Origin of the sequence: Pseudoruminococcus sp. (genome assembly GCF_047012705.1) — a bacterium.
Lineage (GTDB): Bacteria > Bacillota > Clostridia > Oscillospirales > Acutalibacteraceae > Pseudoruminococcus.
Genome location: NZ_JBKXNW010000002.1, coordinates 118250 through 233592, shown reverse-complemented (window position 1 = coordinate 233592; position 115343 = coordinate 118250). Strand labels below are relative to the sequence as shown.

Sequence of the window (115343 nt, the reverse complement as noted above, 5' to 3'; positions counted from 1 at the left end):
ATGCCGTCCTCAACAGTTTCTGCTTTATCTGCAATATAGAAGCAAAGTGCAGAATTGAGAACAACTGTGTCACGCTTTGCACCTGTGAGCTTGCCTGAAAGAATATCACGAGTAATTTGTGCGTTTTCCTCAGGTGTACCTCCGATAATATCTTCAAGGTTTGCTTTCTTAAAGCCAAGTGTTTCAGGATTGATTGTGTATTCCTTGATTTCGCCGTTTTTAATCTCACAAACGAGGTTATCTCCTGTAACAGTAGCCTCATCAAGCTTATGGTCACCGCAAACAACCATTCCGGACTTGATTCCAAGATTTTTAAGTACCTGTGCCATCGGCTTTACAAGTGCATCTTCATATACACCCATAAGCTGCATTGTAGCAAATGCAGGATTTGTAAGAGGTCCGAGAACATTAAATACTGTTCTTATTCCGATTTCTTTTCTTACAGGTGCGGCATATTTCATAGATGAATGATAGCCTGGTGCAAACATAAATGCAAATCCGCAATCATTAAGAACCTTTTCATTCTGTTCTGCTGTGATGGTGATTTTAGCACCGAGTTTTTCGAGAACATCAGCAGCACCACTCTTACTTGAAACACTTCTGTTTCCGTGCTTTGCAACAGTAACTCCGCCTGCCGCAATTACGAATGCTGAAGTAGTTGAGATATTGAAAGTTCCTACTTCGTCACCGCCTGTTCCGACAATTTCGAGTACATCTCCATTTGTTTTGAGTCTTACTGCCATATCACGCATAACTTTTGCACAAGCTGTAATCTCATCAACAGTTTCGCCCTTGATTCTGAGTGCTGTCAAAAATGCTGAAATCTGAGCGTTTGTAGCCTCTCCGCCCATAATCTCACTCATAACTTTTTCTGTTTCTTCTGTACTAAGATTTTCTCCAAGTACTAATTTATGAATTGCTTCCTTTATCATAAAAAATTCACTCCTTATATTAGGTTTTATCTAAAACTAAAAATAATTATCATTGATAAGCTATTGCACTGCCCCAAGACAGCTAAAAGTTTCGCTCGAGCCTTTTCAAAGGCTCGCAGGGTTGAGGGACGGAGTCCCTCATAGGTTTTAAGGGCAACGCCCTTAACTTATCTTGCCTCTTTAGTGGCGAACTTTGTTCGCCACTAAAATTTCTTTTGTTAACAACATTAGTCACCAAGTGCGGACTTCGTCCGCACTCAGAAGTAAAGAATGTTAAGGGCTTCGCCCTTAAAACCCACCAAAGGCTCTGCCTTTGGAATCCGCAAGCCTTTAAAAAGGCTTGACCTAAACTTTAAGTGTCTTAGGGAAGTTTATTAACTAATTGGTCATATGCCGAGGAAATTCTCCATTATAATTCTACCTTGAGGTGTCAGGATTGATTCAGGGTGAAACTGTACTCCGAATATATTCTTTTCCTTATGCTTAACCGCCATAATCTCACCTATCGCATCTCTTGAAACCACCTCAAGACAATCCGGCAAGCTTTCTGTCTCTGCTATAAGCGAATGGTATCTTGCAACTTCGATTTTCTCAGGCAAGCCCTTGAATATCTCGCATGAATTATCAATATCAACAACACTCATCTTACCGTGCATAAGCTGTTTTGCGTGAATGATTTTTCCGCCGTAGGCTTCACATATCGCCTGGTGACCTAAGCATACACCGAGTATCGGAATATCTCCAAGCTTTACTGCGACTTCTTCGCAAACTCCTGCGTCCTTAGGATAGCAAGGACCAGGTGAAAGTATGATATGTGATGGCTTGAGTGCCTTTATCTCATCAACTGTAAGTTCATCATTTCTTATAACCTTGATATCAGGATTGATTGAGCCTGCAAGCTGAACAAGGTTATATGAAAAGCTATCGTAGTTATCAATCAGAAGTACCATTTTAATTCATCTCCCTTTATCAAAGCTCATCGGCATTTCTTACGGCATTCATTACAGCCGCCGCTTTATTTGCGGATTCTTCGTATTCATTCTTCGGAACGCTATCAGCAACTATTCCGCCGCCAGCCTGAACATATACATTTTCGCCCTTTTTATACGCCATACGGATTGCTATGCAAGTATCGAGGTTTCCTGTGAAATCCATATATCCCAAAGCACCACCATAAATATCTCTTGGAAGCGCCTCTTGTTCCTCGATAATCTCACAAGCTCTTATCTTTGGAGCTCCTGAAAGTGTTCCTGCCGGAAGTACGGACTCAATAGCGTCCATAGCGTCACAATCATCTCGAATGTTTGATTCAACCTGTGAGCATATGTGCATAATCTTTGAATATCTGTGTATAACCATATATTTAGTAACCTCTACGGAATCATACTTTGAAATTCTGCCAAGGTCATTTCTGCCGAGGTCAACAAGCATATTATGTTCAGAAAGCTCTTTTTCATCGCTGAGAAGTGACTTTTCAAGAGCTATATCCTCCTCATCGGTCTTGCCACGAGGTCTTGAACCGGCAACCGGGAAAGTATAAAGTCTGCCATTCTGAAGTCTGACAAGAGTTTCCGGTGATGTGCTGATAATCTCGTCATCGTCAATATTCATATAAACCATATAAGGTGAAGGATTTATCGTTCTGAGTACGCGATAGGCATTTATTAAGCTGCCGTCATATTTACAAGTAAACTTTCGTGAAATAACTGCCTGAAAAATATCTCCGTCACGAATATATTCTTTTGTTTTCTCAACTATATCGCAATATTCTTTTTCGCTGACATTGCACTCAAAATCAGATTTCATTCTGCCTTTAAGCTCTGGTAAAGGAGATGCGTCATTTATAAGATTTATTATTTTCTCAATTTCTGCGGTAGCCTTGCCGTAATTTTCAAGAATTTTATCTGTTGATATATTAACTATAACACAGATTTTCTGCTTTAGGTGGTCATATGCAATAACCTTATCGAAAAGCATTACATCATAGTCGTTGAAATCTCCACTCTTGATTTTAAGCTTTGGTTCAGCATAGCCTATCATTGAATAAGCGAAATATCCAACCAAACCACCTGTAAACGGCGGAAGCTCTTTAAGGCTTGGTGACTTATAATCTTTGAGTATTGAACGCAAAACCTCAAGAGGTTTTTTAGTTCCGATATTCTCCATTTTGCCATTGCGGTCGATTGTTACAACAGCATTTTTACAGCTTACACGCATAATCGGGTCATAACCTATAAAGGAATATCTTCCCCACTTTTCGCCGCCCTCGATGCTTTCAAGCAAGAAAAATCTTTTCTTGGAAGCTGCTATTCTTCTGAGCAATGTAATCGGTGTAATTACATCAGCCAAAATTTCCTTACAGACAGGAATTGTGTTGTAGCTTTTTGCAAGCTCCATAATTTCGTCACAAGACGGCTTAATCATAGTTATTACCTCTCTTTTTCAGTATTTTAAAAATCAAAAAAAGCTTTCGTCACAAGGAACTTAATCCTTGGGACAAAAGCTTTGAAACTTCTGCGGTACCACCCAAATTGGTTATTTATAAAAAAACCCACTCATTTTGCGTACTTCATACGCACTCTACTGATAACGGACAGAGTTCCCGTCAGCCATTACTTCCGAAATAATTCGGTTTCCTGCTGCCCTTGCAAGCCCATTCAAGTAAATCTGCATAACTGATTCGCACCAAACATCAGCTCTCTTAATACGCTCGATAAACTCTACTCTTCTTGTTCAACGGTTTACTTATTCAATTAACTTTAGTTTGATTATACTACCGAAAATTACAAAAGTCAACAATTTTTCAAAAAATTTATTCAGATTATTCTGCCGTCGCTAATTTCTACCTTGCGTTTGCATTTATCAGCCACTGTTGGGTCGTGCGTTATGATTATAACGGTCTTGCCAGATTTATTAAGCTCGGTAAAAAGCTCCATTATTTCTGACGAGGTTTTGGTGTCTAAAGCACCTGTCGGTTCGTCTGCAAGAATGAAAGAAGGGTCATTGACTATTGCCCTGGCAATGGCAGCTCTCTGCTTTTGACCGCCCGAAAGCTTAGAAACAGGCTTTTTAGCAAGGTCTGATATACCTACTCTTTCGAGAGCTTTCATAGCAAGTTCTTTTGGCTTGCCAAGCTTTTTCTTTGAGAAATTTAATGGAATCATAACATTCTCGATAACGGAATATTCATCAACAAGGGCGAAATCCTGCATGACTATACCAACTTTTTCATTGCGGATTTTCGCAAGCTTGTTATCTGAAAGGCTATGTACATCTGTTCCGTCTATTGTATAACTACCTTTCTCGAATTTATCTATACAACCGATTATATGGAGAAGCGTACTTTTGCCTGCTCCAGATTTTCCGATAATGGCAAGCATTTCTCCGTCTGCCACCTCAAGCGAAACATCTTTCAGAGCTGTAAAGGCATTAGACTTTTTATAATTATATGTTTTAGTGAGATTTTCAATTTTCAGCATATCTTCCACTCCTTACTTCTTTGCTTTTATGACTTCGACAGGTGATGTGAACCTTATTATGCCAAACGGGATAATCAATGAAAGAAGTATCATTGCAAAAATTATTCCAAGCGAAATATAGAGGTTATTCCACTCATAAACCTGTCCGACAAGATAGTTCAGATTGATAAATTTCGAGCAATAGAGAAATATTCCCGAAAGTACTCCTGAGAAAAGCAGTATTATTGAGATATTCGCAAGAGATATTTTAAAGCAATCGCTCCATTTTGAACCGCAAAGGAAGTATATTCCGTAGTTTCTTATCTGAGTTACAGTATTTATCGCAACAGAGCCTATAAGTCCGATAAGAACTATTGCCGCAACAACAAGTATTATTGGAAGTATGTCTATATAACTATTTGTTATATATGTATCTGTGCCAGCCTTTATCTGTGAAAGTGGTGTAAAGTCTGGTTTCATTGGGAAAAGGTCTGTATTATCTTTTTGGAAATCAGTAATTTTTTGCATAATATCTTTATTATATTCTATATCGGCTTTTGAGATATTATCATCATATACTATAAAACAGCTAAGATATGTCACATCTTTATTGCCATTTAAAGCCTTATATGCACTTTTAGCTAAAATAATTGCTGAATCGCTATATTTCAGTTCATCTGAACTGCCAGCCTTAATTGCTTCTATTGCCATTTTATAGTCGGCACTTCTATAAAAGCTGGTTATATTATCCTTTTCATTGTCATAAATAGAAAAATTCGGAATATATGTAACTTCAGTGAGAACGCCCGAAACTACACATTCGCCTACACCGTCAGCGGTAATTGTTTCGCCTACGTTTTTCATATAATCTGGCGATACAACTACATAAGGTCTGCCCTGTTCATCTGCGGCAGTTTTTGGCCAAGAACCACTCTGCAATGGCATACTATATTTAAAAAATATATCATCATCTGTAATTATACTTGAACCAAAATTCTCTGATGAAATAATAGTTGCTGATTTAAGCTTATTAAACAAGCCATAAAACTCAGCTGCCTCTTCTGATGTTTCCCATATAGGCTCAAAGGCACAATAATAGCCCTCTTTATTTATAATATCTGAAAAGGGTTTTACCAATACCATTTTACTATTTGCAGAGCCTATTGTAACATTTGTTGTGACAAGAAGCGCCATAACCTCAAGCACCATAATAAGAGTAAATACCACATTTTTGCTGATTGAAAGACAGCCGTATCTAAGATATTTCATTAGTCACCGCTCCTTTCCATCTCAACAGCAGATTTGTTTATAAATCTCGAAATTGTAAGCGACATTATTAAAATTGAAATCACAAAATATAATCCGAAGATTATAAGATATGTTTGTGGAGTCATACTTAATAAGAAATTCGGGTAGCTTACCGCTATCGGCTGTAATATAAGCGTGTGGAAAATTAGTAAAGCTATGCCAAAAGTAACTATAAGTGTAAGCATAAGTTCTGTTAGATAAATCAAGAATATCTTTTCCTTACTTGCACCGCATATATTCATAACGGCAAAAGGCTTCTTTCTATATGTAAGAACATAAGAATATACTCTACTTATATTCAGGATAATCATAATAATAACTGCGGCTGTAATACTATAAGCAAGTTGTATATTTTGAAGTTCTTCAAGAACTCGTGGCTGTGGAGGAGAAATTTCTTGATCTTCTCCAAAAATTTCTTTAAGTTTATTTTCGATTTCAGTTGATTGTTTAGGCGTACATGGTTTTTTAAGATCTGCAAATACAATCGTGCAAATAAATTCATCACCGGCAGAATTATAAGGAAAATCCAAAAAAGAATTACTATCAAGTATAGCGACTGTATATTCATCACCATTTACACTTATTTTATCACCTAATTTAACCGATCCGAATTTTTCAGAAATTTCTTCATTATTAGGATTAACTCGCACAATTTTTTCGTTGGACTTATTGAATTTATTTATTTCATCGGAAACAAGCGTACTATCATTAGCGGAATATCCTGTAGAAAAAGATAATGCATCATTATCTACACCCGTAAAACCTAAAATAGAAAAGTCACCAAAATCGTCGCCTAAAAATTCAATCATTTTGTCAATTTTAGGTCTGACATTTTTTAGATAATTATTCTCATCATATGAATAATCAGCATCATACTTATCTTGAGTATATATTTTACTTCCATTAGTATTAATAGAAACACTAAATTGTGTAAATCCTTCTTGTATAACTATGCTTTTACGATTAGCATTATCTACAAAGCCACAAACAAGAAAAACAACTATAACGCAAACTATCTGAGATATTATTAAAAAAGAAAATAGAAACGGCTTGTTTTTTATAAACTTTTTGATGTTTTTAAACACAAGAAATAAATATTTCAAACCAACATACCCCCGCACTTATATTTTATAATTATGTAGATATAGGAACACCACTTCTGAATGAACCAACAAGATATTTTTCTAAAATTCCTGAATTCTTAGCTGCTGAACGGAAAATTTGACCATTGTACACTACTTTTACAACCAATCCATTTATTATTGCATTCGGACAAACTATTACTTCAGAGGTTCCGCCTTTTCTTGTAGCATATGAAAATAATGAAACAAATTCTTTATGATACGAGTCGTAAGAATATGGTGATATTGAAATATATTTATAACTGTCTTTATGATCAGAAGCGTTTGAATATACAAATCCCCATACTCCACTTGGATTTAGACTAAGATATTTACCATTATATTTATGAGTACAACCATTAATTTTACAATAATGATAGTTTTGTTTAGAAGTTACTATAGGCTTATAACTTTCCTTAGCTGATACTATCATAGTTGTACCACCTGCCACTGTGAGTGTGAGTGCAGCCAATGCGGCTGCGATAATTTTTTTAAACATAAAAATTATCTTTCCTTTCTGTGTTTAATTTTATAAATGTACATTTATATTTACATTATATCATAATTTTAGTGAATGTCAATACTTAATATCAAATTCATTAAAATAATGAATAAATTCGATATGAAATAGTATTAATATAAGGTAAGTTATTGTAAATTATATCATATAAACCAAAAAATTTCTACAAAGTGGTAAACTTTGACGATTTCTGGTAAACTTTGTCGAATATTTCTAAAAAAGAAAAATTCTTGACTAAGTGATTTTAACACCTAATCAAGAATTTTTATCAAAGCAATTCTGTGAATGAATATATATATTTATCAGCTGTGGATTTCAGCGTTTCAACATCTTCCGCTGAACCCTCATCATATACGGCAATGGTTTTCATTCCCGCAAGCTTTGCACCATTTATGCCGTCAATTATATCTTCAAAAACTACACATTCTTCGGGCTTGACACCAAGCTTTTTTGCGGTTAAGAGGTATATATCGGGGTGACGCTTATCCACACCAACTTCTGAGGTACAGCATATCGTATCAAAGTAATCATAAACGCCATTATTTTTTAAGACAGGTTCGGCAAGAATGGGTTTTGACGAGGTGGCTATACCGATTTTCACACCAAGCGTTCTTAGCTTTTGCAAAAGCTCCTCGGCATTATCTTTGAGCCTGACATTATGTGCATATTCATTTAATGCCATACCAAGCCATATCGACATAATTTCTTGTGGGCTTTCCTTAAACCCAAATCTTGCGATTGTATATTCGGCGGCGGTTTCAAAGTGCATAGTCTTGATAGCCTGTTCGTAATCAGGCGGAACTTCTAAACCTCTTTCCGCAAGAAAATCTACATCTATCTTACGCCAAACATACATAGAATCTATCAATGTACCGTCAAGGTCAAAAATTACTCCCTTTATCTCGCTCATAGTACCTCCTTTTTTAGAATATTAAGAATTTTGCGTGAAGCTTCTGTAATATTCTTTTGTGCTATAATTCCCGAAACAACTGCTACTCCGCTTATGCCACTTCCGGCAAGTTTGGCTACATTATCGGCATTTATTCCACCGATAGCGACTACGGGAATATTAACTGTATGTGCAATCTCGCTGAGAACTTCAATAGTATTTTTCTTAGCGTCTTTTTTGGTAGTTGTACCAAAAACTGCACCAACGCCGAGATAATCAGCACCATTTCTTTCCGCAACAAGTGCAAGCGGAAGTGTTGGTGCGGTTGCACCGATGATTCTTTCGTTGCCGAGAATTTTTCGTGCCTCGTGCAAAGGCAGGTCGCTTTGACCTATATGTACACCGTCTGCACCGACAGCAAGAGCAATATCAACTCTATCATTTATAATAAGCGGTACTCCACGAGTTTGCAAAAATTCCTTGAGAGCTTTTGCAGTATTATAAAAATCTCTTGACGAGAGGCTTTTCTCTCTTAACTGAACCATAGTACAGCCACCATCAATGGCTTTTTCAACAGCTTCTTCAAGAGTTTTTGTTGACATAAGCTCTCGGTTTGTCACAAGATAGAGCTGATAAATTTCTGAATTTGTTTTCATACTCTCACCGCTGAATTAGAGTTCTGAGCAGAACTTAACTTCCTTGCCCTCAAGGATAAGATTTGTAGTTCTGACAGCACACATCTTTCCGCACATTGAGCAGGTATGACGCTCGCTTACTGGTGTCGACTCATAATATCTCTTAGCCTTTTCCTTATCAATAGCGACCTCGAACATAGCGTCCCAATCAAGCTTGTGTCTTGCGTCTGCCATTTTATTATCAATATCTCTTGCACCCTTAATACCGTTTGCAATATCTGCTGCGTGTGCGGCAATCTTAGAAGCAATGATACCCTCCTTAACATCGCTGAGGTCTGGCAAACGAAGGTGTTCTGCCGGGGTTACATAGCAAAGGAAGTTTGCACCGTTATTTGCGGCAATAGCTCCGCCGATTGCTGATGTAATGTGGTCATAACCCGGTGCAATATCTGTAACAAGCGGTCCGAGAACATAAAAAGGTGCATTATGGCAGATTCTTTTCTGAATCTTCATATTTGCAGCAATTTCATTCATAGCCATATGTCCTGGACCCTCAACCATAACCTGAACATCTTTTTGCCATGCTCTTTCTGTCAATGCGCCAAGCTCTATAAGCTCGCTGATTTGTCCTGCGTCTGTGCTGTCGTCAATACAGCCTGGTCTGAGTGCGTCACCAAGACTTATTGTGCAGTCATATTCTCTGAGAATATCAAGAACTTCATCATAATGCTCATAGAAAGGATTTTCATTTCCTGTCATTTCCATCCATGCAAAAAGCAATGAACCGCCACGAGAAACAATATTCATCTTTCTCTTATCACGCTTTAGACACTCAACGGCTCTCTTGTTAATACCTGCGTGAATTGTCATAAAGTCTACGCCCTCTTTTGCATGAGCCTCTACAACCTTTAAGAAATCCTCTGCCTTTATATCAAGGAGGTCTTTTTCAAGATAACCGATAGCGTCATACATAGGAACTGTACCTATCATTGCAGGAGAATATTCAATAAGCTGTTTACGGAAAGTGTTTGTCTTGCCGTAGTTACTTAAGTCCATAATAGCCTCTGCTCCGAAGTCGATAGCCATTTTTACCTTTTCAAACTCAAGAGTATAGTCCTTGCAGTCGCCGGAAATTCCGAGATTGACATTGATTTTTGTTTTAAGTCCGTCACCGATACCCTCAGCACTGAGAGATTTATGGTTGATATTCGCAGGAATAGCAACTGTACCCTTTGCAACAAGCTCCATAAGCTCCTTAGTATCCATCTGCTCTTTCTGTGCAACGGTTTCCATTTCTTTTGTGACTATGCCCTTTTTAGCGGCTTCCATCTGTGTTTTATAGTTCATAATTGCAATCCTTTCGTATATAATTCATAAAAATGATTTGTCGGTCCATGTCCTTTTCCTATCGGAAGTGAATGTTCAATCGCTGTTGTTATGTAAGATTTTGCTTTTTCAACAGCTTTATTTAAGTTTAAGCCATTTGCAAGATTTGCGGCAATAGCTGACGAAAATGTACAGCCTGTTCCATGAGTATTTTTAGTGTTTATGCGTTCTGTTGTAAAGGTATAGAACGATTTACCGTCATAGAGTAAATCTATTGCATCACCTGAAAGATGTCCGCCCTTAATCAAAACATTTTTTGCACCAAGCGAATATATCTTCTTTGCAGCCTCTTGCACATCTTCTTGACTTTCTATGCTCATTCCTGTAATAGTTTCTGCCTCTGGAATATTCGGCGTAAGAACATATGCAAGTGGAATAATTTCCGTTTTTAAAGCTTCAAGTGCTTCAGGTTTCATAAGAGCGTGTCCGCCCTTTGCCACCATAACAGGGTCTATAACAGTATATTTCGGTTTATACTGGCGGAGCTTTTCCGCGACGGCTTTCATACAAACTTCTGATGAAAGCATACCAACCTTGACAGCATCTACTTCAATATCTTCAAAAACAGCGTCAATCTGATTCTTAATCATTTCCGGAGAAATATCTTCAACTGATATTACACGAGAAGTATTCTCTGCAACAACTGAAACAATTACACTCATTCCGAAAACACCGTTTGCTGAAAAGGTTTTCAAATCTGCCTGTATTCCTGCTCCACCACTGCAGTCCGAGCCTGCAATAGTCAAAGCTGTTTTCATAAAATCCACCTCCTAAAAAATAAAAAAAGCCTGCACAACGGCAGGCTTAATAACTTGAGAACTAAAATAAGCGGTATAATCCCGCTTATATTTAAGGATAGTAAAAATCTCAATTTCTACAAATTTACTTCCCTACCACGGTATCAACCGACAGGTTCAAAGGGTTTAATTCTCAATCGGACGCTTATCCGATACCCCCGTAAATAATTTATTCAGTTTTTATATTAAATATAGTACCGTATTTTACAAGAATTGTCAAGTTAGCTACTGCACTAACTAACAAAATTATCAATGAGCTAACGCACTTTCCTTATACAGATAAAAGTTTCGCTCGAGGCGGAGTGCCTCCGCTGTCAAGACGCGGAATCGCTCGACAAGTCTCGCTCGTAGTGAGTTAGGGAAGATAGTTGACGCGGTCGAGGAATTTTCCAATCAACTACCGATTAGCTAACGCACTTCCCTTAGACAGATAAAAGTTTCGCTCGAGCCTTTGAAAAGGCTCGCGGTTTCCAAAGGCAGAGCCTTTGGTGGGTTTTAAGGGCAACGCCCTTAACCTATCTTGCCCTCTTAAGGGCGAACACAGTGCGCCCCTACACTTAATCTGTTAGTTTATCGGTAGTTTCATCGACTGCGACAACATAAGACGATTAAGAGTGTCGAGTGAGACTTGTCGAACGATTACGCGTCTTGGCTGCGGCGGTTCGCCGCTTAAGTGTCTTGGGAAAGTGAGTTAGCAAAAATGATTATCACGCATTATTTCAGGAAGCCGTTGATGATTTCCTCCTCGGCCTCTTTTTCGGTAAGTCCGAGAGTCATAAGCTTGATAAGCTGTTCGCCTGCAATTTTACCAATAGCCGCCTCATGAATAAGACTTGCGTTTTCATCATTTGCAGTTATCTCCGGGACAGCTGTAACTTTACCGTTATCCATAATAATAGCGTCACACTCAGTATGACCATTACAAAGATTATTACCATTGACGCAAGATATAAATTTCTGGTGAGAATCACCCTTCGCAACGGAACGAGAAACTACATGAGTACCGCTATTTTTACCATTGAGGTCTACATGAAATTCTGTGGTAGCCGTCTGCTTGCCGTGAGTCATAATCTTTTCGTGGATAACAAGTGTAGCCTTATCCTTAAGAACAGCCTTTGTAAGACGATATGTTGAATCAACACCCTTAATCTGTGCTGTTTCCATCTCCATATATCCGTTTTCATCAATCTCAACTATTGTTGTAGGATTCAGTATTCTTGAACCGTTGCCGTCACCCTCGCCATAATGCTTTTCTATATATTTAAGGCGAGCATTTTTTCCGACATGGAAGGAATGTATGCCATCGTGTTCGGAATCCTTATCCCCTGCATTATGAATACCACAGCCGGCAACAACAAGAACATCTGCTCCCTCTCCGATATAAAAATCATTATAAACGAGGTCATTAAGTCCTGTCTGCGTAAGAATAACAGGAATATCTACTCTTTCGTTTTTAGTTCCTGGACGAATTATAATATCTATGCCCGGTTTATCCTTTTTTGTAACGATTTCTATATTTTCAGTGCAGTTTCTTGATTCAAGCTTACCATTAGAGCGAATATTATATGCACCCTCTGGTACGGATTCAAGATTTGCAACTTCTTTAAGTAAATTCATTTGGATTTTATCAAGTGCCATATTATATTCCCTCCCTTACATCTTATCTGTGAGTGCGGCACAGGTTTTTGCTGTGAGAAGTCCATCAAGAACATCTTCTTTTTTGCCGTCCTTAACGATTTCACCATTTGCAATAACGATTATTCTATCCGCAATATTAAGGATACGCTCCTGATGAGATATTATAAGGATAGTACCGCCTTTTTTCTCATACATTTTTTCGAATACAGAAATAAGATTACTAAAGCTCCAAAGGTCTATTCCTGCTTCCGGTTCATCAAAAATAGTAAGCTTTGTACCTCTCGCCATAACCATAGCTATTTCGATTCTTTTAAGCTCACCACCCGAAAGACTTGCATTAACCTCACGATTTATATATTCTCTTGCACAAAGCCCGACATCTGAAAGGTAATCACAAATCTGAGCAACAGAGAGCTTTTTGCCTGTCGCGAGATTGATTAAATCCTGAACGGTAATACCTTTAAAACGGACCGGCTGCTGAAAACCGAAGCTTATACCCATTCTTGCTCTTTCTGTGATACTCTTTCCTGTTATATCGATACCGTCAAATATAATCTGTCCGTCTGTCGGGGTATAGATTCCTGCGATAATCTTTGCAAGAGTGGATTTTCCTCCGCCGTTAGGACCTGTCAATGCTATAAAACGTTCATTAAGCTTTAAACTTACATTGTGTATAATTTCTTTTTTCCCCTCGTCATTTTCTGCCGAAAAGGAAATATTCTTTAATTCTAACATCTTAGACTCCTTCTATATAATAGATTCCATAATTTATATTATACACCATTTTTTGCATTTTGCGAAGTAGTATACCTTATTTTTTTATTTTTTATTTCAAAAACATAAAAAGGCATAATTCTTACGAACTATGCCTTTAAATACCCTTTTTATATTTTACTGAGCAACCTTTTCACTTGCATAGGACTTAAAGTCACTTACTGTGAATGTAGACTTTTCGCTGATATTGTAGCCATTATCATTCATATATGGGAATTGCTTTGATAACTTAGCTCCTGTATTAAGCTGACTTGTTGAGAAAACAACGAATGTATTCTTATCAGCAAATGAGTTTGGAATTGTGTAAGAATATGTACCGTCACCATTATCTGTCATAGCTTCACCAGGCCAGTTAGCATTCTTGAACATATCATCAGTATAAATATAAGCATACATATCAGTCCAATCATCCGGCTTTTCTGCCTTGATGACAATTTCAGAAGCTGCAGGCTCTGCAATACTTTCAGCGGAAGAACTCTCTGTTGAAACTTCTGTTGTACTCTCTACACTTGCTTCAGCAGAGCTTTCAGCCTCTGAACTTTCGTCAGATGTAACAACAGCTGCTACAGAAGACTCAGAAGCCGGAGCAGAAGACTCTATAGTGCCTGAATTAGCAATAGAATCTGCAACTGTCGGAGTTGTAGATGAAGAAACACCAGCAGTAATAATCAAAGCCGCAATTATACCAATAACCAAAACGATTGTAACAACCCCAACAACAAGAGCTACTTTAGGATTTTCTTTCTTCTTGCCTTCGTTAAGAATAGCCTTAGCGACATGCTGTTGATTAACCTGGGTTAAATTCTCACCGGCGTGGCCGCCACGAGAGCTTGGAAGTGGAAGCGGAGCACCGCAACTCGGACAGAAATTCAAACCTGCTTCCGCTAACGCTTTACATTTTGGGCATACTATTTGCTGCATTACAAACACTCCTTAATATAAAAGCAAAAAACATCAACGAACTTTTTTGCTTTTTTGTCGTTGGTAATATTATAATATTTTATCCAATCTAAGTCAAGGAAAATATCGACAATTTTAGTACATAAAACACAATATACAGCATAATTTTGGAGTCAAAGCGGTAAATTACTTGTATAGTTTGCTCTATTAAAGCTTAAAGAATTACTTTTACTTGGTTATAGAATAATCTCATAGCATAATAGGAGGAATTATTGACTTTATTCAATTATCTGATATAATTATAAAAGAAATTATTGAAATTTTATCAAAGGAGCTTTTAAAATGTCAGAATATAAAATCAATACAAGATGTGTACAGGGTGGCTATACACCCGGCAATGGCGAACCTCGTCAAGTACCTATTATCCAATCAACTACATTTAAATATGATACCAGCGAGGCTATGGGCAAGCTTTTTGATTTGGAAGAATCAGGATATTTCTATACAAGACTTCAGAATCCTACAAATGACCATGTTGCAGCTAAAATAGCTGAGCTTGAGGGTGGCACTGCGGCTATGCTCACATCTTCCGGACAAGCGGCAAATTTCTTTGCACTTTTTAATATTTGTGAGTGTGGAAGTCATATAGTTGCATCATCATCAATCTATGGCGGAACATTCAATCTTATTGCTGTAACAATGGCTAAGATGGGCATTACCGCTACATTCGTTTCTCCTGACTGCACAGAAGAAGAACTTAATGCAGCATTTCAGGATAACACTCGTGCCGTTTTTGGCGAAACTATTGCAAACCCTGCTCTTACTGTTCTTGATATTGAAAAATTTGCAAAGGCAGCACATTCACACGGCGTTCCTCTTATAGTTGATAACACCTTCCCTACACCGATAAATTGCCGTCCTATTGAGTGGGGTGCAGATATTGTCACACATTCAACAACAAAATATATGGACGGACACGGTGCAGCTGTCGGCGGCGCTATTGTTGATTCGGGTAAATTTGACTGGATGGCTCATGCAGAAAAATTCCCCGGTTTATGCACACCTGATGAATCCTATCACGGAATTACATATGCAGAAAAGTTTGGCAAGGAAGGTGCATTCATAACAAAATGCACAGCACAGCTTATGCGTGATTTCGGTTGTATTCAATCTCCACAAAACGCATTTATCCTCAATTTAGGTCTTGAATCTCTTCATGTTCGTATGCCGCGCCATGTTGAAAACGGTCAGGCTGTTGCAGAATTCTTGCTCAATCACCCAAAGGTAGCTTATGTTAATTATTCTGGCTTACCAAGTGATAAATATTATGCACTTGCACAAAAATATCTTCCTAAGGGTGGCTGTGGCGTTGTATCTTTCGGCTTGAAGGGTGGCAGAAAAGCCGCAGAAGCATTCATGAAAAATCTGAAACTCGCTGCAATCGAAACTCATGTTGCAGATGCAAGAACTTGTTGCCTTAATCCTGCTACATCAACACACCGTCAAATGAATGATGAGCAACTCAAAGCAGCCGGTGTTCCTGCTGAGCTTATCCGCATTTCCTGCGGAATAGAGGATAAAGAAGATTTGATTGCAGATTTGGCTCAGGCACTTGAAAAATGCTAATCTGAATTTTATCCTAAGATGAGTAAATTTTGTTACTTATCTATAAATTAACTTTTATAAAATGGCAGCCATAACTCTTTTTCTGAGTTGTGGCTGTTACTTTAATATGAATCGAAAAACTCCGCTCGACAAAAGCTATATCGAGCGGAGTTTTCTTATTATATATTGAAGGTATATTAGAGGATTAATCTATTACTTATTAAAGCTGAATACAGAAATACCCGGATATACTGCACTTTCGCCAAGCTCTTCCTCAATTCTGAGAAGTTGATTATACTTTGCAACTCTCTCTGAACGGCTTGGAGCACCTGTCTTAATCTGGCAAGTGTTAAGTGCAACAGCAAGGTCTGCGATTGTTGTATCTGCTGTTTCACCTGAACGGTGTGAAGAAATTGCTGTGTAACCAGCCTTATGTGCCATCTTGATAGCCTCAAGTGTTTCAGAAACTGAACCAATCTGATTGAGCTTAATGAGGATAGAGTTACCGCACTTATTGTCAATACCCTTCTTGAGTCTTTCTGTATTTGTTACAAAGAGGTCATCGCCAACAAGCTGAACCTTGTTGCCAAGCTCTGCTGTGAGGAGCTTCCAGCCTTCCCAGTCTTCTTCGTCAAGAGCATCTTCGATAGATACGATAGGATATTTCTCAACAAGCTTTTTCCAATGCTCGATAAGTTCTGCTGATGTAAACTTTGTGCCTGCCTTTGGAAGAACATATTCGCCCTTCTTTTCGCCTTTCCATTCACTGGAAGCTGCGTCCATAGCAATCATAAAGTCCTTGCCAGGCTCATAACCTGCATTCTTAACAGCCTCAAGAATATATTGAATAGCTTCCTCATCACTTGCAAGGTCAGGAGCGAAACCGCCTTCATCACCAACAGATGTTGCAAGACCCTTAGACTTGAGAAGTGCTGCGAGTGCGTGGAAAACTTCTGAACACCAACGAAGTGCCTCTTTGAAGCTTGGAGCACCAACAGGCATAATCATAAATTCCTGAACATCAACTGTATTAGCTGCATGAGCACCACCATTGAGAATGTTCATCATAGGGACAGGAAGACGGTTGCCTGAGATACCGCCAAGGAATCTATAAAGTGGAATATCCATAGCTGTTGCTGCTGCTCTTGCTGTTGCAATAGAAACTGCAAGTATAGCATTAGCACCAAGATTAGACTTATCTTTTGTACCATCAGCCTTAAGCATAGCTCTGTCAACTGCATAAATATCAGATGCGTCAAGTCCCTTGATAGCATCATTAATTACTGTATTTATATTATTTACTGCCTTAGAAACGCCTTTGCCGAGATATCTTGACTTATCGCCATCTCTAAGCTCTAATGCCTCAAATTCTCCTGTTGATGCACCACTTGGAGCTGTACCTCTTGCAACAGTACCGTCAGCAAGAGTAACCTCTGCTTCTACTGTTGGATTTCCTCTGGAATCAAGAATTTCTCTTCCGATAACCTTTTCAATTTCTAAATAACTCATTAGTTAAATCTCCTTTAACATCAGATAAGTTAGCATATTCTAACCAAAATTATAATAACACCTCTGTTCTGGTTTGTCAACCCTAACTCAAAATTTTTACATACCTTTTATAATCTTTTTTACTTATCAGGCAAAAACTTTATTGGACAGCGGTTGACTTTATCTATTCAATTTGTTATATTTAGAAGTGAAATTCTAATGAAAATTAAACAATTTCAGAATAAAATTTATACAGAAATGAGATGCCTATATTATGAGAACTTATATTGTACAGATTGCTGATAAGACAGTACATCTTACCTGTGAAGAAAAACTCGAAAATGCTGTTCGCTCTTTGGCTGAGGTTATCGCTCAGCTAAATTCTCAAAAAGATATTTTCAATGAAGAATTTACCCTCTGCGCAGGCTGGTCCTATTATTACTTCAAGCAAGAAGAAGACTATTGGGATATTCTTGCTCCTGACTTTCATCGTGACCCACATAATGCAAGAACAAACAATCTTACAATTCCGCTTATGGTGCAAAATCTTCAAAGTGAAGCTATGCACACAGCAGGTATTCAGGTCGTTCCAGGCACTATGCCTATAACTTTTAAGCATAAAATGCTTGTACTTAAAGACGCTCTAAATGCAAAAGACATTTATTTTTCACGCTCTGAACCTGAAAATGAGGACGATTCCGGCTGGTATCTCGGCGTTATGGGTGATGACGAATCTCAGCACGAACCTGATGATTACGCTGAAATTCAAACCTGTGAGCTTCTCAAGTTCAGACCGCTTGCTGTCCGTATTCTTTGTATGCCGGTTGGTACTCTTGCAGTTTTCGACGGCAACAAGATGACTGCACTTGTAGACAAGGACAATAATCCTCTTAAATTCTCTACTGACGGAAACGAAAATAAAGGAAGAACAGAAACAAATGTATAAGCTTATTAAAACAAACGGTTCTGCCAGACTTGGCTCTTTTACAACTGCACACGGCGAAGTTCAGACACCGGGCTTTATGAATGTTGCCACCTGCGGTGCAATAAAAGGTGCTTTATCTGCACTCGACTTAAAGGAACTCCGCTGTCAGGTTCAGCTATGTAATACTTATCATCTGCACCTGCGTCCTGGTGATGAGAATATCAAAAAACTTGGCGGACTTCATAAATTTACCCGTTGGGATGGGCCTATCCTTACAGATAGTGGCGGATTTCAGGTTTTTTCCCTCGCAAAGCTCAGAAACATAACTGAGGAAGGCGTTACCTTTTCTTCTCATATTGATGGTCACAGAATCTTTATGGGACCTGAAGAAAGTATGACTATTCAGTCCAATCTCGGTTCTGATATTGCTATGGCTTTCGATGAATGTATCGAAAACCCTGCCGAATATAATTATACGAAAAATTCCTGCGACAGAACTTATCGCTGGCTTGTTCGTTGCAAGAAAAAAATGATAGAGCTTAATTCAAGAGAAGACACTATCAACAAACAACAACAGCTTTTTGGAATAAATCAGGGTTCAACCTATGAGGATATCAGAATTGAGCATATGAAGGCTATCAGTGAGCTTGACCTTGACGGTTATGCTATTGGCGGTCTTGCTGTCGGTGAAAGTGCAGAAGAAATGTACCGCATAATAGAGGCGGTTGAGCCTTATGCTCCGAAAAATAAGGTTCGCTATCTTATGGGTGTAGGAACTCCGCTCAATATTCTTGAGGCTGTAAGGCGTGGAGTTGACCTTTTCGATTGTGTTATGCCTTCAAGAAATGCCCGCCACGCTCACCTCTTTACTTGGAGCGGTAGAATGAATATGTTTAATGAAAAATACACTCTTGATGATTCGCCTGTTGATTCACAGTGCGATTGCCCTCTTTGCAAAAATTTCTCTCGTGCATATCTCAGACATCTTTTCAAAAGCGGAGAAATGCTTGCTATGCGACTTTCAGTTATTCATAATATTTATTTCTATAATACTCTTATGATGAAAATTCGTGAAGCACTCAAAAATGACGAATTTGACAAATTTTATAATGAATATGCAGAAATTATAGGTAGACGAATCTGACACATTCCCCTTGCATATTACTGATTAAATTGCTATAATATCATTATTAGTCTTTATGGAAACTTGAAAAATCTTCCATTGGACTTTTTGAAATTGAAAGGAATGTAAAAAGAATGAACTTTAATTTACTTGATAATGCTGCTTCTTCGGCAGATGTAGCTCAACAACAAGGTCCAGGTCAAATATGGATGATTCTTGGTATGTATGCTCTTCTTGCTCTTGCTATTTATTTCTTTATCTTCCGTCCTAACAAGAAGAAAAAGAAGGCTGAGGAAGAAATGAAAAACAGCCTTGAGATTGGCGATGATATTACAACCATCGGCGGTATTATGGGTCGTGTCGTTTCTATTAAAGATGATGACTCTCTTGTTATCGAAACAGCAAGTGACCGTTCAAGACTCAGAATCAAGAGATGGGCTATCTCTACTATCGATACAGAAAAGAATCCTGAGCCTAAAAAAGCAGAACCTAAGTTATTAAAAGATGAAGAGCCTAAGAAAAAGAAAAGATTCTTTGGCAAAAAGGACGAGGATTGATTTTTTCTCAAAAATAAAATATCATATTAAGAAACCCTTCCGAATACAATTAGAATATAATTGTTTCGGGAGGGTTTTTATGTGAGAAACGAAAAATCGCAACAAATCACAATAAAGTCTATGGCTCGTGCTGTAATTTTCGGCGGATTATTCGGTGGCGTGATACTTATATTGATGTTATTTTTAAGTGCATTTTTCGTGCTTAAAATGAAATCCCTATCACAAACGGCAGTATTCGCGGCGGCGATTATTTCTTCTTGTGTATCGGCATTTTTAGCAGGCTTTCTCGCCTCACGCATACTTAAATCTCGTGGAATTATAGTAGGTGCTTTATCGGCATTGTTTTTATTCATCATTGTTCTATTGACAGGAACTATACTTTCCTCTGATTCAATAAACCTTGATACACTTATGAGATTTGCCGCAATGCTTTTATCAGGTTCATTTGGCGGAATACTTGGTGTAAATCGTCGTCCTCGCCGCCGTTGAATTGGCAGATTCGCCTAAGAAACTCAAAAGTTTTGCTCAAGGCGGAGTGCCTCCGCTGTCAAGACGCGGTGCGTGACCGCACAGGACAAGACGCGGAATCGCTAGGCTTTGCCTCGCTCACAGTGAATATGGGAAGATAGTTGATGCGGTCGGGAAATTTCCCAATGAACTACCGATTAGCTAACCAACTTTCCTAAGACACTTAAAAGTTTTGCTCAAGCTTTTTCAAAAGCTTGCAGGGTCGAGGGACGGAGTCCCTCGTGGGTTTTAAGGGCAACGCCCTTAACATTCTTTGCTCCTAAAGAGCGGACTTTGTCCGCTCTTTTTTCTTTTGCCCGTAATAAATATCGGGTTTAAGTGTAAAGGTAAAATTTATTCACCCATTCGGAGGCTTGTAAATAACATCAGTAAAAAAGCGGTGGACATAGTCCACCGCTTGAGATGAAAGAGATGTTAAGGGCTTCGCCCTTAAAACCCACCAAAGGCTCCGCCTTTGGAAACCGCGAGCCTTTTCAAAGGCTCGCGCGAAACTTTTATTTGTCTTTGGAAAGTTGGTTAGCTAATCGGTAGTCCATTGGAAAATTCCCCAACCGCGTCAACTATCTTCCCTCACTCACTACGAGCGAGACTTGTCGAGCGATTCCGCGTCTTGACGGCGGAGGCACTCCGCCTCGAGCGAAACTTTTAAGCGTCTTAGGAAAGTTTGTTAGACTTTACTATACTAATTCATAATCTATCGTGCCAAGTGCTACTGTTGCGGCAGTAACCTTGACTCTTACACTATCACCAATAGAATAGCTTATTCCGGAACGCTTATCGGTTGTAGTTGTTGTGCCATTATATTCAAAAAACGCATTTTCAAGTCTTGAAAGGTTTACAAAACCCTCTATTCCGCAAGGAATTGATACGAATATTCCCTTTGCGGTTACACCTTCAACTACGCCATCATAACATTCGCCTATATGTGCTGTCATATATTCTGCCGCATAACACTTTTCTGTATCACGCTCACCATTTACAGCTCTGACTTCTCTTTCTGATGACTGCTTTGCGGATTCCTCTGCGAAATCTTCATATTTTCTTCTGATTTCTTCAACAGACATTCCGCCGACAAGAGCTGAAAGAATACGGTGGATTGATGTATCCGGATAACGCCTTATCGGAGATGTAAAGTGGCAGTAATCTGCAAGCGACAAACCAAAGTGTCCGATTGGCTTATCGTCATACTGTGCCTTTGCCATAGTGCGGAGAACCTGCATAGACATAAGCTTTTCGTATCTTGTACCCTTTGCCGCTGAAAGCAATTCTGCTAAATCACGCTGTGTAAGTCCCGGCTTTATCTTATTAACTCTGAAACCGCAAGCCTGTGCTAAATCTGAAAGTGTTGCAATTCTCTCTGCCTCAGGCTTTGCGTGAATACGATAAACAAACGGTATATTCTTTTCCTTAGCCAGTTTACCGGCAGCCTGATTTGCCATAATCATAAACTGCTCTATCATTTCTTCTGATTTGCCACGAGTTCTTGTTGAAACATCTATACATACGCCTGCTTCATTGAGGACAAATTTAAGTTCAGTTGTTTCAATTTCAAGCTCACCACGCTCTTTAGCGTTTTGCTTAAGAACTGCATAAAGCTCTTCTCCGTCTTTGAGAGTTTGTGCAACTGGAGAATATTTTTTGAGAAGTTCATCATCAGCAGTTCCTGCAAGAATCTCATTAACCTCGGAATAAACTCCTCTTACCTTTGAATTGATAATGCTCTTGCAAAATTCAAAATCGCAAAGATTTCCCTTTTGGTCTATATTCATAATAGCAGAGAAGGTCAACTTATCTGTTCCGCTATTAAGCGAACAACAGCCGTTTGAAAGCTCCTCCGGTAGCATTGGAATAACTCTATCTGCAAAATATACGGAGGTTCCACGCTCAAAGGCTTCCTTATCAAGCTCACTTCCCTCTCGGATATAATGCGAAACATCGGCGATATGTACGCCGAGTATCCAGCCGTTTTCAGTTTTCTTGACGGAAATTGCATCGTCAAGGTCTTTTGCGTCCGCACTGTCGATGGTGAGGATTGCCTCATCACGCAAATCTCTGCGTTTTGCTATTTCTTCTGCTGTGATAGGTTCTTCCGAAACTCTCTTTGCCTCTGCACGAAGTCCCTTTGAAAATTCGCTCGGAATACCATATCTGTCTATAATTGCATCAGCACATATCTTTGCACTGTTTGCCTTGCCGTAAATACTCAAAACTCGGCAATAAAGCTTTCTTTCGTGCTGGTCATACATAAGAGCAGCACGAACCTTATCGCCGTCACGGGACCTGAGCTCTCCGCCCCTTACAATCGGAATACTATATCCGAATCCACCGTCTGCAATAACAGAAAGCTTACTTTTATATCTCTCGACCATACCTGTTATAAGTCTGTCGCCCTTTTTTACTATACGGAAAATTCCTGCGGAAGGACCTTTTTCCTCTTGGCGAATATCTTGCAGAAGGACAACATCTCCGGGAATAGCGTCCTTCATCTTTTCGCAAGGAATAAATATATCAGGTGAACCGTCTGCCGGTCTTGCAAATGAAAAATATCTTGAGCTTCTGAGAATTGTTGCCTTTACATATCCCATTGCTTCACTCAACACAACATCTTTATTCTTTATAAGGATAATATCGCCGTCCTCCTGAAGCTCCGAAATAGCAAGATTATAGCTTGCCTTATTGGATATTCCTGAAAGCTTAAAAAGCTCATCACGAGAAATCTCTCTGTTTTCTTTTTGGAGGGTTGTAAGAACAATATCCTTTGTTTTTAGTTTCATAGAATCTCCTTTGGTGTTTTAAATCACTTTGTCATAAATAAAATTCCTAATGTATTCGGACCACAATGCGATGAAATAGTACAGCCCGCTCTCGAAATAATAATTTCATTAAATACATTCTTACTCTTGAGATAGTCATAAACAAGCTTTAAACGCTCATCAGATATACCTGAATGTGTTATAAAAGCTCTTTTCGGGTTGATATCATCAAATTCTGAGAGCTTATCATCAATATATTGCGGCAAAACCTTTTCGAGTTTACCTCTATACTTTTTGCCAACAGTCATAGAACCATCCTTATTATTTACAATGATACTTGGCTTTAGGCTGAGGAGATTTGCACCAAGCATTGCAATAGTTGAACATCTTCCGCCTGCACGAAGATAATCAAGCCTATCAACAACAAAACTTCCATAAGTTTTCGGAGTTAATGCACGAACATTTTCTGCAATTTCCTTGCCGGACATTCCCTTTTCAGCCATTTCAGCGGCTTCAAGAACGAGAAGTCCTGACGCACCTGAAAGATTGCAGGAATCGACCGGATAAACATTACCAAGCTGTTCTGCGGCAATGCAGCAATTCTTATATGAAGCAGAAAGTGCTGAACCCAAGTTTATGTGCACTATCTCATAGCCTTGCTCTACAAGTGGTGAAAATCCATCGATGTATTCCTGAACATTGACAGCCGAAGTTTTTGGAAGTGTTCCTGAAGCCTTAAAGTGCTTATAAATCTCATCAGGTGTTATATTCACACCATCATCGTAGCTTGTTCTGCCAAGAATAATATGAAGCGGATATATTGAAATATTATATTTCTTTTTAATCTCTGCCGGCAAATCGCAAGTGCTGTCTGCCGTTATCAATACCTTTCTTTCCAAAGAAATCACCCTTTCTTAATTGTATCATTATACTGCATCTGACGAATATCCCTGCCAATAAATTTAAGCCTGAGCATCTCTCCTATTATTCTTGAAACCAATCTCTGATGATATGATTTTTCAAGTTCTTTAAGCGTAAGGTTTGTACTTATTATTATTGGCTTTTTCAGCAGCATTCTTGTATTTATTATATTATAAATTTTTGACAATGTAAACTGTGTAAGAAATTCTGTTCCGAGGTCATCTATAATTAAAAGGTCACATTCTTTAAGAAGATTTTCTGTTGCGTCAGTGGTTTTATCATCGTTGAATCTCTCGCTCTCAAGCCTTGAGAGAATATCAGGCGCAGAGGAATAGACCACACCGTAGCCGTTGCCGATGACTTCCTTTGCTATTGCAAGCGAAAGGTGAGTTTTTCCAAGTCCCGAACCGCCCTGAAACAAAATACTTCTTGATTTTGGTGTGAAGTTTACCGCATAGCTTTCGCAGAAATTAAGAATTTTCTCCATTCTTGCATATGGAGAAATCATTTTTTCACCCTCACGAATAGGCTCTCGACTGTAATAATCGAGCGAAAATGTCTTGAAATCCGAAAGTGAAAGTGGAGAAACGCTATTTAGCTTATCATATGCCTTTTCACGCAAAAGCTTTTTTAAGCATAAACACATTTTTCCGTCAATATATCCCTTATCGCTACATTCTTTGCAACTATAATGTATGTCGAGGTAATCTGACGGATAACCATTTTTTTCTAAAATTGTTTTAAGCTCCATTTGCAAGGCAAGATTTTGTGTCTTGAGCTTTTCGAGCATTTCTCTTACGCTTATTCTGTCGGCAAATACCGCACGAGCCGCCATTGTACTTGTTTTTGCAAGGCTTTCTTCTATCTCCTGTACCCTCGGCAATTTTTTGACAAGCTCTGAATGCTTTACCATTGCATCATATTCTGCTTTATTTCTTCTCGCTTTCAGTTCCTCCAAAGCGTCATCATATATATCTTTGGAATATCCCATTGTTTATATCACCTTATTCGTCAAAAATGCTTGAATTTTCATATGCGTCCAAATCGTATGTCGCCTCTGATTCGCTTGAGAATTTGGCTCTTTTGGGCTTTTTTTCTGCCTTAGCCTGCTCTAAGGTTGTAATCTGAGCCTTATGCCAGCGGTCAAGTATGGATTCGACATAATTAGGAATATACTTACCCTTAGCATCAACGCATCTTTCGTATGCTTCACGAATCATATCTGCTGTGAAGTGCCATTCGTTTACCCATCTCTCAGCTTGTTTGAGTTCCTTATCTGTCGGGGAATGTTCCTCAAGACCAAGCGTCTGAACTATCAGCCTAAAGGCAGTTCTGCTATTGGTCATACGCATAATTTCCTTTTCGGCTCTGTCAACGGTTGTTATTTCGCTATCTCCCCAACTTTCGGCAACCTTTTCTATGTATTTCATATTGGTTTTGCCCATATCCTGAAGATACTGCAAAAGCATTATTATAACTTCAACTGGAAGTCCGTAATATTCGTTCAGCATAAGCAAGGTACATTTATCAGCATTACTTGTCATTCTGCCAAGAATATTATCTGCCTCTTGCATAAGAAATGCGATTGATGGGTCAGCAATCATTCTTTCTGCAAGGTGTGCGGAATCCGGCTTTTGTGGTCTTGAAAGTGGTTTCTTAGGCTCGCTTTGCTTTTTTTCAATCGGCTGTTCGACAGGCTTTAGTTCTGCTTTTAAAGTTTTAACCTTAGGCTCTATTTTAGCGGTAAAAGTAGGCTTTTCTGTAAGCTTAAAGCCAAATGGTGCAGAAGTTTCATTTACAGAAGGAGTTATTGAACCACTTTCTTTATCTATGGTTATAATGCCTGTTGCTATCCAGTATTGCATACTGTCACGGGCATCGGCTGGACTCATTGAGAGTGCAGCCGCCATATCTTCATCGGAGAAATTTTCTCCTGCGTGACGCAAAAACCACAACAAAACCTTTAGTTGAGCCGCTCCCGCAAGTTTTATATGTTCATCGACAACACTGCATGGAACAGCGAAAATGCTATTCCATGCACCAAGATTCATTTTATAATTCATTATTTGCCTCCCATAAGACAATTAAAAGTTTTGCTCAAGCTTTTTCAAAAGCTTGTAGGTCAAGGGCAAAGCCCTTGTCGCTCTCCGCAGAGAGCGAAACACTTTTGGGCGAAGCCCAACATTCATTGCTCTTTGAGCGGCGGATAAAATCCGCCGCTTTTTCTTTTGGTTAGCAACATTAGTCAATGAGGGCAGACAAAGTCCGCCCTTTAGGGGCAAAGAATGTTAAGGGCGTTGCCCTTAAGCGGCGAGCCGCCGCACCCAAGACGCGTAATCGGTTTTGCAAGCAAAACCTCGACATCTGCAAGAGTGGTTTATTGTCGCGTATAAAGTAATTGCCAATGAATTACTAAAGGCTCAAGCGAAACTTTGAAGTACCTTTGAGGATTTTTTCAACCTATCGGTAGTTCACTGTGAATTTCCTCGACCGCGTCAACTATCTTCCCTAATCCACCACGAGCGAGGCAAGGCCGAGCGATTCCGCGTCTTGACAGCGGAGGCACTCCGCCACTAATCTATTGGTAATAGAACTGGTTGACGCTTTTCAAATACTGTTACATAAGAGAAACCGCACCTTTGGGCAAGTCTATATCCTTCCTCTAAGCCTGAGCCGACATCTCCCCATCTATGTGCATCTGAACCGATTGTAATATATTTTCCGCCAAGCTCTCTGAAGCGTGAAACTATATTTTCTCCCGGAAGTGTCATTCCTATTCTTTGTCTTAAACCAGATGTATTTATCTCTAAGGCTTTCTTATTTCTGACAAGAACTTTCAAAACCTCATCTATCATTTCTTTATATGTATCGTATTTAATTTCTTTGGTAACATTGCCAATTATATATCTCAAAGGGTATGTCATATGTGCAAGCGTATCAAAGCGGTTATCTACTGCAAGTTCATAAAGCTGTGTGAAATATCTCTCGAGCAGGTCATTAACATTATCATCATTATATTCAAGAAAATAGAAGTCCTGTTCATTTTTGAGATTATGCAGAGAGCCAATAACAAAGTCATAATCACACAAGGAAAGTACATCATCGGCGGCAAGCTTATTTTGTGTTGGCTGACCAAGCTCTATACCCGTATATACCTTGATTTTAGAGCCATAGCCTGCCCTTGCTTTGCCCGAAGCCATAACAGAGGCCTCTATACTTTTCCTTACATTATTAGAAAAATATTCGTTACATTCGCAGTGGTCGGTTATAGAAATGCTATAAAGTCCAAGCTTTATTGCCTGTTCACAGAGCATTATAACAGGGTCGTTTCCATCAAAAGAATGTTTGCTGTGGGTATGGCTATCTGAGAAAAAACGCTTATTCATATTTCATATACCCTTTCAATGTTTCAGTTCTTAATCTGCCATTATAGATTATAACACACTAAAAAAATAATTTATACGGATATATTAACAAAAATATCTATAATCGAATTGATGGAAATTATTAAGTTTGCGACTGTTTACTTATTTTACATATTTCTATTGTATTTTCTATATATTGTGCTTTCTCGAGAAAATTATATTTAATCATCAAAAGACTTGACAAGTTGGGGAATATGTTGGATAATTTAATATAAACTTATAAATTAGGAGGAATAACAAAATGCGTGCTGTTATTACGGTTCTCGGAAAGGATAATGTCGGAATCCTTGCAAAGGTTTCTAATGTATGTGCTGATGCTGGTGCAAATATAATTGAGGTAACTCAGAGCGTTCTTCAAGAAATGTTCGCTATGATTATGTTTGTTGAAATCGGAGATATTAAAATCCCTTATTCTGAACTCTCAGATAACCTTGTTGCTCTCGGCGATGACCTCGGACTTAAGGTTCATGTTATGCACGAGGATATTTTCAACACAATGTACCATGTCTGATATTTAACACCTGAATAATTTGAAGGGATTGATTTTCTAAAAATGATAAATTCACATGATATACTTGAAACCATCAGTATGATTGATAACGAAAATCTCGATGTTCGTACAATTACTATGGGTATCTCCTTACTCGATTGTATCGACTCTGATATCGACAAAGCTTGCGATAAAATCTATGATAAGATTTGCAGATACGCAAAAGACCTTGTTAAAACAGGTGAAGACATAAGCAAGGATTATGGTATTCCGATTATTCATAAGAGAATAGCTGTTACTCCTATCGCACTTATTGCGGCTGCTTGCCCTACAAAAAATCCTGTTAAATTTGCTAAAACTCTCGACAGAGCATCTAAAACTGTCGGCGTAAACTTCGTTGGCGGATATTCTTCTCTCGTACATAAGGGTTTTGCTCCTGGCGACTATGCCCTTATTGAGAGTATTCCTGAGGCTCTTTCTGTTACTGATAATGTCTGTTCTTCTGTTAATGTCGGTAGCACAAAGACAGGTATCAATATGGACGCTGTTGCTAAGATGGGACGCATCATCAAGGCTACTGCTGAGGAAACTAAGGACAGAGATTGCATAGGTGCAGCAAAACTTGTTGTTTTCTGTAATGCTCCTGAGGATAACCCATTTATGGCAGGTGCTTTTCATGGCACAGGTGAGCCTGACTGCGTTATCAATGTTGGCGTTTCCGGCCCTGGCGTTGTAAGAGCTGCTCTTAGTAAGGCTGGAGATTGCAATATCACTGAGGTTGCTGATATTGTTAAGCGTACTGCATTTAAGATTACTCGTGCAGGTCAGCTTGTTGCTCAAGAAGCTGCAAAAAGACTTTGCGTTCCTTTTGGTATACTCGACCTTTCACTCGCACCAACACCTGCTGTTGGTGACTCTGTTGCTTATATCCTTGAGGAAATGGGTCTTGAGCAGTGCGGTGCTCACGGCACAACTGCTTGCCTTGCTCTCCTCAATGACGCTGTTAAAAAAGGCGGAGCTATGGCTTCATCTCATGTTGGTGGTCTTTCTGGTGCATTTATTCCTGTTACTGAGGACGCCGGTATGATTGAAGCAGCAAGAAGTAAGGCTCTTTCTATTGTTAAGCTTGAGGCTATGACTTCTGTTTGCTCTGTCGGACTTGATATGATTGCTATTCCTGGCGACACAACAGCCGATGTTATTTCCGGAATTATTGCAGACGAGGCTGCTATCGGTATGGTTAATACAAAGACCACTGCTGTTCGTCTTATTCCTGCTATTGGCAAAAAAGTCGGTGACGAACTCAACTTTGGTGGACTTCTCGGCGGCGGACCTGTTATGGAAGTTAATACAAAATCTCCTGCAAAACTCATTGCAAGAGGCGGTAGAATTCCGGCTCCTCTCCAGAGCCTCAAAAACTAATAGACTTCTCTAAGAAACTTAAAAGTTTCGCTCGAGCCTTTTCAAAGGCTCGCAGATTCCAAAGGCAGAGCCTTTGGTCGCTCTCCGCAGAGAGCGAAATACCTTTGGGCGAAGCCCAACATTCATTGCTCTTTGAGCGGCGGATTTTATCCGCCGCTTTTTCTTTTGTTAGCAACATTAGTCCTTAAGTGCGGACAAAGTCCGCACTTAGAGAGCAAAGAATGTTAAGGGCGTTGCCCTTAAAACCCACCAAAGGCTCTGCCTTTGGAATCCGCAAGCCTTTAAAAAGGCTTGACCTAAACTTTAATTGTCTTTGGGAAATTTATTAACTAAACGGTAGTTTAGTCTTCCGCGTGCATAATCTTCTCTAACTCACTACGAGCGAGGCAATGCCGAGCGATTCCGCGTCTCGTCCTGTGCGGTCACGCACCGCGTCTTGACAGTGGAGGCACTCCGCCGCCGATGGCAAAAATCAACAATATTTTAAACAAGTTTATTACAAAATATATATTTGAACAAATTGATTATACAAGGGAAGTTTCGTGTCTAAATTTGAAATTTTTGACTTGATATTAAACGCCAACTGTGATATTATTATGTGGTACACAAGGGGGTGTGGTGGGACTTAATCTTACTTATATTTCTTAAGAAAGATTTCGTTTCTCCACACCTGTTTATTTATAGGAGGTGTATAACTGGTGCAAGATATGATTTCAAAAATAGTCGAGATGGACGAAAAGGCTCGTGAACTTAATGACGAGGCTCTTAAAAGCAAAATCGACTATGAACAGGAGATTGCTGTTGCTAAGCAAACTATCATCAAAGACTATCTTGAACGAGCAAGAAAGCGTGTACAAATCAACGCACAGTCGGAACGAGATGCTGCCGAAAAGGAACTCGCTCAAACTCGTGAGGCTCACGCCAAAATCGAAAAAAAACTTGATGACCTCTACGGCTCAAATTGTGACGGCTGGGTTGACGAAATCTTCAAGAGAGTAATATCGGGGTGATTTTATGCTATCGTCTATGTCTTCCAATGCTATCCTCGCTAAAGCAAGGACTATGTATGGACGCAGACTGACAGACAAGGATTACGAGGATTTGCTCGCCTGCAAAACCGTTCCTGAGGTTGCAACCTATCTTAAAAACGAAACGGTATATTCAGAAATTCTTTCAGGTCTTAATGAAAATGATGTTCATAGAGGCCAGCTTGAAACCTTACTCAGAAAGAAAATTTTCTATGAAAAGGTTTCTCTCGCAAAATTTGATATGAACTCAGAAAAATTTCTTTCGGTTTTCTTCATAAATCGTACAGAAATTGAGCAAATTATGAGATGTATATCTCTTCTTAATATCGGAAGAGCTTCTGAATATGCCTACGAAATGCCTGTTTTCTTTGAGAAACACACAAATCTCAATCTTAAAGCCTTCTCTGAGGTAACAAATCTTAGTGAGCTTTGTGATGTTCTCGGCAATACTAAGTATGCTAAGATTATAAGGCCTTTCATTCCACAGGGTGACGAACAGCTTGATGTTCCGAAAATTGAAACCGCTCTTTATACCTACAACTTCAATTCTTTGTTTGAATCTATCAACAAAAATACAAGAGGTAAAGAGAAAAAGGAACTTCTTGCTCTTCTCAATGCTTTTATTGATTTCAGAAATTTCGTAAGAATTTCTCGTCTGAAAATGAGCTATCATACCTCTGAGGACTATACAAGAAGTATGCTTCTTCCCTATGGAAGGTTAAGCAAGGCTCAAATCAACTCCTTGCTCGAATGTGAAAGCTCTAATGAGCTTATGAACAATCTGAAGGCTACCTATATAGGAAAGTCCCTCAACAAAGCCGAATATAATACTCAAAGCCAGATGATAACTGCTCTTAATTCTATATACTGCAAGAAAAACATCAGACTCTCTGTAAACGCTTCGGTAGTTATGCTTTCTTATGTTATGCTTTCGGAAATTGAACTATCTAATATTATAAATCTCATTGAGGGCACTCGATACGGATTTTCCGAAGAAGAAAAATCAAGACTTCTCGTGAGATGAAATGAGGTGATTATGTGTCCGTAAGACCTATGAAAGCGGTCGGCATTATTGGTCTTTCATCAGAGCTTGATAAGGTTATGCGATATTGCGGAGAATCTGGAATCTTTCACCCCGATGACGCTATGAATTTCTACGAGAATACCGGAAAGTTCGTTCCGATAAACGAGAGAAATCCTTATCAAGACCCATTGGCTGAGCTTACCTCTTCGGTTCAGTCAGCCGGACTGACACTCGAATTTCACAAGACAAAGAAATTCACTGTCAGCGACAGTGGTATCAAAAAATATGTCAAGTTTGTTTCTTCTAAGCTCGATAGATTTACTACCGAAACGCTTAAAATTAACGCCGAGCTTGATGAATGCAGAAAAAACCAAGAGGAGCTTAACCACTTTATAGGAAGTAATCTTGATATGGAAAAGCTTTTCGCCTGTAAATTTATCAATGTAAACTTTGGTCGAATCCCAAAGGAAAGCTACGACAGACTTACAGAGCTTAACAGCAATCCATACATTCTTTTCTTCCCCTGCACGAATGACCAGACTCATTACTGGGGCGTTTATTTCTCGCCGCTCGGCAGTGAGGACGAAATCGACAGGATATTCGCAAGCCTCTACTTTGAAAGAATGAATCTTCCAAAGGGCGTTACGAATCCTGAAAAATATCTCGAAAAGCTAAAAACTAAAGAGATTACGCTCAGACAACAGTTAACTAAAATTCAGCAACAACTTGATGTTTTCTGGACTGCTGAGAGCGAAAAGTGCAGTATGTATTATAGTAGGCTGAAAGAAATGAATACCTACTATACCATTAAAAAATATGTCTACTGCTATCACAAAAACTTCATTCTTGTCGGTTGGATTCCTGCCGACCAAGAAAAACAATTTGCTCAAGGGCTTGACAAGATAAACGGTATCGAATATACCTTTAGCGATGGCAAGGACGAAATTAAACATTCGCCGCCTGTCATTCTTAAAAATCCGAGATTTGCTAAGCGTTACGAATACTATGTTAAGATGTTCGGCTTGCCAAGCTATAACGAAATCGACCCGACTATGCTTGTAGCTATAACCTACACCATATTCTTCGGAATAATGTTCGGCGATTTCGGTCAGGGTATTGTCCTTTCTATTGTTGGCTACCTTATGTGGAAGCTGAAAAAGATGGACATCGGAAAAATTCTTATCCCCTGCGGTATTTCCTCGGCTATATTCGGATTTATCTATGGCTCATGCTTCGGCTTTGAAGAAGCCTTTAATCCGATATATAAGGCAGTCTTTGGACTTGATGAAAAACCCGTTGATGTAATGGCTCCTGCAACATCTAATATGATTGTTTATGCATCAGTCGGTGTCGGTGCAGTGATTATTATGATTGTTATGCTTTTGAACATCTATTCTTCACTGAAACGCAGAGATTACGAGAGCGGAATCTTCGGTCCGAACGGTATAGCAGGCTTTGTATTCTACACATCGCTTGTTGTCGGTCTTGTCTGCCAGATGGTTCTCGGAATTCAACTTATGAATATCGTATATGTCATTGGCTTGATTATAATACCGCTCATTCTTATCTTCCTGAGAGAGCCACTCGGAAGACTTGTTTCAGGAAATAAGAACTGGCAACCGCCAAAGTGGGGCGAATATTGTGTTCAGAACTTCTTCGAGCTTTTTGAAACTTGCCTGAGCTATGTTACTAACACAATGTCTTTCCTGCGTATAGGTGCATATGTCCTTGTTCATGCCGGTATGATGCTTGTTGTATTCACACTCGCAAATATGTCCGGCGGATTTATGTACTATATAGTCGTTCTGTTGGGCAACGCAATAGTTATGGCTCTTGAGGCACTCCTTGTTGCTATTCAGGTGCTAAGACTTGAGTATTACGAATTGTTCAGCAGATTCTATGTCGGTCAGGGCAGAGCCTTTGAGCCTGTCCGACTCGAAGAAAATCAATAATTCCATATGAGCTTAAAAGCTCATATGTGGGTTATAAATAATTTTTTTAAATTAAATGGAGGATTTTAATTATGGAAATCATGGAATTTGTATTGTTGGCTGTACCTGTTGTATTTTTAGTTGGTTCTATCTTGCTCGCTTATAAGGCTGTTAAGAGCGGTGCTAAACGCAAGACTGCTGTTTTCACACAGATTGCTTCTTTCTGCATTGTCGGCCTTGTTTGCCTCATAATTCCTATGACAGTTAGTGCTGCTGACACAACTGCTGCTGTTGATTCAACAGCTAATGGTCTTGGTATGCTCGCTGCTGCTCTTGCAACCGGTATCTCTGGTATCGGTGGTGGTATCGCTGTTGCCGGTGCTGCTCCTGCTGCTATCGGTGCAACAAGTGAAGACCCTAAGGCATTCGGTAAGTCACTTATCTTCGTTGCTCTTGGCGAAGGTGTTGCTCTTTACGGACTTCTCGTTTCTATCCTTATCCTTAACAAGTTCTAATTCTAATCGGCGAATTACAAATCGCAAGTTGCGTAGCGGCGAGCCGCCGCACCCAAGACGCGTAATCGGTTTTGCAAGCAAAACCTCGACATCTACAAGGGCGGTTTATTGTCACGAATAAAGTAATTACCAATGAACTACCAAAGGCTTGAGTGAAACTTTTAAGCTTCTTGGGGCGGTGCAAGCGATTATGTAACTTAAATAGCGGTGGCACACCGCAAATCTTAAAAACTACATAAAGGTCAGGTGAGATTATGAGATTTTATTTAATCAGCGACAATGTTGATACGGCAATGGGTATGCGTCTTGCGGGAATCGAAGGCGTTGTCGTTCACGAGGACAGCGAGGTTCGTGACGCTCTCACAAAGGCTATGGACTATGATGATGTCGCAGTTATCCTTATGACCGAGCGTCTGGTTTCTCTTTGTCCTGACCTTGTCTATAACCTAAAGCTAAACCGCAAACAACCGCTTATAGTCGAAATTCCCGACAGACACGGAAGCGGTCGTGCAAAGGATAGTATCACAAGATATGTTCGTGACGCTATCGGTGTTAAAATCTAATAAAAATCTCTACGGAGGTGACATTATATGGCAGAAGTTCAGAGCGGCTCTGAAAACTTCTTGAAGGCTATTGAAAAATATGCCGAGGAACAAAGAAATAAAATTCGCTTTGAGTCTGAATCCTTCAAAAAGCAAGAGCTTGAAAAAGCTGAATCAGAAGGACTTAGAGAAGCTTATACCCTTATTCAAAGAGAAATGGCAGCCATAAGAACGGAAATTTCAAGCCAGCTTTCTCGTGACGAGATGGCAAGCAGAAAGAAAATTTTCGAGAAAAGAAATAAAATGACTGAAAATGTCTTTGAAAAGGTTACTCAAAAGCTTGTCGAATTTACTAAGACAGCAGATTACGAAAAGCTTATGCTCGAAAGCGTAAAGAAAATTGCACAAACTCTCAAGGCAGACGATGTAATCTTCTTCGTTAAGGAAAGCGATTTAAAGCTTGCTGATAAGATTAAGGCTGCCTATACAGCAGAAAGATTAAAGGATAAAAAGCTCGCTGATAAAATCAAGTCGGCTTTCTCTCCTTCTTGCGAGGTTAAGTCCTCTAAGGAAATTAAAATTGGCGGAATCACAGGCAGAAGTGCAGGTCTGGGACTTATCGCTGATGAAACTCTCGATACAAAGCTTGATGGTCAGCGGGAGTGGTTCTATCAAAATTCAGGTCTGAGAGTTACTGAGTAATTCCCAACCGGAAAATGAGATGAGATAATGGCAAATAAAAATGTAATTTACGGAATCAACGGCCCTGTCGTTACCGTTAAGGACACAAGATCCTTTTCTATGATGGAAATGGTTTATGTCAGCGATGAACGCCTTGTCGGCGAAGTTATCGGTATCACAGATAAGCTTACTACTATTCAGGTCTATGAGGAAACAACCGGCTTGAAGCTTGGCGACCCTATCTACGGCACAGGCGAGCCTATGAACATTCTTCTCGGCCCTGGTATTATTGATAACATCTTTGACGGTATTGAAAGACCGCTTAAAGCTATCGAGGAATCAACAGGTTCTTCCTTCATTTCAAGAGGTGCTGCTGTTTCTTCACTTGATGACAAAAAGCAGTGGGATGTAACTATCACAGCTAAAGTCGGCGATTACCTTAAGGCAGGTCAGATTTATGCTACTTGCCCAGAAACACCTATTATTGAGCATCGTTGTATACTTTCCCCTAAGATTAAGGGCGGTAAGGTTATCAAGGTTGAGCCAAACGGCAAGTATAAAATAAACGACACTGTCGTTACTATTGAAGATGATGAAGGTGTTAAGCACGAGCTTACACTTTGTCAGGCTTGGCCTATCAGAACACCAAGACCATCAGCAGAAAGACTTTCAGCCGATGTTCCGCTTATCACAGGACAGAGAGTTATTGATACACTCTTCCCTATCTCTAAGGGCGGTACAGCTGCTATTCCTGGCGGTTTCGGTACTGGTAAGACTATGACACAGCACCAGCTCGCAAAATGGTGCGATGCGGATATTATCGTATATGTTGGTTGTGGTGAGCGTGGTAACGAGATGAGCCAGGTTCTTACTGAGTTCTCTGAACTGGTTGACCCGAAGTCAGGCAGACCTATGACCGACAGAACCGTACTTATCGCTAATACATCTAATATGCCTGTTGCGGCTCGTGAAGCTTCTATTTATACAGGTATTACACTTGCTGAATATTATCGTGATATGGGTTATCATGTCGCTATTATGGCTGACTCAACCTCTCGTTGGGCTGAGGCTCTTCGTGAAATCTCTGGTAGACTTGAAGAAATGCCTGCTGAAGAAGGTTATCCTGCTTATCTTCCATCAAGACTTTCTGAATTCTACGAAAGAGCCGGCAGAATTGAGGCTCTTTGCGGAGCAGAGGGTTCAGTTACTATTATCGGTGCGGTTTCACCTCCTGGTGCTGACTTCTCCGAGCCTGTTACACAGAACACAAAGCGTTTTATCCGTTGCTTCTGGGCTTTGGATAAATCACTCGCTTATTCAAGACATTATCCTGCGATAAACTGGATGACAAGTTACAGCGAATACTTTACAGACCTCGACCCTTGGTTCAGAAAGAATCTCGGCGAGGACTTCATCAAGTATAGAAACAAGATTACTGCTCTTCTCCACGAAGAAAATCAGCTTATGGAAATCGTTAAGCTTATCGGTTCTGATGTTCTTCCTGATGACCAGAAGCTTGTTATCGAAACAGCTAAGGCTATTCGTGTTGCTTTCTTACAGCAGAACGCTTTCCACAAGGACGATACCTTCGTTCCGCTTGAAAAGCAAAAGCTTATGATGAAGACTATTCTCCATCTCTATGAAAAGGCTAAACATATTGTTGCTGCACAGATTCCTATTTCGCAGGTTCTTGAGCTTCATCTCTTTGAGAAAATCACAAAGATGAAGTATGATATTCCGAATGACAAACCCGAAATGTTTGATGAGCTTAATAAGTCTATTGATGACGCTCTTGCAACAATCTCAAACATATGAGCGGAGGTGCGTGACCGCACTAAACAAGATGCGGAATCACTCAACAAGTCTCGTTCGTGGTGAACACAAAAGTTTTTTCCACGCAGAGGACTAAACTACCGCTTAGCTGACATACTTCTTTAAGACAGATAAAAGTTTCGCTCGAGCCTTTGGTATTTCATTGGCAATTACTTTATACGCGACAATAAACCACCCTTGCAGATGTCGAGGTTTTGCTTGCAAAACCGATTACGCGTCTTGGGGGCGGCAGCTCGCCGCTTAAGGGCAACGCCCTTAACATCTCTTGCCCCTACATTTAATCCGTTAGTTTGTTGCTAACAAAAGAAAAGGGCGGCGGACAAAGTCCGCCGCTCAGGGGCAAAGAATGTTGGGCTTCGCCCAAAGGTGTTTCGCTCTCTGCGGAGAGCGACAAGGGCTTTTCCCTTGACCTACAAGCCTTTAAAAAGGCTTGACCTAAACTTTGAGTGTCTTTTGGGAAGTTTGTTTCAGCACCCACATTTATTACTACTTATTTAAGGAAGTGAAATGAATGATTCTCGATTATGTTGGCGTTAAGGAAATCAACGGTTCGCTTATCGTTCTCGATGATGTCGAAAACGCTTCTTATGAAGAAATGGTTGATATTCGTCTTGATGACGGCTCAATTCGCCACGGAAGAATAGTTCAGACTCAGGGTAAGCGTTGTGTCGTTCAGGTATTTGAAGGCACTAAGGGTATGTCACTCGACAATGCACGCACTCGTCTTAAAGGACACCCTATGGAGCTTGCTCTCTCACCTGAAATTATGGGTCGTGTCTTTAACGGCTCGGGTACTCCTATTGATGGTCTTGGCGATATCTATCCTACTCACAAGGCCAATATCAACGGTACTCCGATTAACCCTGTTTCAAGAATTTATCCACAAAACTATATAAATACCGGTATCTCTACAATAGATACTCTTATGACACTTATTCGTGGTCAGAAGCTACCGATTTTCTCCGGTTCAGGTATGAAACATAACGAACTTGCTGTTCAGATTGTTCGTCAGGCTCAGATTGCCGGTGCCGGTAATAAATTCGGTATCGTCTTTGCGGCTATGGGTGTTAAGAACGATGTTGCGGAATACTTCCGCAAGAGCTTTGACGAGAGTGGTGTTCTCGAAAGAGTTGTTATGTTCCTTAACCTCGCTAATGACCCGATTATCGAAAGAACTCTTACACCTCGTTGTGCCTTGACTGCGGCTGAATATCTTGCTTTTGAGCTTGATATGCACATTCTCGTAATTATGACTGATATGACCTCGTATGCTGAGGCTTTGCGTGAATTCAGCTCATCTAAGGGCGAAATCCCGGGCAGAAAGGGTTATCCTGGTTACTTATATTCAGACCTCGCTTCTCTCTATGAAAGAGCAGGTATGATTAAAGGCAAGAAGGGTTCTGTTACTCAGATTCCAATTCTTACTATGCCTAACGATGATATTACCCACCCTATCCCTGACCTTACAGGTTATATTACAGAGGGACAGATAGTTCTCGACCGTTCTCTCGAGGGTGCTGGTCTTTATCCGCCTGTTTCGGTTCTTCCATCACTTTCCCGTCTTATGAAGGACGGTATCGGTGAAGGCTTTACAAGAGCCGACCACTCCGCACTTTCTAACCAGCTCTTTGCAGCTTATGCGAGAGTTATGGACGCTCGTTCACTTGCTTCTGTTATCGGTGAAGAGGAACTCTCCCCTATCGATAAGAAGTATATCGAGTTTGGTAAGCTCTTTGAGGCTTATTTCGTAAATCAGGGCTACAACGAGAACAGAACTATCGAGCAGAGCCTTGACCTTGGTTGGAAGCTTCTCTCTACTCTTCCTCGTGAAGAGCTTGACCGTGTTGATGACGCTATTCTTGATAAATATTACATCGAGGATAAGGATTCTATCGTTTTTGAAACATTTGCCTCTTCTGAGAAAAAAGATGATGACAGTGACGATGACGATATTGCTTAATTTTTCGGGAGGTGACAGATATGGCAGTTCAGGCTGTACCTACAAAAGGAAACCTGATGGCAACAAAGAAATCTCTTGCACTTGCCAAAAATGGTTTTGAGCTTCTCGACAAAAAGCGTAATATCCTTATCCGAGAAATGATGATGCTTATCGACAAGGCTTCTGAAATTCAGGATAAAATCGACGGCACATATCATAAGGCTTATAAGGCTCTTGAGGTTGCTAATATTACCCTCGGTTTCTGTGACGAAATCTCGAAATCAGTTCCTGAGGAAACAAGCCTCAAGCTCTCCTACCGAAGCGTTATGGGTGTTGAGATTCCGATTGTAACAATAGATGAAAATTCTAACAACGGAATTTATTTCAGTATTGCCAATACGAACTCCTCTCTTGACGAAGCTTATCTATGCTTTCACGAGGTTAAGGAGCTTACTGCGGTTCTTGCCGAGGTAGAAAACAGCGTCTATCGACTTGCTGACGCTATTAAAAAGACGCAAAAGCGTGCCAACGCTCTTAAGAATGTTATGATTCCAAAATTTGAGGCAACAGTTAAGTTCATAACTGAGGCTCTCGAAGAAAAAGAGCGTGAGGAATTCTCAAGACTTAAAGTTATAAAAAGTCAAAAGGCAGCTAAGGCTAATACTTAATTGCAAAAACATAAAACAGGGGCGAATTTATATTCGTCCCTGAATTTTTTTGTCTATATATAAAAAGATTTCGCTCAAGCTTTTTTAAAAGTCCTGAGCGAAATCTTTTACTTTTTCTGTGTAGAATATCAAGCAATTATGCGTTCTCGCTGTGATTTTCAGATTGTTCGTGGTAAGATTTTTCAGTATTAACTTTCCAAATTTCCGATTTATCGGTGTTTCCAGATTTTATATGTTCAACTGCACGAATAGCTGTAAGCATTGAATGGTCCATATTATTATAACGGTGCTGACCATTTCTACCAACACAATACAAATTAGGAATTGTGTTTAAATATGCAATAAGCTCATCGATTTGAGAATAAGTATCAAAATATGCAGGATATGCTTTCTTAACTCGCTCTCTGTGTGAATCAAGAACATCTCCGCTTGAAATAATACCCATCTTTTCGAGTTCCTTTGTAGCAAATTCTATGCACTCGCTGTCACTCATATTCCAGAAATTATCGCCCTCTGTGCAGAAATATTCCAGACCGATCCAAACAGTATGCTCAACATCTTTTACCATATACGGCGACCAGTTATTGAATATCTGTATTCTGCCAAGCTTAACATTTGTATCCTGAACATAAATCCAGCAGTCAGGAACGATATTGCCCATAGTTTTAATTTCAGTTTCATTTTTTAGAGCAAGTTTTGGTACAAGCAAACCTACTGTAACGAAATCACGATATGGCAAACCATTTGCAATATCAGCAATATTTTTAGGTACAGCCTGTCCCTTGATGCCCGCTGTCAAATCTTTGAGTGGCATTGAGGAAATGAAAATATCACCATCAATTTCAGTTAAGCCGTTTGGAGTTTCACATTTAACGGATTTAATTGAACCACCTTCGAGGTTGATTTCCTTAACAGATGTATTCATAATGATTTTTCCGCCGAGCTTTTCAAACTCCTTAGCAGCAGTTTCCCAGAGTTGACCAGGGCCAAACTTAGGATACCAGAATTGTTCTATAAGGGAAGTTTCAACATTTTTGTTATCTTTTTTGCCAAAGGCTTTAGAGAACATATCCTTGAGAAGTGTTTTTATAGAAAGACCTTTAACACGCTGAGAACCCCAGTCGGCAGCAATTTCTCTCGGGTGTCTGCCCCAAAGCTTTTCAGTGTAGCCCTCAAAGAACATAGAATAAAGCTTTTTACCAAAACGGTTTATATAGAAATTTTCAAGTGAGGTTTCCTTTTTCTTGGCAATAGACGATTTCATATAGCTACAGCCTGCAACGAAGGTTGTGCCAAGTCCCATATTTTTGATTGTCTGAGGTTTCATAGAGATTGGATAATCGAAGAAATGCTTTTTATAGTAAATTCTTGAAACTCTATGACGAACTAACATAACCCTATCCTCTTTTTCAGGGTCAGGACCATTTTCGTATATAGGACTTTCACGGTTAAGAATCTTATCATCGTAGGATTTTTTGCCCTGAAGTGGCATAAGTTCTTTCCAACGGTTCATAACCTCATCGCTCTTTGAGAAGAAACGATGGCCGCCTATGTCCATTCTGTTTCCGTTATGATAGACTGTTCGGGAAATTCCGCCAATAGCGTTGGATTCTTCAAGGATAACAACCTCATATTGCTTACTTCCATCGGAGAGAAGTTCCAGACCTGCTGTTAAACCTGCAGGACCTGCACCAATTATTACTACCTTTTCCATATTATTTCATTCCTTTTTAATCTTATATTCCAATCAAAGTATAGGTTATTGCAGACGATATGCAGAAACAAACTGTAATTGCACAAACTGCAATTCGGAATACTTTTACTGATTTTGTTTTTTTGCCAAGAGTTTTTGTCAGCCATAGGCCTATAAACACTGCACCGACTGTTATTAGCGGCACAACATATCTCACATTCTGAGTACAAGTAAATGGAAATTTGAAACAGAATATATAATAAGAGGCTAAAATTATAGCGGTAAGAGTTGCAAAGAAAACCTTAAAGGCAGGTTTCATACTCTTTTTTCTGATAAGCATATAAATAATTGCAATAAAGCCAAGCAAAGCAAGCACTACGCCAGACCAAAAAAGAACGATTCCGCTATATTTTATTTCAGGATAATAAGTATCGTTGATAACCTCATCAAACATAGCAGTTTTAAAGAGAGCAATAGTTGGGTTATACTCAAAATATTTTCCCGAATAGAATACAAATTGAGTATATACGCTTTCAAACTGGCTGAAATTGAAATCAAAAAGCCTATCAAGAACGCTATAATTACCGATATACTGAGAACTTGTTTTTGAAAGCTCCGGAACATAAGTAAACGGAACCTTATACATAAGATAGTTTCTTACACTCCAAAAAAGTCCAATAGGTATACTTACGACCCCAAAAGCAAGCATCTGAAGAATAAGCTTTTTAAATTTATCTCTATTTTGTATAAGTACAATAATAAAAACTATGGCAACCGCAGGAGCAACCATCCAAACAGAAAGCTTTGTAAGCATTCCTAAACCTATGCACAAGGCTATTTTTAATATGTTTTTTATGGTTTGATTTTTATACCACACAAGTGTATTTAAAATCGCCCCAAGCATAAATGCCACTGAAAGAATATCGTTATTTACGCTTCCTGCAAGAATTATAAAAGTCGGATGAAAAGCAACTATCGCAAAAGCTACGATAAGTCCTGTTCTTCTTAATCTGAGTTCCTGCATAATCCTATAAGAGAGATACATAGATATGCTTGAATAGAAAAGCGAGAGATATTGCAGGCCCTCATATGATGCTTCAGTAGCTATGCCAAGATTACTCTGTATTTTTAGCCAAATAGCCGCAATAAAATGATGCAGCGGCGGATGATAGAACTGCCAGTGCATTCTAACATCAAAATCCGGTAAATACCAATGATTTAATATGTAGAGTATATATGCGGCGTGTCCTCTTGAAGCACCATCAAAGTTTTCGACATCGTGCTGTCTTTGATGAACTGTTGTATATAGCACATATGCAAGCTTGAGTGCAAAAGCAAGTATAAAAAGTATCATAATAACTTTTTTTGTATCAAGCGTATCATTTATATAGCAATATAAACCATAAATTACCGCAAGAAATACTGCAAAGAGAAAAAGAAAAGCTCCTGATTTCTGTTGTATAGATATTATGCAATAGCCTATAAAAAATAGGATTGCATAACCTGATGATTTAACTGCTGTCACCTTAAATTTTTCATCAGTTTTACTCTGACTGAATGTTATGATTATAATAAAAAATATAACGCATAATAGAAAAATTATTCCTGTACCTGAAAAGGGTTTAGTACCAAAAATAACTGCTGAGCAAAGACAGATAAGTCCCAACATCAAAATGGGATGTTTTGCAAGATTAAAAGATTTATGCTCGTTTTTTATAGTATCACCCATATAGTTTCTCCTGTCTGAAATTTACTGTTAAAATTGCTCAATCAATCTATATTTTATCATATTTGGCATAATTAGTCAAATAATAATGATGTATTTTTTTATAGTTTTTTTTGAAAATCAAATTAAATAATATTATATCAGCAGCAAAAACTAAAATAATTGTCAATCACAAATTTTTTAAAGTTGATTGTAAAATATTTTTGAATATTTTAAAATTACTATTGCAAATTCAGAATTATTTGATATAATAATTATATTAGATGTGTTTTCAAATACTTTCGATTTTGTTTATAAGGCCTTTAATTTCTGAGAGTCTTTGAAACATGTAATATAACAATCATACAATTACATTAATATTATGCAAAAGTATTTTTAAATTTAATATAGTGTAATTGTAAAATACTTTAGTGAAATGGGGAAAAACTGATGTTAAATGTAAGAATTCGTGAATTAAGATCCGCAAGAAATATTACTCAAGTAGAGCTTGCAAGAAGCTTATCTGTTTCCAAGCAGAGCATCTCTAACTGGGAGAATGACAACATCCTTCCTTCAATCGAAATGCTCGTTAAGATTGCTGATTTCTTCTCAGTAAGCACAGATTATCTTCTCGGTCTTGACGATAAGAAGTATCTCTTGATTTCCGGTCTTAACGAGGAGCAGATTGCTCACATTCAACAGTTGGTTGATGATATCGCAGTTAATAACCAAAAGTAATTTCGTTTGTTATTAATCAACTGAAAATCTGATTTAATTTCCGCTTTATCAGATTTTTTAAAAACACTTTAAAGGCCTGAATAAAAACAACATAAGGAACGCTACAGCTTATAAGAATGTAAGTTGTAGCGTTTTTTGTTATATTGACTTATACCTAATAAAGTTATATTAATACAAAAAGCACACACAATTCTTAGCCCGAACCGTGTGTGCAATCTAAAATATAAAATCTTATTTCTTTACTTCGAGAACAGCTCCCCTGTTACCTGATGTTACGAGAGAAGCGTATCTTGCGAGATAGCCTGTTGTAATCTTAGGTTCTCTTGGTGTCCAAGCTTTACGGCGTTCTGCAAGCTCTTCGTCAGAAAGACGAACATTAATTGTATTTGCAGGAATATCAATATCTATAATATCGCCATTCTTGATGAGAGCAATGTTTCCACCAACAGCAGCCTCAGGTGATACATGGCCGATAGCCGCACCACGAGTTGCACCAGAGAAGCGTCCGTCTGTGATGAGGGCAACTGTGCTGCCAAGTCCTCTACCCATAATAGCAGATGTAGGATTGAGCATTTCACGCATACCAGGACCACCCTTAGGGCCTTCATAACGAATGACAACAACATCACCGTCTACGATTTCACCGCCATTGATAGCAGCCATAGCGTCCTCTTCGCAATCATAAACCTTTGCCGGACCTGAATGTACAAGCATTTCAGGAGCAACAGCAGAACGCTTAACAACGCATGAATCAGGAGCAAGGTTTCCCTTGAGAACTGCGATACCGCCGGTCTTTGAATAAGGATTATCAGAATGACGAATAACATCAGTATTCTTATTGACAGCATTTGCAATGTTTTCTGCAACAGTCTTACCTGTGCAAGTGATAATGTCAGTCTTGAGCAAGCCAAGCTTGTCAATTTCTTTCATAACAGCGTAGATACCGCCTGCCTCGTTAAGCTCTTCCATATAGTGACTACCGGCAGGAGCAAGATGACAAATATTAGGTGTCTTTTCACTGATTGCGTTGGCCATATCAAGGTCAAGCTCAATGCCACATTCGTGAGCTATAGCCGGAAGATGGAGCATAGAGTTTGTACTGCAGCCAAGAGCCATATCCATTGTGAGAGCATTTTTGAATGCGTCAAGTGTCATAATATCACGAGGTTTAATATCCTTGCGGAGAAGCTCCATGACCTGCATACCTGCGTGTTTAGCAAGCTGAATTCTCTCTGAATATACAGCAGGAATAGTACCATTGCCACGAAGTCCCATACCGAGAACCTCTGTAAGGCAGTTCATAGAGTTAGCTGTATACATACCTGAGCAAGAGCCACAGGTTGGACAGACTTTGTTCTCAAATTCCTCAAGCTTTTCAGCGGAGATTTTTCCTGCATTATAAGCGCCAACAGCCTCAAACATACTTGAAAGGCTTCTCTTGCAGCCATCAACAAGACCAGCAAGCATAGGACCGCCACTGACAAAGATAGTTGGAATATTAACACGGGCAGCAGCCATAAGTAAGCCCGGAACATTCTTATCACAGTTAGGAACCATAACAAGAGCGTCTAAACCGTGAGCCATAGCCATAGCCTCTGTTGAATCTGCGATAAGGTCACGGGTTACAAGGGAATACTTCATGCCCTCATGTCCCATAGCAATACCGTCACATACGGCAATAGCCGGAAAAACAACAGGAGTACCGCCAGCCATAGCGACGCCCTGCTTAACAGCATCTACGATTTTGTCTATGTTCATATGGCCCGGAACGATTTCGTTATATGAACTTACGATACCGACAAGAGGCTGTGCGATTTCTTCGTTAGTCATACCGAGTGCGTGGAGGAGCGACCTTCTCGGAGCCCAGTCAACGCCATTATTAAGCTTATCACTTTTCATTTGGATAACCTACTTTCTTAAATGAAATTCATAGATATATTATAATCTTTTTTTATGTAGGTGTCAACGAAAGCTTCATAATATCACTATGACAATGTTAGTAAAGTTATTTGCAAAAATGTTTCTTTACCTAATAAATGTTAAATTTTGGTATATGATTTATTTTGCTAAATTGTACCTTTATCTGTTGATTTATCATAGAAGTGGGTGTATAATTTTCTGAGAGAATTTAAATAAAGGTGTGCGTATAATGAAAAAATCCCTTGCAGTAATTTTTGCTATGGCTATATTGCTTTCACTTGTCGGCTGTGGTAAAGATAATCCAGAAAGCTCAAGCCCGAATACAGAAAGCAAAATTGAATCTAAAGTAGAATCAAAGGCGGAGTCTAAGACAGAATCCAAAGCTGAATCAAAGACGGAATCTAAGAACGAGTCAAAGGCTGAATCAAAATCGGAGTCTAAGACCGAGTCAAAAACAGAATCTAAAGCTGAAAAGCTTCCTGCTAACAGCGTAAACAACAAAACTAAAATTCCTGAAACGAATATTACCTTTAATAGTAGCTTTGCCTTTTTAGGAAATTCGCTTTTCGGAGATTTAGAAGAGTATAATCTTGTGGATAAGGCAGATGTTTATTCATATATCGGAATGAATGTTGCAACAGTTTTTGACCAAAAGCTTGATAACCACAAAAAGCCTATGCTTGATGAAATGTTCTCTAAGGATTATAAAAATATTTTTATAATGTTTGGCGTTAATGAGGTTGGCTGGTCTTATCCTGATATTTTTACCGATGATTACGCAGAACTTGTTGATGAAATACATACAAATCTACCTAATGCAAATATATATTTACTTTCTATTACGCCGATAACCCAAAGCCTTGAAGCTAAAGGCGAGGACGGAATGAATACCAAAAATATTGCAAAATTCAATACAATGATAAAAAATATTGCGAAAGAACATAATGCCGTCTATCTTGATGTCAATAGCTATCTTAGGAATGAATATGGTTATCTTGATGAGGACGATTCTCCGGACGGCTACCATCTTCAGCCCAATGCATATTTAAGAATGGTTAATGCTATAAAATATCTAATCGCATAATAAATAATAAAATATCAACATAAAAAGCCATAGTTCTTTATTTGAGAGCTATGGCTTTTTATTATAGATTTCGAAATTCGTACAGTATGTCGCTTTCTGTGAAGAGCAACAAGGATGTTACCCTTGACCTACAAGCCTTTAAAAAATCCCAAATAAAATTTTACAACAAGCCATCTCCCCACTTAGCAAATTCTATATTGACTTTTATAAAATCATATATTATAATATTAAAAATACAATATGGAGGTAATAAAATGTTTCGTGAAAATAATATGTTCAAAAAATCAGTGATTTTGTCCACAGCACTATTATGTACAATAGGGGTATTCACAGCTTGTTCAAGCGGAAATGAGAATTCAAGCTCTGTTTCTCAGTCAAGTAATGTTGTATCTAATGAAAATGTGTCTACGGTTTCGAGTGAGGAAAAATCCTTGATTTCAAGTGAAGCTGTATCAGAGTCAAGTGAGGCAAGTCAGTTTGAGTATAAGGTACCATCGAGTTTAAATGATGATTATACATCATACACATTCAGATTTCAGGGAGATATTTATACGATGCCGATGCCAGTGTCGGAACTTACCAAAAACGGCTGGACTATTGTAGCTCAAAATGATAGCATAAAAGCGGGTCAAGAAGCACTTTTAGGCTTATGTGTAACGAAAGATGATATGGAGTTCCTATTTAATGTTAAAAATTTTACGGATAAGACGATTAGTGCCAAGGATGCAATGGCAACAAGCGTTTATATTAACAGCACACTTAATAAAAATGTAGATTTTGAATTGTCTGGGGGTATTAAGTTTGGAATGAGCGAATCTGAGCTTCTAAAGATTGTGGGTGCAGAAAACTTACAGAAGAACGATACTCCGACAGGTTGTGAGTATATGTATAATAGTCGTCAAACACAAGGGTATAAGGGATATACTTTTATTTTTGACAAAACCGGAAAATTCGTGGAGATAAATATGAACAAGACCGTTCTTGATTGAGTCCAAAGCTATTAGAAAACAAACACTAACCTTTAGAGATGTGATGAGGGTACTTGAATACTTCAAGTACCCTCATATTTTATATTATCATTGTCTTAACTGCGGAATCACTCCCCCGCTTCTTGCCCTGTGCAGTCACATATCCACTAAAATTTTACATTGTGGATTATTACGCCACGATTATCAACAGGCGTTTTATTCCTTATGTATTCATCAATATCCGAAAGTACCCAAGAAAATTCGCTTACCTTAATGACACTTCCGCAAAATTCACAGCGTCCTGCATTAAGTGCTGTTACCTCTGCACCACAGTTCGGACAAATAACTGTCTGTATGCCGCCCTTAATCTTTGTCTTTTGGTCAAGCGTAAATCTTCTCATAAATTTAAGCTGATAAACTGTTTTCATATCCTCTGAGATACTTCCCTCAATAGGAATATTTGAATTTCTGCGTGTATCGAGAACATAATGTCTATGAACAGATGTCAGATATATTGTGAGATATTCAAATCCGGATTCTCTCTCATATTTATTCAGAAAGCAGCCTAAAAGAGAATAAATCTTATAGACATCTTTGCGGTTTTTCTTAATGTTATCCTCAAAGAGCGAACGCATCTTATTATATAAGTCATCACTTACAAATATTCTCGCCGCCTCCATATTGCCAATCGTCCAAGCGTCCCAAAATATTCTGAAACACTTCTTTCCCCATTCGATAAATTCAAGCGAATTAAAAGTAGGGTCTGTACTTTGCAGAAATACCATAATCTCGCTTGTATAGTTATTTGGAGAAATATATGGTGAAGGCTTTTGCTTCGGATTAGCAAAAGATTCCGGGTGGAAATTCTGAGGAGTAAAGCCGTCACGAATAAGATTTTCGTCTTCAATCTCATTGATTTTAAGATAATCATCTATACTCTTAGGATTTTTCTTTGCCTTGATAAAATAATAAGAAAAAATAGCAATTATTCCAATAGTAATAGCAACTAATATATATGGAATCGCAGGTGCAAGAACAGTAAAACCTAAGAATATAATATCCTCATCACTTGCCTTTCCCTTTGGGCGAATGCCAAAATTCTTTACATAAAGCTCAGTATAATTTATATATATATATAAGAAATATCCTATGGCTATACCAAAAATTATAATACAGGCAGCAGCGAAAATATGAACTTCTTTCTTCTGCTTTTCTTTTCTTGCCTGAATAACATCTTCATCTTCATCAGCTATTGCCTGATTATATTCGTGAAGTCTTTTATTAAGCTCATCATAAGCAAGTCCGTCAAGAGATTCAGGACTTATATTATCGTATTCATCATTATCAAAAAAACCCATTTCAAATTCTCCTTTTAAGTTATTCTGAATATTCCAGACATACCGAGGTCTGTTCCGATTTGAGTTTTTCTTATTGCGGAAATTCTCCAGCTTGACTTTGTTGTTTTGACAGTTTGACCACAGAATCTACATTTTCCGGCAATAACCGAATCAATATTAGAACCACAGTTCGGACACTGACAGCTTGAAACACCTGTGCCTATAAAACTTTTTTCTCCAAGTTTACGCCTAAGTGTCATACTATAAATAATAAAGTTATCCATATATTTATTACCGTGAATAGAATCTCCTGTTACAATATCTTCTATATATTCAACAGCTTTAGCTTTTATGTAAAGGCTTGCATATTCAAATTTATCATTATATTCATATCGATAGATATAATCTGTTTGAAAGTTTATTCTGTTGCATATATGAGCAATGCCCTTTTCAATATCGTCTTCAATTATTTTTTTATCATCAAAGAATATATCTTCTGTAGTAAGGTCTTCTATAAGTTTAAGATTTCTCTCGCCAAAAGCGTCTTTATATGCTATAAAATAGTTTTCCGCAAACCATATAAATCTATCTCCGCTGAAATTTTTATCGTTCTTGCGAATTTCATTAGCGATTTGCTCTGTTAAATTCTTTGGTTCACCGAAGTTATGAGAATTTACCTGAGCCATTTGTTTATCTCTTTCACGAATAAATCTCTCACCGGCATTATCGTCTTTGGTTTTTTGGTACTGATATTTTATAAAATAATATCCACCAACAGCAATAAATACCATTAACAAAATCCAAATGCCAGAAAGGTCGTTTGATGATGAAGAAGAACTGCGATTAACATATCTTGTCATATCAGATATTTCATAACTTGAAGCATACGCACTAAGACTGAATGTTCCTATGCAAAGAATTATAATAAGTACAGATAAAATTTTTCTTTTCATACACTACCCTCTGATTTTAATTTTTTAATCAAAATCTATTGTTATTATTAAAAACTACACCGCTGATATCATCAACAAAATTATTATCAACAGGCTCAAATTTTGTGAGAATCCAGTCGGATTTTTCAGCTTGAGTGATACTTTCGCCATTCATAATTGTAGTTTTTACACCGTTAGTTTTTGTGAAGGTCATCTGATAAATAGTATCAAAAACTTCTTCTTTTTTACCAGTAATAATGCTGCCAGATGCTTCATCTACAATATAATCATTCATAGTTGCTCTGATACTTACAATAAGACTTTCAGAATTTTCGTCTACAAGCAGTTTATGAAGGTAAGCGTCTATAATATTTATATTGTCCTTAACCTCTATTCTGCCAAGACTAATAAGCTCCTGTATCTTAGCATTATGCTGTTCAAAAAGCTCTTGAGATTCAAGTGTATAAATTTTTTGCCAATCTCTCTGTGAAAAAGCATTTTCAAGAGTTAAAAAGATATTTTTAGCCCAATTAAGAAATTTTTCCATATCGAAATTCTTATCTTTTTGTTTGAGATATACAGCAATTTGCATATTAGAATTATGTGGAAACATCGGCGGAATATTGCTATAAACCTTTGTCGATTCCTTCTTCTTTCTCTTAAAAGCTATAAATATAAAGGCAAGCACTGCAAGAACCGCTACCGAATATATTATTGCAACAGCTATATTTCCGGCTATACCCGAATCACTTGAAGTGGTGGTTGAGCCCCCTATATATGAACGGCTACGATAACGAGAGCGGGAACGATGACGGCGAGTCTGGGAAAAATGATAGTCAGTAGTAGGTTGATTATCATTTTCATAGTTATTGTTTACATAGGCAGGCAACTCATAATATGCCTCAGCAACCATTGTTGTGGAAAGTGAAAATATCACTATTATAGAAAAAACTATAGTAAAAATTTTTTTCATATTATTACGATTTACTCCAATCAATCTTTATTATCCTTTTGTCCCTCATCTAAAAGAACTATACAATTTTTATAAGACTCACGAGAGCTTGAACTATCTATATGTATATCAGAGATAGTCCACTTTATGATACTACCACAATATATACATTTTCCAAAACTATTAAGTTTGAATTTCGCACCACAGAAAGGACAAGTATTATCACTCGAATTTTCTCGTCTACACCTTGTCAGAGTAATGCAATATCTTGGGTTTATATTTCCTATACATTTTTTAATAGTTAATAAATCATCATTAGAATTTTTATTATTTCGCTTTCTTTTAGAAGGTGTATTATGTTTTTTTATCTCAACAAAAGAATTTAATAATTTATTTGCATTATCCTTATCAAAAAGTTTTGTCCATGCTACACCTTGAACTTGAAATTGGGCATCAATCAAAACAGATAAATGCTCTGTTTCTTTATCACGAACATATTTAGTCAGCTTAACCTTTTGTACTTCTATTTTTCTAATGCAATCTTTTTCTCCTATATGGATATATTCATTTAGCCAAGACTCGTGCGAGGCGAATGCTTCGTCGGTTTCAATAGAGCGGATTGTTTTTAAATCAAACTGGCTCAATGCTTTTTCTCTAAGAATAAATATATCTTTTATATATTTAATTAGACCTTCAGCATCAAATGATTCATCATTTTTTTTCATAAAATCAAGAATTTTTGAAGTGCTTCTATCATGAGTAACAATCATTAACAAGCAAATTAATAACGCAATTATAGCAGGTGCAAAAGCCAGCAAAAAAAATTCTAAATCACTATCTATTGTAGAATCATGGCTAGAATAACCGCCACCAAAATGACCGCCACCTCCGCCACCTCCGCCACCACCATAGTCATGATGGTTACCAACATCAAGTGGAAGGTTATAATATGCCTCAGCAACCATTGTTATAGAAAGTGAAAATACCACTATGAACAAAATAACTGCAAAAAATTTTTTCAATTTCACATACCCCTATTGGTTTCAATTATTGATGAAAACTACTCCTCGTGTATCATCAACGAAATTTTCATCAACAGACTCAAGATTTGAGAGAACCCAGTTAAATTCGCCAGAATGAATAACACTTCCGCAATATTGGCATTTGCCAGCACTTGAAGATTCAACCTCCGCACCACAATGCGGACAAATACTTACAATTCTACCCTTCACAATATTTGTTTTAATTCCCTTGCGTCTTGTAAAGGTCATCTGATAGATAGTATCAAAGACCTCATATTTATCGCCTGCGATTACCTTGCCTGATTTTTCATCTATTATATAATCGTTCATAGTTGCTCTAAGACTTACTATAAGATGTTCATAATTTTCGTCTATACCAAATTTATGTAGATAAGCGTCTATTATTTGAATGTTATCCATAACATTTATTCTGCCAAGACGAATGAATTCTTGTAGTTGTATATTATGCTGTTCAAAAAGCTCTTCTTTTTCGAGAGTACGGATTTTTTCCCAATCTCGCTCTGTCCAAGCAGCCTGTAAGGCAATAAATACTTTCTTAGCCCACGAAAGAAACTTTTCCGTATCGAAATTCTCATCATTTTGCTTAATAAATTCAGTAATTTGCTCTGTAGCATTATATGGGAACATCGGCGGAATATTCTTATATGTCTTCGCTTTTCGGGAGGAAGTTGACGGAGACTTAACAAAATATATAACAAGTGAGATAAATATTATAAATATTGAAGCACATAAAATTATTGCGCCTACATCATCTAAATTATCACCCGAACTGCTTCCACCAGTTGTTGTGTGAGAACGAGAACGAGAACGGGAACGAGAGGAACGGTGAGAACCACCACCGCTAAATCTATGATGGTTACCCGCATCAAGAGGAAGATTATAGTATGCATCAACGGCTAATGCCGTAGGCATAGAGAACGCAACTATTGCTGAAAGGATAATGGCAAGAATTTTCTTTCTTATATTTTTCATTTTTTTACACCTCAAATTAAAATTGGTTTGTACCATCAAGAAAAATTATGCCACGATTATCATTTACGAAATTCTCATCAACAGATTCGAAATTTAAAAGAACCCAGTTAAATTCATCTGTATAAATAATACTTCCACAATATTCACATTTACCGGCATTTTCAGACCTGACCGTAGCACCGCAGTTAGGACAAATATTCATAACAAAGCCATTGACCATATTAGTTTTAATACCACTACTTCTTGTAAAGGTAAGCAGATAGATATTATCAATAACTTTCTTTTTATTACCTATAATAACCTTACCGGATTTTTCATCTATAACATAGTTATTCATAGTTACACGCATACTTACAGTTAGATTTTGAAAGTTATTGTCAACTACAAGCTTATGTAAATAAGCGTCTATAATATCTATATTTTCAATAACATTTATCCTGCCAAGGCGAATATACTCTTGCAGCTGTTTATTATGCTGTTCAAAAAGTTCTTCTTTTTCAAAGGCACGAATTTTTTCCCAATCTCTCCGAGTCCAAGCAATTTGCACTGTACAAAATATTCTTTTAGTCCATTCAAGAAATTTTTGGACATCAAATTTTTTATCATTTTCTTTAATGAATGAAGAAATTGAAGCAGTAAAATCATATGGAATCATTTTTTCAGGAAATTTTTTCAATTTGGGCTTAGAATTTGATTTCTTTATATTGCTGATAACTGCTCTTAAAATGGCCAAAATAATAAAAATACATGCAATAGCTGTAACAATAGTCAAAATACGATTAATATTTTCATTAAATATTGAATTAGAATTACTGTTAATTGTTTTAGCGAAGCACATCTTCACTTAACAAACCAATCCCTCTAAAGTAGATTTTAGGTTGACGCTTGCCGTCAGCCTTTTTTTCTTGGCTAATAACGATATGGTCAATAAAGTCCTCAACTATCTCCTTTGTCAGCTCTCCGATTTCGCCTTTTGTGCAATAGCTGTCAATTACATCAAAAAAACCCTTCATAGCTTCTCTTGTTTTACCGAGTTCCGCTATTTTCTTGTTGCAGTCTAAGATTTTTGCCGTCAGGCTTTTTTGCTCTGAACAGTATTCGGAAGAAAGCTTCTGAAAAATTTCAAGAGAAATATTTCCCTTCACCTTGTCCTCATACAATGATTTAATGATCTGATCTATCTCGTCTGTTCTTTTTTGTGCGGACGAGATTTCTTTTTTTATTTCAGCCTGTGTCAGTCCGTTTTGTTTTGTAAACTCAGAGGATATGATCTTCTGAAATTCTTCGGGACTTTTTCTTGCTGTTTCCAAAAGCTGATTGATCATTTTCAGAACAATATCTGCAAGAACCTTTTCGATGATGTAGTGAGAAGTGCAGGAACGTTCTCTTATGGTAAGTGCCTTGCGATAGGTGGAGCAAACATACGCTGCCGGATGATAATTCCGTGAACGTATAATCAACATTCTCCTGCCGCAGTCTGAGCAGTATGCTTCTTCAAAAAGCACAGGGGTTTCAATAATTGCTCTGCGGCGTTTTTTACTCCTGAGTTGCTGCACTTTGTCAAAGAGTTCTCTGCTGATAATTGCTTCATGTGTGTCCTCAAAAATCTTTATATCTTCGGGACTGTTCTTGACAATGATTTTGCTGCACAGTCCCTTCTTGCGATAGCGGAAGTTAACAGTGTCACCGCAGTATTCCTGTTTGCTCAGAATTTGCGAAACTGTTTGTGCTGACCAAAGATACGGATTGCGTTCTGCAACGCTACCTTCTTTAGCTTTGCCTTTGTACGCTGTAGGATTTTTTATCCCGTTAGCAAAAAGATAATTTGCAATCTGCTGTACACCTTTTCCGCTTGCACATAACTCAAAAATTTTCCTGACAACCGAAGCTGCTTCTTCATCGATTATCCATTGACCGTATTCGTCTTTTTTATAGCCATAGATTGCCCTCGTGGTCAATCGTTGTCCTGCGTTACCTTTGCTTTCTATTACAGCCTTTTGCTTTTTGGCTATGTCCTTTGCATAGAAGTCATTGATCAGATTATGGAACGGTGCAAATTCATTCGTTCCGTTGATACTGTCAACATTGTCGGTTATGGAAATAAACCTGATGTTGTGTTCTAAGAAAAACTTCTCTGTGTAGTATCCTACCTGATAGTAATTTCTTCCCAATCGGGACAAGTCTTTGACAATTACCGCACCGACAATCTGACTTTCGATATCCTCAATCATTCTCTGAAAATCAGGGCGATCAAAGTTTGTTCCCGAAAAGCCATCGTCAACATAGAATTGACAATTTCCCAAGCCGTTAGTAGCTGCATATTCCTCAAGAATTTGCTTTTGGTGGATTATGCTGTTACTGTCACCTTGCAGCTCATCGTCTGAGGACAGACGAGCATAAAGTGCAGTGATTTTGTATTGTCCTGTTTGCATTCACATTACTCCTTTCCGCAAACAGGCACTAATAACTGAAATTCAGTGGTTTCAATACAATACCATAATCCGCTATAAAATGCAATTGAGGTTGTACAAATTAACGCACAGAGAGAATTACCCCTCTATAAATAAGCCGAAAAAAATGCGAAATCGCACCCCCTAAAAACGCATTTTTCTAAAAATTCAGCGTTTTGCACAAGTTGGAGATTTGTGTATAGTTCGTTATGACCGATTTTCTTAGCTTCTGTAATATGCGTTTTCTCTTTCGGCAATACACCTGTCTGCTTATACCGTGCTTTTTGGCAAGCTTTGTATAATTAACTCTTTCGCCCTCAAAAAAACATTCTGTAATAATCTGATCTTCTTCGGCGGTCAACTCAGCTAATGCACGGTCAAGTGCAAGGTGCATATCTCTTGCAGTTATCATATCCTCTATCAGCGTTGGTGAGCTTTTCTCCTGCATATATCGTTCATCAAATCCGATAATTTTTCGTCTGCCCTTGCCGCCCTCACGTTCGTGCAAAATATATCGTGTTTGGCGATCCAACTGCCGTACTTTCTTTCGGAAATCAGGAGGATAATTTTTTGTATTATTGTTGTCGTTCATTCTTTGTCTAACACTCCTTGCTAAACATCGAACGAACATACAAATGATTGATGTAATAAGAATATCACATTATTTTGTGCAAATCAACGATTTTGAAAATTTTTTCAATTGTTTTGTAAGAATAGGGGTGCGATTTTGGGATTTTTTCGGCTTATTTATAGGAGGGTTTATAAGCCTGCGGTGGAAATAGAGATTTTACGGTTTTCAAGAATAGCAAGCACTGCGAAGTGTCGGACACTTCGCAAAAATGCCCTCCGTTCCGTCAGGCATTGTGCTTGTTAGGGGACAGCCCCTAAGACCCCGTTGCAGCTGACAGATTTTCCGCTAATATCGATTAGCATTTGGAGGTGATTTTTTGAAAAACACAGTAAGTCGAAAAGTAAAAATATCTTTTCGTGTTACGGAGGATGAACGTGACTTCATTCTGAAAAAAGCAAAGCTTGCGGAGAGTCGTTCCACAGGAGCATATCTTCGCAAAATGGCTATCACAGGAGTAATAGTAAATTACGATAATCAAGAATTGAAAAAGTTGCGGAAATCTCTTGTCGGCATACAAAAGAACATCAATCAGATGGCGATCAGAGTTAATGCAACGAGCCGAATGTATGATGATGATTTTGATTATCTGAAAGAGGTGGTAAACGAGATATGGCAGTCACTAACGTCCATCCAATCCGTACTACTCTCTCTAAAGCAATAGCGTATATTATGAATCCCGATAAGACCGAAAAGGGCTTATACATCAACAGCTTCAACTGCTCAGCGGATTTTGAAAAAGCAGCTGAGGAATTTATGCAAATTCGTTTCCTCGGCAGTGGCAGAGGAACAGTGCTTGCACAGCACATCTATCAGTCTTTTCACGGCAAGGAAGTTACACCGGAACAGGCTATAAAAATCGGAGAAGAACTTGCGGAAAAATTTCTGAAAGGGAAGTTTCAGTACATCATTGCTACCCATATTGACAAGGATAATATCCACAATCATATCATCTTCAATAACATCAGCTTTGAGGATTTCAAAAGCTTTGAATATACGGAAAACCGTGGCGGTAAATCGTGGGAGAATTTACGAAATGCCAGTGATGAATTGTGCAGAGAAAACGGTATATCTGTTATCGAAAATCCGCAGGAGAATAAGGGCAAATGTTATTACGAATGGCAGCAGGATACACAGGGAAAATCGTGGAAGTCTAAACTCCGAAATGCGATTGATGAAACGATTATGCAGAGCGAGAGCTTTGATGATTTTCTTGAAAAGATCAGAGCCAAAAATATCGAATGTGTTTACACTCCTCAGAATGTCATCAAGATAAAATTCCGCATGGAAGGTCAAGAAAGATTTTCAAGAGGACGTACTCTCGGATGGTATTATGACGAGCCGCAGATAAGAAAAAGAATTGAGCAATATCTTTTTCTTAAAACGGGTGTCAGTGGACGAAATGTACATACGAAAATCATTGATACATCAAATGAAGTTTTTCGGACTTCCAAAGGCTTGTTGAACTGGGCAGAAATCAAAAATATGCAGGAGGTTTCAAGGCTGATAAACTTTCTTTCTACTCACCAAATCCATAGCGAACATGAGCTTGAAAGCAGAGCAACATCTACATACAACAATCGCATGATTATTGTTACTCAGCTGAACAAAACACAAGGTCTGATTGACGATCTCTCAGACCGTATAAAGCTGCTGAGAGCTTATAAAAAATATAAGCCTGTCTATGACGGTTATCGTCAGAGCGGATTGAGTAAGCGATATAAAAAAGAAAACGCTTCCGCAATAGATAAATACGAAAGCGTTGTTAAAAATCTGACGGAGCTTTATCCTGATAAAAAGCTGCCAAGTATTGAAGCTTTGGAGCGTGAGCGTACAGCCCTGATAGAACAAAGAAAAGAGATGAACGAAAGCTATAAGCGTATTATTGCCGAGCTGAAAGAGATAGAGTTTGCACAGACTTCTCTTAACGAATATCTGAAAACAATCGACCAGACCAAGCAGCGAAACAACGGAACTTTGGAATAGTCATTCCTCTGATTCTGTTTGGGCTTTATCCTTTTGAGCATCCAAAACGTCCTTAACAGCAAGAGAAATTCCATAGTTTATCAGCTCATTAACACTTGCTCCTGTACTTGCGGCAATTTCCTTCAGCTTTGCCCTCTCGCCCTTTTTGACATACACCTTGATAACATCATAGTTTCTTGATACATAATCGTCATGTGGCTTCTGATTTTGCTTTTTGTTATACTGCTCACGGCAGTTATGGCAAACCTTCTGACTGCCGCTTGCACGGATAAAGGGCTTGCCGCAAAACTCGCATATATCAGCCCGACCGACTGTTTTAGTTTCTTCGTTGTTTTTCTTTTTTGCTGTATAGGTTCTTGTGCGGATACGCTGCCGTTCCGCACGGCATTCAACGCAGTAATCAGCATGATTGGCACTACTTTCAAATTCCTTGCCGCACATTTTACAAGTAAAGGTTTTCATATAATTCTCCCTTGTTTTTAATATTATACCTGATTATACCCCACTATTGAGTATAAGTCAAGAAAAAACAAAAATAAAAAAATCTGAAAACGGGTATTGACAATAGTACCACTATGATGTATAATACCACTTGTAAGGCAAATAGAGGAAAAACAGGAGGGAAAGGATTATGAATAATTCAAGAAGAAAGGCTTTGCAGAAAATCTATGCGGCTATTGAAGAAGTAAAGTCAAATTTGGAAACTATTTTTGATGAAGAACAGGAAGCGTTTGAAAACATTCCCGAAAACCTTGAGGGTTCTGAAAGATATGAAGCAGCTGAAAATGCTGTTGACAATCTTGATAATGCCTTTTCAGGTTTAGACGAAGTTTTGGAATACCTTGAGGAGGCAATGGCATAGGAGGTGTTATTTGAATGGCAATTATGTACACAGATCATGGTTGGATAAATGTTAATCTTCCTCCGTTCTGTTCTTTGGAAGATATGTGTCGCAAGCAGGACGAGAAGGATGAAAGAAAATGGCAGGAAGAACACAATAACATATCTCCGGAAGAAAGGACAGAAGAGAAATGAATGTAATCACGAAAATCGGAACAGTAAGCAACATAAGCTACACCTCACGACAGGTTACAGAAGAGGTCAAAGAGGAGTTGCTTTCCTTTACGCTTGAATACGCAGCAGGACAGACAGTTGCCGTCCGGTGCTATGATGACAGCCTTGTTAATGAAATCAGGGGTAAGCTGAAAGACGGCGATAAAGTTACCGTTATCGGCTTGCTGAAAGAAAGTGAGTTTTTCATTGATAAAGATACGGTTATCAGAGGTGTGGGTATTCTCACCGAGGACGATACAGTTTACCCGAAATACTTCGGTAAAGATTTGGCTTTGAAATACCGTCAGCAGGAGCTTAATATGCAGGAGCTACTCAAAGTATCGGAGCAGTTTGCAGACGAGAATGACCCGTTTTAACTTCTGCCCCAGTGGGGCAAAAGTTTGGAACAGAATATTAGGAGGTAGTTTTAATGTTCAGATTTAAAGTAGAAATCCTCTTGAACGAGGAAAAGATTATTGCAGACCATGAATACAAGCCCGAAACGCTTTACACATACATTCGTGATATGTTCAAGCAATATCACCTCAAAGAGGTTCAGACGGATACTCCGAACCATATCATTTTTATTGACAGAGGAACGAACAAGGATTATGGCGGTTTTTGGAATGGTATTTGGGAATTGTATGATCAGGCTTGGTTTAAGAAATACGTTTTGAAATGTCTGTGGTTCGATAAGAACGAGAATGAGCCGGAGGATGTACTTAAAGAAGCTGCTGAGTTTGAAAAGAGAAACAGATTATGAAAAAATACAAAAAAGCCATAAACTTTGATCTGGACACAAAAACTCTGCAAAAAATCTTTCAATCAAAGAATCCGTTTGTTTATATGGAGGGGTATAGACAAATTGGCAGTTTTTTGAAAAGCAACGGTTTTAAGCATAGACAGTGGTCGGGGTATATCTCCAAAGAACCCATGTCGAATACAGAGATAACGGGTATTGTCAGAAAATTGAACAAATCTCTCCCTTGGCTGAAACAATGTGTTCGGAAGTTTGATGTTACAAATATCGGTGAAACATTTGATTTGATGTTCGTTTTCAAACATCAAAAGGTCAAAGCTCCTGCCAAAGAGCAGGACGGTAAGCAGCCTGACAAATCCTCAAAACAACAGCAGCAAGCTGTTTTGTCAGTCAAAGATATAAAGAGAAACACTAAGATCATTTCCGAAAAGGCAACAAATGCTCCGAAAAAAGAGCAGAGCCGAAACAAGGATAATGTTTTGTAAACAGGAGGAATTAACAATGTGCAGAATTATTTCTATTGCAAACCAGAAGGGCGGTGTCGGCAAGACAACAACAGCCATGAATGTAGGTGTGGCACTCAGGCTCACAGGAAAACGTGTGCTGCTGATCGACCTTGACCCACAGGCGAACTTGTCAACCTATCTCGGCTTTACCAATGACGAGGGAGAACCTATTGACGATCTGCCGACAATCAGCCATCTGATGATGGTAGCTATTGGTCAGGGTAAGAAGCTCACCGATGTTAAACAGTATATCAGGCATAACGAGCTGAATGATATTGATTACATACCGTCCGACATCAATCTTGCCAATGCAGACTGCTATCTTGCCGGAGCGTTATCGAGAGAAACGGTGCTGAAGCGTATGCTGACAAAGGAGCTGATCAGTGATTACGACTATATCATTATCGACTGTCTGCCCTCTCTTGGAGTGCTGCTGATGAACGCACTTGTTGCAAGCAACGGCATTATCATTCCTGTTCAGGCTCAGAAATTCGCCTTTGACGGTCTTGGTATGCTGAACAGTATCTTTGATCAGGTTAAGGCTACATTGAAACCGGAACTGAGCTTGATCGGAGTGCTGCCGACAATGGTTGACCACACCAACGCAAGCAAGCGTGTAATCGAAAAGCTGAAAGAAGCCTATCCTGATGAACTGTTCAATACGGTTATCCACAGAGCCACAGAAGCCACGGAAAGCACCAACAAACACAGAAGTCTTTGCCTTTACAAGAACCGTTTAGGCAAGGAATACAAGGCGGTTGCGGAGGAAGTGATATACAGACTATGAATGATGAAATGTGGGATAAAATCGAGTTTCGTTTGTTTGAACTTGGTTCAATAGTAAAACTGAAAGCAGATGATTATTGTATATGGCTTATAAATCAGCGAGAGGGCAATAAACTGTACACTGTTGTATATGTGGATGGCAGATTCAAACTTGAATGGGCAACTACAGATTGCGAAATAAGACGCAGATTTATGTGTCCTTCAAAGAGGTGTGCAGTTGCTAAAAAAGACCTTGATAAGATCAGGAGCAAACAAGCAAGACAAGAAGTAAAGAACCAGTACACCTATATTGATTACTCTCCGTTTTGGTCATCGTTCAGACGTTTGAAGAAACACCTTGTAGAGCATAACACTATAATTGAAATGGAAGAAGAGTAGAGTGATATGGATTTTTGGATTGGAATTATGATAGGCGTAGCGATTGGTGTTTACATAGGAGTAACGGTGTTTGCACTTATCAGTGTAAGTTATTAAAGAAGAGCAAAATGAAATGGGACGGCACAGCGTATGCAAATGAAATCAAACGAGGTTTATTTCTCTTGTTGACCGATTTAGAAATACAAAAGGCACGGTTTCTGAGTCATAAGGAATATACCGAGTTGTTTAAACAACATATTGGTCAGCATCACGCATTCGGTGGAATAGCTCTTGAAAAATGTTTTGTTCCATATCAGATAATGTGCAAGTCTGACCAAATAGAAATTGATTTAAAGCGACCTCTCAATAGTTCAGGTGATACTGTTATTTCAATGTCATGGAGTATGGCAGCACGGCATATCAGATACTGGGTTAAGGAAGAATATCTGCAAAAACAGGAAACGGAGGGAAAGACAATGACACAATTCAATTTCGGGGCTATGATGTCGCAGGAAAACCAAATCAAGCAGATACCTGTCGATATGCTTGTTCCGTATCACAACCATAAATTCACGCTGTACGAAGGCGAACGGCTTGACGATATGGTCGAGAGCATTCGCAAAAACGGTGTTATGACACCAATTATCGTACAGCCGTTAGAGGACGGCAATTACGAAATTCTGATCGGGCATAACCGTTGGAACGCTTCTAAGATAGCCGGACAGGAATGTGTTCCGGCTATCATAAAGGAAAATCTGACGGAGGAAGAAGCCGAGATTTATGTTATTGAGAGCAATCTTCTTCAGAGAGGATTTAACGAGCTGAAAACATCGGAACAGGCACAGGTGCTTGCACTTCGCTATGAAAGTATGTTTTCGCAAGGCAAGCGTAATGACATTATCAACGAGCTTTTGGAGCTTGAGGGCAAGGCGGATCAGAAACAGAAACATAATTCAAGAGAGGAGGTGGGTGCAGAATATGGTCTGAGCAGAAACACCGTTGCAAGACTGCTCCGTGTAGATAAGCTGCATGAAGGACTGAAAGACTGGGTAGATAACGGTGAACTGTCGGTCAGAGCTGCCGTTGAGCTGTCCTATCTCAGTGACGAGGAGCAGGAGCAGCTTTATCGAACCAACACAGATTATGCAACAGGAGGAATGTCAAGAAAGATCAGCGAAAAAACAGCCAAGCAGCTTAGAAACGTCTCTGGTGTACAAGATTACGTCGACTATATGGTCAGTATTCTGAATGGAGAACAACAGGAAAAGAAGCTGTCAGGCAAATCTATCAAGATTGACGGCGAAGTTTTTGAGCGGTATTTTACAAATATTGACAAAAAACAAATCAGTTCTATTATAGAATCAGCTTTGAGAATGTATTTTGCAGGACAGACCGAGTAAATGTATTGCAAAACAGCAAGAATTATGATAAGATAAAAGTGCCAAACGAAACTCACTAAGAGCAGACTTAGCGTGTGTTTTTTCTCGGTAAAAACACAGGCTTTACCTTGACACGCTTTTGTGCTGTTCTTGGGTTTTGTTTGGCGACAATGAAGTCTTGTGTTTTTCGGGCACACGGCTTCGGTTGTGTGCCTTTTATTTTGCCCGAAAAAACAAAAGGAGTGTTTTTATTATGAAATTTGTAAGAAGAATAATCGCTGCTGTTATGGTTGCTGCCGTGAGCCTTGCTACTCTTGCAACAACGGCATTTGCTTTAGGAAAAGATCTGGTGGCACTTTCGGATGATGAACGATTCAATGAAATATGGAAAGAAGTAGATCATTCCTTTGCAGGATTAGAAGCTTCTTTAATGCACGATGAATTAAAGAAGTTTATATCAGAACTTGAAATCACTTCTATCTACGGCTATGATGTTGATGAAGGATTTAAGGATTTTAAGGAATGGTACAATAATAGGCATAAGGGCATGAAAATTGATTTGTATGACAAAGAAGTAGCTGCATATCTCAAGGAACATCCTGATTCAGACCTGAGATGGACTGACGGAGCAGGAGCTAAACAGGGAGAATTGCGAGTTTACGATTCAAACATTTTGGTAGCTACTGTTAAAGATCAGAAAAGCAGAGATGTTATACTCTTTATGCAGTATTCTCCGGAAAATATCTCAAACATGATTATATGGTCATATGATGTTGATAAAGAACAGTTTATAGGTAATGATGAAAACGGAAAACTTGTAAAAAAAGTGCCAGCTTACAGCAAGCCTTATTACTATAAAAGCACGGATGTATCCGAGAAATCAGAACAGTCTGAATCATCAACAACAGAAGCAAGTGAGGATGAAACAGTGTCAGAGGTTCAGGAATCCACAGCTGTAGAAATGACAGTGTCAGAAGCCAATTCCGATAAAGAAAGATCAGCGGAATCTGATGCCAATGCTACTGTTTCTGAGGATAGAACGGATAGTGCAGATCAATCAGCAATAGAGGAAAGTGCCGTAAAAGCCGATGATGATATAGCTGCTGTCAGTGAGGAAACGGTTAAAGCTGATACTTCTATGGTAGCCGAAGAATCTCCTGCCCAGGAAGAAAACAGCAATAACGACAACTCTACCACAACTATTATTATCATTTGTGGTGTTGTCATTGTTGGAGTATTTACTTTCCTTATCATCAGACAAAAAAAGAAGAAGGTGTGATATATGAATAACAAGGTTTTCAGCAAAACAAGAGCAAATTCCAGTCTTGCCTACTGCTACATAGAGGAATGTATCAACGAGCCTGACAACAAGATGTACCGTTATTATCACTGGGACAGCAAGCACAGAATGTATTCCGAGAGAACACTGATAATGGATGAAGCACGGCTTGTCAACTACCTGATGTATCAGAAGCCTGATTATCTTATGCACCTGCTTAACGAGTGCCGCCTTTATAGCTATGTACTTCGTAAGGTCAGAGCATACAACAAAGCTGTTGACAGTCAGACCAGTGAGCTTTGCAAAGACGATCCGGAAATGCAGCTTGCTCTCCGGCTCGGTGATACGGATAAATACGCAGCACTGGAACAGAGCAATCGACACAAAGCAGAGGAAATGCTCAGAGATAGCTTTTACGCAGCATAACAAAACAGCCGCCCACATCGGGCGGCTTAAATTTTGCCGTAGAATCGTCTGTAAGACGTTTTAGAGCGAGAATGGGGGAATTTACTTGTGATAACAACAAATAGCCGTCAGAGAGCTTCAGAAAGCTTTTGACGGCTATTCTATGTTATTTTTGTTTCGATAGTTACGTTCGCTTTTTTCTTGACTGCTTTCCGGCTCCTGCTGCTTGGAGGAGGGCTTGTAGTCGAGAATTGCTTTTTTCCCGATATAGAATGGTTCTTGCCGGTTCTGCTGTGAAACAGACTGATTGTTGCTGATCGGTGGCTCTGACCCGAGTTCGGATTTATGACGTGCAGTAACTTGATTTAAATTCTGTTCTTTCAAATCTTTTGGAATCTCAATGCCTTGTTCTTGACAGTAGACAACGTATGCTTGCTCCAACAATTTGAAATCGCAGCTATTTCGTGTTAGTTCGGGAAATTGTTTGCTGACAACCCTATTGTAAGTTTTTTGGGCTTGTTTTTGTATCTTATCACGATTTCTTCTACAAAATGCCAATTCTTTACTTACATGAACTCTACTGTATTCCGTTGGCATTTTATTTATATCAACCTTGATGATACAGCTTTTGGGAACAGGTATCATGTATGCCAAACGCAGTGAGCCTAAAACTTTATTTCCTTTGTTTCTAGGGTTTTTATCAGTTATTAATATAACATCTTGTTGTTTCTTATCATAAGACGAAACGGGGACAAAATATTCCTCTCCACTAACTTCCAAAACTGCTCCAAATGTAAATTTATTAGTGTTCCAATACTGTGCGTTAGGCACACAAGTAAAGCCTCTTTTAGCAGTTTCATACTTCTTCAGAAAATCAACATAATCTTCTTTTATGTAATAAAAATATACTTCCATATTATTTCTCCAAACAAAAGAGGGAGAAAGCACAACTTCCTCCCTCATGTTATGATTGCTTTCGGTCTACCCTCATAGTGGTGAGCACTAATAACAACAATCTACCCTCATAGTGGTGAGCACTAATAGTAATGGTCTACCCTCATAGTGGTGAGCACTAATAGAATGTGCAATCAGCATTCATCAAATATATTATAAGTCAACTGTCAAAAAAAATCAATAGCTTTGGGAAATAAAATTCAGAGAAAAGTGTAAGATTATTTATAAAAGAAGCATCTCCTTATTTTCAGAGGATAGCTTTAAGTTTAGCTTCTCATCAAGGCTTACTATCATACAATTGGGACAATATTTCTTTTGTAATAGTTTTTTTAATATGTTCAAACTGACTATCGCCTCCAATATCATAATGATCCAAATGCGACAAAAGCATTTCTTTATAATTCTGTTTATTTTCAAAATCTCGCTTTAGGTCATCGTATAAGAGGACTATATCTTCCATAAATCTTTGTGAAGATATTTGCGAACTTGCTCTAAACGCAGAAAGATAAAGTGTTCTGTAAGAAAGCCTTAGTTCAACCGGTACATCTTGGATCTGTAATTTATTACATAATAGCATTTCAGTTATAAATTGTAAAGACAAATTGTATAGATGCTCGATTTCATTGTGATGCTGCTGAGCCTTGAAAGCGGCATACTCTTTTTCTTCTTCTGTTATTTTATATAAATCAAATCCCATGATAATTCTCCTTATCTTCTTGGTTTATATGGCTTACTGCCGAAGGATCTGTCTTGACCGCCGCTTCTATTGACGAGATCCTCATTTACAGCCTTTCTTTTACTGAAAATAGTCTTAACTTCATAATTGCTACAAAAGATCATCTACTTTTAATCCAAGTACATCAACAATTTTTTTCTGTCAACACATTAGGATTATAAGTATATTTCATCCACTTCTGCCCCAGTGGGGCAAAAGTGGTCACCTTTTTATAAATTACATCATTTCGAATATACGGATAAACCAATTATTGCTTGTGAATTTCCTTTGGGAAATAAAAAATTCTTGTTGATAGACAGCAATAAACGATTAACATATTCAATTATCAATAGCAAAGAATATATTAATATGTTTTTATTGAACTCTCATGAGGTTATAAAAAGCAAAGTATTGTCAACACCATTCGAAAGATGTTATTATTCTATGATTACAGATTTAACCACTTTACTACAAATAAAAAGGGCGTATCATCTATCTGACGATAAATTGCTTACCTTGTCCAAAATTTCCAAGGAAGATACCATCGCAATGTTTTTGTGACAAACTATTAAGATAGTTATATAGTATCTTTTTAGCGTTCTCGGCACTCTCCGCTTTTCCTATAAGCTCCATACCATTTTGCTCACGTTCTGTTACACAAGGTAAGCTGTCAGGTTGCTTGTAGACATAGTACATCATTTATACCTCCACTTTCTTTGAAATACTATCTCATCCACTTCTGCCCCAGTGGGGCAAAAGTGGATATTGACATTTATGGCAATCAGTCAAACGGTAGATCATCCTCATTCGGAATATACTCCTCATCCTGTGCTGCCGTTGAACTGTTGTCCCTGCGTTCCACAAATTCAAGTCTATTGGCATAGACCTCAAAGGTATAACGCTTAATGCCGTTTTCGTCCATATATGAACCGGTTCTAACAGAACCCTGTACACCGATACGCTGACCTTTTGAAAAGTATTTGCAGAGAAATTCCGCAGAGTTTCTCCAAGCAACCACATTGATAAAATCAACCTGTTTTTCTTCGCCCTGTTTCGTATATGCCCTGTCAACGGCAATCGAAAATCTCGATACGGCAACACCGGACTGGGTGTGCTTCAGCTCAGGATCGGCAGTCAGTCTTCCAACTAATGCAATGATATTCATATGGTTATTCTTCCTTTCGTCTGTATAGTTTTTGATACCTTTCGGATATTCTGTATGCTTCTGTTGGTACGTGATTTTCTTTTTCTGTATTTGCTTTCTTTTTCAGCTGATATAATACAGTTTATAAGCCTTATGTACCCACTGGTTATTTCAATCATATCGCTTCTCCTTTATTTTTGTTCTTTTCTTGTTCAACAGATCGCTCCTGAGCCTGTTTAGGGGCTTCTTTTTTTGGCGAAGATAAAATCATATCTTTGCCAAAATAATGCGTTCTCGGCGGTTTCTCTGTGCTTTGCAAGCGTTTGGCAGCTTCTGTATTTAGTTCGTCCGTTAAATCGGAAAGCCTTTCTGTTTTTTCGGCAAGCTCCTGTGCATATTCAAAAGGCTGTGCAAGTATTTCCTTTGCAGATTCAATGTCAATGTCTGCCTGTGTGAGCTTCTTTCGTGCTTCATCAAGGTGCTTTTCAATACCCATTGCCAGCTTTTCAAATTTGCTTACATTTACAGACGGCATGGTACTTAATCCTACCGAATATTCTAACTCACCCTTGATAATGCCACGGATACATTCATTGTTACTATCATAGGTTGCATAAATATGAAAGCCGTATATCTCACCGATAGGAAATGTTCTGTCACGGTCTGTATAAACAATATCCAAAGCCTTATTCAATACTTCGGCAGCTTCTTTTTTGTCTGTGTACTCAGTCCCTTTGATCGTCATAGAGAAAACAGGCTTGCTTTCTTCATCTAAGGGTATTGCCTTGCACTTTTCAAAATCATGCTCCAGTTTTTCTATTCTGGCACAAATCTGTTCACGTCTTTCGGGATAAGCTGTAACCTTATCCTCTAATTCAAAATGCGTATCACGGTATTCCTTTTCAAAAAGCTGCAGCTCCTTTACTCTGTTTTCAAGTGTGAGCTTTTCCTTGATACGCTCATCGCCTGTGCATAGTGCCTTTATTTCGGAATAAGTTAAGGCTTCCTGATCGACATCCGAACAAGTACGGGCAGGAGTTTTTGAAGTGATAACCTGACTGATAAAACGCTGCTTTGTTTCCAGAAGCTGATAGGAATAAGCGTCAAATGTTCCTTTGGTAACATAACGGTAAAGATGTACTTTGTCGTTGATATTGCCCTGTCTGACCATTCGTCCTCTCCGTTGCTCCAGATCAGACGGTCTCCACGGTACATCAAGATCGTGCAAGGCTATCAGTCTGTCCTGTACATTTGTACCTGTTCCCATCTTGGCGGTACTGCCGAGCAGCACTCTGACTTCTCCTGAACGAACTTTTTCAAAAAGCTCCGACTTCTGTGCTTCCGTTTTAGCTTCGTGTATAAAGGCAATTTCCTTTGACGGTACACCCATTTCAATCAGTTTTGATTTTATATCATCATATACACAGAATGTTCCGCTTTCTTCAAGAGAATCTATGTCAGCCATAGACTTCTCATCCGCTTCGCTGTCCTTGCTGCTGTCGGTCTGATTTGGCTTCGGCACACCCAAATCGCAGAAAATGATCTGTGTCATTTTGTCTGCGGCGGTGTCCTGCCAGAGCTGAAATACATTGCTTACGCACTGATTCAGCTTTGTGTTAGGATTATCCTCCAGTGACGGGTCAACAAGGCGAGGGTCAAGTCCGACCTTTCTGCCATCGCCCGTTATCTTGAGCATATTATCCTCATGCGGCTCTACAATGCCATTCTGAACATCATCAGCTCTTGCGGATAACTCTTGAACCATTGCTTGCTGCAACGGTGTAGGCTCTGTATTGACAATATGCAGCTCACAGTCAGGAACAGGCAGCTTCAGACTGTCGCTTGTCCGCACATCAGCACACTGCTTGAACATTGTCATCAACTCAGGCATATTGGCATAGCTTGCAATTCTTGTACGGGCTTTGAATTTATCTCCTGTCGGAGCAAGCTCATAATCTGTTTTCTGTTTGCCGAAAACAGAAACCCAGTTATCAAAATTCTGCATACCGTGCATTGATAGGAAATCGTACTGCAAGTACCTCATCATGGTGTGCAGCTCCGTGATAGAGTTGCTGACAGGTGTTCCGGTGGCGAATACAACACCCTTACCGCCTGTTTTTTCATCGAGGTATCGGCACTTCATAAACAGCTCTGTTGCTCTCTGAGAAGTTCGCCCTGAGATGCCTGATACATTTTGCAGCTTGGTTATACACATCAGATTTTTAAACTCATGTGCTTCATCTACAAACAGCTTGTCAATTCCCAATTCCTCAAAGTACATTGTGTTATCTTTTTTTGACGAGGACAGCTTTTCAAGCTTCTGCTGTAAGGATTTGCGTGTACGCTCCATTGCTTTGACCTGAAAGCTCTCGCCGTTCTGTTCTTTGAGTTCTGCTATGCCCTGTGTAATATCCTCAATCTGCTCTTTATACATTCTCTCCTGTCGTTCGGGAGAAATCGGTATCATGCCGAGCTGGGAATGACCGATGATAACAGCATCGTAATTACCAGTAGCTATTTTTGCAAGAAGTTTGCTGCGGTTTTGCTTTGTGAAATCCTGTTTTGTGGCAACGAGAATATGTGCATTTGGATAGAGCTTCAAAAAATCTGCACCGACTTGTTCTGTCAGGTGGTTCGGAACAGCAAATAACGACTTACTGCATAATCCTAACCGTTTGCTTTCCATTGCCGTTGCGATCATCTCAAAGGTTTTTCCTGCACCTACACAATGTGCAAAAAGCGTATTGCCGCCGTAAATAGCGTGAGCAATAGCATTTCTCTGATGTTGGTGCAGCTCGATACCTGCATTCATACCATGAAATTGAAGATGGGAGCCGTCATATTCTCTCGGACGAACACAGTTGAATTGTCTGTTATACAAATCAACAAGCATTTTACGCCTTTCAGGATCTTTGAATATCCAATCCTTAAATTCCTTCCTGATAGCTTCTGCTTTTCGCTTGACAAGCTTTGTCGCTTCAATATCCATAACCTTTTTATCCTTTGACGGATCATCAGGATCGGGGATAGTTTTTGTAATGTTCGGAATATGCAGATTCAGAACAGCTTCAAAAATGGTATAGGCATTCTTTACTTTTGTGCCGTAGGTCTTATCAGTGGTAACAGAATGATCTACAGATTTATTTGAAATGTTCCATTTGTTTGTATGGGGAGAATAGTCTATTTCAATATTCTTTCTTCCTCGCTGCTGCCATACAAAACGGGGAGGACGGTCGGCACGATGTTCATCGGCTGTTTTGAATGTTTCATACATAAACTGCTGATAGATTTCTTTCGGAATCCAAGTTGCACCGCATTCTATGTCAATTTCTCCTGCCGTAAGCGGAGTAGGAACAGCAGCTTCAAGAGCAGAGATATTATCCGCAAAAGCACTGTTGCTTTCAGCAGCGTATTTTGCTGCACTGAGTTTTGCGTAAATGTCACCTGAAAGATATTCCGAAGCGGTCTGATATACAATGCTTTCGCCGTGTGACAATTCGGGAACAGGAAATATATCGCCCTTGAGATCACTGATAATTGCCTTTTGCGGTAAGTCGGTCAGAGCCGACATATATTCAAGATCAACCTTGCCTTTTTCGGCAAGGGACAGGACAAGTGCTTCCTGCGGTGTATCTACTTTGTCAACTACTTCGGGGACTCTGATTGTACGTTTATAGAAAATATCCGACTTCCTGATCAGCTTGTCCTTATCGACTTTATCCTCCAGTGAAAGCATAAGAGGGTAGGACGAATCATCACGGAATAGCTGAGAGTTGAAGCGGCTGTGCATAAGACCGTATTTTTTATAAAAGCTGTCATATTGCGTATTCAGCTTTGCTTGTAATTCTTTTATTCTGTCCTCTACATCGGGAGCAGTTTCTTGCTGAACAGCAAGCAGCTCACGCACAGTATCACGGATTTGTATGTATGCTTTGGCTCGTTCAATGTTTGCAGGAGAATAAGAGCGTTTCCAACTATCCCTCAGACTGACAACCTCGTTATCTTCAATGGTGTAAATGTTATTCTTATATTCAAAATAGCTGTAATTCCTGATACTATCGGGTATCTGAACTTCGCTGTTTTCCATTGGTACAATATAATTTTCTGTTGCGTTAAAGACCGCATGAATTTTGCTGACCGCTTCGGGTAGCAGCTCAGACAAGCTGCTGTTTTCAAACGGCACACACATAGTATCATCATTTCTGCCGTACATTTTGTTTCCTTGCACGATCTCACCGAGAACCATTTCGGGATTATCAATAAAATATTGATTTATCGGCAATCCGTTTTCATTTACACCGATATTTACCCAATCGGGCATTTTTTCGGGCGGTGACTGCCTTTTTTGCAGAAAGATAATATCGGCGGTCACTTCCGTTCCGGCGGTCTTAAAGGCTGTGTTCGGAAGTCTGACTGCCCCGATTAGATCGGCTTTTTCTGCAAGCATTCTGCGGAACGAGCTGTCACGCTTATCAAGCGTTCCCTTTGATGTAACAAAGGCTACAATACCGCCGTCCTTGACCTTGTCAAGAGCTTGCATGAAAAAGTAATCGTGTATTTTCAGCGATTGTCTGTCATACTGCAAGCTGAAATCGCCAAAGGGAATGTTACCGACTGCAACATCAAAGCAGCCGTTCTTAAAACTTGTTTTTTCAAAGCCTTTGATGTCAATGTGTGCTTCGGGATAAAGCTGATTTGCAATACGTCCTGTCAGGCTGTCAATTTCCACACCAAACAGCTTTGACTGTGACTGCATTTCCTGCGGCATTCTGCCGAAAAAGTTACCGATACCCATTGACGGCTCAAGAATATTGCCGCCCTCAAAGCCGGAGTTTTGCAGGACAGTGTAAATGCTGTCGATAATAACAGGGGATGTATAGAACGAATCAAGTGTTGTTGCCCTTGCGGAGCTGTATTCATCCTCTGTCAGCAAATCTCTTAATTCCTGATAATGCGGATTACTTTCTTTGAAAAATTCTGCAAGACCGCCCCAACCGACATAGCGTGACAGTGTTTCCTGTTCTTCGGGACTTGCCTGTCTGCCGTCAGCTTCAAGTTCTTTGAGAAGTCGGATAGCAGCAAGGTTGTTATTAAAACGCTGCAAGGGTGTTCCCGAACCGATCTCGCTGTCGGTAATATGGAAATTTTCGGCTTTGGGAGCTGCCGCCTTTTCCTGTTCGGGAATATCAGCTGTATCTGAAATATCAAGCGTAATATCATTGTCAGTCTCATTCTTTGTGGGAATGGTGGAGGTAACATCAAATGAAAGCTGCGGACTTTCTTCAGAGACGGATACAGTCTGCTCTTCTTTTGGCTGTATTGATTCATGTTTCTGCTCAACTGTTTCTATTTCTGCTTGTTCGGAAGGATTGATTATTTGCTCCTGTTCAATTTCCCTGAAAAAGTCAGGCAATTCCTTATAGCCAACACTGTCACAGAAGTAAGCCGTCTGATTACCGTTATTTTCAATGACAATAACATCACTCACTGATAACGAATGTCCCTTAAAGTCAGCAGGATGATCTACATTGAATTTCTTAAAGAGAGCTTCTAACTTGACTTCGATTTCATCACCGTCAACGTCAGATAAGTTACCCTGATAAACCAAGTCATAATCCCTGACATTGACAGGCTCCGGCTGTCTGTCCAATCTTTCAAATCGCTTATAATGGTTTTCTTCACCTGATTTTATCTGATATATCTTGTATGTACCTGTTTCATTTTCCTGTGACGGCTGTACCTGCTTCTGTACGGCAGTATTGTTACGCTGTTCAATTTCTGCCCTTGCCCTTTCCATAAGGTCATACATCGTACTTGTATTACCGCCCTCAAGGTCAAAAGGCTGATTAAATCGTTCAACATAAGCACCGAATTCATCACTCGTAATATCAACAGCCGTCTGATTAGAATTGCCTTCAAGCTGTTCAAAAAATGCCGTTGTTCGTGGAACAACCTCTTTTATATTGACGGTTGCGGCTTCTGCTTCAAGAATATCCTCATAGCTGATCAGGCTGATAACAAACTGTCCGCCCTTTGAACTGTCAGGATTAAAGTAGATTTCTTCAACACCATACTCTGTAAAGAAAAATTTGTCTTTCTCAATATCAAAGTCGTAGCCTAATTCTTTGACTGCTTTTTTAGCTGCTATCTGTGCTTCTTCTTTGGCAGATTCTCTTTGAATATCCTCATATTCAGATTTGAAGTGCTGCAAATAAGCCTGTGCCATTTTCTCAAAAGTTACTTCACGAGTGAGATGATGATACTGAACTGAATAGCTGTTTTCTGTAGCAGTTATATTGACTTCAAGATCTTCAAGAAATTTATCTTCAAAAGGAATTCTTGCTTCAGGAATACTGCTATCTCCATACAGAAAAAGTCCCTCCGTAAGCTCTTTTGAAATATCCTCTCCGCTTTGATATCGTCTTGACAATTCAAAAGCCTTTGCTTCATCGACAACTGTTCCGTTTCCGAAATGTCCCTTTTCGTTTGGTGTGTGCCTGTCTATATAACCTTCATCAAAGAAAATAAATCCAAGGCTTTCTATTTCATCCCACGCAAGAGAGCTTTTTGAAAGCAGTTTTGCTAAGTCACATTCAGAAAAGAATTGCTCCTTATCCGTCATAACTCCTGAAAGTCGCTTTTCTTCGTCACTTAATGAAATAAGCTCCTCAAAATCAATGTTTTCAAGAGCAATATTCATCTTGTCAAGATCAGCAAACAATTCTTTTCTTGCTGTCTTTCCGCCATATTCGACAACAATGCGAAAAGATTCAAGGTCTGCATATACCTGTATATCTATGTCCGAAACCTCATCAGTTGTATAGCCGATATCAATGTGGTCTAAATTTGAGAGATTAGCTTTTGTGTCAAATTCTCTTTTACAGTATTCGTGCAATAAGCGTACGGCTTTGTCAAAAGAGCCTTCGTGCTGATTATCTTCGAGAGATGATTCTGAAATGTAAGTTTGTTCGGCGGCTTCCATCATATTCAGCTGCTTTTCTTTATCCTCCGGTGACATTGTACTGTCGTAGACATAGGGATCTTCTTCATCAATACCCTCAGAATATTTGCTGCTGAATGGCATACCAGCTTCATGTGCGAGCTGCTTTGCCTGTTCCAGACGAACAACTTCATTAACAACATCTAAAACAACTCTTTGCTCACCGTTAGTCAGGACGGTGACAATATCTACACTGCTGAGCCGAACATCATTTTCACCAAGTGCCAAAATAACATTGTATTCTTTGCCATTACTTTCTAATGTCATATGTGCATTTTTCAGACCTTCTTCAATAACACCGTTCTCGGCTAATCTGTTCAGAACACCGACATTTGTTTCAATCGGTACTCTGTAAATTATGCTGCCGTCAGCGTTTTCTCTTGTTGAATAATAATCCGTTTTGTATTTGATACGGTCAAACTCTGCTGTTTCAGGAAGATATGTACCAAAACGAAGATAGTTCTGTAATGCAGACAATTTATATCCTTTCACGTCAGCAATATGTTGATGTATACGATCAAAGGCATCGGACAGCCTTTCTTTATTTTGCCAAACATCTCCGATTTTCTGTATATCGTCAGGACTAAAAGTGTAATCAATAAGATTTAGTATGCTTTCAGGTAATTCAATATTTACAAGGTTCTGCATAGCAAGTTTTTGTGCTGAATCGTAACCTCGTAAATATGTGATATCTGAGAATAGTTTTTCTCGATTAAACCGTTCTTTTAGACGGTCAAGACTTGTTCTGTCAGCAAATAAATATTCACTGTCTTTTAGCGGTGCGTAAATACTTGTAAACTCAGCTGTGTATTGCCTGAGCTGTTCTTCCGTAAAATCATTTATTTCGTCTATGAGAAAAAAGAATTGATTAGAAAACTCCTCACCTTTTGCATAACACATATCTGCAATCGGCTTTAGAATAACCTGACTTCTATCCGGTATATCTGATATTTTTTTATAAATGTTATCAATGTTTTCAAGCTTACGCTGATAGCTGTTTCGGATATTTACAACATCTCTGACTATACGCTCAAATTCCTGTTTATCAGCACTGTCAATCGTAATCGTTGTTGATTGACCGTAAATCCTACCTGAAAAATGAATACCGTTCTGATGAAGCTCATTGGCAACTTTAAGTGCTAAATCCGTTTCAAGCTTCTGATAATGCCTGTTCTGAATATCCTTGTACGCCGTGTTACCGATGACAGAGGTTTTCGGTGTGTAATTGCCCTTTGCTTGTTCGATAGCAAGATTGCTAAGTTCGGGAATTTTACGAAGATTTTCAAGTTCCGACTTCTGAACGGCTATTTTTGCAAAAGCTATTGTCACTTCATTATCTCTGACATAATAGCAGTAATTTACCCCTGTTTCATCCAATGCTTTGATAGCAGCTTCAAGATGTCCTTTTTCAGTTATCATAACGGCTTTTTCGCTGTTCGGTGTAGCATTGTTCCATATTTCGTTTCCGTATAACTGCATTGAATTTATTTTCACCTCCGACTTTTGCCCCCGGCAAGCTGCCGGACCCGATTTACTTTTTGAAAGAAATAATGTACCGGAACAAATTAACTTTCCAAAAGTTTATTGGGAGCGGAGGCACTCCGTGGGGCAAAAGTTATTTATAGGGACTGATCAGTCTTTTTTGGTGTTGATTTATCATGCTGCTGTTGCTGCTTCTGATGTTCATTTTCTTTCGGTTTATTTCCGATAATTTCCTTACGGCTGGAAACGGCAGAGCTTTTTTCTTCTCGGCTTTGTTCCCATGCACCAACCTTTTTGGCAAACACACCTAAATACCCCGATTTTAAATCAAGAGGTAATGTACCCTTTTGGTCTGCAAAAGGCTTTAAAGTGTCTGTTAAAGGTAATTTGCTTGCCCAATCTTTAGCCGGATCAGAAATTGTTGAATCTGCTAATCTGTCCATGATTCCTATTGCAACTGCTGACTTTACATCATCAAAATTGAATTGTTCAGCAAGGGCAGAAAATACAGCAGTTGTATGTAATAATCTTGTCTGCATATCATGATTTTCTGCAAAGGCATTAGGAATAGCAGCACATAAAGCTGCAACACCAAGAGCGTTTTCGGCTTTATCTTGTTGCGTACCTTTTTGTTGAGCCTTATCTTTGTAGTCAGATGTTTTTACAGAAAAGAAATTTGTATTTTTTTCTGTTCTGTCATTTTCAGAAATACCGCCTTTACCGCCATTGACTACATAAAAGTTTGCAGATTCTTCATTCAGATTTATTTCAACAGAATAATTGAATTTGTCGCTTTGCTGAATATCCGCAAACTGTTCCTCTGAAACATTTGAAAATTCATACTTCGGCATATCTTTTGTTTCGGCTGACTTCTGTACGGATAAAGGCTTTTTTTCCTGTTCATCTTCCGTAACTGCTTTTTTGACTGTACTTTCCTGTTCGGGAGCTGTGTTATCTTTGATAGGCATTTCTATTTCCTCCGTTATTGAAATTTATTTCGCATTATGATATAATTCATTTACAAAAGTTTAAAGTTTAAGGTGAAAAATATGAAATATTTTTATACAGAAAAAGAATTTTTTGACTGCAAGATATGTATAGAAAGTTTGCTTGCAGCCGTAGATATGAACAAGAAAATATATAAACATATTCCATATATAGATAACTATTTTGAAAATTGGAAATTGGCATTATACCATACATATATTTCCGAATTTAATAAAACTTGTTTTATAGGAAATCAAAAGATATTTTGGGAGTCTATTTTTATTGGTAGTTCGGAAATGCGTTTCCATTTCGATATAGATAAAGCTATAAATTTTGCGTATAATCAGCAATCGCAGGAACTACCGTTAAATATGTTTACCACTAAAAATACACAAAATTCCGATGCTTTTATAAAATATACAATTCCTTCCACACTTAACTTTGTAAATGAATATTCTGCTTGTGAAAAACCAATTATATTGGTAAGTTTGTTGCATTGTGGATTGAGATATCTTGTTATTGACGGAAACCATAGAGTATCTGCAAGAAAGAAACAAAATATACCTTCCATAAATGGAATATTACTTCCACTTGATTGTACAGAACAACTTTTTTATTCTAATTTTGAAAAAGCGATATACATATTTTTGTACGAAGGTATATTGTTAGAAGAACAAAATGATTTAAATGTTATAAGATATTCAAACTCAAAACGCTTTTTTAATATATAAATATCTTGCCGTCAATGATTTTTCCTGATTTTCCTGATGTACCAAGCACGAACCCTTTTGATTTACTATCAAGAACAATCTGTTTTTCGATATTCGTTTTTCTTCCGTAGTAACTGTCCAAAGTAACATCTTTTTGGTTAATGTCACCTTTCTGTTTTTCTGTTGAAATGATATTGTTGGGCATTATGCTCCTCCATTCTTGTTAAGCTGTTCCTCTTGATTTTGGGAGTTGCTTTTTCTGTTTTTTTCTGCTATAATTTTCGCATTGTGTAATAATTGCTCCCGACTCAAAATTCTTTGAGCCGAGAGCCTTTTTTTCTGTTCCTGACTTTTGGGAACTTCCTGTGCCTGTTCAATCTGCTTTTCCGTTTCGGTGTTAAGCTGCACTATCTGACCGAGAGCCTGTTTGATAGAGATTTCATCTGAATGATAGTTATTGATATACACCTCACACAGTATTTTTTGTATATCTGTTGGGTACTGCTTTACCGATGAAACGGATATATTCAGCAGAGCAGCTATTTCAGGCAAAAGACTTAAATAATTTTCGGGTGCTGTATTTTTCATTTTTTCTTGTAATTTTCAAATTCAAATTCAACAGAAAATGTAGAGGAATTCAGCTTTAATCGTGCATCAAACTTTTTTCCTGCCTTACTTGTAAAGCCTTTGATAATGTCTGATTTACCCTTTGTAAGCAATTTTTCAGCCTGTGCCTGACTGATTTCTTTTCCGGCAATGGTTTTCCATATAACAAAGCCGCATCCGTTCTTACCGCTTTCGCAGCTATATAATTTAGGATAAGCAAATATCTTTTTGCCGCATTTCGGACAAGCACCGATACTTGGTTTTGAAAAGCTCAGATCAGAGCTGGGAGCAGCTTCGGAATAAGTCTTGACGAGCTGACGGGTATAAGCTTCAATGCTGCTCATAAAATCATCGGCACTTTCTGTGCCTTTCTCAATGCCTTGCAGAATTGTTTCCCAATCTGCCGTCATTTTCGGAGATTTAACTTCATCAGGAACGGTTTTTATCAGATTGATACCCTTTTCGGTGGGAATAAGCTTTTTGCCGTCACGGATAATAAATTCACGCTTGACAAGCGTTTCAATTATTCCTGCTCTTGTGGCAGGAGTGCCGAGTCCCTTTTTCTCAATATCTGAACCGTCCTCATATTCGCTGTTTCCTGCTGTTTCCATAGCAGATAAAAGCGTATCTTCCGTGTACTGCTTTGGAGGTGCAGTGTAGTGTTCGCTAACTTTGGCAGGAACAGAAGCATAAAACTCAACGGTTGGATTTTTGAAAATAGTTTCTTCTTCCTCAACATCAGATTTTGAGTTCTTGAAATTTGCCTTTACAGCCTTTTCCAGTGCCTTATAACCGTTGCTGACGATTGTTTTACCGCTTGCATAAAACTCATGCTGTTCACAGCACACAATTATTTTTATGCTGTCATAAATGTGCGGTTCAGAGGTTGCAAGCAACATTCTTGTTGCGATCAGAGCGAGAATATTCCTCTCGCCTGACGGCAGAGCCGCAATATTGGCATTCAGTATTTCCGCAGTCGGTATAATTGCATGGTGATCAGATACTTTGTCATTGTTGATACAGCGTTTAATATCAGGAGATTTTACATAACCTGCAAAGCTGTCAAAGCATTTGCAGACGGTATCGACCATTGACAGAGCAGTCTGTTCCATATCCTCTGTGATATATTGGCTGTCCGTCCGGGGATAGGTGACAAGCTTCTGCTCATAGAGCGATTGGGTATAATCAAGCGTTTGCTGTGCCGTATAGCCGCAAAGCCTGTTGGCTTCTCTCTGAAGCGTTGTAAGGTCATAGAGCTTTGGAGGATTAGCTATTTTCCTGTTATGCTGTATATTGGAGATTACAGCCTGTTTGCCGTTGCATATCGCACAAAGGTCATAAGCTGATTTGTAATCATCAATTCTGACAGACGTTGCAATGAAATCACCGCAATCAAGGTCAACGGCAAAATACTTTTCCTTAATGAAATTCCGCACTTTATAATCACGGTCAACTATCATTGCAAGTGTCGGTGTCTGCACTCTGCCGACTGATAGGAAGGAATGGTATGCAACAGAAAACAGCCTTGTCGCATTCATTCCTACAAGCCAGTCGGCTTTTGCTCTTGCATATCCTGCTTCAAAGAGATCATCATATTCGCTATCGTCTTTCAGATTGGCGAATCCTGCACGGATGGCACTTCCCTCAAGGGAGGAAGTCCACAGCCTTTTGACAGGCTTTCGGCAGTGAGCATAGTTATACACATATCTGAAAATACATTCGCCCTCTCGTCCGGCATCCGTAGCACATACAATATCCGTTACATCGGAACGGAACATCAGATCTTTTAAAACATCAAACTGTGCTCTTGTAGCTGTTTCAAGATTGAACTGCCAACTGTCAGGAATGATCGGAAGGTTTTCGAGCTTCCAAGGCTTTTCACCGAAACGATTGTCATACTGTTCAGGGTTTGCGAGAGACACCAGATGACCCACGCACCAAGAAATCAGATAATTGCCACCCTGTATGTATCCGTTTTTCTTTTCATCGGCACCGAGGACAGCAGCAATAGATCTTGCTACACTCGGTTTTTCTGCAATAACAAGTATCATGATTTACTCCTTATCCTCGTTTATTTCATCATCATCGTCAAAGTCATCATCAAGCATTTGCGGTTCGGATTTTTTCTTGCCAAATCCGCCGCCCTTTTTCATCTTAAAGATTACGAAACCAATTACACCTACTACTGCAATGCCGCCAATCAGCATCAAAGATGAATTCATGCTGTCAGAATTATCAGATTCATCTTCATTATCCTCATTTTCTTCGCTATTTTCTTCTGATTCACCGTCAACAGTTTCAGATAATTGAGTATCATCACCTACTCTCACTGTTTCACCATCTTCGCTGCTGCTCATCAGAGCCTTCAGGTCGAATGTATCAACCTGATTGAGAAAATAGACATTATCGGTAGTTTTCAGTTTGTCGATGATAATGTAAAAAACATTACCGTCACGGGTAGTAGCTGCAATAAACTGATAATTACCATCGTCAGTAATGATGTTCTCATTAGCAGTCAGTACGGCATTACCGACTGTTTTATCCGAAAAATTATAATTGTTTTCTTCTGAATTATTGCTGTTTTCTGCTTTACTTGTCGAACTGCCATTGTCTGATGTTTCATCACTGTTATCCTGTACAGAAACCTCTGATGTTTGTACCGTAGTGCCGGAACTTTCTTCAGAAGTTAATGTACTTTCTTCGGGAGCAGCAAAAGCTGAAAGCGAGACAGTTGCACCAATAAAAGCGGCAAAAATAACTGCCGATATTCTCTTAATCATTTTCATCCTTGATACCTCCAAAAATATTTGTAGTGAATGAAGAAGCAGGAGAGCTTGCCGGATATGTTGGCTCTGTGTTTTGAGTGGGGGCAATAAGCTCCATGATGTCCTCCTTGGTCAGATTGTTGTCTTTTAACAGCTTAACAAGCTCAAGATCGCTGTTCAGGCTTTCGGCACTTGCACCGCTATTACGGACAACATCAAGTATTTCCTGTTCCTCAAGCTCCTTTTTTTGTCCGAGAAGTTCTTTCTTTTGCAGCATAAGCTGCTTCATTTTTTCGTCAATAGCTGCGACTTTTTTATCTATTGACAAAATTTTGTTTTTTATATCGCTCATTGATAACCTCCTATTTTACTGCTTCATCATCGCTTCGATACATAAGATAAATAGGATTAACATTTGCCCATACATCATGAAATATCAATTTATCTTCATACCGAATAGCGACTTCAACATGAAGATATGTCTTACTTGCTTTACTATCCCAGTTGTCGTAGCAGTGCTTCTTTGTAGTGACCGTTCCGATTAATTGCCCTGTTTTTACAGTATCACCCTTTTTTAGATTAGTTTTGACGTTAAAATATTTAAGTGCCGTCTTTTTTGTTGAATTATTATCGTACCAATATTTCCAATCTCCCAAAATTGACAATGAATTTTTTCCTTCATCAACCCACTCGACTGAGCCGCTCATCATGGCATAGACTTTATCACCTTTTCGACATAGAATATCAAGACCTTCATGCTTATTATCTAATCCCTCACAGTCTTTTTTGTTCCATTCTTTGATGTTATAGCCATAGCGGTTATATATCTTTCCGTTATCAATTAGTTTCTGTAAAGATCTACTGCCAACAGGAGCATCCATCGACTGATGAAATCCGTATCCGCATGGAGATTTTTCATCTTCACCCTCTGCGAGCAGATGATAAAATTTGATTCGTTCTTCACTATCATCAAGTTTACTAAGTACTTTTTCGATTGCCTTGTCAAAGCTGCACTTGCTTTGTACGGTGTAATAAAGCGAGCAATTATCATACCAGTAATTCTTTCTATAGAAACTTATCAGATAAGCGTCCTTGGTACTGCTGCTCCATCTTTCAGTATCGCCTGATGGAACAACATACCAGATTTGTTTGCCCTCTTCGGTAAAAGAAAAGCCTGTACGATCTAAATACTTAACACTGCCGTCTCTATTTTTTCCTTGTGCCCAAACGAATTTGTAATACTTAAACGGTCTTGTGTTAACATCTTCGATAAAATATCCTGTTTCTTTGCTATTATCATCAAGAAGTGCATAATTACTGCCATATGTACGGTAGTGAACAGTTCCATCGTAAATGTATTTTTTTACTTCTGAACGCTCAACTGTTTTCTTAGTATAAAACGGCTTTGTTTTGTTTCCCTTTGGATCGGTAACAAAGTAACGCTGATCCTGAATAAAATATCCGGTTTGTTTGTCGCCATAATTGGCATCCAGTATTTCGAGAGTATCGGAATCATAGTGAATATAGCCATCTTTAGAAAATGCCCATATTTCAGACGGAACAGATTTTAGCTTCATCTGACTTTGGGTAAAACCATCTTTTTCAACTGTATAGTAAGTTCCACCGTTTGCTCCTCCTCCACCGTAGACCTTATATTTCTGATACTGTTTCCACCCTGAAAAATCTTCATAATTGTGTTTGAAGCTATATTCCGTATCAAACAGATCTTGCAGCACAGCATCTATTTCGCTTTCGTTTTTCCATTCCCAATCAGGAACTTTTCCGTTTTTATCAGGCTTTTGGTAATAGTAAGCACACATAAACGAAGCAAGTTTATCTTCGTCATAATCGAAGTGTGGTTTTGCACTGTATTTTTCGCTTTTGCCGAAATAAACTTTGTCCGGCTTTGAATCATAGCTGTTTGTATCTACACCTAAATCGTTCAAAGCGTTTTTCCAGTCGTCTGTTTTTAGCCTTAAGATTTTTTCATTAAGATCATAGGCAATATGGGTGTAATGCTCACATGCCCATGAAATATATCTGTCCTGAGATGTATATGTTCCGAGAATATATGCACTGCTGCCGGATGAACCTGTAAACATCATCATTATGATGGAGAAAATAAAGATAATGCCGATAATAGGCAAAAGAAGTACTCCAAGAAGCTTCATTGCAAATTTTGCAAAGTTTCCTACAGCTTTTTTCGCCTGTTGTGCCGCCTTTTTCGCAGCTGCTTTTGCTTTTTCTGCTGCTTTTTGACCAACGGTTTTTTGATTCTTCTTGATATGTTTACGCTTATTTTTTTTGAAATCTGTTTTCTTTTCAGTTAAACGGTTTCTTTCTTTTTGCAGCTTACTTTGCCGAGCCTGAGTGTGCCTTTCATGCAGCTTATTTGACAAAGGTTTTACTGCACTATTCACAGCCGAAGTACCACGGCTGATCTTATCAGCAGCTTGAACAAAGTCATTATTCTGATCAGCAGTCAGAGTTTTTTCCCATCCTTTTCTTCCTATTCGTTTTAAGGCAAAGGAAGAGGGCACAATTACAGGAACAAGTGGAGCAGGAACAACAAAATTTTTCCATCGTTGTTTTTTTGTAAGCTTTTCAAACTTGCGTTGATTTTTATACAAAGCTTTTTCATTGGAATTGAGCTTTTTTCTGTACTTTATTTTGCTTTTCAGTACAAGCTGCTTTCCTGCACTCAGCTTTTTTTGCCGCTTATAAGCCTGTTTGCGTATAGCTTTAGCCTTTTTGTATTTTGGAGCAAACATTTTGTTGACAAATTTTCTTTGCCCCTTCAGTAGCTTTGTTTTATGGCGTTTGGCTTTGCGAATATCGGTAAGTTGTCGGGCAACATTTTTTTCTTTTGTTTTCGCAAAAACTTCTTTTCGATACAAATAGGCAGTTACTTTAATACGCTGTACCATTTTTGTCATGCTTCGTTCAGGCTTTTTAGCACCGAGTCCCTTGATCGCCTTGACCATTTTTATACGCTTTTTGCGTTCAGTGCGATATTCTTTACGGTAAGACTGTCTTGCTTTTTTTAAAGCACCCTGGTTTTTTGTTATGCTGCCAATAATTTGTTTCTTGTGAAAATGAATTCTTGACTTCTGTGCAATAACCAAGCTCAGGGATTTGCTATATTGCGGAGCATGGTATTTGACAAAACGTTTAACATTTCCGCCGTAAATGATTACTCTTTTTATCCTGTGCTTATGTAGGATAGGTCGATTTTCCTTGCGAATTGCTTTCAGTTTTGATTTTGCCGATTTGGTGCTGAGTTTCTGACTTTTATACGTCCTTTTTAGTTCCTTATACTTTACACGTCTTTTACGGTAGGTTTTAATGTATCGGGCAGCTCTCCTGCCTGTACTGACAGCAGCTAAGGCTGTCATAGCGGTTTTGCCGCCATCTGACATATCACTGCTCATACGCAGCTTGCGAGCAATAATATTAACTCCTGCCGAACCTGCTGAGAATAAGGCACTTTCAGAAGCTAACGCAGCACCTTTAACCAATTTTGCAGAGGTTTTGAGATGAAACTTTGTACCCTCTGCAAGCTGTTTTGCTACACCATAATAAGCAATTTTTCCTTTTAAAGTCTTTGGCTTATACTCTATTTTTGCTTTCTTCTGAAATGGCTTATCTCCTTCAAAAAATCTGCCGATATTATCAAGCTTATGCAAAATGCCCTTCGGCAGTTGCTGCGGAGCTTCTGCTCTGACAAGCTTGATATGTGTTCTGTATTTGCCGTTTTTACCTTGTCTGCGTTCAAACTTGATATGCGTTTCCTTACCTACAAAGCAATTTACGGCTAAATCCTTAGCAAAAAGGGCTGTTGTTTCGGCTGCTAAAGCAGCTTTAGCCGTAAGTTTGACAAGCACTTTTGAGGAACTTTGCGGTCTGAATTTTGTTCCGCTTGTCAGCTTATGCAGGATACCTCTGTCTTTATATTCAAGGCTCATTCAATCACCGCCTTATCCTTGCTGCAATTTCGCTAACTTCTCCTCTAAAAGCTGACGCTCTTCAGGTTTTGTGGTTATCAGAGAATACATGACCGTATCTTTCGGGAAGTTATCCTCAAACGGCAGAATTGTTTTACCGTAACGGATAAGCCCTTTGCCTTGACCGCTATCGGTAACATACTTGATCTGTTCATTGGATATATGCAGCTTTTCCTGCAATATATCCCTGTCACCTGCGGCTTGATTTAGCATATAAATAAAGTCTGAGTTATCAAGAATGTTTTCGATTTCGGGAGAGGTAAGTAAGTCTTTTACATTCTGCGTTATACCTGTTGGCACGCCGCCCCATTTACGGAATCGTTTCCACATCTCTACACTGTACTTTGCCGTCTGTTCGTCACGCAGCAGCAAATGAAATTCGTCAATGTAATACAGCGTTTTCTTGTTCTGCTCACGGTTCAAGGATACTCTGTTCCATACCTGATCTTGCAGAATAAGCATAGCAATTTTTTTGAGCTGCGTACCAAGCTCCTTAATGTCATAGCATACAAGACGGTTTCGTATATCAACATTTGTGCGATTATTGAATAGATTCTGAGAACCTGTTACATACATTCCAAGAGAGTTTGCTACTCTCATAGCTATCTCTCCTTGATCTTTCAATGCTTTTAACAGATCTTCAAGCATTGGCATTTTACTTCTGACTGGATTATGCGTGAAGAAATATGTGTACACTGCCCTTGTAGCAATATCTATTGCTGTTTTTTCTTCCGGTTCAAGACCAAAACGTCCGCCTACAATCAGTTCACATAATGATATAAGAAAATCAGATTTTGTTGCAATCTTATCATCATCATTATCGTGTATACTTATATCAAGAGGGTTTATAAACTGAGTACTGTTTGAAGCAATCTTGACAACCTGACCACCGAGATAATTTACAAGCGGATAGTATTCTCCTTCGGGATCTGTGATAACTATATCGGAAGTAGTTTTTAAATATCGATCAATTATCTCACGCTTAACAGAAAAGGACTTGCCTGAACCGGGAGTGCCGAAGATCAGACCATTAGGATTTTTAAGATTAGCACGATCTGCCATTATCATGTTTTTTGTCAAAACATTCAGACCGTAGTAACAACCCTGTTCCTGATAAAGCTCTTGCGTAGTAAATGGGATAAAGACTGCCAGTGCAGATGTAGGTAAGGCTCTTTCAATCGGGATAGAATTATAACCGATAGGTAGAAACGAAGCAAAAGCCTGTTCCTGCATATAATCAAGCGGAAACAGCTTGCAGGACTTTTGCTGCACCAGTCTTTTCAGCTGCTCAATTTCAAGCATCGCTCTTTTCTCTGTTTTTGAATAGTTGCGAACGGTTAGTGTAATATTAAAAAGACGTTCATTTCTGCTGTTCAGATCGGCAAGCAGTTCATTCAGTTCTTCGATATAAAGCTTGATCTGCTGTGGCAGAATATCGGGATCATAGCCTGACATACTTGCTTTTTTCTGCTCGTCTATTTTCATTTTCTCAACATCGGAAAGCTTTCCACGGACAAGCTTTAAGGCTTTGAGCTGATCAAAGGATTTTATGTGTATGCTGACGGAAACCTGACTGCCGCAATCAAGCAGCTCACAAAGCATTCGGTCTGAAAGCTCTCCGGCTAAAATATCAATGGATGTTATCATCCCATAGCCATCATTCAGCTCGAATTTGTTCTTTTTGAACTTTGCCGACATAGGGGCAATAAAGTCTTTAGTAGAGTAACCACCTTTTGCTTTTAATCCCCAGTCAAAGATAAACCGATCATCTGCGGTCGGATTCAGAGAACGGTACAGTATCTCTAAACGCTGTTTACCATCAAGGACAAAGGCTCTGACGAAGAATTCTGAAAACAGTCTTACAATTTCCTGTGCAATGGAATCAAGCTTTCTTCTTGCAGCTTTAATACTCTTTTCACTTATGGTAAATGTAAGAAATTTGCGAAGTATGTATCCGCTTTTATTGCCCTTACGGAGTTTACAGAGCATATCGGAGTATTCCTTACGAACAGCATTAAAATTATCCTGTTGGTCAGCGATGCGGATTTTTTCAAGTTCCTCATCAAGATTTTGCTTTTGATTCTCATAGTCAAACTGAAAATCAATACTGTCATCAAAATAATTCAGCAGACCGCACCAAGAAGAAAAAATACCGTTTTTTTCATCGAAATTGGCAATTTCATAGTTGGTATCAAAAAACTCAATGGTTCTTGAGAACCTGCCATCCTCAACATAGCAAATGCCGTCCTTGAGCATTTCAATGTATGGGATAATTGTCTGTGTCGCTGAGCTGTTTTTCATATTCTTCTTTTTCAGGTCACTCATGCGTTTCTGAATCTGTTTCTGCTGCTCCTTAGTTAGCAGTATTTTCTGTTTCTGTTTCTTTGGATTTTGTTCAGCCAAAATATCACCTTCTTCTCTTATTCGCTTCTGCGTTGCTCTCATCAAGCATTCTTTTCAGCCTGTCATATTCTATCTGCCGTTCCAAAATCTTAAAGCTGTTTTCAGATTGATAAGTTCGCTCCTTCGGTTTACGAAAAAACTCGATCATCAACTTTACTTCCACTTCAAGATACATACCGTTTTTCTTAAACAATCCACAAAAAATAGCGGGTCCGGCTCCGATTCCAAGGGCAAGGCAGCCTGCTTGCAGTCCAAGTAACGAATTAAAAATGTAAAATGCAGGAAATCCTATTACTGCACCTATAGCGAAGCAGATAACCTGTCGCTTTGTCAGCCCAAAAATAAATTTTTGTCTTATCAGTGATAAGTCCTTTGGGATTTTTACAAAATGCTGTTCATGCTTTGCCATTTTTCCTCCTTTCCAACTTCTGCTCCATCGGGGCAAAAGTTAAATCACTGTGCCCCGAATGCAGATTTGGAGATATTACTGCTTCGGAAAATAGTAAATATCAGAGCAATTACATAACCAAGCATAATTGCCATACTGCCGGATAAAGCAGCTGCTGTTGATGTTGGTTTTGCCATTTGAGTTATTACATTTCCCAAAAGAGTCTTAAATATCGTAAGGGCAACAACAATAAAGAATCCCTGAAAAGCCAAAGCAAGAATATTACGAAGCCAATTTTTCCCGATTTGCCCCCAGTCGTTATTCATCATAGTTGCCATAGGAATAGGAGAGATTGACAGATACATGAAAATCTCAATCATTCTGCTTGCTAAAACAATGATGATTGAACCGAGAACTAAAAATGTTACAATGGAAACAAGAAAGGCAAGAATAAGCAAAACTATCAATTCTCCTATTTCACAGTTATTGCTTAGATTAGACTTTAGCTTCGCATACATTTTTGCCGATTCGATGAACGATTCACCTTTTGGGAACAAAGCGTTAAGTCCTGTATTAACTGCACTTGTACCAAATCCAAAGATATTTGTTGCAATATAGAATACATTAGACACAAGCAAGATTCCGCAAACAGCTTTTACCGACCATCGGAAAAATATGCTTGTGTCAAAATCCCGGAAGTTATTATTTGAAACTACCATTTGTATCAATTCGTACATTATGACTACAACAAGAACAAATATTGCCACTGGCACAATGGCATTATTCGTTATTGTTTCTATACTGCTCCATATGGGAGTTGCTCCTTTTTCAGTTGAACCAGTAAATTTATCCGGAGTGGAACTCAGAAGGTTCTTCATGATACCCTGATTACTTGTATTGAAGGTGCTGTTAAGTGTATCACAAGTGTTTTGCAATGAAGCTACTACACCATCTGCAAGAGTATCTTTAAACCAATTTTTCAGTGAATCAAGTGCATCTGATACTATACTCATTGTTTCATCACCTCTTTTACCAATCCCCCTTTGTGTGCAAGGGGGATTTTATAAGCAATATTACATGTCTGTGACTTTTGCCCCAATGGGGCAGAAGTAAGTGGATTTTATTATTTCATGGCATTTTTCATCATTGTTCCGAGAACAGGTACAACTACAATTCCAAGCAGAACAAGTCCCAAGCCAGCCATAAGCTGCTTGATACCCTGTGATTTTGCGGCGGCATTATCACCGCCGTAGCCCTCAATCAGATTGACAACACCCCAAACAGCAAGACCGCCGCCGATAAGCGAAATAACGGACTGAAGAACTGTAATGGTTTTGCTGATAAAATCAGTTGTGTTTACTTTGCCTGATGCGGCAAATACTGTGGTGGCGGCGAGTGACATCATGCACATAGCGACTGCTAAAATCATGATAGCTTTCTTTGCAATCTTTGATCTTTTTGCGATTCTTTCTTTTTTCTGCTGTGCCTTGATAGGGTTAATTGACTGATTCATTTTTCATTTCTCCTTTTACATTACGAAGTCGTATTCATCGACTACGGTATTTTTTATCAGATTTGCTTTACGCTTCCGTCTTTCGGAAACATATTTTTTTACATCGAAAAAGTTGTTTTTGTCATAATCAAAAAGCTGCGGATAACGCTTGTGCTTCTCAATATCGAATTTTTGGGATAAGAACGGTCTTAAACCTCTGATTTGCAGAATACACTGTGAATTGTCCATCACTTGCAGCTCATCCTGCGTTTTCAGCTCACGTCCTGTCTTTTGATAATTGACACCTGAGCTTTCGCTCTGTCCTTTGGTGATGTTGGTATTGAATAGATCAATCGTTTCTTTACCAAGACTTTCTGACAGGTCTTTAAGCGTGGTTTTTTCCTTGCCGCCAAGAAACAGCATGGTATCACAGTTACCCTCAATGGTATCGGCATTGTCCTTATACTTCGCTTTGAGCTGCGATTTTGTCTGCAAGATGATACTGACAGAGATTTCTCGGCTTCTGATGGTGGCAATCAGCTTGTCGAACTCAGGAATTTCTCCGATATTAGCAAACTCATCAAGCAGACAACGGACATGATATTTCAGCCTTCCCGAACCGTCAGGGTTATTATCCGCTTTAGTGCAAAGCAGATTGAACATTTGCGAGTACATGATAGCGACAAGAAAGTTGAATGTACTGTCCGTATCGGAGATGATAACGAAAAGAGCCGTCAGCTCATCACCGATGGTGTCAAGCTGCATTTCGTCATATTGCGTTATCTCCAACACCTTGTCGATACTGAACGGAGCAAGTCTTGTAGAGCAGGAAATGAGAATTGACTTTGCTGTTTTTCCTGCGGCAAGCTTGTATGCTTTGTACTGCCGGATAGCAAATCTGCCCAGTGATCTTTGCTCTGCTGTCGGTTCAAGAGTACGGAATCTGCTGTAATTTGCATTTTCTTCTTCAAATTCCTCATCATCGCTCCAACTGTTATCAAGCCATTTTTCAAGATAGAAAAAAGCCCAGTCGATACTGTTCTTGAAGGTTTCATCATCTTCACGGCATTCCGAAGCATTAACGAACTCTACCAGTGTTTCCATGTTTTGTTCTTCCTTCGGGCAGGTGGTAAATATCAGGGCGATGTATGCCTGATACAACAATTTTTCTGCCTTGACCCAAAAGTCGTCCCCCTTAGCGTCTTTTGAAGTCGTATTCTTGACAAGAACCTCAACGAATTTCAGAATATCCTGCTCACGTGTTTCAGGTCTAATGTAGGCGAACGGATTGTAGTGCATGGATTTGTTAAAATCAATGGTGTTAAAAACCTTGATCTTGTACGGCTCGTAAGTAACATTTCCGTTCCTGTCACGTCTTGGTCTGCCCTTTCTAAGCATTTTTCCGCACTCCACAAGCACCGTGCCTTTCGGGTCGGTGACTACATAGCTGCTGTGCATTTGCATAAGATTTGGCTTCACGAAAAAGCGTGTCTTACCCGAACCCGAACCGCCGATCACCTCGATATTCTTGTTACGGGCATACTTTGGGGATTTTGGCTTGCCCATCGTCAGACGTTCCGTCTGTGTCAGAATGACATTGTTGTCAGGACATTTAGAATCGTAATATGGCTGTATGTCCTTTTCGCTGCCCCATTTCGCACCGCCGTATTCTTCTTTGTATCGGTAATTCTTGCGATTTTTACGCTTGTAGGTGATAAATGCCCAAAACAGCAGTGCTGCACAGATACCGACAAACAGGTCGATCAGATTGAAGCTTGGCAAAGGCGAGGATATGTTATCAGAAAATCTGTCAATGAATGGCGAGAACTTGGTATATAGGTCGCTGCCCGGAGCAGTACGATAGGACATACTGATTTTGTTTCCGACCCATCCAACAAGAATCAGAGGGAGAGAACGGAGCAGCAGCTGCTTTATTTTTTTACTGTCCATACGCTCACCTTCCTGCTATGTCCGATTTAGACAAATGCTTTTCGGCAGCTTTTTCGGAAGATTTCTGCGAGATAATCTTTGCGTTCTGCTTGATCTGTTCACGGTTGATAACCGAATTGTTTTCAAGCCGTGACTGCATACCTCCGGCATACTCGGCAAAGGCTTTGCGGAAATTCTCGGAATGTCCGGTTGTAAAAAACACATGATATGTTGGCGGTGAGGTGGAGCTGTCACGCTTGAGGGCATAGTCAATATCGTATTTTCTTGCGGTATCAAGAAAACTTCCGATATTGTTCTCCGTCACCTCAATAGATTCCAGTTTACCTGTTTTGGCAATATCGCCATATCTGACCTTTCCATGTTTCGGCGGCGAATTAAGAAATGTTCTGCACATTTCGTTCATCAAATCAGCCGTAATTCTGACAGCCTGCACCGAGAACGAGATGGTTTTTTCGGCGTCCTGTCTACTCATGTCAGCGAACCGTCAGGCTGCGGCACATGGAACAAATTCTTGCCTTCAACGATACTGGAGATCAGACCATTCAGAACTTCATTGCATTTCTGCATATCCGTAAAAGCTCCGAGTTGAATTGCACTGTCAACAGCATCGTCAAGATCGGCTCCGACTTCGCAGTTGAAATCAAACGCAAGTAGCGTATAGACTTCTTTTTCTTCCTCTCCATCGTCGGAGAAAGTACCTGTGTAAATAGACACAAGTTTAATTGCGTCATAGTTGATAAGATCGTTTTCCTGTGTAACAATGGTCATTTTGATAATTCATCCTTTCACTCTACTTTTGCCCCGATGGGGCAGAAGTTGTTGTTATCCTACTTTTGCTCCAATGGGGCAAAAGTTAGCTTTCGTTATCATTTGATGCACTATAATCGAATTGAAGCTCATTATCATAGTGCATATCTATGCTGTGAGGTGCGTTATACAAGCACGTTTTGAGATACGGACGCAGATTTTTGATTTTCTTTCTACGAGCTTCTTCGGTTATACTGTCAAGTATGTAGCGGATATGATCGCTGTCTAACTTTTCGTACTGACGAAGTGCGATAGTACGGCTGACTGACTGACCTTGGATTTTAATGAAATCGTTTTGAGGGTTATAGGCTTCAAGCATAATATCAACAATCATGTCGAGGGTATTTGGAGATACACCTTCATGCAGAAGATTGTCATAGTCAATATTCATTTTGATAAATTCTTCACATTCTGTAATTTCATCATCCGTCCATCTATCCTTTTCAGAAGTTTGTTTTGTTTCACGCTGCTGATAGATAGATGGATTAGTCTGATTCATCTCAGTCTGATTCAAACTATATATATATTGACTCCCTGTTTTGGAGAGTTTAGACTTCCCGTTTTCGGGAGTCTGGACTTCCGTTTGATTGTTTTCAGAGGATACGGAAATCTCAGACTCCCTGTTTTCGGGAGTCTGGACTTCCTCCTTGGTGTTTTCTGCGGAAGTCTGATCTCCTGACATATCTGCAAGTTCTTTTGTGAAGTTGCAAACATAGATTTTTGTAGGCTTACCCTGACCTTGCTTCTTACGGACAATCAAGCCTGTCTGCTCCAGCTCGTCAAAAATTTTGACCGCTTTGTTTTTGCCGATGTTCAGCTTTTCAATAGCTTCTTCCTGCTTAAAAAAGACATAGAGCTTGCCGTCCTCGTCATACCATTTGCTTTTTCGGGATAATCCGCAGCGATCAAGCAAAAAGCCGTAGAGCAACTTTGACTCACAGGATATTTTACTGAACTTCTCATTTGTAAAAAGTGCTTGCGGTACTCTGTAAAACTGGTACTGCTCCGCTTCGTTGCCGTAGAAAAAATCGAACATATCAAGCACCCTCACTTTCTTTGATTTTAGCGATCTCGCTTTCCAGTGATTTGTGCATGGAGCTGATTTTTCTGACTCCGATTTCCTCAATCAGCTTTGCTGTATCGGCAATAGCCGCAGCAGTTTTTGCATTGGAGATAAGCATAGAAAAGAGCAGCTTTGTTTCTGCGGAATAGTTCTTGTATTCGCTTGACATGATTTCTTTTGGCATATAGAAATATGCCTGATTGTTATTCTTCATAACTGTCACCTACAAACTTGAATTTCAATCATTTGCCTGTTTGTTCGACTTGATTTTTTGCGTAAAAAAAGAGAACCAACCCTGTGTTTAGGATTGGTTCTCCATTAAGTCTTTTATTAAGTTTTGATACGCTACGCTAAATCATCAAACAATACTTGATGATTTTTTATCTAAATCAATAAAATCATAATATGCCTCGGCAACTATTGCCGTAGGAAGTGATAAGGCAACCATTGCCGAAAGGATAACTGCGAGAATTTTCTTTTTCATTTTAATTAAATTTACTCCAATCAGTTCTGGGTATTATTGTTATTGTTATCTAAAAGAATTACACCACGATTATCATTCTTAAATCCCGGCTTAACTGCCTGCATATCAGAGAGAACCCAGTTATATTCACCGGAATGAATAATACTTCCGCAATATTCACATCTGCCGGCACTTGCAGAATCAACAGGTGCACCGCAATGTGGGCAAGAATTAGATATAACACCATTTATAAGTGTAGTTTTAATGCCCTTGCGTCTTGTGAATGTAAGGAGATATGTCATATATACATCATTGTCCTTGCTACCTTTGAGGAGCTTACCTGATTTTTCATCAATGATATAGTCAATCATTCTGACCTTCATACAAACGGTCAAATGTTCGAAATTCTCGTCACGGACATACTTATGTAAGAATGCCTGATTAACATTTATTCTTTCAATGCAATTTATTCTGCCAAGGCGAATATATTCTTGCAGTTGAGCATTATGCTGTTCAAAAAGCTCTTCCTTTTCGATAGTACGGATTTTCTCCCAGTCACGCTCGCTCCAAGCAGTTTGTAGAGTAATAAAGATATTTTTACTCCATGCAATAAACTTTTCTGCATTGAAATCTGCATCATTTTGCTTGATAAATTCAGTAATTTTATTTGTGCAATCAGCAGGCATATATTGAGCAGGTGTTTCATAAGAACTGTAAGAAGTATTCTCATTGTTGCTTTTGTTTTTAGAACGATTATTAGAAATGATAGATATTACTATAATACCAATAAAAATGATTGCAGTAATGATGAAACCCTCTGGGTCATCTGAAACACTACTACTTGAGTATGTAGTACCACCATAATCAGTAGTACCGCCATAATCAGTAGTACCGCCCCAATCGCCACCACCGCCATAATCATTGAAGTTACCGACATCTAGTGGAAGATTATAGTATGCACCGACTAAAGCTGAAGGTATTGATAGCGCAACAAGAGCAGAAAAAATAATTGCAAGTATTTTCTTTTTCATAATATAACACCTCTAAATTATTTAATAATGTAATTGCACTGTAATATTTATATAATTTAATATATCATAATTTAACAAGATTTTCAATATACAAAATAAATTAAATAAGAAAAATTTGTCTAAATATGTCGTTTTAGCTAATGGATTCCCCTAAGACAGCTAATCGTAGGGGCGAACAAGGTTCGCCCGCTCGGTAGTTTCATCGACCGCGGCAACAACCTTATCTAATAAACTACGAGCGAGACTTGTCGAGCGATTCCGCGTCTTGGGGGCGGCGGCTCGCCGCTTAAGGGCTTCGCCCAAAAGTATTTCGCTCTCTGCGGAGAGCGACCAAAGGCTCTGCCTTTAGAATCCGCAAGCTTTTGAAAAAGCTTGCGCAAAACTTTTATCTGTCTTAGAGAAGTTTATCAGCTAAGCTGTTTTATGGGAAGTTCGTTCGCTGATTATGAAAAAGCACACGCAGTTCATTCTTAAAACTGCGTGTGCAAAATGATTAGCTATAAATTATCATTGAAAAATAGTTTCTACGATTTTCAGAGAAGATTCCGGTGAATATTGAAAACGGTCTATATGTGTGCCATTATAAAAATAATTTGGCGGTGTTGGCGTTCTGTCACTCATAAAGGCATCAATTATTATTAGCTTAATTTTCATTCGTGAGGGTATGATATTCTTTATGTAAACGCTCGCTTGCTGTCCTGCTTCAATATTTGCGTGAGTTTCGGCAAGTCCTGCAAGATTAGGTGCAAGCTCTACAAATGCTCCGTAATCCTCAACCGAACGAATTACTCCCGCAACAGTTTCACCTATCGAGAATTGCTCTGCATTTTCCTCCCAAGTACCCAAAAGCTCCTTATGGCTAAGACTTATCCTGCCGTTATCCTTATTTTTGATTATGGCCCGAATATCCATTCCGACAGAAAAACGCTCTCTCGGGTGGTCTATCCTCGAAACCGAAATTGAATCAATCGGCAAGAGCGATACTATTCCACAGCCAATATCCGCAAATGCTCCGAATGAATCAAGATGCGTAATTTTTGCGTTAATAATATCACCGGGAATAAGCTCATCAATATAATTCTGCATACAGCGTTCCTGTGCGGCTCTCCTTGAAAGTATCGGGATAAGATTGCCGTCAGAACCCTTCATAAAGTCCTCAACAACAAAACACACAGGCTTATTTACTCGTGAAATAATCGCAATATCTCTTACAGTACCTTCTTTTATTCCGATAGCACCCTCTTCACGAGGGATAATTCCTCTTATTGAGCCAAGCTCGACTATAAGATTATGCGAAGAATCGCAGACAATGGCTCTTGCCTCAAGGGTAATGCCTTCTTGCTGTGCGTCCATAAGTCCTTGCAGAGAGCTTATCTGCAATTTGTTTTCGGGCTTGCCTATAAGCTTGCCTTCGGGATAATATTCTATCATTTTAGGCTTCATTCCTTTCGTGCGGATTATATTGAGACTTTGCTTTCCGCTTACTGCTTTCCTCACATTATATGAGTGCATATTGCCATATATTCCGCCGAAATCCCAGCAAACTATTTTATGCTTGCTTTATTCGGCAAGTTAGGATAGAATATATATTAGAATAATTGTAAAAATATTACTATGGCAATTCCATAATTCAGAAAGGAACTAATTATGAAAAACAAAAGAATAAAAACTATTATTGCTCTTGCTATGATTGCCGCAGCCGTTGCAACAGGCTGTTCAAACAGCGGTTCTACCGAAAGTAGTTCAAAGGCTGAAAGCACTTCTTCAGTTTCAAGCACAACAACAGAATCAAGCAAGGAAACAACAAGTTCTACAAGCTCAACAGATTCATCAGATATTATAAATAAGGTATTTGTTGAACCAACTGTCTATGATGATAAGGAGCACGAAATCGGTTATCAGCTTGAAAAGCCAAAGGCAGGCGATACCGTAGCTATTATGGAGACCTCTGAGGGTACAATCAAGATAAGATTTTTCCCTGAGGCAGCACCAAAGGCTGTTGAGAACTTCGTAACTCACGCAAAGGACGGCTATTATAACGGACTTACCTTCCATAGAGTTATCAAGGACTTTATGATTCAGGGCGGCGACCCTCTCGGTAATGGTACAGGCGGAGAAAGCATATATGGAAAGAGCTTTGAGGACGAATTTTCAAATAAACTCTTTAACATTCGCGGTTCGCTCTCTATGGCTAATTCCGGTCCAGATACTAACGGCAGTCAGTTCTTTATCAATCAGAAGGACAACTCTACAAAGTTCGATTGGGATAGCCTTTCAAGCAACTTTGAACAGTATAAATCCGTTGTATCAAGTCAATGGGAAAACTATAAAAAGAGCTATCTCGAAACAACATCAGGCAGTGAAGATGATATTCTTGCAAGCTACCGCACAGCGCTTGCCTCAACCTACGGAAATATAACCGATATGACAAAGGTTACAGACGCCGTAAAGAAGCTTTATGACGATAACGGCGGAAATATCAATCTTGATGGTGCTTTCAATAATCTTGACAGAGGACACACCGTTTTCGGACAAGTATACGAGGGAATGGATATTGTTGATAAGATTGCGTCAGTAGATGTTGACGACAGTAATAAACCAAAGAAAGATGTAACAATTAAAAAAATCACTATTGAGGAATATAAAGGCTGATTTAATACAAAATAAGTCTCATAAGGAGGATTAAAATTATGAGCAATGTACTTCACCCAGTTGTAACAGAATTTGAAAGACTGCTTAACAGTGACGAAATTCTAATGGCAGATTTTTATGCAGACCGTTGTGGTCCTTGCAGAATGCTTGCACCAATTATCGAAGAAATCGCAGACGAATATGACGGCAAGGTTACTGTTGTAAAGATAGATGTTGACGGTGACGGCAGAGAGCTTGCATATAAGTTCGGAATATCAAGTATACCAACAGTTATGTTCTTTAAAGACGGCTCTGAGTATGCAAGAGAAGTAGGCTATATGCCAAAGGAGCATTATACTGAAATTCTTGAGGATATGCAATAATTCCATAATATTTAAAATACGCCATAACTCTTTTATCCGAGTTGTGGCGTATTTTTCATTTCGTTTTTATCTTTTAAAAGTATAATATTACACTAAAGACAAGGCTAATTTTATCATATCATTAAATGAGGTTTGGCGTTCTTCAGAAGATGCGCTTTCACCTGTCAAAGGGCAATCAGAAATTGTACATATACAAAGTGCATTTTTACCTGCTCGCATAGCATTAAAATAAAGTGCCGCACTTTCCATTTCTGTCGCTAAGATACCAAGTTTTTGCCACTGTTTGAGTGTATCGGGGTCATCGTAATAGAAATTATCCGTTGAAAGTATCGTACCGACATACACTGGCATATTCATTTCTCTTGCTTTATTATATGCAGAATCAAGCAAGCCAAAATCCGCTGTCGGAACAGCTGTTCCCGGTAATTTATATTGCTGGGCATAGTTTGAATTATAGCAAGATGCCATTGCAAGAACTACATCTCTGATATGGAGTTTATCGCTTATTGCACCAGCCGTACCTGTACGGATTATGTTTTGAACGCCATAGAAATTATAAAGCTCATAGGAATAAATTCCCATAGACGGCATACCCATACCACTTGCCATAACCGAAACTTTCTTATCTTGATATTTTCCGGTATAAGCATACATTCCTCTTACAGAATTGATAAGCTTTGCATCGGTCAGGAAATTCTCAGCTATATGCTTTGCTCTGAGAGGGTCACCAGGCATAATAACTGTTTCGGTGAAATCTCCATATTTCGCCTCGATATGTGGTGTAGGTGTAAATTTACTTTCATTCATATTAAGTCCACCTTTCAATTTAGTTTACTAATTTATCTAAGACATCTAAAAGCACAGTTCACCTGCTCGGTAGTTTCTCCGACCGCGTCAACTATCTTCACTAATTCACTACGAGCGAGGCAAAGCCGAGCGATTCCGCGTCTTGGGGGCGGCGGCTCACCGCTTAAGGGCAACTCCCTTAACATTCTTTGCTCCTAAAGCGGTGGACTTTGTCCACCGCTTAAATTTCTCTTGTCAGCAAGATTAGTTCTACAGGGAACCCCCTGCGAGAGTTCCCTACGAAAAACATTCCACCGGAATGTTTTTCTACCCTCCTGCGCTTAGAGAAGTATAAAGTGTTTCGCTCTCTGCGGAGAGCGACCAAAGGCTCTGCCGTAGGTGACTACCTTTGGAAACTGTGAGCCTTTAAAAAGGCTCAAGCGAAACTTTTAATTGTCTTTAGAAAATCTGTTAGCTAATAAGTACTTTCACGCAAAAAACTGCCAGAACTTCAAGTACAAAAATCACCGGTATGCCAAGCATAAATTTGAGCTTTTTGGTCTTGTGGTGAATTATACGCATAGTTATATACATCACAACACAACCACTTATTGCAGCTAATATCAGGAGCGTGCTTTCGGGTACTCTCCATTTATGCTTTATGGCACTCTTTTTATCGTGAATTGTCGCATAAACCGCCAGAATATTTATAATTACAAAATATGCAATTAAAATCCATTCCACTTTTTCACAACCCTTAGAATTATTTACTTGAAATAATTATATAATTATAATAAATAAAAATCAAGGTGTGTGGCAAATGAAAAAAAATCTTATAAATCTGATTCCTGCTTTTATTTCTGTATTTCTGATGATTTCTGCGGTGGTGCTTTCTATGATTTTCCCTTCCATAAAACCTTCCATAAACGAAACCGGCGAAAATAGTATTACTGAGTCAAAAACTGCCGTTAAAGCCATAGAAACGGCTGTAATCAAAGAAAATACCGATGAAGAAATGCGTGCCGTATGGATTCCGTATATGTCGCTGAATATGAGCGGTACAGACCGAAGTGAAAAGGCTTTTCATCAGCGTATAGACGATATTCTCGAAAACTGCACAAAAAATAAGCTCAATACGATTATAATTCATATTCGCCCGAATGGCGATTCGCTCTATCCATCAAAGTATTTTCCGTGGTCGGATATTATCAGCGGAACACAGGGCAAGAACCCAAACTATGACCCTCTTAAATATATCATAGATGCCTCACACAAAAAGAATATCAAGGTTCATGCGTGGATAAATCCCCTAAGAATACGCTTTTCAAAGACACCCTCTGCCCTATCCTCAGATAATCCCTATACCATTTGGCAAAACGATGATAACGAAGAAAATGACCGATATACCTTTCAAAGCGAAAAGAATATTTACTATAATCCCGCATATAGCGAAGTTAGAGAGCTGATTATAAATGGTGTTCGTGAGGTCGTAGAGAATTACGCAGTAGACGGCATACACTTTGACGATTATTTCTATCCCGAAAGCGATATGAAATGCGATGAAGTTGATTATAAAGCATATCTTGCAACAGTTGACGAGAATTATTCTCCGCTTACACATTCAGAATGGCGTAAGGCGAATATAAATGCACTTATTTCGGGTGTATATACGGCTATTCACGAAATAAAAGACGATGTTGTGTTCGGAATTTCTCCGCAGTGCAACACAGAAAATGACGAGAAAATTTCTGCCGATATAAAGTCTTGGGGCAGTATTTCAGGCTTTGTAGACTATATCTGTCCGCAAATTTATGTCAGCAATACACACCCATATTTGCCTTTTAAGAAATCCGCTGATGAATGGCGAAAGATAATCAGCAATAAAGGTGTAAAATTCTATATTGGTTTGGCGGTATACAAGGCTGGCTCTGACAGCGATAGCGGAACATGGCTTGAATCTGACGAAATTCTGAAAAATCAAATTCTTTATGGCAGGAGTATAAATTGTGATGGCTTTATGCTCTATTCATACGAATATCTTTTCACTGACCAGACCGCAACCGAAGTCAAGAATGCCATTGCGATGTTTAATTAGCTAATGAACTTCCCCTAAGACAGATAAAAGTTTTGTTCAAGGCGGCGAGCCGCCGCTAAAAATCGTATGAATTTTCATAGGCCTCAAGGTCGTAAGTGGCTTCATAGCCTTCAGAACGGCGACACTTGCCCTGTTCAGTGTCACGAGCTATCCAAGTGTTGATATAGGCTTGCATATTACAGCTTGGCTTTAAACGCTCACGATTAGCCTCTAACCATATCCGCAAATTACGCAAACATTCGTCTATATCAGTTCTTGGATAGGCTGATGAAAGCTTATCATAAAATTCCCTTTTGAGAATGTAATACCCATCACTTGTCGGAAGACGGAATTTTTCGTCTGCTGTACTTTCCTCTACTTTACTTTCATTTATTTTACTTTCTTTTCCTTTACTTTCCTTTATGTCATTTTTCGTGGAATTATCCTCATTTTTCTTGGAAGAATTATATCTTTTCTTTGATAATTCCTCCCCATTATAAACATTTATGAAATTCTCGGTTTCATTTTCGCCGAGCAACCAGTATTTTTCATCAACATTTACAGCTGTTTTTCTTGCCTTACTTTTAATAGCCTGTTGGTATCTATCCTGAATACTCTTTGAGGTAAGTACATTCTCTTCCTCGAAAAGCCTTTTATCAAACATTTCCTTTTCGATGAGAAAATCGAGTATCTCACATGATTTCTTGAAATCAATCTTCAAATCTGATGATACTATGTAATTAAAATCTTCATCAACTTTGATATAATATCTCTCCTTGAATATCGTACAGAGCAAATAGACATATAGTGCGAAACCGTCTGTACCGTATTTTGCGACAACGATTTTGATTTTTCTATCTGCAAAAATATCTACATCAAGCGGAAAATAAAGTAAACCCTCCGTTTGCGGACGAGCCATAAGCGTCACTCCTTATAATAATTTAAAATAACCTTTCACTTTACCCTACCAAACAAAAAAAATTTGACCTCTAAAGGTCAAATTTCATAAAAAGTTTATAAATTATTTACAATTATTAAAAATCAGAATCTCATATACGCCTTAAGCCCTTAGGATATTTATTCTTCATTCTGCCGTTTGAGCATTTTCCAAAGCCAAGCGAAACTCCCTCAACCGCAAGAAGTGTATAACCTTTTTGATTTTCGCAGTCAATTTCTTCTCCGCAAAGGAATTTTTCTACACGCTCATCGCTTAATTTAAGGTCGAGAACATTTTTAAAATATTTTGATGTATATGCTGAGAATAATGCGTGTGCAGGTTCTATGCGATTTTTCTTGATTTCTCCAAGAAAAACTCCTGCACGAATAACTCCAAGTCCGTTAAGCTTAGGAAGATTTTCCGGAAAAATGTAAATTCTATCGCCGATAAGCTCAATATTTCCGTTCGGCTTTACGCTGAATACCTCATCAATAAAGCTCGAAACAAGTTTGTTTTCATTTTTGCTAAACTTATAATCACTCTCGGAAACAGGTTCATCACCATTTTTCCTGAGCCTTACCATAAATTGTCCCTCGCCGCCCTCAAGCGGACTTATCCTGACACAGCCCTTTAAATCAGATTTTCTGCCAAATGGATATTCCCTCTCATCAATCAAAAAATCTTCATTGCGTTTCAGAAATTCCGATACAACTCCTTCATTTTCCTCATAAGAGAATGTGCAAGTAGAATAAACCATTACACCGCCTGCTCTGAGAGCTTTCGAGGCCGATTCGAGTATAAAAAGCTGTCTTTCTGCACAAAGCTTAACATTATCTTTGTTCCATTCGTCTGAGGCATCGTGATTTTTCCTGAACATACCCTCTCCAGAACAAGGTGCGTCCACAAGAATTTTATCAAAAAATCCCTCAAGACCGTTACAAAGCGTATCGGCACTGCAATTTGAAACAACAAAGTTTCTTGCGCCCATTCTTTCCAGATTAGAAAGCAAAATCTGCGAACGGGATTTCACATATTCATTAGACCAAAGCAAGCCTGTATTATTCAATAAAGCAAGTATCTGCGAGGATTTTCCGCCAGGAGCAGAGCATAAATCAAGTATACGCTCTCCCTCCTGAACCTCAAGCAATGAAACAGGTGCAGAAGCTGATGGTTCCTGAACATAAAATGCTCCTGCGTGATGCAGTGGATTATTTCCTAAGCCCTCAATTTCACTATCAATATAGTAGCCATTTTTATACATAGGTGTTTTTTCAAGCTTATATGGCAATAATTCTTTAAGTCTTTCGGCAGTAATTTTAAGAGTATTAACGCTTATCCCACGATAAGGCTTTTCATCATATGTTGCAAGAAATGCGTCATAGTCTGAGCCAAATACAGACTTTGCGTCCTCAAGAAAGTCTTTCTTTAAAAAATCTATATTCAATCTAATCACCCAAAAAAATCTTTTTCTAAATCATACCATAGATAAAGCAAGTTCTCAATAATTTTAATACAAAATAAATTCAGAATTTAAAAAGCTCAAAAACATTCTATATTATGCTATAATTTTAAAAATATGTTTACTTTTATATAAATTTATGATATTATTTTAATATAATATTATGGAGGTTGATTTATGTCTAAAGAAAAAAATAATTTAAACGATACTTACTATACAGGCTATAATGAAAATGAGGACTATACAAAACCAGAAGATGTTGAAATGATACCCGGCTTATCCAACCGCACCTATAGAAAACTTTTAGCGATTAATATTTCTCTCTGCATATTTACAGGCATAATGCTTGGTATAGTTTCTACTTATATATTTATAAATTTTGTATCGCGAGAGATTACTTTTAGCTTTTCTGCATTTTTAGCTGTTTTCTCAGCCGCCCTTATGATTAAAGTCTGCAAGAAACATCAAAAAAATGTTAAAACATTTAATATGGTTTTATTCACCATATCCGCCTTATTATACGGAATATGCGTATTTTTCACACAATATGTAAAATCTTTTATACTTTTTATTTGTCTTTTTATTATCGCATCTATTTTTGCAATAATTACTGTTTATCTTTTTAAGGAAAAAACAAAAAAATATTTTATACCTATATTAGCAGTATTTTTTCTATTAAGTATATTAAATGCCTCCGAACAGCTTTCTTGGTTTAAGAATCAAGTAGAATTTTCAGCCGAATATTTCTATGTATCTTCAAAATTATCAAAATACCCTAATGACCAATCAAACTATTACTCAAGAACTCCTTTCACTGAAGAAGAGTTTGAAAAAGGCTGTATAAACCATTTAAATATAATTACAAACGAAAAAGAAATGTATAGTGCTTTTTATGATATAAGAGAAAAAAATACTAACCTGATAATTCCTTATGATTCAAAAGGAATGTCCGAAAAAATAGCAGGTATGATAAGCATATCAAAAACTAAATATGACGAAAACTTTTTTAAGAAAAATAATCTTTTAATAGTAAATATTTCATCATTCTATCCTATACAAAAAAATGAGATAAAAGAAATTTATTTCAAGGGTTCAAAAGCAAACATTTTATATGATGTATATACAAATTATTATGATTACAGAAAAATAAACGAAAATACATCTCCGGTGGAAATTTGTGTAGCTCTTGTGGCCATAGATAAAAGTTACGATATTCCAAAGTTTATAAGAGGCGGAGAAATAACACCAAATATAATTTTTAACGATTAAGTATTTTTTCTTGTCTGAATAAAATTCAAATCCCTGTCAATAATATAATTCAGAAGGGGGTGAGATGATGAGCAGACAAAATCAGCAGAACAACCAGTCTCAAAACCGTCAGCAGAACAACCAGTCTCAAAACCAGAACAATAACAACAACTTCAACAATCAGCAGAACAATCAGTCTCAAAACCACAAGAATAACAACAATTTCAACAACCAGCAAAACAACAACTTCAATAACTAATAAAAACAAAAGCAGAAAGGAACTCAGTCCTTTCTGCTTTTACTTTGTAAAGACGAAGTGCCTCCGCTGTCAAGACGCGGAATCGCTCGACAAGTCTCGCTCGTAGTGAATTAAGGAAGATAGTTGACGCGGTCGAGGAAACTACCGAGCGGGCGAACACAGTTCGCCCCTACGATTAGCTAACGCACTTTTTTAAGACAACTAAAAGTTTCGCTCGAACCTTTTCTACACCAGCTTTTCTGGTGAAAGCTGCTCGCAGGGTTGAGGGACGGAGTCCGCCCTATCGGTAGTTAATTGGTAATTTCTTCGACCGCGCCAACAAACTTCCATTGCAAATGTCGAGGTTTTGCTTGCAAAACCGATTCCGTGTCTTGGGTGCGGCGAGCCGCCTTGAGCAAAACTTTTAAGTGTCTTTGGGAAGTTGGTTAGCTTAAAGTATCTTAAAAAATAATTAGCTGAATGGGAATGGCAATATTTCATCAAAGCCAATTAACTTATATTCATTCAATGATTTTGCTAAGATTACTACGAAATCCTTATCGCAAAATTCACTCAAAAACTGTCGGCACATCCCACAAGGCGGACAATATTCCAAGTCCGAATTATCCACTAAGCCACCAACTATTGCAATAGCCTTAAAATTACGCTTATCTGATGAAATCGCCTTAGAAATAGCTGTTCTCTCCGCACATATTCCGACAGGATATGATGAATTTTCGATATTACAGCCACTATAAATTTCTCCGTCAGCACAAAGCAATGCTGAACCAACCGCAAATCTCGAATAAGGCGAATAGCTCAATTTCCTTACAGAAAAAGCTGTATGAATCAAATCTGAAATTTCTTTATCAGTCAGCCTATACATCAGTCATTCACAATCTTCCATTTAACACCTTGTGGTGTATCCTCAAGAACGATATTTCTTGCTTTAAGTTCATCACGAATCTTATCAGCTGTTGCCCAATCTTTATTTTTACGAGCTTCATTTCTTTGTGCGATAAGTGCTTCAATTTCATCATCGAGAGAAGTTTTTTCGTCTACATAAAGCAAACCAAGAACATTTGCAAGCTCCATAAAGATTTTGAGCGATTCCTCAGCAAGCTTCTTCGAAGGTGCATTAGCAATATTTGTATTTATATCCCTTGCAAGCTCGAACATAACGGTTATAGCGTCTGCTGTATTGAGGTCATCGTCCATAGCAGATATGAATTTCTGACGATGCTTGTCATAAGCTTCAATAAGTGCATTATCACCGTCATTTTCAGCAACTGTTGCATTTTCGATAGCAAATTCAAGGTTATTTTTGCAGTTATAAAGACGCTCAAGAGATGCCTTGCACTGCTCGATAATCTCAACAGAATAGTTAATCGGCATACGATAATGTGAAGAAACCATCAGATAACGGATAGGTTCATAGCCGTATTTCTCGGCAACATCTCTTACTGTAAAGAAATTTCCGAGTGATTTAGACATCTTTTTATTATCAACATTGATGTAGCCGTTGTGCATCCAGTAATGTGCAAAAGGAACGCCGTTGCAGCATTCGCTCTGAGCGATTTCGTTTTCGTGGTGTGGGAAAATCAAGTCCTGACCACCGCAGTGAATATCAATAGTTTCGCCGAGGTATCTTCTTGCCATTGAGGAGCACTCAATGTGCCAACCCGGTCTACCGTTGCCCCAAGGAGTTTCCCAAGATGGTTCACCTGGTTTTGCACCCTTCCAAAGAGCGAAATCCATAGGATTTTCTTTTCTTTCGCCGATATTTATTCTTGCACCTGCCTCCAAATCTTCCAAAGGCTGATGTGAAAGCTTACCATACTCGCTGAATTTTGCAGGTCTGAAATAGACATCTCCATTATCAACAGCATATGCATAACCCTTATCAATAAGAGTTTTAATCATATCAATGATTTCGTTCATATTTTCGGTAGCTCTTGGGTGAACACTTGCTTCACGAATATTCAAGCCCTTAGCGTCAATCTTATATTCCTTGATGAATTTTTCCGAAACAGAAATATAATCCGAGCCTGTTTCATTAGCCTTGTTGATAATTTTATCATCAATATCTGTGAAATTCTGAACGAAAGTGACTTTAAATCCTCTGTATTCAAGGTAGCGTCTGAGAATATCAAAAACGCAAATAGGTCTTGCGTTACCAATATGAATATAGTTATAAACTGTTGGTCCGCAGGCATAAATCTTAGCTTCACCCTCTTTAATAGGGATAAATTCCTCTTTTGTTCTTGTCAAGGTATTAAAAATCTTCATAAAAATTCTCCTTTTTATAATATAAAAAATCCCGCTCCTGAAAATTTCAGGGGCGAGATTATCGCTGTTCCACCCTAATTCGACAGAGAAAATTCTGTCCTCATTAAAGTCCTTAACGCAGACAATACGCACAGCCATTTCCTGCTATGTGCTGGCGGGTGCATTTCGCAATATCGCATATAGAGATCTTTCAGCGATGACCTCCTCTCTGTGATAGGCGGATATTGTTACTTCTCCCGTTAAACGCATTTTTATATTTAAAATTATTCTACTTGATTGTTTATGTTTAAGATTATATACCATCGAATTTCAAAAGTCAAGGCGGAGTGCCTCCGCCCCCAAGACGCGGAATCGTTCGGCAAGCCTCACTCGACATCTACAAGGGCAGTTTATTGACGCGGATAAAGTAATTACCAATGAACTACCGATTAGCTAATTCACTTTTCTAAGACACTCAAAGTTTAGGTCAAGCCTTTTTAAAGGCTTGCGGTTTCCAAAAGTAGTCACCTACGGCAGAGCCTTTGGTCGCTCTCCGCAGAGAGCGAAACACCTTTGGGCTTTGCCCAACATTTCTTTTTTCTAATCGGCGAATTTTATCCGTCGATAAATTTCTTTTGTCAGCAACATTAGTCCCTAAGGGCGGACTCCGTCCCTCGACCCTGCGAGCAGATTTCACCAGCAAAGCTGATGTAGAAAACTTTTAATTGTTTTAGGGAAATCTGTTAACTTATCGGTAGTCCATTGGGAATTTCCTCGATCGCGTCAACTATCTTTCCTAATTCACTACGAGCGAGGCTTGCCGAGCGATTACGCGTCTTGTCCTGTGCGGTCACGCACAGCGTCTTGTCCTGTGCGGTCACGCACAGCGTCTTGTCCTGTGCGGTCACGCACAGCTTCATATATTACATGATTAAGATACAAGCCCTCCGGCGGTGCGGTAGGACCAGCTTTGTGACGGTCTTTTGCTTGTATGATTTCCGGTATGCTATCAGGCGGAAATTTACCCTGTGCTATTCGCAAGAGAGTACCTACCATTATGCGAACCATATTATACAGAAAGCCGTCAGCCTCTACTGTAAAATATACCATATCGCCGTCACGAGTTACTGACGCATTACGCACTGTACGGCGAAAATCTCCGATTTCTCTTGAATCGAGCGTACAGAAAGATGTGAAATCGTGATAGCCGATAAAATCCTTTGCCGCCTTATCAAGAACCTTTTCATCGAGCGGATACCAATAATGCAAGGCGTAGCCCTCAAGAAACGGGTCACGAATTTTCGCATTATATATCTTATAGACATACTCCTTACCAAGTGAGGAATATCGTGCGTGAAAATCTTCCGGAACATAACAAGCCTTTTTAGCGGCTATGGTCTTTGGAAGATAGGTATTAAGTGCGGCTACAAGCCTTTCTGGCGGAATAGAATGTGTAGTCTTAAAGCTTATACAATATTCATATGCGTGAACGCCTGAATCTGTACGACTTGAGCCTTTTATATCGACACGCTCTCCGATAACCTTATATAAAGCTTTCTGAAATTCCTCTTGAACAGTGACAGCGTTTTTCTGGATTTGCCAACCATGAAAGGCACTGCCGTCATATGAAATTGAAACAAGAATATTCTTCATCTCACTGGAGATGGTAGGAATACATTGCAAAGTATCACCCCAACAAATACTAATACTGAAACGCTTAATGCGATAATATCTCTCGGCTTTATTTTCAGAACCTTCATTCGTGTTCTGCCGTCACCGCCGTTATAGCAACGGCACTCCATAGCAGTAGCAAGATCGTTTGCTCTGCGGAATGACGATATAAAAAGCGGAATAAGTATAGGAACAAAAGCCTTAATCCTTGCAATAAAGTTACCGCTCTCAAGGTCAGCACCCCTTGATTTCTGTGCATTGCTTATCTTATTGAATTCATCAAAAAGAGTAGGTATAAATCGCAGTGCAATAGACATCATCATAGCGATTTCGTGTATTTTTATATTGAAGATTTTCAGCGGTTTCATTATTCTTTCCAAACCGTCTGTGAGGTCTGTCGGAGAGGTCGTAAAGGTAAGAACTCCACTCATAAGCACTACAAGTATGACTCTTGCAGCAACAAAGACAGCATTATTTATGCCTGCCTTAGTTATCTCCATAAAGCCCCATTTGAATATCGGTTCTCCACTGCCATAAAAAAGATTCAGAATTGCTGTGAAAAGAACTATAACAATAACGGCTTTTATGCTTTTTATATATTTGAAAAGACTTATGCCCGTAAGTAGCATTATAAAAATCGTAAAAGCTGTTATAAGTGCCATTGAAAAGTAATTTCCGGCTACAAATACAAAGGTTATACCGCAAAGCATAAGAATCAGCTTCACCCTTACATCAAGGCGGTGTATAAGCGACCTGCCCTCTACATATTGTCCTATCGTAATATCACTCATAAGCTTTCCCCCTTTGAAAGTAAACTCACAAGCTCAGCGACAGCCTCATCAACTGTAAGGATATCATCACGAACGGCACAGCCTCTTTGTTTTAAGCTTTTCATTATACGGGTTATCTGTGGTATACCAAGAGAAAGTTCGGAAAGTCTTTTCTCTTGTGAGAAAATTTCTTTTGGTGTGCCGAATATCTCGCACCTTCCTGCATTCATAACCATAATTTTATCAGAAATTCTTGCGGTATTTTCCATACTATGAGAAACGATAAGTATTGTTGTGCCTTTTTTATCTCTTAATTTTATGAGATTTTCTATAAGATTTCTGCCACTTCCCGGGTCAAGACCTGCGGTCGGTTCATCAAGAATAAGGATTTCAGGTTCCATTGCAAGAATACCTGCAATGGCTGTTCTCCTCTTTTCACCGCCGGAAAGCTCAAACGGCGATTTATCCAAAAGTTCACCACGCAAACCTACAAAGCTCGATGCCTCAAAAACTCTCCTGTCGATTTCTTCATTATCAAGTCCCATATTCTTAGGGCCGAACGAAATATCCTTGAAAACGCTTTCCTCGAAAAGCTGATATTCAGGATATTGAAATACAAGTCCCACTCTGAATCTTGCTTTTTTCAAAAGCTCAGAACTGCTGAAAATATTCTCGCCGTCAAGACAAACTGTGCCTGACTTTGGCTTTAGCAAACCGTTGAGAGTTTGAACGAGAGTGGATTTTCCAGAACCTGTATGACCGATTATAGAGAGAATTTCTCCCTTTTCGAGCGAAAAGCGGACATCATTAAGTGCGGGATTTCTGAATTTGCCCGTTCCGTATTCAAAGGTAAGATTTTTAACTTCGAGTAATGACATTTTACACTCCCTTAATCAGCTTAACCAACGCATCGACACATTCATCATCGGAAACAATTCCGTTTGGAAGTTCAAAGCCAGCCTTTTTTAATTTATAAATCAACTCGCTGCTTTGCGGAACAGAAAGACTATGCGAAAGCAAAAGCTCTGTTTCGGAAAATACCTCTTTAGGCGTACCCTGTGCGAGAATTTCTCCGCTATCCATAACGATTATTCTATCCGCAAGAGTTGCTTCCTGCATATAGTGCGTTATAAGAACTATGCTTATTCCCTGCTCGGCTCTTAGCTTTGTGACAGCCTCAAGAACTTCCGCTCTGCCCTTTGGGTCGAGCATTGCTGTCGGTTCATCAAGCACAATGCACTTAGGCTCCATTGCAAGAATACCTGCAATGGCAACTCTCTGTTTCTGACCGCCCGAAAGCTTGTGTACGGCACTTCTTCTATGCTCATACATATCAACCGCCCTCAAAGCCTCATCAACACGCCTGCGTATTTCCTTTGGCTTTATGCCAAGATTTTCAGGTGCAAAGGCTACATCTTCTTCAACAATACTAGTCACAAGCTGGTTATCGGGATTTTGCAAGACAAGTCCAACTCTGCTCCGTATATCAAAGATATGTTCATCGTCTGCGGTGTCCATTCCGTCTACAAGTACAGTTCCATTATCGGGAAGTATAAGTCCGTTCAACATTCTTGCAAGCGTGGATTTTCCCGAACCATTGTGTCCGAGAATGGCAATAAATTCTCCCTCGCCTACATCAAGTGAAACTCCCCTTAAAACATCTGGCTGTTTCTTTTCGGTGTCTTCCTCATCGGCAGGATATTTATAAAAAACATTTTTTACTTCGATAAGCTTATTCATAACTTACTTTTCCCAGATAGCTGTACTTCCGCAAGGAAGTGTCATACCTGATTCTGTGACATGAAGTCCGATTTCCGAGCTTGAAACCTTACCGCCAAAACGCTTTTTAAGCATTACACCGAGAAGATATTCCATAACCGCAGGTGAAAGACCTGTTGTATATGAATTGAGGATAAAGAAAAGTGCATCGTCACTCAGAATCGGCATACAAAGCTCAACAAGAGAATAAAGCTGTTCCTCGAGCTTCCATACCTCTCCGCCCGGACCTCTGCCATAGCTTGGAGGGTCCATAATTATGCCGTCATATTTATTTCCACGCCTTTGCTCACGCTGTACAAATTTAACGCAATCATCAACAAGCCAACGAACAGGCTTGTCCGCAAGACCACTTTTCACAGCATTTTCCTTTGCCCACTGTACCATACCCTTAGATGCGTCAACATGGCATACGGACGCACCAGCCGAAAGGCAAGCAAGAGTTGCCGCACCGGTATATGCAAACATATTCAGAATTTTTACAGGTCTTTTGGCAGATTTGATTTTATTTATAGCAAAATCCCAGTTTACAGCCTGTTCGGGGAAAATACCTGTATGCTTAAAACCCATAGGTTTTATGCCGAAAATAAGGCTTTTATATTTAATCTCCCATTGCTTTGGGATAGGCTTATAGGTTTGCCACGCACCACCGCCGGTATTTGAGCGGTGGTATCTTGCGTGTGCCTGTCGCCAAAGCGGATTTGTTTTTTCAGTATTGAAGATGACCTGAGGGTCAGGACGAATAAGGATAATATCGCCCCATCTTTCAAGTCTTTCTCCACAAGAGCAATCTATAAGCTCATAATCTTTCCATTGTGCTTCTCTCATTATATACCTCCATATTGGGGAAGTGTATTCGGTAGTTACTTCCGCCGCGTGAATAAAATTCCCTTATGAATGTCGAGGTTTTGCTTGCAAAACCGATTTCGCATCTTGGGTGCGGCGGTTCGCCACTTAAGGGCAACGCCCTTAACATTCTTTGCTCCTAAAGCGGTGGACTTTGTCCACCGCTTAAATTTCTCTTGTCAGCAAGATTAGTTCTACAGGGAACCCCCTGCGAGAGTTCCCTACGAAAAACATTCCACCGGAATGTTTTTCTACCCTCCTGCGCTTAGAGAAGTATAAAGTGTTTCGCTCTCTGCGGAGAGCGACCAAAGGCTCTGCCGTAGGTGACTACCTTTGGAAACTGCGAGCCTTTAAAAAGGCTCGAGCGAAACTTTTAAGTGTCTTGGGGAAAATTCCTTAGCTAAGGCGTTTTTTGATAAGGTCGGCTGTTTCTTGGGCAAGCTTTTGGATTTGCTCCTCAGATTCGCCCTCAAGCATAACTCTTACAAGCGGTTCTGTACCAGAAACTCTTACAAGTATTCTTCCGCTCTCACCAAGAATATTCTTAACGCTGTCTATCTTCTCTGCAATATCTGAATCTGTGGCAAATTTTGCCCTGCCCTCAGGTGAAACCTTAATATTTATAAGTACCTGTGGATACTTCTTCATAACATGACGAACATTTGAAAGCTTTGCATTTCTGCGGTTTACAATGCTCAAAAGCTGTGCCGCAGTAAGCTGACCATCACCAGTTGTACCGTAATCGAGGAATATAACATGACCTGATTGTTCTCCGCCGAGATTATAGCCTTTTGCGAGCATTTCCTCAAGAACATATCTATCGCCAACACTTGTTGCGACAAAACCAATATTATTATCTGCACAGAAACGGTTTACGCCCATATTTGCCATAACTGTTCCGACCATAGTTTCTTTTGCAAGAGTACCTCTTGAACGCATATCCATTGCACAGATTGTCATAATGAAATCGCCGTCAAGAATTTCGCCGTTTTCATCAACTGCAAGGCATCTATCGGCATCACCATCAAACGCAATACCTGCATCAATGTCGTTATGAGTTTTTACATACTCAGCGAGCTTTTCCATATGAGTTGAACCGCACTTATCGTTTATATTCTTGCCGTCTGGGGTATCATTGAGCATAACGCAATCTATGCCTAAATCTGTGAAAAGCTTTTTCGCTGTTCTTGACGCTGAACCATTTGAGCAATCAAATGCAATTTTCATACCAGAAAGAGAATCGGAAATTGTGGACTTTATATGCTCGATATAATCCTCAGCACCTTTTTCAGAACAGGTAACAGAGCCTATACCGTCGTGTGTTGGGCAAGGATAAGGCTCACTTCTGTCAAGTACGATAGCCTCTATTTCGTTTTCTAAAGCGTCAGGAAGTTTATAGCCACTTCCACTGAAAATCTTAATTCCGTTAAATTCAAAAGGATTGTGTGATGCTGAAATCATAATTCCTGCATCGGCATTATACTTTCTTACAAGATATGCAACCGCTGGCGTAGGAACAACGCCAAGCAATATAACATCTGCTCCGACTGAGCAAAGTCCTGCGACAAGGGCATTTTCGAGCATATCAGAAGAAATTCTTGTATCCTTTCCTATGAGGATTTTCGGGTGCTTATCCTTACTGTCTGTCAGAACCATTGCTGCCGCCTTACCGATATTCATTGCAAGCTCACAGGTAAGTTCTGAGTTTGCTACACCTCTTGCACCGTCTGTACCAAATAATCTGCCCATTATATATAAATCTCCTCTTAATAAATATATTTAAGTTCTTTGCCAATTTTCTGGCAAAGAGTTATTATCTTATAATATAAGCTTCAAGTGCTTTTCTTGCACAATTTGAAAAACTTTCAGATGCTCCCCAGTCGAAAGAGAAAATTCCCTCTCCACCACCGCCACCAATAGACCTTACATTTGTTACGCCATTAAGATTATCAATAACAACTGTAAGAGTAAGTCTGTTGCCGGCTCTGTAATAATGTTTTTCAAAGACCATAACCATACAAGCTACACCGTTACTTTCATAGACGGTGTAATTATCAATCAAAGTTCCTGTTATACTTCCATTTACAACATAATCATAAATATAATTAGCCGCATCTTTCGGAAAAAGATTCACTCTGAATTGATTAGTTGCCATAAGTTTTCCTCCTATTACGGAATATACTTAATCAAACGATATTTGTGCGTCCTGTGCATTAGGAATATCATAGCCTAAATGCTGACAAGCCGCACGAGTTATACAGCGACCTCTCGGAGTTCTGTTCAAAAAGCCTATCTGCATAAGATATGGTTCGTAAACATCTTCTATTGTTACTGCCTCCTCACCGATTGCGGCGGCAAGGGTTTCAAGTCCGACAGGGCCTCCACGATAAAACTTGATAAGTGCCTCTAACATTCTGCGGTCATTTGCATCAAGTCCCAGTTCGTCAATCTCAAGCTTATCAAGAGCAATCTGTGCTGTTTCGCAGGTTATCACACCATTTGAAATAACTTCCGCAAAATCACGCACACGCTTTAAAAGCCTATTAGCTATTCTCGGTGTACCTCTTGAGCGTGAGGCTATCTCTAATGCTCCGTCTGTTTCAATTTCTATTCCAAGAATTGACGCACTTCTTGTTATGATTCGTGCGAGTTCTTCTGGGGTATAGAGTTCAAGTCTTAACACAACACCAAAACGGTCACGAAGTGGTGCTGTAAGTTGTCCGGCACGGGTTGTCGCACCAACAAGCGTAAATTTCGGCAATGGGAGATGATATGATGCTGCCATCTGTCCCTTGCCTGTTATAATATCAATCGCAAAGTCCTCCATCGAAGGATAGAGAACTTCCTCTACCGCACGGGAAATGCGGTGAATTTCGTCTATGAAAAGTACATCGCCCTCATTAAGATTCGTTAGCAATGCCGCCAAATCGCCGGGTTTCTCGATTGCAGGACCGCTTGTAATTCTAAGATTTACATTCATTTCATTTGCTATGATTCCTGCGAGAGTTGTCTTACCAAGTCCCGGAGGACCGTATAAGAGAACATGGTCGAGAGTTTCTCGTCTGCGTTTTGCAGCCTCTATAAAAATCGAAAGATTTTCCTTGACCTTTTCCTGACCGATATAGTCGTTCATAGTTCTTGGGCGGAGAGGATTCTCGCCCTCGTTATCCAAGGCTATCTCTGAGGGGTCTAATATTCTATTTTCAAAATCAAAATCTTCCATTTGTGTTTTCCTCTAAATTATTTATTCGGAATAAGTTGTTATCAATTATTATTAGCTAATCAAACTTCCCCAAGACACTCAAAAGTTTCGCTCGAGCCTTTTTAAAGGCTTGCAGGGTCGAGGGACGGGGTCCCTCGTGGGTTTTAAGGGCGAAGCCCTTAAGCGGCGAGCCGCCGCAGTCAAGACGCGGAATCGGTTTTGCAAGCAAAACCTCGACATTCGCAATGGAAGTTTGTTGACGCGGTCTAAGAAATTACCAATTAACTTCCGATTAACTAACAGATTTCCTAAAGACTCTTAAAATTTAGGTCAAGCCTTTTTAAAGGCTTGCAGGGTCGAGGGACGGAGTCCCTCGTGGGTTTTAAGGGCGAAGCCCTTAA

The 115343-nt window shown here is 39.0% G+C and carries 107 protein-coding genes, 1 riboswitch and 2 other annotated features (1 of these 110 cut by a window edge); of the genes, 36 read left to right on the top strand and 71 right to left on the bottom strand.

Annotated elements, in window-relative coordinates:
- The 14 genes from trpD to ACLU24_RS02885 form a co-directional block, all read right to left on the bottom strand.
- A protein-coding gene (trpD, locus tag ACLU24_RS02950; protein WP_412610203.1) for an anthranilate phosphoribosyltransferase crosses the window boundary here: on the bottom strand, nucleotides 1-932 show its 5' portion. It extends 82 nt beyond the left edge of the window; 932 of the gene's 1014 nt are visible here — the first part of the coding sequence; it begins with the start codon at nucleotides 930-932; its stop codon lies off the left edge, out of view.
- Nucleotides 933-1318: 386 nt separating this feature from the next.
- Complete coding sequence (locus ACLU24_RS02945) at nucleotides 1319-1882, bottom strand: anthranilate synthase component II (RefSeq protein WP_412610202.1); 564 nt, start codon at nucleotides 1880-1882, stop codon at nucleotides 1319-1321.
- A gap of 19 nt (nucleotides 1883-1901) precedes the next feature.
- The gene (locus ACLU24_RS02940) at nucleotides 1902-3356 is read right to left on the bottom strand and encodes an anthranilate synthase component I family protein (protein ID WP_412610200.1); all 1455 of its coding nucleotides are present in this window, start codon (nucleotides 3354-3356) and stop codon (nucleotides 1902-1904) included.
- Nucleotides 3357-3421: 65 nt separating this feature from the next.
- Nucleotides 3422-3678 (bottom strand) — a binding site (T-box leader).
- A 70-nt stretch (nucleotides 3679-3748) separates the two neighbouring features.
- The gene (locus ACLU24_RS02935; protein ID WP_412610198.1) at nucleotides 3749-4411 is read right to left on the bottom strand and encodes an ABC transporter ATP-binding protein; all 663 of its coding nucleotides are present in this window, start codon (nucleotides 4409-4411) and stop codon (nucleotides 3749-3751) included.
- 12 nt (nucleotides 4412-4423) lie between these two features.
- On the bottom strand, nucleotides 4424-5659 hold the full coding sequence (locus ACLU24_RS02930) for a hypothetical protein (RefSeq protein ID WP_412610197.1): 1236 nt from the start codon (nucleotides 5657-5659) through the stop codon (nucleotides 4424-4426).
- A complete protein-coding gene (locus ACLU24_RS02925) occupies nucleotides 5659-6801 on the bottom strand; it encodes an FtsX-like permease family protein (protein WP_412610196.1) in 1143 nt (380 codons plus the stop codon). Before ACLU24_RS02925 ends, ACLU24_RS02930 begins: the two co-directional genes overlap by 1 nt.
- Before the next feature lie 31 nt (nucleotides 6802-6832).
- Complete coding sequence (locus tag ACLU24_RS02920) at nucleotides 6833-7318, bottom strand: hypothetical protein (protein WP_412610194.1); 486 nt, start codon at nucleotides 7316-7318, stop codon at nucleotides 6833-6835.
- Nucleotides 7319-7607: 289 nt separating this feature from the next.
- Entirely contained in the window at nucleotides 7608-8249 is a 642-nt protein-coding gene (locus ACLU24_RS02915; RefSeq protein ID WP_412610193.1) for an HAD family hydrolase, read from the bottom strand.
- Nucleotides 8246-8884 (bottom strand): thiamine phosphate synthase, encoded by a 639-nt coding sequence (thiE, locus tag ACLU24_RS02910; protein WP_412610192.1) that lies wholly within the window; start codon nucleotides 8882-8884, stop codon nucleotides 8246-8248. Before thiE ends, ACLU24_RS02915 begins: the two co-directional genes overlap by 4 nt.
- Nucleotides 8885-8899: 15 nt before the next feature.
- Complete coding sequence (thiC, locus tag ACLU24_RS02905) at nucleotides 8900-10210, bottom strand: phosphomethylpyrimidine synthase ThiC (RefSeq protein WP_412610191.1); 1311 nt, start codon at nucleotides 10208-10210, stop codon at nucleotides 8900-8902.
- Nucleotides 10207-11007 carry a bifunctional hydroxymethylpyrimidine kinase/phosphomethylpyrimidine kinase gene (gene thiD / locus ACLU24_RS02900; RefSeq protein ID WP_412610190.1) on the bottom strand — a complete coding sequence of 267 codons (801 nt, stop codon included), beginning with the start codon at nucleotides 11005-11007 and terminating at the stop codon, nucleotides 10207-10209. The genes thiC and thiD overlap by 4 nt, the downstream gene beginning before the upstream one ends.
- 111 nt (nucleotides 11008-11118) lie before the next feature.
- A riboswitch (TPP riboswitch) is annotated at nucleotides 11119-11216 on the bottom strand.
- Nucleotides 11217-11760: 544 nt separating this feature from the next.
- A complete protein-coding gene (locus ACLU24_RS02895; RefSeq protein WP_412610189.1) occupies nucleotides 11761-12684 on the bottom strand; it encodes a SufB/SufD family protein in 924 nt (307 codons plus the stop codon).
- A 15-nt stretch (nucleotides 12685-12699) separates the two neighbouring features.
- A complete protein-coding gene (locus tag ACLU24_RS02890) occupies nucleotides 12700-13419 on the bottom strand; it encodes an ABC transporter ATP-binding protein (RefSeq protein WP_412610187.1) in 720 nt (239 codons plus the stop codon).
- A gap of 156 nt (nucleotides 13420-13575) precedes the next feature.
- On the bottom strand, nucleotides 13576-14379 hold the full coding sequence (locus ACLU24_RS02885; RefSeq protein WP_412610186.1) for a starch-binding protein: 804 nt from the start codon (nucleotides 14377-14379) through the stop codon (nucleotides 13576-13578).
- A 321-nt stretch (nucleotides 14380-14700) separates the two neighbouring features.
- Here ACLU24_RS02885 and ACLU24_RS02880 point away from each other — a divergent pair, with 321 nt between their 5' ends.
- Complete coding sequence (locus ACLU24_RS02880; RefSeq protein ID WP_412610185.1) at nucleotides 14701-15984, top strand: O-acetylhomoserine aminocarboxypropyltransferase/cysteine synthase family protein; 1284 nt, start codon at nucleotides 14701-14703, stop codon at nucleotides 15982-15984.
- 192 nt (nucleotides 15985-16176) lie between these two features.
- On the opposite strand, the gene eno is transcribed toward ACLU24_RS02880, so the two are convergent.
- On the bottom strand, nucleotides 16177-17472 hold the full coding sequence (gene eno, locus ACLU24_RS02875) for a phosphopyruvate hydratase (RefSeq protein ID WP_412610183.1): 1296 nt from the start codon (nucleotides 17470-17472) through the stop codon (nucleotides 16177-16179).
- A 253-nt stretch (nucleotides 17473-17725) separates the two neighbouring features.
- Here eno and ACLU24_RS02870 point away from each other — a divergent pair, with 253 nt between their 5' ends.
- The 4 genes from ACLU24_RS02870 to ACLU24_RS02855 all read left to right on the top strand — a co-directional run bounded on the left by ACLU24_RS02870 (nucleotide 17726) and on the right by ACLU24_RS02855 (nucleotide 20545).
- Complete coding sequence (locus ACLU24_RS02870; protein ID WP_412610182.1) at nucleotides 17726-18397, top strand: immunity protein Imm33 domain-containing protein; 672 nt, start codon at nucleotides 17726-17728, stop codon at nucleotides 18395-18397.
- A complete protein-coding gene (gene tgt, locus ACLU24_RS02865; RefSeq protein WP_412610180.1) occupies nucleotides 18390-19520 on the top strand; it encodes a tRNA guanosine(34) transglycosylase Tgt in 1131 nt (376 codons plus the stop codon). Before ACLU24_RS02870 ends, tgt begins: the two co-directional genes overlap by 8 nt.
- Before the next feature lie 113 nt (nucleotides 19521-19633).
- Nucleotides 19634-20056 carry a preprotein translocase subunit YajC gene (gene yajC, locus ACLU24_RS02860; protein ID WP_412610179.1) on the top strand — a complete coding sequence of 141 codons (423 nt, stop codon included), beginning with the start codon at nucleotides 19634-19636 and terminating at the stop codon, nucleotides 20054-20056.
- 81 nt (nucleotides 20057-20137) lie between these two features.
- Nucleotides 20138-20545, top strand: coding sequence for a TIGR04086 family membrane protein (locus ACLU24_RS02855; protein ID WP_412610177.1), 408 nt, complete (start codon nucleotides 20138-20140; stop codon nucleotides 20543-20545).
- A gap of 716 nt (nucleotides 20546-21261) precedes the next feature.
- Here ACLU24_RS02855 and rnr read toward each other — a convergent pair.
- The 5 genes from rnr to ACLU24_RS02830 all read right to left on the bottom strand — a co-directional run bounded on the left by rnr (nucleotide 21262) and on the right by ACLU24_RS02830 (nucleotide 27644).
- Complete coding sequence (gene rnr, locus ACLU24_RS02850; RefSeq protein ID WP_412610175.1) at nucleotides 21262-23358, bottom strand: ribonuclease R; 2097 nt, start codon at nucleotides 23356-23358, stop codon at nucleotides 21262-21264.
- Between the two features lie 23 nt (nucleotides 23359-23381).
- Nucleotides 23382-24236, bottom strand: coding sequence for a DegV family protein (locus ACLU24_RS02845; RefSeq protein ID WP_412610173.1), 855 nt, complete (start codon nucleotides 24234-24236; stop codon nucleotides 23382-23384).
- A gap of 5 nt (nucleotides 24237-24241) precedes the next feature.
- Complete coding sequence (locus tag ACLU24_RS02840) at nucleotides 24242-25249, bottom strand: ATP-binding protein (protein WP_412610171.1); 1008 nt, start codon at nucleotides 25247-25249, stop codon at nucleotides 24242-24244.
- Nucleotides 25250-25262: 13 nt separating this feature from the next.
- Entirely contained in the window at nucleotides 25263-26321 is a 1059-nt protein-coding gene (locus tag ACLU24_RS02835) for a DnaD domain protein (RefSeq protein WP_412610170.1), read from the bottom strand.
- A gap of 510 nt (nucleotides 26322-26831) precedes the next feature.
- Complete coding sequence (locus ACLU24_RS02830) at nucleotides 26832-27644, bottom strand: histidinol-phosphatase HisJ family protein (protein WP_412610169.1); 813 nt, start codon at nucleotides 27642-27644, stop codon at nucleotides 26832-26834.
- Nucleotides 27645-27924: 280 nt separating this feature from the next.
- Here ACLU24_RS02830 and ACLU24_RS02825 point away from each other — a divergent pair, with 280 nt between their 5' ends.
- The 11 genes from ACLU24_RS02825 to ACLU24_RS02775 all read left to right on the top strand — a co-directional run bounded on the left by ACLU24_RS02825 (nucleotide 27925) and on the right by ACLU24_RS02775 (nucleotide 39756).
- A complete protein-coding gene (locus tag ACLU24_RS02825) occupies nucleotides 27925-28194 on the top strand; it encodes an ACT domain-containing protein (RefSeq protein ID WP_412610168.1) in 270 nt (89 codons plus the stop codon).
- 42 nt (nucleotides 28195-28236) lie between these two features.
- A complete protein-coding gene (locus ACLU24_RS02820) occupies nucleotides 28237-29595 on the top strand; it encodes a PFL family protein (protein ID WP_412610167.1) in 1359 nt (452 codons plus the stop codon).
- 698 nt (nucleotides 29596-30293) lie between these two features.
- Complete coding sequence (locus ACLU24_RS02815) at nucleotides 30294-30605, top strand: hypothetical protein (protein ID WP_412610166.1); 312 nt, start codon at nucleotides 30294-30296, stop codon at nucleotides 30603-30605.
- A gap of 4 nt (nucleotides 30606-30609) precedes the next feature.
- The gene (locus ACLU24_RS02810; RefSeq protein WP_412610165.1) at nucleotides 30610-31647 is read left to right on the top strand and encodes a V0D/AC39 family V-type ATPase subunit; all 1038 of its coding nucleotides are present in this window, start codon (nucleotides 30610-30612) and stop codon (nucleotides 31645-31647) included.
- Between the two features lie 14 nt (nucleotides 31648-31661).
- A complete protein-coding gene (locus tag ACLU24_RS02805) occupies nucleotides 31662-33599 on the top strand; it encodes a V-type ATP synthase subunit I (protein WP_412610164.1) in 1938 nt (645 codons plus the stop codon).
- Between the two features lie 80 nt (nucleotides 33600-33679).
- Nucleotides 33680-34093, top strand: coding sequence for an ATP synthase subunit C (locus ACLU24_RS02800; RefSeq protein ID WP_412610345.1), 414 nt, complete (start codon nucleotides 33680-33682; stop codon nucleotides 34091-34093).
- 254 nt (nucleotides 34094-34347) lie between these two features.
- Entirely contained in the window at nucleotides 34348-34656 is a 309-nt protein-coding gene (locus ACLU24_RS02795) for a V-type ATP synthase subunit F (protein WP_412610163.1), read from the top strand.
- A 27-nt stretch (nucleotides 34657-34683) separates the two neighbouring features.
- Complete coding sequence (locus tag ACLU24_RS02790) at nucleotides 34684-35337, top strand: V-type ATP synthase subunit E (protein ID WP_412610162.1); 654 nt, start codon at nucleotides 34684-34686, stop codon at nucleotides 35335-35337.
- A gap of 27 nt (nucleotides 35338-35364) precedes the next feature.
- The gene (locus tag ACLU24_RS02785) at nucleotides 35365-37131 is read left to right on the top strand and encodes a V-type ATP synthase subunit A (protein ID WP_412610161.1); all 1767 of its coding nucleotides are present in this window, start codon (nucleotides 35365-35367) and stop codon (nucleotides 37129-37131) included.
- A gap of 529 nt (nucleotides 37132-37660) precedes the next feature.
- Nucleotides 37661-39109 (top strand): V-type ATP synthase subunit B, encoded by a 1449-nt coding sequence (locus ACLU24_RS02780; RefSeq protein WP_412610160.1) that lies wholly within the window; start codon nucleotides 37661-37663, stop codon nucleotides 39107-39109.
- A gap of 20 nt (nucleotides 39110-39129) precedes the next feature.
- Nucleotides 39130-39756: a V-type ATP synthase subunit D gene (locus ACLU24_RS02775; protein ID WP_412610159.1), complete on the top strand. Its 627-nt coding sequence runs from the start codon at nucleotides 39130-39132 to the stop codon at nucleotides 39754-39756.
- 136 nt (nucleotides 39757-39892) lie between these two features.
- Here ACLU24_RS02775 and ACLU24_RS02770 read toward each other — a convergent pair whose 3' ends face one another.
- Together ACLU24_RS02770 and ACLU24_RS02765 are read right to left on the bottom strand one after the other, a co-directional pair.
- Nucleotides 39893-41470, bottom strand: coding sequence for an NAD(P)/FAD-dependent oxidoreductase (locus ACLU24_RS02770; RefSeq protein ID WP_412610158.1), 1578 nt, complete (start codon nucleotides 41468-41470; stop codon nucleotides 39893-39895).
- Between the two features lie 22 nt (nucleotides 41471-41492).
- Nucleotides 41493-43178 carry an ArnT family glycosyltransferase gene (locus ACLU24_RS02765; RefSeq protein ID WP_412610157.1) on the bottom strand — a complete coding sequence of 562 codons (1686 nt, stop codon included), beginning with the start codon at nucleotides 43176-43178 and terminating at the stop codon, nucleotides 41493-41495.
- A 426-nt stretch (nucleotides 43179-43604) separates the two neighbouring features.
- Here ACLU24_RS02765 and ACLU24_RS02760 point away from each other — a divergent pair, with 426 nt between their 5' ends.
- The gene (locus ACLU24_RS02760) at nucleotides 43605-43892 is read left to right on the top strand and encodes a helix-turn-helix domain-containing protein (protein ID WP_412610156.1); all 288 of its coding nucleotides are present in this window, start codon (nucleotides 43605-43607) and stop codon (nucleotides 43890-43892) included.
- A 231-nt stretch (nucleotides 43893-44123) separates the two neighbouring features.
- Here the strand turns inward: ACLU24_RS02760 and ilvD are convergent, their stop codons facing one another.
- Nucleotides 44124-45791 (bottom strand): dihydroxy-acid dehydratase, encoded by a 1668-nt coding sequence (ilvD, locus tag ACLU24_RS02755; protein ID WP_412610155.1) that lies wholly within the window; start codon nucleotides 45789-45791, stop codon nucleotides 44124-44126.
- A gap of 250 nt (nucleotides 45792-46041) precedes the next feature.
- On the opposite strand from ilvD, the gene ACLU24_RS02750 reads away from it, so the two are divergent.
- Both ACLU24_RS02750 and ACLU24_RS02745 read left to right on the top strand, forming a co-directional pair.
- Nucleotides 46042-46896 (top strand): GDSL-type esterase/lipase family protein, encoded by an 855-nt coding sequence (locus ACLU24_RS02750; RefSeq protein WP_412610154.1) that lies wholly within the window; start codon nucleotides 46042-46044, stop codon nucleotides 46894-46896.
- A 254-nt stretch (nucleotides 46897-47150) separates the two neighbouring features.
- Nucleotides 47151-47885, top strand: a complete 735-nt coding sequence (locus ACLU24_RS02745) for a hypothetical protein (RefSeq protein ID WP_412610153.1) — start codon at nucleotides 47151-47153, stop codon at nucleotides 47883-47885.
- 146 nt (nucleotides 47886-48031) lie between these two features.
- Here ACLU24_RS02745 and ACLU24_RS02740 read toward each other — a convergent pair whose 3' ends face one another.
- The 8 genes from ACLU24_RS02740 to ACLU24_RS02705 form a co-directional block, all read right to left on the bottom strand.
- Entirely contained in the window at nucleotides 48032-49222 is a 1191-nt protein-coding gene (locus ACLU24_RS02740) for a hypothetical protein (protein WP_412610152.1), read from the bottom strand.
- Nucleotides 49223-49236: 14 nt separating this feature from the next.
- Nucleotides 49237-50154, bottom strand: a complete 918-nt coding sequence (locus tag ACLU24_RS02735; RefSeq protein ID WP_412610151.1) for a Tim44 domain-containing protein — start codon at nucleotides 50152-50154, stop codon at nucleotides 49237-49239.
- A gap of 28 nt (nucleotides 50155-50182) precedes the next feature.
- Nucleotides 50183-51106 carry a TIM44-like domain-containing protein gene (locus tag ACLU24_RS02730; RefSeq protein ID WP_412610150.1) on the bottom strand — a complete coding sequence of 308 codons (924 nt, stop codon included), beginning with the start codon at nucleotides 51104-51106 and terminating at the stop codon, nucleotides 50183-50185.
- Nucleotides 51107-51126: 20 nt separating this feature from the next.
- Entirely contained in the window at nucleotides 51127-52107 is a 981-nt protein-coding gene (locus ACLU24_RS02725) for a TIM44-like domain-containing protein (protein ID WP_412610149.1), read from the bottom strand.
- 21 nt (nucleotides 52108-52128) lie between these two features.
- A complete protein-coding gene (locus ACLU24_RS02720; RefSeq protein WP_412610148.1) occupies nucleotides 52129-53100 on the bottom strand; it encodes a TIM44-like domain-containing protein in 972 nt (323 codons plus the stop codon).
- 16 nt (nucleotides 53101-53116) lie between these two features.
- On the bottom strand, nucleotides 53117-53833 hold the full coding sequence (locus ACLU24_RS02715; RefSeq protein WP_412610147.1) for a TIM44-like domain-containing protein: 717 nt from the start codon (nucleotides 53831-53833) through the stop codon (nucleotides 53117-53119).
- 91 nt (nucleotides 53834-53924) lie between these two features.
- Nucleotides 53925-55532, bottom strand: coding sequence for a recombinase family protein (locus ACLU24_RS02710; protein ID WP_412610146.1), 1608 nt, complete (start codon nucleotides 55530-55532; stop codon nucleotides 53925-53927).
- Between the two features lie 178 nt (nucleotides 55533-55710).
- Nucleotides 55711-56142, bottom strand: coding sequence for a sigma factor-like helix-turn-helix DNA-binding protein (locus ACLU24_RS02705; protein WP_412610145.1), 432 nt, complete (start codon nucleotides 56140-56142; stop codon nucleotides 55711-55713).
- Between the two features lie 355 nt (nucleotides 56143-56497).
- On the opposite strand from ACLU24_RS02705, the gene ACLU24_RS02700 reads away from it, so the two are divergent.
- Together ACLU24_RS02700 and ACLU24_RS02695 are read left to right on the top strand one after the other, a co-directional pair.
- Entirely contained in the window at nucleotides 56498-56842 is a 345-nt protein-coding gene (locus tag ACLU24_RS02700) for a plasmid mobilization protein (protein WP_412610144.1), read from the top strand.
- Nucleotides 56791-58164 carry a relaxase/mobilization nuclease domain-containing protein gene (locus ACLU24_RS02695; RefSeq protein WP_412610143.1) on the top strand — a complete coding sequence of 458 codons (1374 nt, stop codon included), beginning with the start codon at nucleotides 56791-56793 and terminating at the stop codon, nucleotides 58162-58164. Before ACLU24_RS02700 ends, ACLU24_RS02695 begins: the two co-directional genes overlap by 52 nt.
- On the opposite strand, the gene ACLU24_RS02690 is transcribed toward ACLU24_RS02695, so the two are convergent.
- Nucleotides 58165-58626 carry a hypothetical protein gene (locus tag ACLU24_RS02690; protein WP_412610142.1) on the bottom strand — a complete coding sequence of 154 codons (462 nt, stop codon included), beginning with the start codon at nucleotides 58624-58626 and terminating at the stop codon, nucleotides 58165-58167. It abuts the gene before it with no gap.
- A gap of 169 nt (nucleotides 58627-58795) precedes the next feature.
- Here ACLU24_RS02690 and ACLU24_RS02685 point away from each other — a divergent pair, with 169 nt between their 5' ends.
- The 10 genes from ACLU24_RS02685 (at nucleotide 58796) to ACLU24_RS02640 (ending at nucleotide 64710) form a co-directional block, all read left to right on the top strand.
- Nucleotides 58796-59026, top strand: coding sequence for a hypothetical protein (locus ACLU24_RS02685; protein WP_412610141.1), 231 nt, complete (start codon nucleotides 58796-58798; stop codon nucleotides 59024-59026).
- A gap of 14 nt (nucleotides 59027-59040) precedes the next feature.
- On the top strand, nucleotides 59041-59199 hold the full coding sequence (locus ACLU24_RS02680; RefSeq protein ID WP_412610140.1) for a hypothetical protein: 159 nt from the start codon (nucleotides 59041-59043) through the stop codon (nucleotides 59197-59199).
- Complete coding sequence (locus ACLU24_RS02675) at nucleotides 59196-59594, top strand: hypothetical protein (protein ID WP_412610139.1); 399 nt, start codon at nucleotides 59196-59198, stop codon at nucleotides 59592-59594. The genes ACLU24_RS02680 and ACLU24_RS02675 overlap by 4 nt, the downstream gene beginning before the upstream one ends.
- 53 nt (nucleotides 59595-59647) lie before the next feature.
- Complete coding sequence (locus ACLU24_RS02670) at nucleotides 59648-59980, top strand: hypothetical protein (RefSeq protein WP_412610138.1); 333 nt, start codon at nucleotides 59648-59650, stop codon at nucleotides 59978-59980.
- A complete protein-coding gene (vapD, locus tag ACLU24_RS02665; RefSeq protein WP_412610137.1) occupies nucleotides 59977-60462 on the top strand; it encodes a VapD family protein in 486 nt (161 codons plus the stop codon). The genes ACLU24_RS02670 and vapD overlap by 4 nt, the downstream gene beginning before the upstream one ends.
- Before the next feature lie 16 nt (nucleotides 60463-60478).
- A complete protein-coding gene (locus tag ACLU24_RS02660) occupies nucleotides 60479-61270 on the top strand; it encodes a ParA family protein (protein WP_412610136.1) in 792 nt (263 codons plus the stop codon).
- Nucleotides 61267-61647: a hypothetical protein gene (locus ACLU24_RS02655; RefSeq protein WP_412610135.1), complete on the top strand. Its 381-nt coding sequence runs from the start codon at nucleotides 61267-61269 to the stop codon at nucleotides 61645-61647. The genes ACLU24_RS02660 and ACLU24_RS02655 overlap by 4 nt, the downstream gene beginning before the upstream one ends.
- Nucleotides 61648-61754: 107 nt before the next feature.
- Nucleotides 61755-63026 (top strand): ParB/RepB/Spo0J family partition protein, encoded by a 1272-nt coding sequence (locus tag ACLU24_RS02650; RefSeq protein WP_412610134.1) that lies wholly within the window; start codon nucleotides 61755-61757, stop codon nucleotides 63024-63026.
- Nucleotides 63027-63258: 232 nt separating this feature from the next.
- Nucleotides 63259-64284, top strand: a complete 1026-nt coding sequence (locus ACLU24_RS02645) for a hypothetical protein (RefSeq protein ID WP_412610133.1) — start codon at nucleotides 63259-63261, stop codon at nucleotides 64282-64284.
- Between the two features lie 3 nt (nucleotides 64285-64287).
- Complete coding sequence (locus tag ACLU24_RS02640) at nucleotides 64288-64710, top strand: hypothetical protein (RefSeq protein WP_412610132.1); 423 nt, start codon at nucleotides 64288-64290, stop codon at nucleotides 64708-64710.
- A 135-nt stretch (nucleotides 64711-64845) separates the two neighbouring features.
- Here the strand turns inward: ACLU24_RS02640 and ACLU24_RS02635 are convergent, their stop codons facing one another.
- The 6 genes from ACLU24_RS02635 to ACLU24_RS02610 form a co-directional block, all read right to left on the bottom strand.
- Complete coding sequence (locus ACLU24_RS02635) at nucleotides 64846-65604, bottom strand: type III toxin-antitoxin system ToxN/AbiQ family toxin (protein ID WP_412610131.1); 759 nt, start codon at nucleotides 65602-65604, stop codon at nucleotides 64846-64848.
- Nucleotides 65605-65920: 316 nt separating this feature from the next.
- Complete coding sequence (locus tag ACLU24_RS02630; RefSeq protein WP_412610130.1) at nucleotides 65921-66340, bottom strand: hypothetical protein; 420 nt, start codon at nucleotides 66338-66340, stop codon at nucleotides 65921-65923.
- Between the two features lie 510 nt (nucleotides 66341-66850).
- Nucleotides 66851-67057 carry a hypothetical protein gene (locus ACLU24_RS02625; protein ID WP_412610129.1) on the bottom strand — a complete coding sequence of 69 codons (207 nt, stop codon included), beginning with the start codon at nucleotides 67055-67057 and terminating at the stop codon, nucleotides 66851-66853.
- A gap of 82 nt (nucleotides 67058-67139) precedes the next feature.
- Nucleotides 67140-67523: a single-stranded DNA-binding protein gene (locus tag ACLU24_RS02620; protein WP_412610128.1), complete on the bottom strand. Its 384-nt coding sequence runs from the start codon at nucleotides 67521-67523 to the stop codon at nucleotides 67140-67142.
- A 154-nt stretch (nucleotides 67524-67677) separates the two neighbouring features.
- On the bottom strand, nucleotides 67678-75981 hold the full coding sequence (locus tag ACLU24_RS02615; protein ID WP_412610127.1) for a YodL domain-containing protein: 8304 nt from the start codon (nucleotides 75979-75981) through the stop codon (nucleotides 67678-67680).
- 140 nt (nucleotides 75982-76121) lie between these two features.
- Nucleotides 76122-76952, bottom strand: a complete 831-nt coding sequence (locus ACLU24_RS02610) for a hypothetical protein (protein WP_412610126.1) — start codon at nucleotides 76950-76952, stop codon at nucleotides 76122-76124.
- 81 nt (nucleotides 76953-77033) lie between these two features.
- Between ACLU24_RS02610 and ACLU24_RS02605 the strand changes: the two genes are divergently transcribed.
- The gene (locus ACLU24_RS02605; RefSeq protein WP_412610125.1) at nucleotides 77034-77702 is read left to right on the top strand and encodes a hypothetical protein; all 669 of its coding nucleotides are present in this window, start codon (nucleotides 77034-77036) and stop codon (nucleotides 77700-77702) included.
- On the opposite strand, the gene ACLU24_RS02600 is transcribed toward ACLU24_RS02605, so the two are convergent.
- The 18 genes from ACLU24_RS02600 to ACLU24_RS02515 all read right to left on the bottom strand — a co-directional run bounded on the left by ACLU24_RS02600 (nucleotide 77692) and on the right by ACLU24_RS02515 (nucleotide 96084).
- The gene (locus tag ACLU24_RS02600; RefSeq protein ID WP_412610124.1) at nucleotides 77692-77886 is read right to left on the bottom strand and encodes a hypothetical protein; all 195 of its coding nucleotides are present in this window, start codon (nucleotides 77884-77886) and stop codon (nucleotides 77692-77694) included. The genes ACLU24_RS02605 and ACLU24_RS02600 overlap by 11 nt on opposite strands.
- Nucleotides 77886-78269 (bottom strand): hypothetical protein, encoded by a 384-nt coding sequence (locus ACLU24_RS02595; protein ID WP_412610123.1) that lies wholly within the window; start codon nucleotides 78267-78269, stop codon nucleotides 77886-77888. The genes ACLU24_RS02600 and ACLU24_RS02595 overlap by 1 nt, the downstream gene beginning before the upstream one ends.
- Entirely contained in the window at nucleotides 78266-80338 is a 2073-nt protein-coding gene (locus ACLU24_RS02590; protein WP_412610122.1) for a type IA DNA topoisomerase, read from the bottom strand. The genes ACLU24_RS02595 and ACLU24_RS02590 overlap by 4 nt, the downstream gene beginning before the upstream one ends.
- 3 nt (nucleotides 80339-80341) lie before the next feature.
- The gene (locus ACLU24_RS02585; protein ID WP_412610121.1) at nucleotides 80342-81073 is read right to left on the bottom strand and encodes a CD1107 family mobile element protein; all 732 of its coding nucleotides are present in this window, start codon (nucleotides 81071-81073) and stop codon (nucleotides 80342-80344) included.
- A complete protein-coding gene (locus tag ACLU24_RS02580; RefSeq protein WP_412610120.1) occupies nucleotides 81060-81404 on the bottom strand; it encodes a hypothetical protein in 345 nt (114 codons plus the stop codon). Before ACLU24_RS02580 ends, ACLU24_RS02585 begins: the two co-directional genes overlap by 14 nt.
- A gap of 10 nt (nucleotides 81405-81414) precedes the next feature.
- A complete protein-coding gene (locus ACLU24_RS02575; protein ID WP_412610119.1) occupies nucleotides 81415-85017 on the bottom strand; it encodes a M23 family metallopeptidase in 3603 nt (1200 codons plus the stop codon).
- A 12-nt stretch (nucleotides 85018-85029) separates the two neighbouring features.
- A complete protein-coding gene (locus ACLU24_RS02570) occupies nucleotides 85030-87501 on the bottom strand; it encodes a VirB4-like conjugal transfer ATPase, CD1110 family (RefSeq protein WP_412610118.1) in 2472 nt (823 codons plus the stop codon).
- Nucleotides 87464-87868 carry a PrgI family protein gene (locus tag ACLU24_RS02565; protein ID WP_412610117.1) on the bottom strand — a complete coding sequence of 135 codons (405 nt, stop codon included), beginning with the start codon at nucleotides 87866-87868 and terminating at the stop codon, nucleotides 87464-87466. Before ACLU24_RS02565 ends, ACLU24_RS02570 begins: the two co-directional genes overlap by 38 nt.
- Nucleotides 87869-87912: 44 nt before the next feature.
- Nucleotides 87913-88860 (bottom strand): VirB6/TrbL-like conjugal transfer protein, CD1112 family, encoded by a 948-nt coding sequence (locus ACLU24_RS02560; RefSeq protein WP_412610116.1) that lies wholly within the window; start codon nucleotides 88858-88860, stop codon nucleotides 87913-87915.
- A gap of 110 nt (nucleotides 88861-88970) precedes the next feature.
- On the bottom strand, nucleotides 88971-89249 hold the full coding sequence (locus tag ACLU24_RS02555; protein WP_412610344.1) for a Maff2 family mobile element protein: 279 nt from the start codon (nucleotides 89247-89249) through the stop codon (nucleotides 88971-88973).
- A gap of 126 nt (nucleotides 89250-89375) precedes the next feature.
- Nucleotides 89376-91289 (bottom strand): VirD4-like conjugal transfer protein, CD1115 family, encoded by a 1914-nt coding sequence (locus ACLU24_RS02550; RefSeq protein WP_412610115.1) that lies wholly within the window; start codon nucleotides 91287-91289, stop codon nucleotides 89376-89378.
- A 4-nt stretch (nucleotides 91290-91293) separates the two neighbouring features.
- Nucleotides 91294-91761 (bottom strand): PcfB family protein, encoded by a 468-nt coding sequence (locus tag ACLU24_RS02545; RefSeq protein ID WP_412610114.1) that lies wholly within the window; start codon nucleotides 91759-91761, stop codon nucleotides 91294-91296.
- Nucleotides 91758-92057 carry a hypothetical protein gene (locus ACLU24_RS02540; protein ID WP_412610113.1) on the bottom strand — a complete coding sequence of 100 codons (300 nt, stop codon included), beginning with the start codon at nucleotides 92055-92057 and terminating at the stop codon, nucleotides 91758-91760. The genes ACLU24_RS02545 and ACLU24_RS02540 overlap by 4 nt, the downstream gene beginning before the upstream one ends.
- Nucleotides 92058-92142: 85 nt before the next feature.
- Entirely contained in the window at nucleotides 92143-93132 is a 990-nt protein-coding gene (locus ACLU24_RS02535; RefSeq protein ID WP_412610112.1) for a replication initiator protein A, read from the bottom strand.
- 1 nt (nucleotide 93133) lies between these two features.
- Nucleotides 93134-93373, bottom strand: a complete 240-nt coding sequence (locus ACLU24_RS02530; RefSeq protein WP_412610111.1) for a hypothetical protein — start codon at nucleotides 93371-93373, stop codon at nucleotides 93134-93136.
- A 144-nt stretch (nucleotides 93374-93517) separates the two neighbouring features.
- Nucleotides 93518-93643 (bottom strand): hypothetical protein, encoded by a 126-nt coding sequence (locus ACLU24_RS02525; RefSeq protein ID WP_412610110.1) that lies wholly within the window; start codon nucleotides 93641-93643, stop codon nucleotides 93518-93520.
- Between the two features lie 20 nt (nucleotides 93644-93663).
- Entirely contained in the window at nucleotides 93664-94653 is a 990-nt protein-coding gene (locus ACLU24_RS02520; RefSeq protein ID WP_412610109.1) for a TIM44-like domain-containing protein, read from the bottom strand.
- Between the two features lie 507 nt (nucleotides 94654-95160).
- The gene (locus ACLU24_RS02515; RefSeq protein ID WP_412610108.1) at nucleotides 95161-96084 is read right to left on the bottom strand and encodes a S1 RNA-binding domain-containing protein; all 924 of its coding nucleotides are present in this window, start codon (nucleotides 96082-96084) and stop codon (nucleotides 95161-95163) included.
- A gap of 216 nt (nucleotides 96085-96300) precedes the next feature.
- On the opposite strand from ACLU24_RS02515, the gene ACLU24_RS02510 reads away from it, so the two are divergent.
- Nucleotides 96301-97305 carry a peptidylprolyl isomerase gene (locus ACLU24_RS02510; protein ID WP_412610107.1) on the top strand — a complete coding sequence of 335 codons (1005 nt, stop codon included), beginning with the start codon at nucleotides 96301-96303 and terminating at the stop codon, nucleotides 97303-97305.
- Nucleotides 97306-97343: 38 nt separating this feature from the next.
- Nucleotides 97344-97667 carry a thioredoxin gene (gene trxA / locus ACLU24_RS02505; protein ID WP_412610106.1) on the top strand — a complete coding sequence of 108 codons (324 nt, stop codon included), beginning with the start codon at nucleotides 97344-97346 and terminating at the stop codon, nucleotides 97665-97667.
- Nucleotides 97668-97754: 87 nt separating this feature from the next.
- Here trxA and deoD read toward each other — a convergent pair whose 3' ends face one another.
- Both deoD and ACLU24_RS02495 read right to left on the bottom strand, forming a co-directional pair.
- A complete protein-coding gene (gene deoD / locus ACLU24_RS02500) occupies nucleotides 97755-98474 on the bottom strand; it encodes a purine-nucleoside phosphorylase (RefSeq protein WP_412610105.1) in 720 nt (239 codons plus the stop codon).
- Between the two features lie 450 nt (nucleotides 98475-98924).
- Nucleotides 98925-99197 carry a DUF1294 domain-containing protein gene (locus tag ACLU24_RS02495; protein WP_412610104.1) on the bottom strand — a complete coding sequence of 91 codons (273 nt, stop codon included), beginning with the start codon at nucleotides 99195-99197 and terminating at the stop codon, nucleotides 98925-98927.
- A 76-nt stretch (nucleotides 99198-99273) separates the two neighbouring features.
- Between ACLU24_RS02495 and ACLU24_RS02490 the strand changes: the two genes are divergently transcribed.
- Nucleotides 99274-100548, top strand: coding sequence for a glycoside hydrolase family 10-like protein (locus ACLU24_RS02490; protein WP_412610103.1), 1275 nt, complete (start codon nucleotides 99274-99276; stop codon nucleotides 100546-100548).
- Nucleotides 100549-100603: 55 nt separating this feature from the next.
- On the opposite strand, the gene ACLU24_RS02485 is transcribed toward ACLU24_RS02490, so the two are convergent.
- Nucleotides 100604-101446 (bottom strand): DUF4373 domain-containing protein, encoded by an 843-nt coding sequence (locus ACLU24_RS02485; protein ID WP_412610102.1) that lies wholly within the window; start codon nucleotides 101444-101446, stop codon nucleotides 100604-100606.
- A gap of 130 nt (nucleotides 101447-101576) precedes the next feature.
- Nucleotides 101577-102908, bottom strand: a complete 1332-nt coding sequence (locus ACLU24_RS02480; protein ID WP_412610101.1) for an RsmF rRNA methyltransferase first C-terminal domain-containing protein — start codon at nucleotides 102906-102908, stop codon at nucleotides 101577-101579.
- A gap of 192 nt (nucleotides 102909-103100) precedes the next feature.
- Between ACLU24_RS02480 and ACLU24_RS02475 the strand changes: the two genes are divergently transcribed.
- Nucleotides 103101-104192, top strand: coding sequence for an MFS transporter (locus tag ACLU24_RS02475; RefSeq protein WP_412610100.1), 1092 nt, complete (start codon nucleotides 103101-103103; stop codon nucleotides 104190-104192).
- A gap of 49 nt (nucleotides 104193-104241) precedes the next feature.
- Here ACLU24_RS02475 and ACLU24_RS02470 read toward each other — a convergent pair whose 3' ends face one another.
- The 11 genes from ACLU24_RS02470 to ruvB form a co-directional block, all read right to left on the bottom strand.
- A complete protein-coding gene (locus ACLU24_RS02470) occupies nucleotides 104242-104409 on the bottom strand; it encodes a hypothetical protein (RefSeq protein ID WP_412610099.1) in 168 nt (55 codons plus the stop codon).
- Between the two features lie 472 nt (nucleotides 104410-104881).
- Nucleotides 104882-105295, bottom strand: a complete 414-nt coding sequence (gene cdd, locus ACLU24_RS02465; protein ID WP_412610098.1) for a cytidine deaminase — start codon at nucleotides 105293-105295, stop codon at nucleotides 104882-104884.
- Nucleotides 105295-106698 carry a cysteine--tRNA ligase gene (gene cysS, locus ACLU24_RS02460; RefSeq protein ID WP_412610097.1) on the bottom strand — a complete coding sequence of 468 codons (1404 nt, stop codon included), beginning with the start codon at nucleotides 106696-106698 and terminating at the stop codon, nucleotides 105295-105297. Before cysS ends, cdd begins: the two co-directional genes overlap by 1 nt.
- A 45-nt stretch (nucleotides 106699-106743) precedes the next feature.
- Nucleotides 106744-106951, bottom strand: a binding site (T-box leader).
- A gap of 554 nt (nucleotides 106952-107505) precedes the next feature.
- Entirely contained in the window at nucleotides 107506-108360 is an 855-nt protein-coding gene (gene truA, locus ACLU24_RS02455; RefSeq protein ID WP_412610096.1) for a tRNA pseudouridine(38-40) synthase TruA, read from the bottom strand.
- A complete protein-coding gene (locus ACLU24_RS02450) occupies nucleotides 108327-109139 on the bottom strand; it encodes an energy-coupling factor transporter transmembrane component T family protein (protein WP_412610095.1) in 813 nt (270 codons plus the stop codon). The genes truA and ACLU24_RS02450 overlap by 34 nt, the downstream gene beginning before the upstream one ends.
- A complete protein-coding gene (locus ACLU24_RS02445; RefSeq protein WP_412610094.1) occupies nucleotides 109136-109996 on the bottom strand; it encodes an energy-coupling factor transporter ATPase in 861 nt (286 codons plus the stop codon). The genes ACLU24_RS02450 and ACLU24_RS02445 overlap by 4 nt, the downstream gene beginning before the upstream one ends.
- A gap of 1 nt (nucleotide 109997) precedes the next feature.
- Nucleotides 109998-110858 (bottom strand): energy-coupling factor transporter ATPase, encoded by an 861-nt coding sequence (locus ACLU24_RS02440; protein WP_412610093.1) that lies wholly within the window; start codon nucleotides 110856-110858, stop codon nucleotides 109998-110000.
- Nucleotides 110859-110861: 3 nt separating this feature from the next.
- On the bottom strand, nucleotides 110862-111722 hold the full coding sequence (locus ACLU24_RS02435) for a class I SAM-dependent methyltransferase (RefSeq protein WP_412610092.1): 861 nt from the start codon (nucleotides 111720-111722) through the stop codon (nucleotides 110862-110864).
- 414 nt (nucleotides 111723-112136) lie between these two features.
- Nucleotides 112137-113489: a phosphoglucosamine mutase gene (glmM, locus tag ACLU24_RS02430; RefSeq protein WP_412610091.1), complete on the bottom strand. Its 1353-nt coding sequence runs from the start codon at nucleotides 113487-113489 to the stop codon at nucleotides 112137-112139.
- 64 nt (nucleotides 113490-113553) lie between these two features.
- Nucleotides 113554-113895 (bottom strand): DUF6054 family protein, encoded by a 342-nt coding sequence (locus ACLU24_RS02425; RefSeq protein WP_412610090.1) that lies wholly within the window; start codon nucleotides 113893-113895, stop codon nucleotides 113554-113556.
- Between the two features lie 27 nt (nucleotides 113896-113922).
- Nucleotides 113923-114963, bottom strand: coding sequence for a Holliday junction branch migration DNA helicase RuvB (gene ruvB / locus ACLU24_RS02420; RefSeq protein WP_412610089.1), 1041 nt, complete (start codon nucleotides 114961-114963; stop codon nucleotides 113923-113925).
- Nucleotides 114964-115343 lie beyond the last annotated feature (380 nt).

Excerpts from the sequence above, each read along its gene's own strand:
- ACLU24_RS02945 (WP_412610202.1), bottom strand. The coding sequence starts at position 1,882 with ATGGTACTTCTGATTGATAACTACGATAGCTTTTCATATAACCTTGTT.
- ACLU24_RS02940 (WP_412610200.1), bottom strand. The coding sequence starts at position 3,356 with ATGATTAAGCCGTCTTGTGACGAAATTATGGAGCTTGCAAAAAGCTAC.
- ACLU24_RS02935 (WP_412610198.1), bottom strand. The coding sequence starts at position 4,411 with ATGCTGAAAATTGAAAATCTCACTAAAACATATAATTATAAAAAGTCT.
- ACLU24_RS02930 (WP_412610197.1), bottom strand. The coding sequence starts at position 5,659 with ATGAAATATCTTAGATACGGCTGTCTTTCAATCAGCAAAAATGTGGTA.
- ACLU24_RS02920 (WP_412610194.1), bottom strand. The coding sequence starts at position 7,318 with ATGTTTAAAAAAATTATCGCAGCCGCATTGGCTGCACTCACACTCACA.
- ACLU24_RS02915 (WP_412610193.1), bottom strand. The coding sequence starts at position 8,249 with ATGAGCGAGATAAAGGGAGTAATTTTTGACCTTGACGGTACATTGATA.
- thiE (WP_412610192.1), bottom strand. The coding sequence starts at position 8,884 with ATGAAAACAAATTCAGAAATTTATCAGCTCTATCTTGTGACAAACCGA.
- thiC (WP_412610191.1), bottom strand. The coding sequence starts at position 10,210 with ATGAACTATAAAACACAGATGGAAGCCGCTAAAAAGGGCATAGTCACA.
- thiD (WP_412610190.1), bottom strand. The coding sequence starts at position 11,007 with ATGAAAACAGCTTTGACTATTGCAGGCTCGGACTGCAGTGGTGGAGCA.
- ACLU24_RS02895 (WP_412610189.1), bottom strand. The coding sequence starts at position 12,684 with ATGGCACTTGATAAAATCCAAATGAATTTACTTAAAGAAGTTGCAAAT.
- ACLU24_RS02890 (WP_412610187.1), bottom strand. The coding sequence starts at position 13,419 with ATGTTAGAATTAAAGAATATTTCCTTTTCGGCAGAAAATGACGAGGGG.
- ACLU24_RS02885 (WP_412610186.1), bottom strand. The coding sequence starts at position 14,379 with ATGCAGCAAATAGTATGCCCAAAATGTAAAGCGTTAGCGGAAGCAGGT.
- ACLU24_RS02880 (WP_412610185.1), top strand. The coding sequence starts at position 14,701 with ATGTCAGAATATAAAATCAATACAAGATGTGTACAGGGTGGCTATACA.
- eno (WP_412610183.1), bottom strand. The coding sequence starts at position 17,472 with ATGAGTTATTTAGAAATTGAAAAGGTTATCGGAAGAGAAATTCTTGAT.
- ACLU24_RS02870 (WP_412610182.1), top strand. The coding sequence starts at position 17,726 with ATGAGAACTTATATTGTACAGATTGCTGATAAGACAGTACATCTTACC.
- tgt (WP_412610180.1), top strand. The coding sequence starts at position 18,390 with ATGTATAAGCTTATTAAAACAAACGGTTCTGCCAGACTTGGCTCTTTT.
- yajC (WP_412610179.1), top strand. The coding sequence starts at position 19,634 with ATGAACTTTAATTTACTTGATAATGCTGCTTCTTCGGCAGATGTAGCT.
- rnr (WP_412610175.1), bottom strand. The coding sequence starts at position 23,358 with ATGAAACTAAAAACAAAGGATATTGTTCTTACAACCCTCCAAAAAGAA.
- ACLU24_RS02840 (WP_412610171.1), bottom strand. The coding sequence starts at position 25,249 with ATGGGATATTCCAAAGATATATATGATGACGCTTTGGAGGAACTGAAA.
- ACLU24_RS02835 (WP_412610170.1), bottom strand. The coding sequence starts at position 26,321 with ATGAATTATAAAATGAATCTTGGTGCATGGAATAGCATTTTCGCTGTT.
- ACLU24_RS02830 (WP_412610169.1), bottom strand. The coding sequence starts at position 27,644 with ATGAATAAGCGTTTTTTCTCAGATAGCCATACCCACAGCAAACATTCT.
- ACLU24_RS02825 (WP_412610168.1), top strand. The coding sequence starts at position 27,925 with ATGCGTGCTGTTATTACGGTTCTCGGAAAGGATAATGTCGGAATCCTT.
- ACLU24_RS02820 (WP_412610167.1), top strand. The coding sequence starts at position 28,237 with ATGATAAATTCACATGATATACTTGAAACCATCAGTATGATTGATAAC.
- ACLU24_RS02810 (WP_412610165.1), top strand. The coding sequence starts at position 30,610 with ATGCTATCGTCTATGTCTTCCAATGCTATCCTCGCTAAAGCAAGGACT.
- ACLU24_RS02800 (WP_412610345.1), top strand. The coding sequence starts at position 33,680 with ATGGAATTTGTATTGTTGGCTGTACCTGTTGTATTTTTAGTTGGTTCT.
- ACLU24_RS02795 (WP_412610163.1), top strand. The coding sequence starts at position 34,348 with ATGAGATTTTATTTAATCAGCGACAATGTTGATACGGCAATGGGTATG.
- ACLU24_RS02790 (WP_412610162.1), top strand. The coding sequence starts at position 34,684 with ATGGCAGAAGTTCAGAGCGGCTCTGAAAACTTCTTGAAGGCTATTGAA.
- ACLU24_RS02785 (WP_412610161.1), top strand. The coding sequence starts at position 35,365 with ATGGCAAATAAAAATGTAATTTACGGAATCAACGGCCCTGTCGTTACC.
- ACLU24_RS02780 (WP_412610160.1), top strand. The coding sequence starts at position 37,661 with ATGATTCTCGATTATGTTGGCGTTAAGGAAATCAACGGTTCGCTTATC.
- ACLU24_RS02775 (WP_412610159.1), top strand. The coding sequence starts at position 39,130 with ATGGCAGTTCAGGCTGTACCTACAAAAGGAAACCTGATGGCAACAAAG.
- ACLU24_RS02770 (WP_412610158.1), bottom strand. The coding sequence starts at position 41,470 with ATGGAAAAGGTAGTAATAATTGGTGCAGGTCCTGCAGGTTTAACAGCA.
- ACLU24_RS02765 (WP_412610157.1), bottom strand. The coding sequence starts at position 43,178 with ATGGGTGATACTATAAAAAACGAGCATAAATCTTTTAATCTTGCAAAA.
- ACLU24_RS02760 (WP_412610156.1), top strand. The coding sequence starts at position 43,605 with ATGTTAAATGTAAGAATTCGTGAATTAAGATCCGCAAGAAATATTACT.
- ilvD (WP_412610155.1), bottom strand. The coding sequence starts at position 45,791 with ATGAAAAGTGATAAGCTTAATAATGGCGTTGACTGGGCTCCGAGAAGG.
- ACLU24_RS02750 (WP_412610154.1), top strand. The coding sequence starts at position 46,042 with ATGAAAAAATCCCTTGCAGTAATTTTTGCTATGGCTATATTGCTTTCA.
- ACLU24_RS02745 (WP_412610153.1), top strand. The coding sequence starts at position 47,151 with ATGTTTCGTGAAAATAATATGTTCAAAAAATCAGTGATTTTGTCCACA.
- ACLU24_RS02740 (WP_412610152.1), bottom strand. The coding sequence starts at position 49,222 with ATGGGTTTTTTTGATAATGATGAATACGATAATATAAGTCCTGAATCT.
- ACLU24_RS02735 (WP_412610151.1), bottom strand. The coding sequence starts at position 50,154 with ATGAAAAGAAAAATTTTATCTGTACTTATTATAATTCTTTGCATAGGA.
- ACLU24_RS02730 (WP_412610150.1), bottom strand. The coding sequence starts at position 51,106 with ATGAAAAAAATTTTTACTATAGTTTTTTCTATAATAGTGATATTTTCA.
- ACLU24_RS02720 (WP_412610148.1), bottom strand. The coding sequence starts at position 53,100 with ATGAAAAATATAAGAAAGAAAATTCTTGCCATTATCCTTTCAGCAATA.
- ACLU24_RS02710 (WP_412610146.1), bottom strand. The coding sequence starts at position 55,532 with ATGCAAACAGGACAATACAAAATCACTGCACTTTATGCTCGTCTGTCC.
- ACLU24_RS02705 (WP_412610145.1), bottom strand. The coding sequence starts at position 56,142 with ATGAACGACAACAATAATACAAAAAATTATCCTCCTGATTTCCGAAAG.
- ACLU24_RS02695 (WP_412610143.1), top strand. The coding sequence starts at position 56,791 with ATGGCAGTCACTAACGTCCATCCAATCCGTACTACTCTCTCTAAAGCA.
- ACLU24_RS02690 (WP_412610142.1), bottom strand. The coding sequence starts at position 58,626 with ATGAAAACCTTTACTTGTAAAATGTGCGGCAAGGAATTTGAAAGTAGT.
- ACLU24_RS02685 (WP_412610141.1), top strand. The coding sequence starts at position 58,796 with ATGAATAATTCAAGAAGAAAGGCTTTGCAGAAAATCTATGCGGCTATT.
- ACLU24_RS02680 (WP_412610140.1), top strand. The coding sequence starts at position 59,041 with ATGGCAATTATGTACACAGATCATGGTTGGATAAATGTTAATCTTCCT.
- ACLU24_RS02675 (WP_412610139.1), top strand. The coding sequence starts at position 59,196 with ATGAATGTAATCACGAAAATCGGAACAGTAAGCAACATAAGCTACACC.
- ACLU24_RS02670 (WP_412610138.1), top strand. The coding sequence starts at position 59,648 with ATGTTCAGATTTAAAGTAGAAATCCTCTTGAACGAGGAAAAGATTATT.
- vapD (WP_412610137.1), top strand. The coding sequence starts at position 59,977 with ATGAAAAAATACAAAAAAGCCATAAACTTTGATCTGGACACAAAAACT.
- ACLU24_RS02660 (WP_412610136.1), top strand. The coding sequence starts at position 60,479 with ATGTGCAGAATTATTTCTATTGCAAACCAGAAGGGCGGTGTCGGCAAG.
- ACLU24_RS02655 (WP_412610135.1), top strand. The coding sequence starts at position 61,267 with ATGAATGATGAAATGTGGGATAAAATCGAGTTTCGTTTGTTTGAACTT.
- ACLU24_RS02650 (WP_412610134.1), top strand. The coding sequence starts at position 61,755 with ATGAAATGGGACGGCACAGCGTATGCAAATGAAATCAAACGAGGTTTA.
- ACLU24_RS02645 (WP_412610133.1), top strand. The coding sequence starts at position 63,259 with ATGAAATTTGTAAGAAGAATAATCGCTGCTGTTATGGTTGCTGCCGTG.
- ACLU24_RS02640 (WP_412610132.1), top strand. The coding sequence starts at position 64,288 with ATGAATAACAAGGTTTTCAGCAAAACAAGAGCAAATTCCAGTCTTGCC.
- ACLU24_RS02635 (WP_412610131.1), bottom strand. The coding sequence starts at position 65,604 with ATGGAAGTATATTTTTATTACATAAAAGAAGATTATGTTGATTTTCTG.
- ACLU24_RS02630 (WP_412610130.1), bottom strand. The coding sequence starts at position 66,340 with ATGGGATTTGATTTATATAAAATAACAGAAGAAGAAAAAGAGTATGCC.
- ACLU24_RS02625 (WP_412610129.1), bottom strand. The coding sequence starts at position 67,057 with ATGATGTACTATGTCTACAAGCAACCTGACAGCTTACCTTGTGTAACA.
- ACLU24_RS02620 (WP_412610128.1), bottom strand. The coding sequence starts at position 67,523 with ATGAATATCATTGCATTAGTTGGAAGACTGACTGCCGATCCTGAGCTG.
- ACLU24_RS02615 (WP_412610127.1), bottom strand. The coding sequence starts at position 75,981 with ATGCAGTTATACGGAAACGAAATATGGAACAATGCTACACCGAACAGC.
- ACLU24_RS02610 (WP_412610126.1), bottom strand. The coding sequence starts at position 76,952 with ATGCCTATCAAAGATAACACAGCTCCCGAACAGGAAAGTACAGTCAAA.
- ACLU24_RS02605 (WP_412610125.1), top strand. The coding sequence starts at position 77,034 with ATGAAATATTTTTATACAGAAAAAGAATTTTTTGACTGCAAGATATGT.
- ACLU24_RS02600 (WP_412610124.1), bottom strand. The coding sequence starts at position 77,886 with ATGCCCAACAATATCATTTCAACAGAAAAACAGAAAGGTGACATTAAC.
- ACLU24_RS02595 (WP_412610123.1), bottom strand. The coding sequence starts at position 78,269 with ATGAAAAATACAGCACCCGAAAATTATTTAAGTCTTTTGCCTGAAATA.
- ACLU24_RS02590 (WP_412610122.1), bottom strand. The coding sequence starts at position 80,338 with ATGATACTTGTTATTGCAGAAAAACCGAGTGTAGCAAGATCTATTGCT.
- ACLU24_RS02585 (WP_412610121.1), bottom strand. The coding sequence starts at position 81,073 with ATGAAAATGATTAAGAGAATATCGGCAGTTATTTTTGCCGCTTTTATT.
- ACLU24_RS02580 (WP_412610120.1), bottom strand. The coding sequence starts at position 81,404 with ATGAGCGATATAAAAAACAAAATTTTGTCAATAGATAAAAAAGTCGCA.
- ACLU24_RS02575 (WP_412610119.1), bottom strand. The coding sequence starts at position 85,017 with ATGAGCCTTGAATATAAAGACAGAGGTATCCTGCATAAGCTGACAAGC.
- ACLU24_RS02570 (WP_412610118.1), bottom strand. The coding sequence starts at position 87,501 with ATGAGAGCAACGCAGAAGCGAATAAGAGAAGAAGGTGATATTTTGGCT.
- ACLU24_RS02565 (WP_412610117.1), bottom strand. The coding sequence starts at position 87,868 with ATGGCAAAGCATGAACAGCATTTTGTAAAAATCCCAAAGGACTTATCA.
- ACLU24_RS02560 (WP_412610116.1), bottom strand. The coding sequence starts at position 88,860 with ATGAGTATAGTATCAGATGCACTTGATTCACTGAAAAATTGGTTTAAA.
- ACLU24_RS02555 (WP_412610344.1), bottom strand. The coding sequence starts at position 89,249 with ATGTCACTCGCCGCCACCACAGTATTTGCCGCATCAGGCAAAGTAAAC.
- ACLU24_RS02550 (WP_412610115.1), bottom strand. The coding sequence starts at position 91,289 with ATGGACAGTAAAAAAATAAAGCAGCTGCTGCTCCGTTCTCTCCCTCTG.
- ACLU24_RS02545 (WP_412610114.1), bottom strand. The coding sequence starts at position 91,761 with ATGAGTAGACAGGACGCCGAAAAAACCATCTCGTTCTCGGTGCAGGCT.
- ACLU24_RS02540 (WP_412610113.1), bottom strand. The coding sequence starts at position 92,057 with ATGACCATTGTTACACAGGAAAACGATCTTATCAACTATGACGCAATT.
- ACLU24_RS02535 (WP_412610112.1), bottom strand. The coding sequence starts at position 93,132 with ATGTTCGATTTTTTCTACGGCAACGAAGCGGAGCAGTACCAGTTTTAC.
- ACLU24_RS02530 (WP_412610111.1), bottom strand. The coding sequence starts at position 93,373 with ATGAAGAATAACAATCAGGCATATTTCTATATGCCAAAAGAAATCATG.
- ACLU24_RS02525 (WP_412610110.1), bottom strand. The coding sequence starts at position 93,643 with ATGAAAAAGAAAATTCTCGCAGTTATCCTTTCGGCAATGGTTGCCTTA.
- ACLU24_RS02520 (WP_412610109.1), bottom strand. The coding sequence starts at position 94,653 with ATGAAAAAGAAAATACTTGCAATTATTTTTTCTGCTCTTGTTGCGCTA.
- ACLU24_RS02515 (WP_412610108.1), bottom strand. The coding sequence starts at position 96,084 with ATGATAGAATATTATCCCGAAGGCAAGCTTATAGGCAAGCCCGAAAAC.
- ACLU24_RS02510 (WP_412610107.1), top strand. The coding sequence starts at position 96,301 with ATGAAAAACAAAAGAATAAAAACTATTATTGCTCTTGCTATGATTGCC.
- trxA (WP_412610106.1), top strand. The coding sequence starts at position 97,344 with ATGAGCAATGTACTTCACCCAGTTGTAACAGAATTTGAAAGACTGCTT.
- deoD (WP_412610105.1), bottom strand. The coding sequence starts at position 98,474 with ATGAATGAAAGTAAATTTACACCTACACCACATATCGAGGCGAAATAT.
- ACLU24_RS02490 (WP_412610103.1), top strand. The coding sequence starts at position 99,274 with ATGAAAAAAAATCTTATAAATCTGATTCCTGCTTTTATTTCTGTATTT.
- ACLU24_RS02485 (WP_412610102.1), bottom strand. The coding sequence starts at position 101,446 with ATGGCTCGTCCGCAAACGGAGGGTTTACTTTATTTTCCGCTTGATGTA.
- ACLU24_RS02475 (WP_412610100.1), top strand. The coding sequence starts at position 103,101 with ATGTCTAAAGAAAAAAATAATTTAAACGATACTTACTATACAGGCTAT.
- cdd (WP_412610098.1), bottom strand. The coding sequence starts at position 105,295 with ATGTATAGGCTGACTGATAAAGAAATTTCAGATTTGATTCATACAGCT.
- cysS (WP_412610097.1), bottom strand. The coding sequence starts at position 106,698 with ATGAAGATTTTTAATACCTTGACAAGAACAAAAGAGGAATTTATCCCT.
- ACLU24_RS02450 (WP_412610095.1), bottom strand. The coding sequence starts at position 109,139 with ATGAGTGATATTACGATAGGACAATATGTAGAGGGCAGGTCGCTTATA.
- ACLU24_RS02445 (WP_412610094.1), bottom strand. The coding sequence starts at position 109,996 with ATGTCATTACTCGAAGTTAAAAATCTTACCTTTGAATACGGAACGGGC.
- ACLU24_RS02440 (WP_412610093.1), bottom strand. The coding sequence starts at position 110,858 with ATGAATAAGCTTATCGAAGTAAAAAATGTTTTTTATAAATATCCTGCC.
- ACLU24_RS02435 (WP_412610092.1), bottom strand. The coding sequence starts at position 111,722 with ATGAGAGAAGCACAATGGAAAGATTATGAGCTTATAGATTGCTCTTGT.
- glmM (WP_412610091.1), bottom strand. The coding sequence starts at position 113,489 with ATGGGCAGATTATTTGGTACAGACGGTGCAAGAGGTGTAGCAAACTCA.
- ACLU24_RS02425 (WP_412610090.1), bottom strand. The coding sequence starts at position 113,895 with ATGGCAACTAATCAATTCAGAGTGAATCTTTTTCCGAAAGATGCGGCT.
- ruvB (WP_412610089.1), bottom strand. The coding sequence starts at position 114,963 with ATGGAAGATTTTGATTTTGAAAATAGAATATTAGACCCCTCAGAGATA.